Annotated in this window: 93 protein-coding genes, 2 tRNA genes, 1 rRNA gene, 1 pseudogene and 1 riboswitch (1 of these 98 only partly in view); of the genes and pseudogenes, 44 read left to right on the forward strand and 53 right to left on the reverse strand. The window is 65.3% G+C overall.

Translation table 11 applies throughout. The features are described 5' to 3' along the window. Window positions 1-225: pseudogene (locus D6B98_RS23635) on the forward strand (C4-dicarboxylate ABC transporter); the annotation flags it as partial. A 1,039-nt stretch (window positions 226-1,264) separates the two neighbouring features. On the opposite strand, the gene D6B98_RS23645 reads toward D6B98_RS23635, so the two are convergent. Further along, on the reverse strand, window positions 1,265-4,774 hold the full coding sequence (locus D6B98_RS23645) for a PAS domain-containing hybrid sensor histidine kinase/response regulator (RefSeq protein ID WP_126259548.1): 3,510 nt from the start codon (window positions 4,772-4,774) through the stop codon (window positions 1,265-1,267). 371 nt (window positions 4,775-5,145) lie between these two features. Continuing rightward, the gene (gene hemA, locus D6B98_RS23650; RefSeq protein ID WP_126259549.1) at window positions 5,146-6,375 is read right to left on the reverse strand and encodes a 5-aminolevulinate synthase; all 1,230 of its coding nucleotides are present in this window, start codon (window positions 6,373-6,375) and stop codon (window positions 5,146-5,148) included. A 341-nt stretch (window positions 6,376-6,716) separates the two neighbouring features. Here hemA and aroQ point away from each other — a divergent pair, with 341 nt between their 5' ends. Next, entirely contained in the window at window positions 6,717-7,148 is a 432-nt protein-coding gene (gene aroQ, locus D6B98_RS23655; protein WP_126259315.1) for a type II 3-dehydroquinate dehydratase, read from the forward strand. 111 nt (window positions 7,149-7,259) lie between these two features. On the opposite strand, the gene D6B98_RS23660 is transcribed toward aroQ, so the two are convergent. From D6B98_RS23660 to D6B98_RS23675, 4 genes are all read right to left on the reverse strand, one after another. Beyond that, entirely contained in the window at window positions 7,260-8,321 is a 1,062-nt protein-coding gene (locus D6B98_RS23660) for an MBL fold metallo-hydrolase (RefSeq protein WP_126259316.1), read from the reverse strand. A gap of 398 nt (window positions 8,322-8,719) precedes the next feature. Then, window positions 8,720-10,861: a methyl-accepting chemotaxis protein gene (locus tag D6B98_RS23665; RefSeq protein ID WP_126259317.1), complete on the reverse strand. Its 2,142-nt coding sequence runs from the start codon at window positions 10,859-10,861 to the stop codon at window positions 8,720-8,722. Between the two features lie 166 nt (window positions 10,862-11,027). Beyond that, window positions 11,028-11,753: an outer membrane protein gene (locus tag D6B98_RS23670; protein WP_126259318.1), complete on the reverse strand. Its 726-nt coding sequence runs from the start codon at window positions 11,751-11,753 to the stop codon at window positions 11,028-11,030. A gap of 224 nt (window positions 11,754-11,977) precedes the next feature. Continuing rightward, complete coding sequence (locus tag D6B98_RS23675; RefSeq protein WP_126259319.1) at window positions 11,978-12,298, reverse strand: hypothetical protein; 321 nt, start codon at window positions 12,296-12,298, stop codon at window positions 11,978-11,980. A 174-nt stretch (window positions 12,299-12,472) separates the two neighbouring features. Here D6B98_RS23675 and D6B98_RS23680 point away from each other — a divergent pair, with 174 nt between their 5' ends. Then, window positions 12,473-12,772: a hypothetical protein gene (locus tag D6B98_RS23680; RefSeq protein ID WP_245481450.1), complete on the forward strand. Its 300-nt coding sequence runs from the start codon at window positions 12,473-12,475 to the stop codon at window positions 12,770-12,772. Window positions 12,773-12,811: 39 nt separating this feature from the next. Here the strand turns inward: D6B98_RS23680 and D6B98_RS23685 are convergent, their stop codons facing one another. The 7 genes from D6B98_RS23685 to D6B98_RS23710 all read right to left on the reverse strand — a co-directional run bounded on the left by D6B98_RS23685 (window position 12,812) and on the right by D6B98_RS23710 (window position 19,339). Further along, window positions 12,812-13,021, reverse strand: coding sequence for a hypothetical protein (locus tag D6B98_RS23685; RefSeq protein WP_126259320.1), 210 nt, complete (start codon window positions 13,019-13,021; stop codon window positions 12,812-12,814). Continuing rightward, window positions 13,018-13,191 (reverse strand): hypothetical protein, encoded by a 174-nt coding sequence (locus tag D6B98_RS40075; RefSeq protein WP_164718815.1) that lies wholly within the window; start codon window positions 13,189-13,191, stop codon window positions 13,018-13,020. Before D6B98_RS40075 ends, D6B98_RS23685 begins: the two co-directional genes overlap by 4 nt. 369 nt (window positions 13,192-13,560) lie before the next feature. Continuing rightward, complete coding sequence (locus tag D6B98_RS23690) at window positions 13,561-15,180, reverse strand: ABC transporter ATP-binding protein (protein WP_164718842.1); 1,620 nt, start codon at window positions 15,178-15,180, stop codon at window positions 13,561-13,563. A 2-nt stretch (window positions 15,181-15,182) separates the two neighbouring features. Continuing rightward, window positions 15,183-16,022: an ABC transporter permease gene (locus tag D6B98_RS23695; protein WP_126259321.1), complete on the reverse strand. Its 840-nt coding sequence runs from the start codon at window positions 16,020-16,022 to the stop codon at window positions 15,183-15,185. Further along, window positions 16,019-16,990, reverse strand: a complete 972-nt coding sequence (locus tag D6B98_RS23700) for an ABC transporter permease (protein WP_126259322.1) — start codon at window positions 16,988-16,990, stop codon at window positions 16,019-16,021. The genes D6B98_RS23695 and D6B98_RS23700 overlap by 4 nt, the downstream gene beginning before the upstream one ends. Before the next feature lie 204 nt (window positions 16,991-17,194). Next, a complete protein-coding gene (locus D6B98_RS23705) occupies window positions 17,195-18,745 on the reverse strand; it encodes an ABC transporter substrate-binding protein (protein WP_126259323.1) in 1,551 nt (516 codons plus the stop codon). A gap of 282 nt (window positions 18,746-19,027) precedes the next feature. After that, a complete protein-coding gene (locus tag D6B98_RS23710) occupies window positions 19,028-19,339 on the reverse strand; it encodes a hypothetical protein (RefSeq protein ID WP_126259324.1) in 312 nt (103 codons plus the stop codon). 173 nt (window positions 19,340-19,512) lie between these two features. Here D6B98_RS23710 and irr point away from each other — a divergent pair, with 173 nt between their 5' ends. Further along, window positions 19,513-19,998 (forward strand): Fur family transcriptional regulator Irr, encoded by a 486-nt coding sequence (gene irr, locus D6B98_RS23715; protein WP_126259325.1) that lies wholly within the window; start codon window positions 19,513-19,515, stop codon window positions 19,996-19,998. 234 nt (window positions 19,999-20,232) lie between these two features. On the opposite strand, the gene D6B98_RS23720 is transcribed toward irr, so the two are convergent. After that, window positions 20,233-20,457 carry a hypothetical protein gene (locus tag D6B98_RS23720; protein WP_126259326.1) on the reverse strand — a complete coding sequence of 75 codons (225 nt, stop codon included), beginning with the start codon at window positions 20,455-20,457 and terminating at the stop codon, window positions 20,233-20,235. A 235-nt stretch (window positions 20,458-20,692) separates the two neighbouring features. Between D6B98_RS23720 and D6B98_RS23725 the strand changes: the two genes are divergently transcribed. Beyond that, entirely contained in the window at window positions 20,693-20,983 is a 291-nt protein-coding gene (locus tag D6B98_RS23725) for a hypothetical protein (RefSeq protein WP_126259327.1), read from the forward strand. A 132-nt stretch (window positions 20,984-21,115) separates the two neighbouring features. On the opposite strand, the gene D6B98_RS23730 is transcribed toward D6B98_RS23725, so the two are convergent. Beyond that, on the reverse strand, window positions 21,116-23,062 hold the full coding sequence (locus tag D6B98_RS23730; protein ID WP_126259328.1) for a sensor histidine kinase: 1,947 nt from the start codon (window positions 23,060-23,062) through the stop codon (window positions 21,116-21,118). After that, on the reverse strand, window positions 23,059-23,742 hold the full coding sequence (locus D6B98_RS23735) for a response regulator transcription factor (RefSeq protein WP_164718843.1): 684 nt from the start codon (window positions 23,740-23,742) through the stop codon (window positions 23,059-23,061). Before D6B98_RS23735 ends, D6B98_RS23730 begins: the two co-directional genes overlap by 4 nt. Before the next feature lie 364 nt (window positions 23,743-24,106). Between D6B98_RS23735 and D6B98_RS23740 the strand changes: the two genes are divergently transcribed. Both D6B98_RS23740 and D6B98_RS23745 read left to right on the forward strand, forming a co-directional pair. Beyond that, the gene (locus tag D6B98_RS23740) at window positions 24,107-24,847 is read left to right on the forward strand and encodes a LuxR family transcriptional regulator (RefSeq protein WP_126259330.1); all 741 of its coding nucleotides are present in this window, start codon (window positions 24,107-24,109) and stop codon (window positions 24,845-24,847) included. Between the two features lie 337 nt (window positions 24,848-25,184). Continuing rightward, window positions 25,185-27,413, forward strand: coding sequence for a fused MFS/spermidine synthase (locus D6B98_RS23745; protein WP_126259331.1), 2,229 nt, complete (start codon window positions 25,185-25,187; stop codon window positions 27,411-27,413). Between the two features lie 36 nt (window positions 27,414-27,449). Here the strand turns inward: D6B98_RS23745 and D6B98_RS23750 are convergent, their stop codons facing one another. Together D6B98_RS23750 and D6B98_RS23760 are read right to left on the reverse strand one after the other, a co-directional pair. Continuing rightward, complete coding sequence (locus D6B98_RS23750) at window positions 27,450-27,677, reverse strand: hypothetical protein (RefSeq protein ID WP_126259332.1); 228 nt, start codon at window positions 27,675-27,677, stop codon at window positions 27,450-27,452. A gap of 806 nt (window positions 27,678-28,483) precedes the next feature. Then, window positions 28,484-28,568, reverse strand: a tRNA-Leu gene (locus tag D6B98_RS23760). 155 nt (window positions 28,569-28,723) lie between these two features. Here D6B98_RS23760 and D6B98_RS23765 point away from each other — a divergent pair. Further along, window positions 28,724-29,266 (forward strand): disulfide bond formation protein B, encoded by a 543-nt coding sequence (locus tag D6B98_RS23765; RefSeq protein WP_126259334.1) that lies wholly within the window; start codon window positions 28,724-28,726, stop codon window positions 29,264-29,266. A 121-nt stretch (window positions 29,267-29,387) separates the two neighbouring features. On the opposite strand, the gene D6B98_RS23770 is transcribed toward D6B98_RS23765, so the two are convergent. After that, a complete protein-coding gene (locus tag D6B98_RS23770; RefSeq protein ID WP_126259335.1) occupies window positions 29,388-30,476 on the reverse strand; it encodes an AbrB family transcriptional regulator in 1,089 nt (362 codons plus the stop codon). 98 nt (window positions 30,477-30,574) lie between these two features. Then, complete coding sequence (locus D6B98_RS23775; protein ID WP_126259336.1) at window positions 30,575-30,886, reverse strand: PsiF family protein; 312 nt, start codon at window positions 30,884-30,886, stop codon at window positions 30,575-30,577. Between the two features lie 203 nt (window positions 30,887-31,089). Here D6B98_RS23775 and D6B98_RS23780 point away from each other — a divergent pair, with 203 nt between their 5' ends. Beyond that, the gene (locus tag D6B98_RS23780; protein WP_126259337.1) at window positions 31,090-31,581 is read left to right on the forward strand and encodes a hypothetical protein; all 492 of its coding nucleotides are present in this window, start codon (window positions 31,090-31,092) and stop codon (window positions 31,579-31,581) included. A gap of 146 nt (window positions 31,582-31,727) precedes the next feature. On the opposite strand, the gene D6B98_RS23785 is transcribed toward D6B98_RS23780, so the two are convergent. Further along, the gene (locus D6B98_RS23785) at window positions 31,728-32,276 is read right to left on the reverse strand and encodes a TetR/AcrR family transcriptional regulator (RefSeq protein ID WP_126259338.1); all 549 of its coding nucleotides are present in this window, start codon (window positions 32,274-32,276) and stop codon (window positions 31,728-31,730) included. Window positions 32,277-32,479: 203 nt separating this feature from the next. On the opposite strand from D6B98_RS23785, the gene D6B98_RS23795 reads away from it, so the two are divergent. Next, the gene (locus tag D6B98_RS23795) at window positions 32,480-32,965 is read left to right on the forward strand and encodes a PaaI family thioesterase (protein WP_126259339.1); all 486 of its coding nucleotides are present in this window, start codon (window positions 32,480-32,482) and stop codon (window positions 32,963-32,965) included. A gap of 59 nt (window positions 32,966-33,024) precedes the next feature. Next, a complete protein-coding gene (locus D6B98_RS23800; RefSeq protein WP_126259340.1) occupies window positions 33,025-33,684 on the forward strand; it encodes a DsbA family protein in 660 nt (219 codons plus the stop codon). A 75-nt stretch (window positions 33,685-33,759) separates the two neighbouring features. Here the strand turns inward: D6B98_RS23800 and D6B98_RS23805 are convergent, their stop codons facing one another. The 3 genes from D6B98_RS23805 to D6B98_RS23815 all read right to left on the reverse strand — a co-directional run bounded on the left by D6B98_RS23805 (window position 33,760) and on the right by D6B98_RS23815 (window position 36,113). Further along, window positions 33,760-33,966: a hypothetical protein gene (locus D6B98_RS23805; protein WP_126259341.1), complete on the reverse strand. Its 207-nt coding sequence runs from the start codon at window positions 33,964-33,966 to the stop codon at window positions 33,760-33,762. 82 nt (window positions 33,967-34,048) lie between these two features. After that, on the reverse strand, window positions 34,049-35,119 hold the full coding sequence (locus tag D6B98_RS23810) for a dienelactone hydrolase family protein (RefSeq protein WP_126259342.1): 1,071 nt from the start codon (window positions 35,117-35,119) through the stop codon (window positions 34,049-34,051). A gap of 22 nt (window positions 35,120-35,141) precedes the next feature. Then, on the reverse strand, window positions 35,142-36,113 hold the full coding sequence (locus D6B98_RS23815; RefSeq protein ID WP_126259343.1) for a S1C family serine protease: 972 nt from the start codon (window positions 36,111-36,113) through the stop codon (window positions 35,142-35,144). 287 nt (window positions 36,114-36,400) lie between these two features. Here D6B98_RS23815 and D6B98_RS23820 point away from each other — a divergent pair, with 287 nt between their 5' ends. From D6B98_RS23820 to D6B98_RS23845, 6 genes are all read left to right on the forward strand, one after another. Then, on the forward strand, window positions 36,401-37,819 hold the full coding sequence (locus tag D6B98_RS23820) for a M20 family metallopeptidase (RefSeq protein WP_164718816.1): 1,419 nt from the start codon (window positions 36,401-36,403) through the stop codon (window positions 37,817-37,819). A gap of 261 nt (window positions 37,820-38,080) precedes the next feature. After that, complete coding sequence (locus D6B98_RS23825) at window positions 38,081-39,871, forward strand: peptide ABC transporter substrate-binding protein (RefSeq protein ID WP_126259345.1); 1,791 nt, start codon at window positions 38,081-38,083, stop codon at window positions 39,869-39,871. A gap of 28 nt (window positions 39,872-39,899) precedes the next feature. Continuing rightward, window positions 39,900-40,859, forward strand: a complete 960-nt coding sequence (locus D6B98_RS23830) for an ABC transporter permease (RefSeq protein WP_126259346.1) — start codon at window positions 39,900-39,902, stop codon at window positions 40,857-40,859. After that, window positions 40,825-41,742: an ABC transporter permease gene (locus tag D6B98_RS23835; RefSeq protein WP_126259347.1), complete on the forward strand. Its 918-nt coding sequence runs from the start codon at window positions 40,825-40,827 to the stop codon at window positions 41,740-41,742. Before D6B98_RS23830 ends, D6B98_RS23835 begins: the two co-directional genes overlap by 35 nt. After that, complete coding sequence (locus tag D6B98_RS23840; RefSeq protein WP_126259348.1) at window positions 41,742-42,737, forward strand: ABC transporter ATP-binding protein; 996 nt, start codon at window positions 41,742-41,744, stop codon at window positions 42,735-42,737. The genes D6B98_RS23835 and D6B98_RS23840 overlap by 1 nt, the downstream gene beginning before the upstream one ends. After that, window positions 42,734-43,702 carry an ABC transporter ATP-binding protein gene (locus D6B98_RS23845; protein ID WP_126259349.1) on the forward strand — a complete coding sequence of 323 codons (969 nt, stop codon included), beginning with the start codon at window positions 42,734-42,736 and terminating at the stop codon, window positions 43,700-43,702. The genes D6B98_RS23840 and D6B98_RS23845 overlap by 4 nt, the downstream gene beginning before the upstream one ends. 33 nt (window positions 43,703-43,735) lie before the next feature. Here the strand turns inward: D6B98_RS23845 and D6B98_RS40080 are convergent, their stop codons facing one another. The 6 genes from D6B98_RS40080 to D6B98_RS23870 all read right to left on the reverse strand — a co-directional run bounded on the left by D6B98_RS40080 (window position 43,736) and on the right by D6B98_RS23870 (window position 49,872). After that, complete coding sequence (locus D6B98_RS40080) at window positions 43,736-43,909, reverse strand: hypothetical protein (protein ID WP_164718817.1); 174 nt, start codon at window positions 43,907-43,909, stop codon at window positions 43,736-43,738. Next, window positions 43,906-45,306 (reverse strand): amidase, encoded by a 1,401-nt coding sequence (locus tag D6B98_RS23850; protein ID WP_126259350.1) that lies wholly within the window; start codon window positions 45,304-45,306, stop codon window positions 43,906-43,908. Before D6B98_RS23850 ends, D6B98_RS40080 begins: the two co-directional genes overlap by 4 nt. Window positions 45,307-45,337: 31 nt before the next feature. Beyond that, window positions 45,338-46,687 (reverse strand): TRAP transporter large permease, encoded by a 1,350-nt coding sequence (locus D6B98_RS23855; protein ID WP_126259351.1) that lies wholly within the window; start codon window positions 46,685-46,687, stop codon window positions 45,338-45,340. Further along, window positions 46,684-47,286, reverse strand: a complete 603-nt coding sequence (locus D6B98_RS23860; RefSeq protein WP_126259352.1) for a TRAP transporter small permease subunit — start codon at window positions 47,284-47,286, stop codon at window positions 46,684-46,686. Before D6B98_RS23860 ends, D6B98_RS23855 begins: the two co-directional genes overlap by 4 nt. A 115-nt stretch (window positions 47,287-47,401) precedes the next feature. Continuing rightward, a complete protein-coding gene (locus D6B98_RS23865) occupies window positions 47,402-48,529 on the reverse strand; it encodes a TRAP transporter substrate-binding protein (RefSeq protein ID WP_126259353.1) in 1,128 nt (375 codons plus the stop codon). A 299-nt stretch (window positions 48,530-48,828) separates the two neighbouring features. Further along, window positions 48,829-49,872 carry a helix-turn-helix domain-containing protein gene (locus D6B98_RS23870; protein ID WP_126259354.1) on the reverse strand — a complete coding sequence of 348 codons (1,044 nt, stop codon included), beginning with the start codon at window positions 49,870-49,872 and terminating at the stop codon, window positions 48,829-48,831. 377 nt (window positions 49,873-50,249) lie between these two features. Here D6B98_RS23870 and D6B98_RS23875 point away from each other — a divergent pair, with 377 nt between their 5' ends. Further along, window positions 50,250-53,423, forward strand: a complete 3,174-nt coding sequence (locus D6B98_RS23875; RefSeq protein WP_164718818.1) for an autotransporter domain-containing protein — start codon at window positions 50,250-50,252, stop codon at window positions 53,421-53,423. 6 nt (window positions 53,424-53,429) lie between these two features. Here the strand turns inward: D6B98_RS23875 and D6B98_RS23880 are convergent, their stop codons facing one another. After that, a complete protein-coding gene (locus D6B98_RS23880) occupies window positions 53,430-53,651 on the reverse strand; it encodes a dodecin (protein WP_126259356.1) in 222 nt (73 codons plus the stop codon). A 149-nt stretch (window positions 53,652-53,800) separates the two neighbouring features. On the opposite strand from D6B98_RS23880, the gene D6B98_RS23885 reads away from it, so the two are divergent. Continuing rightward, window positions 53,801-54,682, forward strand: a complete 882-nt coding sequence (locus D6B98_RS23885; RefSeq protein ID WP_126259357.1) for a DMT family transporter — start codon at window positions 53,801-53,803, stop codon at window positions 54,680-54,682. A gap of 19 nt (window positions 54,683-54,701) precedes the next feature. Here the strand turns inward: D6B98_RS23885 and D6B98_RS23890 are convergent, their stop codons facing one another. The 6 genes from D6B98_RS23890 to D6B98_RS23915 form a co-directional block, all read right to left on the reverse strand. Beyond that, window positions 54,702-55,259, reverse strand: a complete 558-nt coding sequence (locus D6B98_RS23890; protein WP_061880676.1) for an HNH endonuclease — start codon at window positions 55,257-55,259, stop codon at window positions 54,702-54,704. Between the two features lie 213 nt (window positions 55,260-55,472). Further along, a complete protein-coding gene (locus D6B98_RS23895) occupies window positions 55,473-56,450 on the reverse strand; it encodes a peptidyl-alpha-hydroxyglycine alpha-amidating lyase family protein (RefSeq protein WP_126259358.1) in 978 nt (325 codons plus the stop codon). Window positions 56,451-56,576: 126 nt separating this feature from the next. Then, a complete protein-coding gene (locus D6B98_RS23900) occupies window positions 56,577-58,340 on the reverse strand; it encodes a flavin-containing monooxygenase (protein WP_126259359.1) in 1,764 nt (587 codons plus the stop codon). A 153-nt stretch (window positions 58,341-58,493) separates the two neighbouring features. After that, window positions 58,494-60,020 carry an acyl-CoA synthetase gene (locus tag D6B98_RS23905; protein WP_126259552.1) on the reverse strand — a complete coding sequence of 509 codons (1,527 nt, stop codon included), beginning with the start codon at window positions 60,018-60,020 and terminating at the stop codon, window positions 58,494-58,496. A 23-nt stretch (window positions 60,021-60,043) separates the two neighbouring features. Next, window positions 60,044-61,228 (reverse strand): ABC transporter substrate-binding protein, encoded by a 1,185-nt coding sequence (locus D6B98_RS23910; RefSeq protein WP_126259360.1) that lies wholly within the window; start codon window positions 61,226-61,228, stop codon window positions 60,044-60,046. Window positions 61,229-61,285: 57 nt separating this feature from the next. Continuing rightward, window positions 61,286-62,260 (reverse strand): NAD(P)H-dependent flavin oxidoreductase, encoded by a 975-nt coding sequence (locus tag D6B98_RS23915; RefSeq protein ID WP_126259361.1) that lies wholly within the window; start codon window positions 62,258-62,260, stop codon window positions 61,286-61,288. 178 nt (window positions 62,261-62,438) lie between these two features. Here D6B98_RS23915 and D6B98_RS23920 point away from each other — a divergent pair, with 178 nt between their 5' ends. Further along, a complete protein-coding gene (locus D6B98_RS23920) occupies window positions 62,439-63,326 on the forward strand; it encodes a LysR family transcriptional regulator (protein WP_126259362.1) in 888 nt (295 codons plus the stop codon). Here the strand turns inward: D6B98_RS23920 and D6B98_RS23925 are convergent. Continuing rightward, entirely contained in the window at window positions 63,323-63,976 is a 654-nt protein-coding gene (locus D6B98_RS23925) for a DNA-3-methyladenine glycosylase family protein (RefSeq protein WP_126259363.1), read from the reverse strand. The two genes, D6B98_RS23920 and D6B98_RS23925, sit on opposite strands and share 4 nt — an antisense overlap. Before the next feature lie 207 nt (window positions 63,977-64,183). Here D6B98_RS23925 and gluQRS point away from each other — a divergent pair, with 207 nt between their 5' ends. Together gluQRS and D6B98_RS23935 are read left to right on the forward strand one after the other, a co-directional pair. Continuing rightward, window positions 64,184-65,056: a tRNA glutamyl-Q(34) synthetase GluQRS gene (gene gluQRS / locus D6B98_RS23930; RefSeq protein WP_126259364.1), complete on the forward strand. Its 873-nt coding sequence runs from the start codon at window positions 64,184-64,186 to the stop codon at window positions 65,054-65,056. A 102-nt stretch (window positions 65,057-65,158) separates the two neighbouring features. Continuing rightward, entirely contained in the window at window positions 65,159-66,430 is a 1,272-nt protein-coding gene (locus D6B98_RS23935) for an ATP-binding protein (RefSeq protein ID WP_126259365.1), read from the forward strand. On the opposite strand, the gene D6B98_RS23940 is transcribed toward D6B98_RS23935, so the two are convergent. Beyond that, window positions 66,357-67,250 (reverse strand): YihY/virulence factor BrkB family protein, encoded by an 894-nt coding sequence (locus tag D6B98_RS23940; RefSeq protein WP_126259366.1) that lies wholly within the window; start codon window positions 67,248-67,250, stop codon window positions 66,357-66,359. The genes D6B98_RS23935 and D6B98_RS23940 overlap by 74 nt on opposite strands. A 220-nt stretch (window positions 67,251-67,470) precedes the next feature. Between D6B98_RS23940 and D6B98_RS23945 the strand changes: the two genes are divergently transcribed. The 6 genes from D6B98_RS23945 (at window position 67,471) to D6B98_RS23970 (ending at window position 71,559) form a co-directional block, all read left to right on the forward strand. Further along, window positions 67,471-67,665 carry a twin transmembrane helix small protein gene (locus tag D6B98_RS23945; RefSeq protein ID WP_028134126.1) on the forward strand — a complete coding sequence of 65 codons (195 nt, stop codon included), beginning with the start codon at window positions 67,471-67,473 and terminating at the stop codon, window positions 67,663-67,665. Window position 67,666: 1 nt separating this feature from the next. Next, window positions 67,667-68,239, forward strand: a complete 573-nt coding sequence (locus tag D6B98_RS23950; RefSeq protein ID WP_126259367.1) for a cob(I)yrinic acid a,c-diamide adenosyltransferase — start codon at window positions 67,667-67,669, stop codon at window positions 68,237-68,239. A gap of 126 nt (window positions 68,240-68,365) precedes the next feature. Continuing rightward, entirely contained in the window at window positions 68,366-69,115 is a 750-nt protein-coding gene (locus D6B98_RS23955; protein WP_126259368.1) for an electron transfer flavoprotein subunit beta/FixA family protein, read from the forward strand. After that, on the forward strand, window positions 69,115-70,059 hold the full coding sequence (locus tag D6B98_RS23960) for an electron transfer flavoprotein subunit alpha/FixB family protein (RefSeq protein WP_126259369.1): 945 nt from the start codon (window positions 69,115-69,117) through the stop codon (window positions 70,057-70,059). Before D6B98_RS23955 ends, D6B98_RS23960 begins: the two co-directional genes overlap by 1 nt. 195 nt (window positions 70,060-70,254) lie before the next feature. Further along, window positions 70,255-71,136, forward strand: coding sequence for a 3-hydroxybutyryl-CoA dehydrogenase (locus D6B98_RS23965; RefSeq protein ID WP_126259370.1), 882 nt, complete (start codon window positions 70,255-70,257; stop codon window positions 71,134-71,136). 228 nt (window positions 71,137-71,364) lie between these two features. Beyond that, window positions 71,365-71,559, forward strand: a complete 195-nt coding sequence (locus D6B98_RS23970) for a hypothetical protein (RefSeq protein ID WP_008543352.1) — start codon at window positions 71,365-71,367, stop codon at window positions 71,557-71,559. Between the two features lie 6 nt (window positions 71,560-71,565). Here D6B98_RS23970 and tlpA read toward each other — a convergent pair whose 3' ends face one another. Further along, on the reverse strand, window positions 71,566-72,231 hold the full coding sequence (tlpA, locus tag D6B98_RS23975; RefSeq protein ID WP_126259371.1) for a thiol:disulfide interchange protein TlpA: 666 nt from the start codon (window positions 72,229-72,231) through the stop codon (window positions 71,566-71,568). Between the two features lie 102 nt (window positions 72,232-72,333). Between tlpA and argH the strand changes: the two genes are divergently transcribed. From argH to lysA, 3 genes are all read left to right on the forward strand, one after another. Beyond that, a complete protein-coding gene (argH, locus tag D6B98_RS23980; protein WP_126259372.1) occupies window positions 72,334-73,731 on the forward strand; it encodes an argininosuccinate lyase in 1,398 nt (465 codons plus the stop codon). A 93-nt stretch (window positions 73,732-73,824) separates the two neighbouring features. After that, entirely contained in the window at window positions 73,825-74,115 is a 291-nt protein-coding gene (gene lptM, locus D6B98_RS23985; protein WP_126259373.1) for an LPS translocon maturation chaperone LptM, read from the forward strand. 23 nt (window positions 74,116-74,138) lie between these two features. Continuing rightward, window positions 74,139-75,404, forward strand: a complete 1,266-nt coding sequence (lysA, locus tag D6B98_RS23990; protein WP_126259374.1) for a diaminopimelate decarboxylase — start codon at window positions 74,139-74,141, stop codon at window positions 75,402-75,404. 216 nt (window positions 75,405-75,620) lie between these two features. On the opposite strand, the gene D6B98_RS23995 is transcribed toward lysA, so the two are convergent. After that, on the reverse strand, window positions 75,621-76,526 hold the full coding sequence (locus D6B98_RS23995) for an NAD(P)-dependent oxidoreductase (protein WP_126259375.1): 906 nt from the start codon (window positions 76,524-76,526) through the stop codon (window positions 75,621-75,623). Between the two features lie 138 nt (window positions 76,527-76,664). Further along, a complete protein-coding gene (locus D6B98_RS24000) occupies window positions 76,665-77,048 on the reverse strand; it encodes a carboxymuconolactone decarboxylase family protein (protein WP_008567285.1) in 384 nt (127 codons plus the stop codon). Window positions 77,049-77,225: 177 nt separating this feature from the next. Here D6B98_RS24000 and D6B98_RS24005 point away from each other — a divergent pair, with 177 nt between their 5' ends. Together D6B98_RS24005 and D6B98_RS24010 are read left to right on the forward strand one after the other, a co-directional pair. Next, a complete protein-coding gene (locus D6B98_RS24005) occupies window positions 77,226-79,175 on the forward strand; it encodes a TIGR02302 family protein (RefSeq protein ID WP_126259376.1) in 1,950 nt (649 codons plus the stop codon). Further along, window positions 79,163-80,308: a DUF4175 family protein gene (locus D6B98_RS24010; RefSeq protein ID WP_126259377.1), complete on the forward strand. Its 1,146-nt coding sequence runs from the start codon at window positions 79,163-79,165 to the stop codon at window positions 80,306-80,308. The genes D6B98_RS24005 and D6B98_RS24010 overlap by 13 nt, the downstream gene beginning before the upstream one ends. A 155-nt stretch (window positions 80,309-80,463) precedes the next feature. Here D6B98_RS24010 and D6B98_RS24015 read toward each other — a convergent pair whose 3' ends face one another. Next, complete coding sequence (locus tag D6B98_RS24015; RefSeq protein WP_126259378.1) at window positions 80,464-80,838, reverse strand: response regulator; 375 nt, start codon at window positions 80,836-80,838, stop codon at window positions 80,464-80,466. 45 nt (window positions 80,839-80,883) lie between these two features. Next, entirely contained in the window at window positions 80,884-81,762 is an 879-nt protein-coding gene (locus D6B98_RS24020; RefSeq protein WP_164718844.1) for an MJ0042-type zinc finger domain-containing protein, read from the reverse strand. Window positions 81,763-81,965: 203 nt separating this feature from the next. On the opposite strand from D6B98_RS24020, the gene ftsE reads away from it, so the two are divergent. From ftsE to D6B98_RS24040, 4 genes are all read left to right on the forward strand, one after another. Continuing rightward, a complete protein-coding gene (gene ftsE, locus D6B98_RS24025) occupies window positions 81,966-82,625 on the forward strand; it encodes a cell division ATP-binding protein FtsE (RefSeq protein WP_126259379.1) in 660 nt (219 codons plus the stop codon). Beyond that, on the forward strand, window positions 82,618-83,586 hold the full coding sequence (locus D6B98_RS24030; protein WP_126259380.1) for a cell division protein FtsX: 969 nt from the start codon (window positions 82,618-82,620) through the stop codon (window positions 83,584-83,586). Before ftsE ends, D6B98_RS24030 begins: the two co-directional genes overlap by 8 nt. 129 nt (window positions 83,587-83,715) lie before the next feature. After that, window positions 83,716-84,420, forward strand: a complete 705-nt coding sequence (locus D6B98_RS24035; RefSeq protein ID WP_126259381.1) for a YdcF family protein — start codon at window positions 83,716-83,718, stop codon at window positions 84,418-84,420. A gap of 34 nt (window positions 84,421-84,454) precedes the next feature. Next, complete coding sequence (locus D6B98_RS24040; protein WP_126259382.1) at window positions 84,455-85,228, forward strand: lysophospholipid acyltransferase family protein; 774 nt, start codon at window positions 84,455-84,457, stop codon at window positions 85,226-85,228. Here D6B98_RS24040 and D6B98_RS24045 read toward each other — a convergent pair. Further along, window positions 85,225-85,836 (reverse strand): gamma-glutamylcyclotransferase, encoded by a 612-nt coding sequence (locus D6B98_RS24045; protein WP_164718819.1) that lies wholly within the window; start codon window positions 85,834-85,836, stop codon window positions 85,225-85,227. The two genes, D6B98_RS24040 and D6B98_RS24045, sit on opposite strands and share 4 nt — an antisense overlap. A 110-nt stretch (window positions 85,837-85,946) precedes the next feature. Between D6B98_RS24045 and D6B98_RS24050 the strand changes: the two genes are divergently transcribed. After that, window positions 85,947-87,131: a DUF2125 domain-containing protein gene (locus D6B98_RS24050; protein ID WP_126259383.1), complete on the forward strand. Its 1,185-nt coding sequence runs from the start codon at window positions 85,947-85,949 to the stop codon at window positions 87,129-87,131. Between the two features lie 103 nt (window positions 87,132-87,234). Here the strand turns inward: D6B98_RS24050 and D6B98_RS24055 are convergent, their stop codons facing one another. From D6B98_RS24055 to D6B98_RS24065, 3 genes are read right to left on the reverse strand one after another with little or no spacing between them, the layout of a single operon-like run. Continuing rightward, window positions 87,235-88,170 (reverse strand): prephenate/arogenate dehydrogenase family protein, encoded by a 936-nt coding sequence (locus D6B98_RS24055; RefSeq protein ID WP_126259384.1) that lies wholly within the window; start codon window positions 88,168-88,170, stop codon window positions 87,235-87,237. Then, window positions 88,167-89,264, reverse strand: coding sequence for a histidinol-phosphate transaminase (gene hisC, locus D6B98_RS24060; RefSeq protein ID WP_126259385.1), 1,098 nt, complete (start codon window positions 89,262-89,264; stop codon window positions 88,167-88,169). The genes D6B98_RS24055 and hisC overlap by 4 nt, the downstream gene beginning before the upstream one ends. A gap of 36 nt (window positions 89,265-89,300) precedes the next feature. Continuing rightward, window positions 89,301-90,149 carry a chorismate mutase gene (locus D6B98_RS24065; protein WP_126259386.1) on the reverse strand — a complete coding sequence of 283 codons (849 nt, stop codon included), beginning with the start codon at window positions 90,147-90,149 and terminating at the stop codon, window positions 89,301-89,303. Between the two features lie 156 nt (window positions 90,150-90,305). Next, window positions 90,306-90,385: riboswitch (SAM riboswitch) on the forward strand. 91 nt (window positions 90,386-90,476) lie between these two features. Here D6B98_RS24065 and metX point away from each other — a divergent pair. Both metX and metW read left to right on the forward strand, forming a co-directional pair. Further along, window positions 90,477-91,682 carry a homoserine O-acetyltransferase MetX gene (gene metX / locus D6B98_RS24070; protein ID WP_126259555.1) on the forward strand — a complete coding sequence of 402 codons (1,206 nt, stop codon included), beginning with the start codon at window positions 90,477-90,479 and terminating at the stop codon, window positions 91,680-91,682. Between the two features lie 2 nt (window positions 91,683-91,684). Then, window positions 91,685-92,347 carry a methionine biosynthesis protein MetW gene (gene metW, locus D6B98_RS24075; protein ID WP_126259387.1) on the forward strand — a complete coding sequence of 221 codons (663 nt, stop codon included), beginning with the start codon at window positions 91,685-91,687 and terminating at the stop codon, window positions 92,345-92,347. A 116-nt stretch (window positions 92,348-92,463) separates the two neighbouring features. Here metW and D6B98_RS24080 read toward each other — a convergent pair whose 3' ends face one another. Further along, complete coding sequence (locus D6B98_RS24080) at window positions 92,464-93,327, reverse strand: alpha/beta fold hydrolase (protein WP_126259388.1); 864 nt, start codon at window positions 93,325-93,327, stop codon at window positions 92,464-92,466. 216 nt (window positions 93,328-93,543) lie between these two features. On the opposite strand from D6B98_RS24080, the gene D6B98_RS24085 reads away from it, so the two are divergent. Then, on the forward strand, window positions 93,544-94,203 hold the full coding sequence (locus D6B98_RS24085) for an NlpC/P60 family protein (RefSeq protein WP_126259389.1): 660 nt from the start codon (window positions 93,544-93,546) through the stop codon (window positions 94,201-94,203). A 129-nt stretch (window positions 94,204-94,332) separates the two neighbouring features. Here the strand turns inward: D6B98_RS24085 and D6B98_RS24090 are convergent, their stop codons facing one another. Then, window positions 94,333-95,121, reverse strand: coding sequence for an MOSC domain-containing protein (locus D6B98_RS24090; RefSeq protein WP_126259390.1), 789 nt, complete (start codon window positions 95,119-95,121; stop codon window positions 94,333-94,335). A 238-nt stretch (window positions 95,122-95,359) separates the two neighbouring features. Between D6B98_RS24090 and clpB the strand changes: the two genes are divergently transcribed. After that, window positions 95,360-98,011: an ATP-dependent chaperone ClpB gene (gene clpB / locus D6B98_RS24095; protein ID WP_126259391.1), complete on the forward strand. Its 2,652-nt coding sequence runs from the start codon at window positions 95,360-95,362 to the stop codon at window positions 98,009-98,011. Between the two features lie 80 nt (window positions 98,012-98,091). Here clpB and D6B98_RS24100 read toward each other — a convergent pair whose 3' ends face one another. The 3 genes from D6B98_RS24100 to D6B98_RS24110 form a co-directional block, all read right to left on the reverse strand. Further along, a complete protein-coding gene (locus D6B98_RS24100; RefSeq protein ID WP_126259392.1) occupies window positions 98,092-98,358 on the reverse strand; it encodes a hypothetical protein in 267 nt (88 codons plus the stop codon). 83 nt (window positions 98,359-98,441) lie between these two features. Further along, a complete protein-coding gene (locus tag D6B98_RS24105; protein WP_126259393.1) occupies window positions 98,442-100,061 on the reverse strand; it encodes an SMP-30/gluconolactonase/LRE family protein in 1,620 nt (539 codons plus the stop codon). Between the two features lie 152 nt (window positions 100,062-100,213). Beyond that, window positions 100,214-102,280, reverse strand: a complete 2,067-nt coding sequence (locus D6B98_RS24110) for a M23 family metallopeptidase (RefSeq protein WP_126259394.1) — start codon at window positions 102,278-102,280, stop codon at window positions 100,214-100,216. 992 nt (window positions 102,281-103,272) lie between these two features. On the opposite strand from D6B98_RS24110, the gene D6B98_RS24115 reads away from it, so the two are divergent. Together D6B98_RS24115 and D6B98_RS24120 are read left to right on the forward strand one after the other, a co-directional pair. Next, window positions 103,273-104,761: ribosomal RNA gene (locus tag D6B98_RS24115) — 16S ribosomal RNA — on the forward strand. 187 nt (window positions 104,762-104,948) lie between these two features. Beyond that, a tRNA-Ile gene (locus D6B98_RS24120) sits at window positions 104,949-105,000 on the forward strand (it continues 25 nt past the right edge of the window).

A 105,000-nucleotide genomic window follows, 5' to 3' on the forward strand; every position in this document is an offset into this window, starting at 1 on the left:
CGGGGCGTGGCGCCGAAGGAGGTCAAGAGCTCGGACATCTATTGGGGCGCGATGCCCTGGATCGGCCTGCAGGCGATCATGGTTGCGGTCGTCATTGCATTCCCGATTACGGTCACCGGATTGCTGGACGCTCCCAGGAAGGTGGATCTGGACAAGATCAAGATCGAAATTCCGGAGATCGAGCTGCCGCCGCCGGTATCCGATCTCGGGCAACCCAGGAACTAAGGGACGTCCACCGAGGCACTGCGCGGTTCGCCAACCCGGACGTCCGACACTCTCTGTCTTTCGCGCTGCCGCTGGAGATGAGCGGACATCATATGCGCGTTCTTCGAAGCATGATCTTGCGGGGACATGCCCGAGGCCCAAGGGATTGGGTCGTCGTCGCTCAAAACGGCAACGGCTGGGTCAATCGACCGACGGGCAAAGATTCTCCTTTACAGAAATTCGGATTTAGCGTAGATGTTGCCCACCTTGATCCTGCGAAGAGGGGCGGTCGTACGTCGTCACGAGCCGCGGATCGGGCTGCGGTGGACGCATTGGCGCCGTCGCGGATGCGAGATGCAGGGCGGGGTGATGGATTGAGCCGATCCCCGTGAGCTTTTCGCAAGCCGCGTTGTACGAACGGCGCGCAAGCGTACGGCAAAACCGTGTGGTCCTGGCCGTCGTTGCTACGGTCAAGCCTTGCGGAGGCGACATGGCGCCAACCGGCGCAATGCCGGCGACTTCCGTGAGGCGAGGGAGGCCAGAAGGAAAGTTCGGCTCCCGGGAGAGCACGGCATAAGCCGTCCGACCATCGCGCAGGGAAGGCCGTGTGTTCGGCTACACCTGTATGCTGCTGTGCGGTTCTTCCTGCGTGTGCATTTCGCGCAGCGGACCGCGGGTGCCGGCCGGCACCCGGCCTTCCTTGCGCCCTTTTCTCCAAGGAGGGCGTGACGAGAAGCACAAAACTCGGGCGAATCGCGCCGCGAGAACGTGCAGGCGTGTCTGCGAGAGGAAATACGAATTGGATGACGACGCTGTTGCGTCACTGACGCGTCAAATGGTGCGGAGAGAGCAATTACATCTCACTCTCGTGCCCCGGACGCAGCGCAGCGTCCCCCCGGCGATGCGAAGCATCGGCCGGTGCGGTGCGCTGCAGAGCCGGGCCCATCTCGCCGCGCAGTGCCGTGCCGCTCTGGGTCCCGGCTCGGCGCCGCAACGCTGGCGCGTTCCGGCTTGTCCGGGACACGGAGTGCTCACGTGGGGGCGCTCGCAATTGCGCGCTTCACTCCGCCGCCACCATCTGCTGCGTGCGCCACTGGCCGAGCAGGGCGCGGAGCGAGGCCGGCTTGACCGGCTTGTTGAGCACCGCGACCTTCTCGTCGCGGGCGGCGATCTGCACGGCGGGGCTGCGGTCGGCCGTGATCAGGATCGCGGGGATGCCGTCGCCGAAACGGCGGCGGATCTCGCGGATCGCGGCGATCCCGTTGCCGCGATCGAGATGATAGTCGACCAAGAGGCCGGTGACGCGGCGGCCGGCGGTTTCGATCGCGGCGATCGCGCCTTCGGGATCGGCGACCGCGATCACCTCGGCGTCCCACGCCTTCAGCAGCGTCCGCATGCCGTCGAGGATCGCCGGGTCGTTCTCGATGCAGACGATCAGTGCGCCCGAGATCGGCGTGTGCGCCAGCGGCGTCGCGCTGGTTACGGCCGCGGTGTGGGTGATCGCCTTCGCCGTCGGCACCGTCACGGAGAACACCGAGCCGCCGCTTGCGGTCCCGTCGATGGCGATGCCGTGCTTGAGCACCCGCGCCAGCCGTTCGACGATCGAGAGCCCGAGGCCGAGGCCGCGCGCGATGCGCGCGCCCTGCTCCAGGCGATGAAATTCCTTGAAGATCTCGCCGCGCTTGATCGGCGGGATGCCGACCCCGGTGTCGTAGACGCAGATCTTGAGCGAAGGGCCCTGGCGGCGACAGCCGACCAGCACGCGGCCGCGCGGGGTGTATTTGATCGCGTTCGAGATCAGGTTCTGCAGCAGGCGCCGCAGCAGGAGCCGATCCGATTCGACCGGCAGCGAGCAGGGCACGAAGACGAGCTCGAGGCCCTTGGCGCGCGCGATCGGTGCGAACTCGATCTCCAGCGAGCGCATCAGATCGGCCATCTTGAAGCTCGAGATCGAGGTCGTCATCGCGCCGGCGTCCAGCCGCGAGATGTCCAGCAGCGCGCCCAGGATCTCTTCGATCGCCTGCAGCGATTCGTCGATGTTCTCGACCAGCCGGGTCTCCTCGCCGCTGTGCTGGCGCTCGACCAGGCTCGTGACATAGAGCCGGGCCGCGTTCAGCGGCTGGAGAATGTCGTGGCTGGCGGCGGCGAGGAAGCGGGTCTTGGAGATGCTGGCGTCTTCCGCCGCGCTCTTGGCCAGGGCGAGCTCGGAATTCAGCCGCGTCAGCTCCTCGGTACGGTCGCGCACGCGCTTTTCCAGCGTCGCGTTGGCGCGCTCCAGCGCTTCGGCCGCCTCGAAGCTGGGCGTGACGTCGGTGAAGGTGATGACGAAGCCGCCGCCCGGCATGCGGTTGGTGAGCACCTCAATCACCATATGGCGTTCCGGCAGGCGTTCGAGATACGGCTCGCTGTCGGTGGTGTAGGCCGCGAGCCGCTGCTCGATCATCGCCTCGCTGTCGGCCTGACGGTCCGGACCGCCGACGTCCATGAATTCCAGGATCTCGCGCAGGGGCGTGCCGAACTGGACGATGTGCGGGGGCACATTGAGGAGATCGCCGAACTGCCGGTTGGAGCAGATCAGCTGCAGGTCGGCATCGAACACCGCGATGCCCTGGCGGACGTGGTTGAGCGCGGTCTGCAGGATCTCGCGGTTGAAATGCAGCGCCGCGTGGGAATCGTCGAGCAGCTTCAGCGCGGCCTTGGCCGAAACCGTCCGCTTGCGCAGCAGCAGCGACATCACGAGGCGGGAGGAGGCGGCGCCAATCGAGGAGGCGATCAGGTGCTCGGCGTGCTGCAACAGCTCGAAATCGGCTGGCGCTCCGGACTCCAATCGCAAATTGCGCCGCGCGGAGAACGCCTCGAAGGAATGCCGCGCACGGTCGGGTCCGAGATATTGCGCCACCGTGGTCTGGATGTCCTGCACGGTGACGGTGGTGCGCCAGCGGCGGAAACTCGGGGAGATCGGCGCAAGCGTATCGGGCACGAACAGATCGGCCTGCAACAGCTCGATGGACGAGGGCCTTCGCGCCAGCGACAGCAGCACATAGGTCAGGATGTTGAGCGATAGCGACCAGATGACGCCGTGCATCAGCGGCGGCAGGTCGGAGCCGAACAGCGCCCGCGGCCGCAGTGCCTCGATGCCGAACGGGCCGTGCTGGAGCAACAGGATGCCCGATGTCGAGGAATCCATGAAGCTCGGCATGAACAGCGTGTAGAGCCACACCGCGAAGCCGACCAGCATGCCCCCGATCGCGCCGCGCGCGGTGGCGCGCCGCCACAGCAGTCCGCCGAAGAAGCTCGGGGCAAGCTGGGCGATGGCGGCAAAAGAGAGCAGGCCGATCGCCGCGAGCTGGGTATTGCCGAGCGCGCGGTAGTAGAAATAGGCCATCACCATGATGGCGAAGATCGCGAGCCGCCGCGAGCGCAGCAGGAAGTTGCTGAAATCGGCGCCGCCGGTCCGCCCCTCAGGCCGCCGCTGCAGCACCAGGGGCACCACGAGGTCGTTCGAGACCATGATGGAGAGCGCGACGCATTCCACGATCACCATCGCGGTCGCCGCGGACAGGCCGCCGACGAACACGACGACGCTGAGCAGATCCGCACCTCCCTCCATCGGCAACGCCAGCACGTACATATCGGGTTCGGCCGCGCCGAATGGGAAGGTGACGAGGCCGGCGAGCGCGATCGGGATCACGAACAGATTGATGGCGACGAGGTAGAGCGGGAACAGCCAGCGCGCGCGGCCGACCTCGGCGTCGGAGGAGTTCTCGACCACACTGACGTGAAACTGGCGCGGCAGCAGCATGATCGCGCAGAGCGACAGCAGCGTCATGGTGAGGAAGTTGCCGATCGACGGCGAGTAGTTGATGGCGCGCACCGCCTCCGGCGTCTTCATGGCGCGCTCCATCAGCTCCTGCGGCGAGAACATCCAGAAGGTGACGAAGATGCCGGCGGCGAGGAAGGCGACCAGCTTGATGATGGATTCGGTCGCGACCGCCAGCATCAGGCCGTGCTGGTGCTCGGTGGCGTCGGTCTGCCGGGTGCCGAACAGCACGGCGAAGGCCGCCATTGCCAGCGTCACCATCAGCGCGACGTCGCCGACGATCGGAATGTGGGAGAAGGCCTGGTCCTCGCTCAGGATCGTCTCCAGCGAGGAGGCGACCGCCTTGAGCTGAAGCGCGATGTAGGGCACCGAGCCGATGATCGCGATTCCGGCGACGGTGGCCGCCACCGCCTGGCTCTTGCCGTAGCGGGCCCCGATGAAGTCGGCGATCGAGGTGATGTTGTGGGCTTTCGCCAGCTGGATCACGCGGCGCAGGACGCCGGCGCCGAGCCCGATCATCAGGATCGGGCCGACATAGATGGCGAGGAAGTCGGTCGAGGTGCGGGTGGCGAAGCCGACCGAGCCGAAGAAGGTCCAGGAGGTGCAATAGATCGCCAGCGACAGCGGATAGATCAGCCCGGGGGTGCGACCGCGCCCGGCCGGCGAGCGGCGGTCGCCATGGCTCGCCACCAGAAACAGAAAGCCGATATAGCCGAAGGCCGCGGCGATCACGCCCCAGTCGTGCAGCATGGCGAGCACGCTTCTCCTGGGCGCCGGTGGCGCCCGAGCTCATTTTCCCTGCGAACCTAGCGCGTTGGACGGGGCGAGGCGACAGCGAAATGCCGGGCTGGGGCGGGAACTGGGGTTGTCGTTAAGTGGGCGGTGTTGGCGGACCTGCCGAGGAAGTCGCCGTGTGGCACCCCCCTCCCTGACCCTCCCCCACAAGGGGGGAGGGAACGGAGAGAGCGTCGATTGTCGCGACGGAGACGAGACAGAGTGGGGTGGCAGATCAAAGTAAGGCGGGCACACCTGTCTCGCTCCCTCCCCCCTTGCGGGGGAGGGTCGGGGAGAGGGGTAGCCACGGGCTCGATAGAAGTTAGCTCCAAGGAGAGGCGAACAGCCTACTCCGCCGCCAGCGACTTGGCGCGCAGCGGCAGGCCGAGGCGGTCCCACACCTGCAGCAGGGCTTCGGCGAGCTGATCGATCAGGCCGTCGTCGTGATAGGGCGAGGGCGTGATGCGCAGCCGCTCGCTGCCCTTGGCGACCGTCGGATAATTGATCGGCTGGATGTAGATGCCGTGCTCCTCGAGCAGGAGATCGGACGCCTGCTTGCACTTCTCGGGATCGCCGACGAACAGCGGCACGATGTGGGTGTCGCTCGACATCACAGGCAGCCCGGCGGCGTTGAGGATCGCCTTGACGCGAGCGGCGCGATCCTGGTGGCGCTCGCGCTCCCAGTTCGAGGCCTTCAGATGCTTGATCGCGGCGGTCGCGGCTGAGCAGATCGCCGGCGGCAGCGCGGTGGTGAAGATGAAGCCCGGCGCATAGGAGCGCACGGCATCGATGATCTGGCCGTTGGCGGCGATGTAGCCGCCGAGGCAGCCGAACGCCTTGGCGAGGGTGCCCTCGAGAACGTCGATGCGGTGCATGACGCCGTCACGCTCGGCGATGCCGCCGCCGCGCGAGCCGTACATGCCGACGGCGTGGACCTCGTCGACATAGGTCATCGCACCGTATTTCTCGGCGAGATCGCAGATCTTGGCGAGCGGGGCGACGTCGCCGTCCATGGAATAGAGGCTTTCGCAGACGATCAGCTTCGGGCGGTTCGGGTCGGCCGCCTTCAGCAGCTCCTCGAGATGCGCAACGTCGTTGTGGCGGAACACGACCCGCTCGCAGCCCGACTGGCGAATGCCCTCGATCATCGAATTGTGGTTGAGCTCGTCCGACAGAATGAGACAGTTCGGAATGAGCTTTGCGATGGTCGGAATGCCGGTCTGGTTCGAGACATAGCCCGAAGTGAACAGCAGCGCGGCTTCCTTGCCGTGGAGATCGGCAAGCTCGGCCTCGAGCTGGACCAGCGGATGATGCGTGCCGGCGATGTTGCGGGTGCCGCCGGCCCCGGTGCCGACGCGCGTCGCGGTCTCGACCATGGCGCCGACCACCTTCGGGTGCTGGCCCATGCCGAGATAGTCGTTGGAGCACCAGATCACGACGTCGCGCTTGCCCTTGGGCGAGTGCCAGACCGCGTGCGGGAACCGGCCGGCCGTGCGCTCGAGGTCCGCGAATACGCGGTAGCGCCGCTCGGCGTGGAGACGATCGAGGGCGGAATCGAAGAACTGGTTGTAATCCATCGGCAAGACCTGCAACGGAACCCGGCCACGGCGGCCGCTCATTTTTAGAGCTTTTCCAGCTCCAATGTCTATGCGCCAGCACACATTTGGTGCGAGCTGCGCGGGTATATTGATAGCGTCGCCTCGCAGGCGATAGTTGATGTGGATCAAACGCCTAACGCGTGCCCGCCGCCGTTGACCGCGGCCCCTGCCAAAGCCGGAGACCGCTGCGGCCGGCTTGGACATTTTGTCCATGGGCCGCCCTGCGTCCATGATGGCCGAGCCGGTCGCGCCGATCTCGTCGTCTTGTTTTCGTCGGGACGCGGATCGGTGCCCGCCAAGCTCATGCGAAAGGACGCCCGATGAAACGTGTCATGATCCTCAACGGTCCCAACCTCAATATGCTCGGCATCCGCGAGCCGCATATCTATGGCACGACGACGCTCGCGGAGGTCAACGCGAGCTGCGCGGACGTGGCGGCCAAGCTCGGCCTCAAGCTCGCCTTCCACCAGTCCAACCACGAGGGCGTGCTCGTCGACCTGATCCAGTCGGCGCGGCAGGATGCCGACGCCATCGTCATCAATCCGGCCGGCTTCTCCTTCACCTCGGTCGCGATCATGGACGCGATCAAGACGTTCGAGGGCCCGGTGCTGGAAGTCCACATCTCCAACATCCACGCCCGCGACGAATATCACCGCCACTCCAAGATCTCGTTCGTGGCGACCGGGGTGATCTGCGGCCTGGGTCCGTTCGGCTATATCGCGGCGCTGCACGCCATCGCGAACATGAAGTGAGATGGTTCCACAAACTCGTCATGCCCGGGCTTGTCCCGGGCATCCACGACCTCGTTCTCTCGCGTGGAAGAACGTGGATGGCCGGGACAAGCCCGGCCATGACGACAACGTCTACGTCGTCCTGAATTGCAGCACGCCGTCCTTCGTCTCGGCCGTCAGCCGGCCCTCGACGATCATGTAGTTGACATGGGCGACCAGCTCGCCGGCGGCAAAGCCCATCTGGTGCTCGTCGAGCACATGCTTGTTGAACACCACAGGCACCAGGGCGCGCGAGGTCTGCGGCAGCTCGCGGCAGGCTTCCGCGATCAGGCGGCAGCGCTCTTCATGGTGGTCGGCGAGCTGCTTGATGCGCGTCTTCAGTCCGTAGAACGGCACGCCGTGGCCGGGCAGCACCAGCACGTCATAGGGCAGCGTCGTGGTGAGGCTGGCGAGCGAGGCCAGGTATTCGCCGAGTGAATTCTGATCGGGCTCGACCGCCCAGACGCTGACATTGGGCGAGATCTTGCTCAGCACCTGGTCGGCGGAGAGGAACAGCTTGTCGTCGGCGCAATACAGCATCACCTGGTCGAGCGCGTGGCCGCCGCCGGTGATCACCTTGAAGCGGCGCGTGCCGATGACGACGTCGTCGCCATGGGAGATGCGGCGGTAGGAGGGCGGCAGCACCGAGACGCGCTTGAGATAATCCTGGCCGCGGCCCAGCAGCTTTTCGGTGAGCGACTCGTCCATGCCGTGGCGGCGGAAGAACAGCCGCTGCGCCTCCTGCCGCTCCGCGGTGCCGCGGTTCTGGTGATAGACCGATTGCAGATACTCGACCTGCGACATCACCAGCGGGCAGTTGAACCGCTCGACCACCCAGCCCGCAAGTCCGACATGGTCGGGATGAGAGTGGGTGACGATCAGGCGCGTGATGTTGACGCCTTTCAGCGGCCCGTCGAACAGCTTGGTCCAGGCCTCGATCGTCTCCTCGTTGCCGAAGCCGGTATCCACCATCGCATAGCCGTCGCCGTCGGCGAGCAGGTAGATGTTCACGTGGTTGAGGCGGAACGGCAGCTTCAGCCGCGCCCACAACACCCCGGGCCTGACTTCGACGATCTCGTCGTGGCCGGGATGCTGGTCCCAGGGATAGCGCAGCGCCTCGGCCGAGGACGGTGCGGTGTCGGTTTTCGCGTTCATGCTACCCGCTTAAACCCAGCGCGCGCGGTGCGCCAGCCGAAAAAGGACGGGGCGGGGTCTGCGCATGGCGGTCATACCGGGGGCTTTTTCCGTGATGTGGGACTGCGAGACGCGGGCTCACCCCGACCCTCTCCCGCAGGCGCAGGGCAATCGCATATGGCGCTTTGCGGGACCTGAGCGCGCGCCTCGTCCTTCGAGACGCTTGCTACGCAAGCTCCTCAGGATGAGGCTAAGCAGCATTGGTGCCCGTTGAAACTCGTGCCAAGCACCCGCATCCTCATCCTGAGGGCCCGCCAACGGCGGGCGTCTCGAAGGATGGCCACAGGCGAGATCGGCTCCATATGCGATTGCCCTGCCCGCAGGCGGGAGAGGAAGCGCAGTGCCGATGCCGCGGCGTTCTACGCCGCCCGCATGTTGTTGAGGAACGCGTCGATCTCTCCGCGCAGCAGGTCGGCCTCGCGCCGCAGCGCGTCGGAGGCGCCCAGCACTTCGCTCGCCGCGGCGCCGGCTTCGGCGGAGGCGGTGGAGACGCCGACGATGTTGCTGGAGACTTCGCTGGTGCCGCCGGCCGCATGCTGGATGTTGCGCGCGATCTCGCGGGTGGCGGCGCCCTGCTCCTCGACCGCGGCCGCGATCGTCGTGGTCACGTCGTTGATCTCGCCGATGATCCGGCCGATGCCCTGGATGGCGCCGACCGCCGAGGTCGTGATGTCCTGCATGCTGGCGATCTGGGTGCGGATTTCCTCCGTCGCCTTGGCGGTCTGGCTCGCCAGGCTCTTCACCTCGGAGGCGACCACGGCGAAGCCGCGGCCCGCCTCGCCCGCACGCGCCGCCTCGATGGTGGCGTTGAGCGCGAGCAGATTGGTCTGCGAGGCGATGGTCTGGATCAAATCGACCACGACGCTGATGCGGCTCGCGCTGTCGGCGAGGCTCTGCACCGTGGCGTCGGTCGCGCCGGCTTCGTCGACCGCCTTCTTGGCGATCGCGGCCGAGGTCACGACCTGCTTGCTGATTTCCTCGATCGAGGACGACAGCTGCTCGGTGCCCGACGAGACGGTCTGCACGTTGACCGAGGTCTCCTCGGCGGCGGAGGCGACCGCGTTGACCAGCGCGTTGGACTGGTCGGCGGTGGTCGACATGCTCTGCGCGGTCGACTGCATCGAATTGGCCGACTGCGCCAGGTTGTCGAGCGCGGAGCGTACCGTGTTCTCGAACTCGGCGATCTTCGCTTCCATGCGCGCGGCGCGCTCGGCCTTGGCGATGCGGTCCTTGTCCTGCTCGCTGGCGAGCGCCCGGGCTTCGATCATGCTGTCGCGGAACACGGTCAGCGTGTCGTTCATCGCGCCGATCTCGTCCTTGTGCTTGGCGCGCGCGATCTCGGTGTCGAGATCGCCGGCCGAGAGCAGCTGCATGGCGCGCTGCAGGCCGGTGATCCGGCGCAGGATGTTGCGGCCGACATAGAGCCAGACGAACAGCGCCGAGCCGACCAGCATCAAGGCCCCGAGCGCCAGCATCACGGTCGTCGCGAGCGAGGTCTCCTGCTGCGCCTGGGAGGTCGAGGCGTTGGTCTCCTTCTGCACGCCGTCGACGAGCTGCTGCACGCTGATGCCGAGGCCGACATTGAGCTTGCGGGTCTCGTCCAGGATGGTCTGGCCGTAGTCGATGGAGTCTAGCTCCTTCTCACGCAGATTGAACACGCCGGTCTTGCCGGTGCCGAGCGCCAGCAGCTTCTCCGCCGTCTCGCGCAGCATCTTGTTGCCCTGGTTGTCCGGCAGCAGATCGAGGTTGGATCGCAGGCGGCCCTGTGCCGTCTTGAATTCCTTCTGGATGTCGTCGAGCTTGTCGCTGCTGTTGGCCGACAGCGCCGCGCTCATGTCGGCGGCCGCGAGATTGCCGCTGGCGACGACGTTGCCGAGCTGCCCGACGGTCTGCGCGGCGTCGGAGGCATCCGCGGCGGACAGGTCGGCCGAGCCGAGAATGGCGTTGACCCGGGTCTGCGCGTCGAGCATCGCCGGGCTGGCCGCGCCGACGAAGGCGCCCTGCGCGCTGCGCAGCGCGTCATATTGCTTGTCGTGAAGGGCAGCGATATCCAGCCGTTCGCGGGCCGCCTTGGCCAGGCTCTGGGCCGCCTCGTTGATGCTCTTCATCGTCTCGCTCAGTCCGGAGACGACGGTCTTGTCGCCGCCGAGCTGGATGATCTCGGTCAGCTTTTGCTGCGTCTGCTCCTGCAATTCCTTGAGCTTCTTGGTGCGCTCGTTGAGGGCTTCCTCGCTTTGCGCCGCGAGCAGCGCCGGTCCCTGTGCCGCAAGGCTCGCGCTCAGCGCCGACAATTGCAGGCTGGCGGTCAGGCGCGGAATGTCCCGTCCGCTCAGCTCGGTCATGCGTCCGCCGAGATTCTGCAGCGCCAGGCCGGCGCCGGCTGCGATCACGAGGCCCATGCCCGCGATCACCGCGAACGCCGCAAACAGGCTGCCGCGCACGCCCCATGTCGGCATCTTGAATCGACCAAGCAAACGGCCAACGCCCAGACGGATCGCCATCGAAAATTCCCCCAACGTTCTTGCTTCTCTTTGTGGCCGGCAGTATCGGCACCGCCGGTTAAAAAAATCGCAATATCCGCAAACGGTTGCGTCTGTTCCGCAGGGCGAAAAAAGAAGGGCCGGCGACAGCGCCGGCCCTTCCTCATGGTAAAGTTGCGGTAACCGATCAGTAGCGCGCGACCGCTGGGCTTGCCCAGTTGAAGCGGTAATTGACGCCCGCCTTGATGGTGTGGTCGTCGGTGGTGAAGTTGCCGGTGCCGACAAGCGGACCCGCGGTGAAGTGCGCGTCGCCGAAATTGTAATATTGGTACTCGGCCTTGGCCGACCAGTTCGGGGCGAACATGTATTCGAGGCCGGCGCCGACGGTGTAGCCGTTGCGGTGATCGCCCGTGATGACGAAGCCGGTCGGCACGCCGCCGACGGTCACCTTCTCGTTGTTGTCCGAATAGGCATAGCCGCCCTTCACGTAGACGAGGCCGGGGCCCCAGGTGTAGCCGACGCGGCCGGTGATCGAGCCGAGACCGCGCTGGTCGTTGGTGTAGGCGATGCCGCCCGGAAACACGGCGCCGACGCTGCCGGAGAGCCAGGAATATTGGCCCTCGACGCCGACCACGACATTGGGGTGGAACTGCCAGTCCGCACCGACCTGCACGCCGCCGAGGAAACGGCCGTTGCCGTTGTTGCCGGTGGAGAGGCCGCTGAAATTGTTGTCGCTGGAGAAGGCGCCGCCGACATGGCCGCCGATATAGAAACCGGTCCAGTTGTAGATCGGCGCGGCATAGGCCGGCGCGGGCGACTTGTAATAGTTGCGGTTGCCGAGATCGGCGCCGACGGCCGGTGCGGCCGCGCCCATCGCGAGCAGCGCCACGGTCGCAAACAGAATCTTCTTCATCGTCTTGAACTCCAGCACTCAATGTCCCGGCAGGCGCGCTTTCCGCGCCGGCGTTGGTTTTGCAGATAGCTCGCTTTTGATGAAAATGCTGTCACATGCGTGGCACAGCGAGACCCAACCTAACTTATTGGGCTGCAATTGATTTTCGTGCTTAATACCGACTTAAGAAATGCTGAAGGAAGGTTTAACGCCGCAGCGTCTCGGTAACGTCCATGCGCACTTCGTTAACCTAGCCGCCGGCGCGCCTCGTCCCGCATCTGCTGGCGGAACGCCGCGCGCTTCGCAGGTCGGTCCTCCTCGCGCACGTCATGGCGGTCGAAGATGTCGAACTTCTCCAGGATCGGATAGCGCTCGCTCGCCATGGCGAGCACGCGCAGCACCTTGGTCGCCGAGGGCGTCGGGCCGCTCACCTCCCAACGCCGGATGGTGTCGGCGCCGCCTTTCTCCGGTAATCCGCAGAGCTTCGCCATGTCGACCGCGGTGAGCTTCCGCTCGAGGGCGTCGGAGAGGTCGGCGCGGAGTTGCTTCAGTTCAGGGCCGGTCATGTCGCCTCAATCCGCGAAGTCGATGAGGCCAATGCACTAACGCTGATTCGGGTCCATCCGAAGGCGGACCGGGCACCTTCCCCCCGCGCACGGAGTTATGAACGGGGCGGCCCTGGATATCGTCCGCTGAATGGACACATAGCGACAAGGGCGCCAGCTTCGAAGGGATCAGCCATGATGGGATTCAAATTCACTGGCATCAAATTCGCCATTGCCGCCTTCATCGGGGCCGGACTTCTGCTCGCGCCGTTCGCGGCTGAGGCGAAGAAGCAGCGCTCGAGCAGACAATACGGCGCTGGCGTGGTGGCTCCGAACTATGGCGGCGCCGCGTCGCCGGCGGCGCAGCCGAGGGCGTCCTACGGCTCGTCCGGACCGTCGGTCGGCACGGTCACGGCGCCGTCGATCGGATCGTACAATTGGCCGTCGGTCGGCGTGACCAATTCCGTTCCGACCTGGAACAACACCACCCGATAGAGCGATGCCGATCAGCGGATGCCGGCAAGGCGCGAACAGCTAAATTCCGCGGCGGACCTGTTGACCGATCACGCAGCGCCATGCTGCCAGTCGCTCGGTCGGATGCTGGTTCATCCAGTCGGCGAGCTGCGGCGCGCCCATCAGGCAGGACTGCAGCGAGACCTCGGCAAAATCCGAGGTGGTGACGATCTGCTCGTGACAATTGGTCGGAGAAGCGAGACTGCAAAGTACCGCGATGATCTTGATCACGATCGGGTGCTCCCGTCGCCGACGAACGCCCGGCCAAGCGGCGCCTTATCCTGACCTGCGCCGGCCGGATCAGCCGAAGGAAAGATACTGTCGTAGATGGCGCGCGCCTCCTGGATGAGACGCATCCGCTCGCGCTCGGACTTCGAGACAAATCGAATAACTTCGCCCATGTTGGCTCCGTATCAATTGGCATCCGTTATCAGATGACGTAAATCATTCCATCGCGATCTATGGTGCCGGCTTCGCCTTTGAAACGCCCGGCCGATCACGACGGAATAAAAAACGCGTGAGCGTACCCGTGCATCTCAAAACATCCGGCGACCTGATGCGCCGGGTTGAGAAGCCGCTCACCACCTCATATTCGTTGCAAAGGCCCCTTAGCACCGTGCGAGCGAATGCTGGTGCCAGCCTTGCTCCCTGCCTTCATCAGCAAGGATCAGTCCGGAAAGCAAATGCCGTTGGTCCGAATATGTTTCACCTTCGGGGCATGCAAGTTCTTTGGAACCAGCCCGAGATTTGCGGTCTGATGCGGGCAGTGTTCACGCCGCCGGCGCGCGCTCTTTCCGTCCCGGCACCGCCGCCAGCAGCTCGCGCGTATAGGCATGCTCCGGCGCGGCGAACAGCTGTGCCGTCGGCTTCAGCTCGACGATGGCGCCGCGCTGCATCACCGCGATGCGGTCGCAGATCTGGGCGGCGACGCGCAAGTCGTGGGTGATGAACAGCATGGAGAGGCCGAGGCGTGCCTTGAGGTCTTCGAGCAGCCTCAAGACTTGCGCCTGCACGGAGACGTCGAGTGCGGAGACGGCTTCATCCGCGACGATGATCTCCGGCTCGAGCGCCAGCGCGCGCGCAATGCCGATACGCTGGCGCTGGCCGCCGGAGAATTCGTGCGGATAGCGTTCGAGTGCGCCGGCATCGAGGCCGACCATCTTGAGCAGGTCGCGGGCGCGATCGAACGCCGCCTTCGGATCGAGGCCGGCCGCGATCGGGCCGGCGGCGATGATGTGGCCGATCTTGCGGCGCGGATTGAGCGAGGCGAACGGATCCTGGAAGATCATCTGGATGCGATGGCGCTCGGCGCGCAGCGCCTTGCCGGAGAGTGAGGTGAGATCGGTCTCGCCGATCCGCACCGTGCCGCGGTCAGCCTCGATCAGCCGCACCACGAGGCGCGCCACCGATGATTTTCCGGAGCCGGATTCGCCGACGAGGCCGAGCGTCTCGCCCTTGAGGATGTCGAAATTGACCGCGCGCGCGGCATCGACCCGGCGGTCCTCGCGAAACCAGCCGCCTGATGTCACGTAGGTCTTGTCCAGACCGATCACCTCGACCGCCCTGGCCTGACCGTCGAGGGGCTTGCGTGCCGGCGGATTTATCGAGGGGACGGCGGCGAGCAGCGCCTTGGTGTAGTCGTGCTGCGGCTCGTTGAAGACGGCAGAGGCCGGGCCTTCCTCCACCACCTTGCCATGGCGGAGCACCACGACCTGGTCGGCGATGTCGGCGACCACGCCGAAATCGTGCGTGATGAACATCACCGCCATGTTGCGGTCGCGCTGGAGGTTGCGGATCAGCTTGAGAATCTGCGCCTGCGTGGTGACGTCGAGCGCGGTCGTCGGCTCGTCCGCGACCAGCACCGCGGGCTCGAGCGCGAGCGCCATCGCGATCATGGCGCGCTGCCGCTGGCCGCCGGAGAGCTGGTGCGGATAGGCGCGGACGATGCGCTCAGGGTCGGGCAGGCCGACCTCGCGCGCCAGCGCCAGCGCCTTGGCGCGCCGCTGCTTCGGCGTCAGCAGGCCGTGTGCCTCGAACATCTCCGCCATCTGGTCGCCGATCCGCATCAGCGGATTGAGCGCGGTCATGGGTTCCTGAAAGATCATCGCCAGCCGGCGGCCGCGCAGGTCGCGCCAGCCGTCCTCATCGAGCTTGAGCAGGTCGCGGCCTTCGAACTGGATCTCGCCGGCGGCGACAGACACCGTATCAGGCAACAGGCCCATCAGCGCATGTGCGCACATCGACTTGCCGGAGCCGGACTCGCCGACGACGCAGACGATCTTGCCGGGGCGCAAGTCCAGCGAGACGCCGTCGACCGCGAAGGGCCGCTCGGCGCCCTTCGGCAGCGCGATCCTGAGGTTCCTGATGGAGACGGCAGGCGGGGCGGTCAGCATCAGCGTCCCTCCCGCGACAGGCGCGGATTGAGCGCGTCGTTGAGGCCTTCGCCGATCAGGTTCAGCCCGAGCACGGAGATCAGGATGGCGATGCCGGGAAACACCGTGATCCACCACGCCTGGCGGATCACGGTGCGGCCGGCGCCGACCATGTAGCCCCAGGAGATCAGATTGGGATCGCCGAGGCCGAGGAAGGACAGCGAGGATTCCAGGAGAATCGCGGTCGCCACCATCAGCGAGGCCAGCACGATCACCGGCGACAGCGCGTTGGGCAGGATCTCGCGCAGGATGATCCAGGTGTTGCTCTGTCCGGTGACGATTGCCGCCTGGACATATTCGCGCGTGCGCAGCGACAGCACCTCGCCGCGCACGAGGCGGGCGACCGGCGGCCAGCTCACCACCGCGATCGAGGCTACGATAGAATAGATCGAAGGCTGCAGGATCGCGACCAGCACGATCGCGAGCGCGAAGCTCGGAATGGTCTGGAAGAACTCGGTGAAGCGCATCAGGGCGTCGTCGACCCTGCCGCCGAAATAGCCGGCCATCGCGCCGATGGGAATGCCGACGACCAGCGCGACCAGTGTCGAGACGAGACCGACCAATAGCGAGACACGTGCGCCGAAAATCATGCCGGCAAAGACGTCGCGGCCGAGCGCGTCGGTGCCGAGCGGCACGGCGCCGAGCGTGAAGGGCGGCAGGAACGGCCGCTGCACCATGCGCCATGGCGAGTTCGGAAACAGCATCGGTCCGAACAATGCGACGGCGATCGCGAGCAGGAGGATGACGAGCCCGATGACGCCGCTCGGGCTCTTGAACATCGATTTCCAGAACTGTCTCATGAGGCGAATTCGATGCGCGGATCGACCAGGCGATAGACGAGGTCGGTGATGAGGTTGAAGATCAGCACCATGGCGGAGCAGATCACGAACACGCCGAGCAGCAGATTGTAGTCGCGCTGGAGCAGGGCGTCGTACATCAGCCGCCCGATGCCGGGCCAGGCGAACACGGTCTCGGTGATGACGGCGCCGCCGATCAGCGTGCCGGAATGCACGCCGGCGAGCGTCACCACCGGCAGCAGCGCATTGCGCAGCACGTGGCGGCGCTGGATTACGGCGTCGCCAAGGCCTTTCGCGCGCGCGGTCTTGACGAAATCGAGCCGCTTCACCTCCAGCATCGAGGCGCGCGTCATGCGGGTGTAGGTCGCCATGAAGAACAGGCCGAGCGTCATCGCCGGCATGATCAGGTGCTTTGCGACGTCGACCGCGTGGGAAAAGCCGGTGAGGTTGGCGCCGACCGTCTCGTAGCCGAAGCTCGGCAGCCAATCCATGGTGACCGAGAACAGCAGGATACCCATCAGCGCCACCCAGAAGATCGGCATGGCGTAGAAGATCAGCGCAAAGACGGTGATGGCGGTGTCGAGGAAGGTTCCGGCGAAGCGCGCGGCGAAGGTGCCGAAGACAATGCCGAGCATCAGCGAAATCGCAAACGCGGTCAGTGTCAGCAGCAGCGTCGCCGGCAGCCGCTCGCCGATCAGCTTTGCGACCGGCGCCTGCTGGCGGAAGGAGAAGCCGAGGTCGAGGCTGACCACGCCCTTGACGTAGATGAAGAGCTGTTCGGGCAGCGGCTTGTCGAGGCCGAACTTTTCCCGGAGCTGCTTGACGAAGACCTGGTCGCTGGCGCCGGCCTCGCCCGCCATCACGATTGCGGGGTCGCCGGGCGCGAGCCGGATCAGGAAGAAATTGAGGACGACGATCGCGAGCAGGACGATCACGCCCTTCACGACGCGCTGAGAGATGAAGGAGAGCATTTCAAACGGTCATATCTTGGAGCGTGATCTGAAGCCACGTTGACGGTGAGCCCCCTCGCCCCGCTCTTGCGGGGAGAGGGGTGGGGTGAGGGGTTTCTCTCCACACGTGGGAATGCCGATGGACCGGTACCCCCTCACCCGAATATGCGCTTCGCGCACATTCGACCTCTCCCCGCAAGCGGGGAGAGGTGAAAAGAGCAGCGCTCACTTGTCGAGCCATGCGTCCTTGAAGCCGTCATTGACCCCGATCCCCGTGGTGATCAGGTTCTTGACCTTGCAGCGCGTGATGGTCGGAAACTGCAGCTCGAGCATCCAGGCCACCGGCACGTCCTCGACCAGGATCTTCTGCGCCTTCTCGTAGATCTCCTTGCGCTTGGAGTCGGGGGTCGCGACCGCGCCGTCGGCGAACAGCTTGTCGATCTCCGGGTTGGAATAGCCCTCGACGTTGTTGAAGACCTGGCCCTTGGCGATGTTGCTGGAGATATAGTTGCGGCCGACCCCGAGCGCGGGATCGCCGTACTGATAGAGATAGGTGAAGGCGATGTCGTAGTCCCAGTCGCCGATCTTCTGGTTGCCGCCGGCAACGTCGGTGGCGATGGTCTCGATGGTCATGCCGACGTCCTGGAGGTTCTGCTTCACGGCTTCACCCCAGCGTTGCCAGGTCTCGCCATAGGCGAGCGGCAGCAGGCGGATCTTCTCGCCCTTGTAGCCGGCCTCCTTCAGCAGCGCCTTGGCCTTGGCCGGATCGTACGGATATTTCTTCACGTCATCGGTGTAATATTTGATGGTCGAGGCGGACGGGCCGGTCGCGACCTTGCCGAGCCCGTTCCAGATCACGTCCTTGGCGAAATCGCGGTCGATCGCATACATGATCGCCTGCCGCACCCGCTTGTCGGCGAGCGGCCCCTGACGGTTGTTGAGCCACAGCCAGGCCAGCGGCGAGAAGAATTCCCAGCCGGCGCCGGTGACGCAGGTGTCCTTCAGCTTGGACAGCCGCGGCACGTCGAAATTCTCGACCGAGCCGCCGGGCAGCACGTCGACCTTGCCGGTCTCATATGCCACCGAGCGCGCCGCGGCGTCGGGAATGATCTGCCAGTAGATCTCGTCGAGATAGGGCTTGCCCTTCTCGTAATAATTCGGGTTCTTGACCAGGCGGATGAACGAGCCCTTCTGCCATTCCCTGAACATGAAGGGGCCGGTGCCGATGGGCGCGTTGTTGTAGGCGTTGGTCTTCCAGTCGGTGCCTTCATAGAGATGCTTGGGCACCATCGGCATCGAGCCGACCTCGAAGATGCCGAGGAACGGGCCGAACGGCTGCTTCAGCGTGAACACCACTGTGTGAGCGTCGGGTGCCTCGACCTTGTCGACCTGCGCAAGATTGGTGCGGGCGCGCGCATGCGTCTGCTTCAGCATCTCGATCGAGAACAGGACGTCCGCTGCGGTGAAGGGCTTGCCGTCGTGCCAGGTCACGCCCTTCCTGAGCTTGAAGGTGTAGGTCTTGGCGTCCTCGCTGACGCTCCAGCTCTCGGCCAGCTCCGGCTGGGGCTCGAGCTTGGAGCTGTAGCGCAGCAACCCCTCGAAGATGTTGCCCGACACCATCTGGGTCGGACCGTTCTGCACCTGTGCCAGCATCAGGCCGGGCGGCTCAGGCTGGATCACGGCATTGATCACACCGCCTGTCTTCGGCTCTTGCGCCAGAGCCGGGGCCGCAAGGCCGCAAGCCAGGAGGAGACCAAGCAATACTCGTTTTGGCATATCGTAACTTTCTCAAGCGAGGCCGGCCGAAAACGCTTCGCAACGTCCTCGCGCGCAAAGCGACGGCAAGCCCATCCCAGTCCCCATCCGATATCGAGGCTCACATAGTCTCGTTCGGCGCCGCAAGATGAAAGTCTCGACAGCATCAGCACAAAAAATGTACAGCGCGTCCTGTTTTCCCCGTCGGCCTTCGCGCACGGAGCAATCAGGAGGCTTCGGTGTGTCGAGAGTTTTGCGGAGGCGGTGCACAAGCTTGCGCCTGCGACCAAAAGCATCAGGCCGTCATGATGCGTTGAGCGCCCGTCGCAATTCGTCGAGCGCCTCTGCGAGCTGCTCGCGGTGCGCGATATCGTCCCTGGGCATGCCGGCGACGCTGCCGGCGAGTTCACGCAGGATGCCGGCGAGCAGGCCGAAATTGATGTGCAGATGCACCGATTTGCGCTCGTCGGCAGCGCCCGGATGCTGCAGCGTCAGCGCAACGCCGCTGCCGTCGAGCCGCGCCTCGAAGCGCGACGAATGCTCGAAAGTGCCGACATAGAACTTGTCGGGATATTCGAGCGCGACCTCTGCCTTGTCGGGAACCGGTCTGGACATGTGAGCCTCATCGATACCGGCCAATCCTGGCCGGGAATGGACCGGGCCGCCTTGCGATAGGTCAGCTTGCGCATTTGATCTGGCTCAAAGTCGGGCCGCCGCTTTTGCGATCCAATAGCAACTGGCGGAAGGCGGCACTGCCTGTCCTGTTTCCTTGAGCCGTGAGACGATCGATGGACATCCAGGTCAGCCATATCCCGGCGTTTGACGATAACGGACCTGATGCCGCCAGCCTCGAGCCGCCGCCGGATGAGGGCGTGCAGCACTGCCTGCAATTGCTCGGCAATGCCGGCCTGCGCCCGACGCGCCAGCGTCTCGCGCTCGGCCAGTTGCTGTTCCTGGGCGGCCACCGTCACGTCACCGCCGAGAGCCTCTATGAAGAGGCGATGGCGGCGAACGCGTATCTGTCGCTCGCGACCGTCTACAACACGCTGAACCAGTTCACCGAGGCCGGCCTGCTGCGCCGGATCGCGGCCGACGGCATCAAGTCGTTCTTCGACACCGACACGTCGGTGCATCCGCACTTCTATCTCGAAGGCGAGGATGTGCTGGTCGACGTTGCCGACGGCCTCGCCTTCACCAAGATCCCCGAGGCGCTTCCCGGCCACGAGATCGCGCGGCTCGACGTCATTGTCCATCTGCGCCGCAAGCCAACCTAGCGCCGCCGCGTCACGCCTGCCTGGCGCCGGTCACTCTAGCCTCGGTGCGGCACCGAGACGCCCGCCTTTGGCGGGCCGTCAGGATGAGGACCGAGTGTGTGGCGGCAATCTCGACGGGCAAGGACGTGCCTTAGCCTCATCTGAGGGGGCGCGTTAGCGGTGCTCGGGCATCTCCAAGAGGCCGAAGCTCCGCTTCGGCCTCTCTGTCTTCTTCCGAAGGGGAACGACGACCGACTAGCCGCCGCGCGATTCAACGACCTTGCGGCAGGACTCCGAGAGCTTCGACTTGTTCTCGCGCAGGCAGGCGTTCATCTGCGGCGGCTTGCCGACATGTTCGGCGCAGAATTTGCCGGCGTCGCCGCGGCAGGCCATCTGCTCCTGGACCGACGGACCGGATTGTGCGGCAGCGGGCAGGGCGGTGGCAGCGAGCAGCAGCGCGGCAAGAACCGAAATCTTCATAAAGCACCTCTTTGGAATTCTCGTTGGTCCCGACCGGGATCAATCGGGCCGGACCATCCCGCAAAGGCCGGGCGCCGGTCCATGCCATGTTCATGGCACCGGCACGCCCTTCCGGCCGCAGTACCCCCATCTTCATGGCATGTATTCGCGCGCCGTCTTTTGTCATTCAGGCTGCACCTCGGCTGCGAAACTGGTGATTGCATCGGGACGCCGAACGGGAAGCAGGAGAGCAAGAATGTCGAAGAGAGCTGGAGCGCTGAGCGCGGGGCTGACGGTCGTGGCGCTCGCGGGTGCGGCGATGGTGTCGCTGGGCACGAGCCCGGCGCAGGCGGTGGTCTATTGCAAGACGGTCGGCGTGCCCAAGGGCTGCGTGGTGCGGCCGACGGCGGCGGTGGTGGTGGCGCCCGGAGCGCCGGTCGCCGCGGCGGCGGTCGCAACGCCCGGCGTCGGCGCGCCCGGTGTCGGCGTGCGCGCGGGAACGCCGATGAATCGCGGCGGCCCGGTCAACCGCGTCGGCGTGCGCTGACATTTCCATTGAATTGATTGCATTGCTTCGGGCCAACGGAGCCTGCGGACGAACACCCCCCGTCCTCCGCAGGCGGATTTCCCGGCCCGTCCCCTCTCTCCGTGCGCCCCACACATTCGGGGAGGGGGCCTTTCAGCCCGCAGCCATGTCGCTGTCGGGAAAACGCTGCGGCAATTGCAGCCGCACGCGCGTGCCGGACGAATCCGAGCTCAGGTCGAGCACGGCACCGCAGCGCGCGGCGCGGCTTTTCATGTTGCGCAGGCCGCGCGCGGTCTGGCCGTTGCGACCGGCCTCGCCATTGCCGGCCGGCGCGAAGCCGTGGCCGTCGTCGGTCACGCTGATCACGCCGTACGGCCCCCGGCCTGCGTCGAACGTGTCGATGGTGACCGCGATGCGGCGCGCCTGCGCATGCTTGACCGCATTGGTCACGGCCTCGTCGAGGATGCGCACGATCTGGATGACGTGCCATGGCCGCAGTTCCGGATGCAGCGGCACGCCTTGCGGCGTCGCCACGCGCCAGTCGAGCGTGATGTCGTGCGGCCGCAATTGCGCCGTCGTGCGCTCGCGCCAGGAGCCGAGGGCGAGCATCAGGTCGCCGCCGATGTCGTCCATGGAATCGATGACGAGACGCAGATCCTTCAACGCGGCACGGGCCGCATCGGTGATCATCGCGCCCTCATGGCCACGCTCGGAGAGCGCGACGATGCTGACGAGCTGGCCGCCGAGGCCGTCATGCAGGTCGCGCATCAGGCGCGTGCGCTCGTTGGCGAGCGCGGCGGCGCGGGCGCGCTCCTCCTCGCGGGCAAAGCTCGCCTTCAGCCGTTCCTCGGCCTCGCGCACCCGCGTCACGAGCTGGCCGGCAAAGCTGTCGACCTGGTTCAAGGCGCGGGCGAAGCGCCAGGTCAGCCCGGCCCCGATCGCGACCAGCATTGCCGAATAGGACAGGCGCGAGACGAAGATGCGATCGTTGGACACGATCTCGAGCACCGTGAGCATGTCCTGGATCCAGCAGGTCAGCACGATGGTGACGGCGCATCCGATCGTGAAGCTCGCCGCGTCCTGCCGCCGCACCACCGCTGTTGCCGTGATGCAGGCCATCAGGACCAGGCAAAGCCCGACCGTCGGAATGCCGAGCACCAGGAAGAGGATGCGCGGCAGCGGCGGGCCCCCGATCAGCCCGACCACGAACACGACGATTCCGGGCACGAACAGCAGCGTGCCGTAGCGCGGCCAGCGCCAGCCGAAGAACAGCACGCCGAACACGACGATCAGCGCGCTCTCGATCGGCGCGGAGGCCAGCAGCACGGCGGCGAGCCGCGACGTGGCGGCCGGCGGCACCGGCGGCGGTGCGAACGCCTGCACCACGCCGAGCACCATCGCCGCGGCCAGCACGCCGTAGACCGGCTCATGACGCCGCATCAGCCACATGATTGCGAGGATGACGGCGAGGATCGCCTGCCAGGCCGAGAACACCACCGGCAGCGTGACGAACAGCAGCGTGCGCGTCTCATAGGCCGGACGCAAGGCGACGTCCGGGCCGACATAGACGGTATCGAGAAAGCCCTTGAGCGGCCCCCACACGAACAGCCGCACCGTGATCTCGTTGCCGCCCTCGCGCAGCAGCGAAGCGGGAATGGCCGCGATCTGCGGCGTGTTGCGATCGGGCCGGTTGGCATTGGCGTCACGCCGGGAGTCGAGCACGACGACGCCGTTGACGGCGACCTCCACCGCGTTGCTGAAGCGCGGCAGATAGACCGACCAGCCCGAGGCGGCATCGGCGCCGGGGAACGTGAAGGCGCCGGTGTAGAACGGCGGGTCGGCCAGGGAGTAGCGCGACGACGTGAAATGCGGCAGCGTCACCGGGCGGATCAGGCCGTCTTCCCGCGCCGAAAAATCGCTTACTGCGAAGTCTTCGGGATCGCTCGGCTGCAGCTGCCGAAGCCCGAGGATGGTGACGATCGCGATCAGGGCCTGGAGCAGCAGATAGGGCACGAGGCGGGAGGCCAGCAGCCGGCGCCGCGCGGGTTTGGCCGCTGCCTTCGGTGCCTTCGTAGGTGCCTTGGCTGCGATCTCGCTCACAGCTTGATCAGGCCCTGCTGCACCGCCTCGAACACCGCCTCGCTGCGCGTATGCACCTCGAGCTTGCGGTAGATGTTCTTGATGTGGCCGGGCACGGTCTGCCTGGACAGGCCGAGATGGCTCGCGATCTCGGCATAGCTGAAGCCCTTGGCGATGCCCCAGAGGATGTCGATCTCGCGCGGTGTCAGCCTGGCGGTGTTGAGCGCGGGGCCGGGCGGCGGCTCCGCCGAATTCTGCGCGGCGCCCTGGGTTCTGCGCACGATGAAGCGGGCGATCGAGGCCGAGATCGGCGAATGGCCGGCGACCAGATCGCGCACCGTGGTGGCGATGTCGGTGGGAAAGGCGTCCTTGAGCAGATAGCCGGTGGCGCCGACCGTGATCGCGGAGATCACGCTTTCCTCGTCGCCGAGGGCCGAGATCACCATGATCTCGGTGTCGGGGAAGCGCTGCCTCATCTCGCGGATCAGCTCGATGCCGTGGCCGTCGGGCAGCCGCAGGTCGGTCAGCAGCACGCGCGGCGCGCCGCCGGCGAGGGCGGCACGGGCTTCGCCGAGCGTGCCGGCGCTGCGCACCTCGTAGCCGGCCTTGACCAGCGCATCCTGAAGCCGCCAGCAGGTCGGCGCGTCGTCCTCGACGAGGAGGATGGTAATCATGTCACCCGTCTCGCCCTGTTCGGTCATGATCATGGTCCCGCACCCGCGTGTCCCCCGCGGCGCAAGGGCAAGTTTAGCCGCAGCGGGGATGCCGTGACACCCATAATCATGGGGGCGGGAGTGGCACGGTCGCGAGGGCAGCGCGGAGCGTCGGTTGCACCCGGGCGAGCGCGCGCCCTCATGGTTCGCGCTGCACTCGGGGCGTGGAAGGGGTCAGCTCTGCCCCTGATGTCGGTCCATCGCGGCGGCTCGTCGGACGTCAGGGTTGGGCCAATGGCAGACGCTGGGCGGGCGACGGAGATGTGAGCGTACTGACCTACCCGCTCGACTTGCAACGGCCTATACTTGCCGACCTTAGGTGTAGGTCGGACGCGTTCAGAAGGGAAGCCAGATGGATCGGCGTGTCGCTAATATCCGCCGTAACGCGTTCGAGTTCGTTGAGAACATCCAGCGCGTTTCCTCGACCGGCGAGATTATGGATGCGCTAGGTTCGGTGTTGAGCCAGCATGGCTGCGACTATTTCTGCTGCACCTTTGTCGTCCCGATATCGATTGAGCGCCGCCAGGAGGGCGTGCTTGCTGAGCGACTACCGGCCGGGTTTCTAGATCTCTACCACGAAAGGAAATACGTATACGACGATCCGGCTCTTCGCTACTGCAAGACGACGATGCGGCCATTTCGATGGTTCAGGGAAGCGCCCTATGATGCCGAGCGCGAGCCGCGCGCCGTCGAGGTGGTGCAGAGTGCCCGCGACTTCGGCATGCTCGATGGCTTCGTGATCCCGGTAGTCTCGCCTGCAGGCCGGATGGGTCAGGTATGGTTCGGAGGTCGGACGCTCGATCTGCCGCAGGACCAATTGCCAGCCCTGCACCTCATGGCGATCTATGCATTTGACCGAAGCCTCAAACTTCATGGCTCGCCCGCCCAGCACCAAGCAAGCCTGACATCGCGTGAACGGGAAATCCTGACATTGGCCGCCAATGGCAAGTCAAGCTGGGAGATCGGCGTGGTGCTTCACATCAGCAGCCGAACAGTCAAGGAACACATCAAGAATATTTGTCGAAAGCTTGATGCAGCGACCCGCACCCAAGCTGTGATGATCGCTGTTCGCGACAAGATCATTGAACCATGAAGCCGCCACGCGGAGCTGAGCATATGCGTCCGCTATGGGGCCAAAACCGTCGGTCTGGCGCTCGGCCGCGAACGTCCGGTCTGCCCCTCTGAACGGCCCCGTCGCGGCACCGCATTAGCAGCAGCGAAGGGCCGGGAGCTGACCTTCGGTGTCCGCGATCGACCGCTGGTACACGTACCAAAGTGGGCGTTCTGATCAGCTGTTCATCATGGCTTAACCCTGCGCACCGAGTTGCCGGATTGGGCCGTCAATCCAGCCTCGTTCAGCCGACCAACCGCAACCTTTACTTACCTTTCTCTTGCAGGTTGCGGGAGCGTGGGAGAAGGGATCCATTGAAATGACGGCTGTCGAGTTGCCCGCGGATGCGCCAGCGCAGAGATTCGCCGCGCCCCGCGTCCGCGTTCTCTGCATCCTCTTCTTCTTTTCCGGTTTCCCGGCGCTGATCTATCAACTGACCTGGCAACGAAGCCTGTTCCGGATCTTCGGCGTCAATTCGGAATCAGTCACGATCATCGTGACCGCCTTCATGCTCGGGCTCGGGCTTGGCAGCCTGTGTGGCGGCTGGATATCCCGACGCACCAACGTCAAGCCGTTGTTGCTGCTCGGAGTGATCGAGCTTGCTACCGCCGCATTTGGATTGGCCTCACTCCAGATCTTCGAGCAGGTGGGCGCTATGGTGGCAGACCTGCCGCTGCCCGCCCTTGCCGCAATCAACCTCGTCCTGGTGCTGCTGCCGACCCTTCTGATGGGCGCAACGCTGCCGATCCTGGTCTCATATCTGGCACGAATGACCGGCCAGATCGGCGACGCCGTCGGCACACTCTATTTTGTCAATACGCTCGGCGCCGGCGCCGCGTGCCTTGTATGCGCCACCCTGATCTTCCCTTTTCTCGGCATGCATGAGGCCGTCACGATTGCGGCTGGAATCAATCTCGCGGTCGGCGCCGGTGCGATCGCGGCGCACATCCTCTCTGGTCCCGGCGCGAGCCCGGACTCCCAGACGTCGACCAAGGCTCCCGACACCCAGCCAATCCTTGGCATGGGTCCTGTCGTCCTGCTCGCAATGACGGGTGGGTTCATCTCGTTGTCCTACGAGATCTACCTGTTCCGCGTGATGTCGTTTGCCTCGGGATCGAGTTCGCTGGCATTTGCGATGACGCTCTATGCTTTCTTGACAGGAATCGCGGTCGGCGCTCGAAAGGCCGGACAGTCCTGCAGGACGCTCGCGCCGCAAGATGCGTTGCGCCAAGCCGCGCGCGATCTGATCTGGGCCAATGTGTTCGGCGCGATGTTCCTTCCGTTGATGGCACAATTGGCATGGGTCGGCGCCGGCGTGATCGGCATCGCCGTCGCGATCACCTACCTGATCGCGCGGCAGTGGGGTGCGCTGCTCCCCTATCTTTCGCAATTCGGTATCGCGACCGACGAACAAGTCGGTCAGCGGACGGCGCTGCTGTATTTCGCCAACATCGCGGGCTGCGCCAGCGGGGCGATCCTCACCGGCTTCGTGCTGACGGACTATCTTGGGATCAGACAGATCGCGGCGATGCTGCTCGTCGGTGGCACGATGGCCGCGCTTGCATTGATTGCGCTTGGCCAGACCACGGCGCAGGAGCGCAATCGTCTTGGTTATCTTGCCATCGCTGTTCTCGTCTTCGGCCTCGGCGCAAGCGCCTTGTTGAGCCAACGGCTGCTGGAGAATCTGCAGGGAAAGACGCTCGCTGATCACGATTTCCCGCATATTGTCGAGAACCATAGCGGCATCATCACTGTCGATGCCGACGGCACCGTCTTCGGCAACGGCATGTATGACGGCCGCTTCAACACGGACCTGAAGTCCGATCGCAATGGCATCATCCGGCCGTATGCGCTCAGTCTCTTCCACCCCGCACCGCGACAGGTGCTGATGATCGGTCTCTCATCCGGTTCATGGGCTCAGGTCATCGCCAACAATCCCGACGTGGAATCGCTCACGATCGTCGAGATCAATCGCGGATATCTCGAGTTGATCGCAAAGCACGAGGATGTCAGGTCGATCCTGAACAATCCCAAGATCAGGATCGTCGAGGACGACGGACGCCGTTGGCTCCGGCACCATCCCGACGCACGTTTCGATGCGGTAGTCTCCAACACGACGTGGCATTTCCGCGCCAACATCACCAATCTGCTTTCGTCGGAATTCCTTGGCCTTGTGCAGCAACACCTGAAGCCCGGCGGAATTTTCTTCTACAACACCACCAATTCGCGGCGAGCGCAGCGCACAGGCTGCACCGTATTTTCCCACGGCGCCCGGTTCTTGAACCATATGGTCCTGTCGCAGACCCCGATCGCGTGGGATCATGATCGCTGGCGACGAACGCTGGAAACTTACAGCATCGACGGCAAACCCGAATTTGCTTCCGATGACGCTGATCGCGCTCGGCTCGATGCACTGATAGCCGACTTCCGTCAGGATGGCCCCACGATCGAACCATGTCCGCAGCTGCTGGAGGCTACCACCGGCCAAGCCCTCGTTACCGACGACAATATGGGCACCGAGTGGCGCTACTTTCTCGGTTTGGAGTGACTCCGCCTCCGCGGCGGAGTGCGCATCCTCGCCGCCTCACGAAAGATCAACCCGCGGCGGCGGATAGCGCCGGGCCAAAATCGACAGCGACAGGTGCCGTTCGTCTTCTGGCAACTCGAGGTACGCCAGCACGAGCGGCCGCTTCCAGTCACTGACGCCGAAATCCATCGTCATCCATTTCTGCGGCTCGGGTCCCTCGAGCCCCCGCACCCAGACGAAATAGCGGGGAAGGTCGTCGGCGTCCGTCGTGCGTCTCCTGGCCATCAAACTGTCCGCTGCATCAGGTCCGTTGCGAGAGAATATAGGGTGGCGCGGCGAAGTCGAACGCCTCCGGGGAGCGTAATCTGTCCTCCCCGTCATTGCGAGGAGTCGGAGCGAGGCCTGTCTGACCGCTCTCGTCGCATCGGCCTCGGAAATTCTGCTTGACCGAAATTCGGAAATATCGTAGCTTTGCGCCATCCCGGCCCATGGATAAGGGGCGTTTCGCGATCGTCACGATACGCGGGCCGGGTGGCGGTGGACGTGGAGCGCATCGGCGCGGCGGCAATTGCAGGGCGGGCTTGGCCCGTGAGCGGTTGACCGGCGCACACACGACCGGTGCGGTTCCAGCGTACGGCAAAAGCGTGTGGTCCTGACGCCCGGGGTCTGTGCGTCAAGGCTTGCGGTGGTGAAGCGGCCCGACCGGGCGCGCGCACCGATCATCCGCAGGACGACGGGGGCAATAGTGCATCGCTCCCCGGGGAGAGCGCGCCATAAGCCGTCAAACCACTGCGCAGGGAAAGGCCGGGATGTCCGGGCTGCCCTGTATGCCGCTGTGCATCTGTCTTCGCGCAATCTGCGCACAGCGGACCGTGGGTGCCAGCCGGCGCCCGGCCTTCCCTGCGCCCTTTCCAAGCAAGGGGCGTCGCGAGAAGTCCAAAGCTCGGGCGTCAGCGCCGCGAGAGCGTAGAAGCGTGTCTTGCTGCTTGAGTCTGGCGGAGAGAGCCCGTCTACGGGCCAGGACGCCCCGGAACACCAATCGCCTTTCAGCTTTGCGTGGCCGCGCCATGCGAAGCCCGAAGGGCGAAGCGTGGTGCCCCTGGCCGGAATCGAACCAGCACTCCTTGCGGAACTCGATTTTGAGTCGAGCGCGTCTACCAGTTCCGCCACAGGGGCCCTCGGTCGGCCCTTGAGGGGAGCGTCGCGAAGCCGGCGGACTATAGCCATGGACAAAGCGGGGTCAACCCGCGCCAAAGTGATGTCTGCCGTTCTCGACAGCTGCCTGGACCGGGGCTAGAGGCTAGGCCACGACCCATCCGAACGAGGCCGCCGTGACCACCCGGAGTGCCGCAATACCTGCATTCAGGCCGGGGGCCGCGAGCCCCGCGCTGATGGCCTCACTGCTCGTCACGCTGATCGCGGCTGCGACCATTGCGGGCGCCTGGTTCTTCCAGCTCGTGCTGGAAATCCTGCCCTGTCCGCTCTGCCTGGAGCAGCGCTACGCCTATTACCTCGCGATTCCGCTCGGTGCGCTCACGGCTTTTGCGGCGAAGAATCGCGCGCCGCGGCCGCTGCTGCTGGCGGGGCTCGCGATCCTCGCGCTGGCGACGCTCGCCAATGCCGGCCTCGGCGCCTACCATTCCGGCGTCGAGTGGGGTTTTTGGAAGGGGCCGACCGATTGCAGCGGTCCCGTCGTCAATCTCGGCAATGCCGGCGATCTCTTTTCACGGCTCGACACCGTGAAGGTGGTGCGCTGCGACGAGGTGCAGTGGCGCTTCCTCGGCCTCTCGCTCGCCGGCTACAACGTGCTGATCTCGCTGCTGATGGCCGCGATCGCCGCGTGGGGATTTGTGGCGACGGCGAAGCGTTCGTAGTTGCCGTAGGGTGGGCAAAGGCGCGCTCTTCGCGCGCTGTGCCCACCGCCATTAACGATTGAGAGAGATCGTGGGCACGGCGCAAGTGCGCCTTTGCCCACCCTACAAGAGCGGCGCTCTGCTAATCGTCCACGTCGTCCTGCGTGCGCCCGAACAGATGCACGATGCCCGGCGTTGCGATGGTCACGAACACGAAGCGCGACAAATGATGGGCGCCGACGAAGATCGGGTCGATGTGCAACGTCAGCGCCAGCGCCAGCATGGCGTCCATCGCGCCCGGCGCGAAGGCGACCACGATGTCGGAGAACTTGACCTGCGTGGTGAGCGCGACGATGCCGACGAAAATGGCGGAGACGGCGATGGCCACGGCAAACGAGCCCAGCGCCGCGTTGATGTGGCCGGCGAGCGTCTTGATCCGCATCCGCGCGAAACGGCTGCCGATCAGCGCGCCGATGCCGACCAGCGCCACGCCGCGCACCCAGTCCGGCAGGCCGCCCTCGACCCAGCCGGCGCCATGCAGCGCGCTGGAGGCGAGCATGGCGCCGAACATCCAGCTCGCGGGAAACTTGATCAGCCGCAACACCAGCGCCATGGCCAGCGAGGCCGCGGCCAGCTCCACGAGGTCGAGCGGCGAAGCGATCGTCGTCGTCGTCAGCGACGGCGCGGCGGAGGGGACCACGCCCGCGATCGCGAGCACCATCGGCAGCGCCGCGGTGAGGATGATGACGCGCATGGTCTGCACCACCGCGATGCCCGGCAGGTCGGCGCCGCGCTCGACGGCCAGAATCGTGATCTGCGACAGCGCGCCGGGGCTGCCGGCCAGCAAGGCCGAGGTGCGGTCCCAGCCGTGGATGCGCTGGAGGTAATAGCTCGAGCCGAAGGTGGAGCAGAAGGTCGCGAGCGCGAGCAGCCCGATGGTGAGAGGATAGGCGCTGACCTGCTGCAGCAGATGGCGCGAGACCACCGAGCCCAGCGAGATGCCGAGCAGCACCAGCACGATCTGGGTCAGGAGCGGCGGCAGCGACAATTGGCGGCCGGCGATGGCGGCGATCGCGACCGCGATCATCGAGCCCGAGATCAGCCCGCCGGGAAGCCCGGCGAGGAGAAACACGAGGCCTCCGGCGGTGCCGATGACGAGCGTCTCCGCCGTGCTCAGGAGCCTGGCACGGCTCGGCCACTCGAACGGCAGGGAGGCGGTGATCTGCTTCACGCCGCCTTATCGCAAATCAGCACGAGGCGCACAATTGCAGGCTCGTCATGCCGCAATGCGTGCGCCTCTCGCGGACACGAGAGGAGGACGCGAGGGGATTATTTCTTGTCGGCGGCGGCCGGGGCGGCGGCCGGGGCGGCGGCCGGGGCGGCGGGCGCGGCGGCGCCGGCCCTCGCTTCCTTCTTGCACTCGCGACGGAATTTCTTGCGCTCCTTGCCCTTCAGCCCCTTGGCGTCCGCCTGCTTGGAGCATTCGATCGACTCGGCCGTGCGCTCCTTCGTTGTCTTCGTAGCCGCGGCATCGGTCTTCGCGTCGGTCTTGGCGGCCGGCGCGGCGGTCTGCGCGAAGGCGGTGCCGGTGACGAGCAGGGAGGCGAGGGCGATTGCGGCGAGGCGAGAGGCGAGGGTCATGGTGTTGCACTCATCTTGCGAGATTGCGAGGGTTGCGAACGTCGGCTCGCCTTGCTGAACGCGACATGAATAATCCGAACAAGGCGCTCACTATATTTTGGCAGCAAACGCCGTCGCGTTCTTGTCGCAGATGGCCGGCACGCTAGGATAGCAATTGTTATTTCACTGCCCCATCGGGGGCAGTTCAACGAGGAGACCCAGGGATGACCATCCAATCGAAATTGCTGTGCGCGATTGCTCTGTCGGGATTTGCCGCGCTCACGCTGTCGGCGCCGGCGCAGGCGCTGACCGCGCAGGAGTGCAGCGCGAAATACCAGGCGGCCAAGAAGGACGGCTCGCTCGGCACCATGAAGTGGAATGATTTCCGCAAGGCCCAGTGCGGCGCGGATGCGACGCCGGCCGCTGCGCCGACCGCGGCTGCGCCCGCCGCTCCCGCGGCTCCCGCCGAGCCGAAGCAGGCGAAGAAGGAGGCGGCCCCTGCCGCCGCGCCGACCTTGCCGGCCGGTCCCGCCATCTATCCGAACGCGGTCGATCCGAAATATGCCAAGGAGACCCCCGGCAAGGCGCGCCTGCACACCTGCGTCGACCAGTACAATGCCAACAAGACCACCAACGGCAATGGCGGCTTGAAGTGGATCCAGAAGGGCGGCGGCTATTACAGCGAATGCACCAAGAAGCTGAAGGGCGCCGCCTGAGCCTGGACGTGATGCCGAGGCCGGGGCGACGCTCCGGCCTCTTCGTCTAAAGCGCGATGAGATGAGGAAGAATCGTCATCGCGCTTTAGGTTATTGTTTGAGCATGATCTTTCGGAAAACCGCTGCGCACTTTTCCGGATCATGCTTTAGTCCAGCAGCTTCTCGGCCGACTTCGCCACCAGCTGCGACCGCTTGCGCGGGCCGCGCTCGACGAACAAGAGGCTCTGGCCGAAGATGAAGCAGTAGAACAGGAAGGCCTGCGCCTCGGCCTCCTCGGCCGCGAGCCCGGTGGCGCAATAGAGCTCGGCGACGTGCTTGAGCCGCGCGGTGTCGACGCCGGCCACTGCCTCCGCGGCGTTCTCGTCCGAGCGGGCCCATTGCCGGATCGCGAGCTCGATCGCCATGGCTTCCGGATTGAGCCGCTCCGAATAGAGCTGGATCACGGCCTTCAGCCGTTCGCGGGGCGTCTGACCATCGAGGCGCGTCTGCTGCGCGATCGACGCCGCGCGCCCCTCGCGCCAGCGTTGCAGCATGGCATCGAGCAGTGCCGCGCGGTCGGCGAAGCGGCGGTAGAAGCCGCCCTTGGTGACGCCGAGATTCTTGGCGAGCACCTCGACCCTGACACCCTCGACCCCCGCGCGGGCGAGCTCGGCAAACCCCGCCTCGACCCAGACATCGCCCTTGCCGTCGCTCATGAAGGAAGTCTCCCGGATCTTTGATACGGTGCCGTATTGCTACCCCGTCGCGCGCTTGATACGCTACCGTATCAAGGCCAGAAACTCACAAAGGCAGGGGGAGCGTGCACATGGACCGAAGCCAGCGAAAATCGGCGCCTTGCGCCGATGCCGTCCGCGAGATCGCCTTGGGGCGTCTCGCCGAGCGGGCCGAGGCCTGAGCCATGGCTGCGTTCGAGCCGAAGAACCCGGGCTATCGGGCGGCGTCCATCGCCTTGTTCGATCGCCAGCCGGCGATGCACACGCTCGGCATCGTGATCGTCCGCCTCGCACCGGGCGAGGTCGAGCTGGCGATGCTGCATTCGGCGGCTTTCACCCAGCAGAACGGCTTTGTCCATGCCGGCATCATCACCGCCGGGCTGGACAACGCCTGCGGCGTTGCCGCCTTCTCCTTGATGCCGCGCGAGGCGGACATCCTCACCGTCGAGTTCAAGACCACGCTGCTTGCGCCGGCCCGGGGCGAGCGCTTCGTCTTCAAGGCTGAGGTCGTCAAGTCCGGCCGCACGCTGACCTTCTGCGAGGCCAAAGCGTTTGCCGAGCATGAGGGCACGACCACGCTGATCGCCACAATGACCGGAACATTGATGGCGATGCTTCCGCGCATTCACGCGGCTGGTGCGATGACATCGCCGCCGCGACACTCTATATGACCAGTAACAATTCCCGGTCCCGACCGTATTCGGGAAGATGGAACCGAACGGGACGAGATATGGCTGGATCTGGAAATAAGGGCCTTGTGCCGACGCGGCGCGCGGCGCTGACGCTGATCGGAGCGGGCGCCCTCGCGGCAGGCCACATCACCCCGGCACTGGCAGCCGCCGGTGACGACGAGGTGCTGACCGAGGCCAAGGTGCTGCGCGACCCCGACACGCCCGTCGCCGGCAATCCCAATGGCAACATCACCATCGTCGAATGGTCCGATTACAACTGCCCCTATTGCCGCAAGGTCGAGCCCGAGCTGCGCCAGGTGGTCCAGGACGACGGCAAGGTGCGGCTGGTGCTGAAGGACTGGCCGATCCTTGGGCCGGTCTCGGTCACGGCGGCGCGGTCCGCGCTCGCGGCGAAATTCCAGGACAAGTATCACCAGGCCCATGACGCCCTGATCGGCGTCAGCTCGCGCCTGACCGAGCCGCGCATCAACGAGTTGCTGGCGTCGGCCGGCGTCGACATGGACCGGCTGAAACGCGATCTTGCCGGCCGTGGCAGCGACATCGATGCGCTGCTCAAGCGCAACAATGATCAGGCCGAAGCCTTCGGCTTTCGCGGCACCCCGTCCTTCATCGTCGGCAAGTACCGCGTGCCGGGCGTGCTCAGCATGGCCGAGTTCGAGCAGGTCATCGCCGATGCCCGCAAGGCCAAGATGAACTGACGCGCAGCGTTGATCGCAACCAACACAAAGGCGCCGCCGTGGCGTTCACGACGGCGCCCTGTTCATGATGCTGCGTTACTTCGACGAGATCCGGACCCAGTCCTTGTGCGCACGATCGCGCAGCGCATCCCAATCCGCCTTGGCGACGTCCCAGTTCACGATGGTGCGATTAGTGACCGCGACCTGGCCATTGGCGACAGAGGACGTCTGCATGGAATCATAGACATAGACGCCGCCCGCGAGCAGCAGCGCGCCCAAAATCATTCCGAAAAAAGTCTGCATGGCGAACCTCCGGTGACGGGCGATAACGTCGGCCCGGTCAGATGGTTCCCTCAGCACTGCGGCGCGGATAAGGAGAGGTCGTTCATCCCGCATTCAGCCACTGCACCAGCTCCGCGTTGATCTCGCGCGGATAGGTGTGGCTGAGATCGTCGATCTCGCGATAGGTGACGTCAGCGCCGGCGGCTGCGAGCGCCGCTTGCGTCTGGCGCGCGGTCTGCACCGGAAACATCCAGTCGAGCTTGCCGTGAGTGATGAAGATCGGCAGCCCCTGCAGGCGCGTGGCGTTCGCCATCTCCGCCATCAGCGGGTGGAAGGTTGCGGACACCGGCGCCAGATGGGTGAAGGGCGAGGCACCGTCGAGCCCGCTCACGTAACAGAAGGTGCCGCCGTCGCTCATGCCGGTCAGCAGCATGCGCGAAGCGTCGACGGCCCAGCGGCTGCGCACGGTCTCCAGGATACGCATGAGATTGGGCGTGTCGGCATCATCCCCCATCAGCGCCCAGGTCGTGCCGGTCGCGGTCGGCGCCACCAGGATGGCACCACAGCTGCGGGCGTCGCGCAGCCAGCTCCACAGGAAGCCGCGTCCGTTGCCGCTGCCGCCATGCAGCGCCATCACCAGCGGCATGGCGCGATCTCGTGTGTAATATTCGGGCACGTAGACCGAGAAGCCGCCGCGGCTGCCGGGTTCGTTGTGATTGTGGAAGATGCCGGTATCTTCGCTTGCGCCGGCTTCGAGCCGAGACAGCACGTCCGCATTGTCGCGATTGGCGGCGTTGAGGAAGAAGTTGCTCACCGGCGGAAACTGCACCGCCAGCGGATAAAGCGCCTCCTGTGCGCGCGGCAGATGGCGCAACGCGCGGAACACCGCGACGAGATCGCCGTTGCCGCGCTCGACCTCGCGGATGCCGGCAAAGGCGGCGAGCGTCTCGTCGCAGGCCGTATCGAGCCGCACGCGCAGGCCGGCGAACTGGTCCGGCCAATCTCCGGTCGAAGCCCGTGCCGTCCGCAGCGCCTCGTCCGGTGCGCCGACCGCGTTCATCACGGACGCAAAGGCCGGCGGATGCAGATGCCGGGCGAAGAACCCGAGCGCCTCCAGCGCATTGAGCAGCGGCGGCAGCACGGCCACGATGTCGTCGATCACGGCCTCGCTCATCGCGGCTTCCTTCAAGGGAAAGTCAATGCAGCTTCGGCGCCTTCAGCAGCTTGAAGCGGTCGGTCGAGGCCACCGTGACGTCGAAGGTGACGCCTTCGTGGTGCACGGTGAGCGGCACGTCGACGCCGGCGGCGCCGAGCGCCCACATCTTCTTGTAGAACGCGGTCTGGCCGGTGACCTTGTCGCCGTCGACGGCGAGGATGACGTCGCCGGCCTTGAGCTCGGCGCGCGCGGCCGGACCGTTGGCGGAGATTCCGATCACCACCACGCGATTGTCGATCTCGGTCGAGTAGAGCCCGAGCCAGGGCCGCGCCGGCTTGTTGACGCGGCCGAACTTGCGCAAGTCCTCCAGGATCGGCTTCAACAGGTCGATCGGGACGATCATGTTGACGTGCTCGGCCTTGCCGCCGCGCTCACGCTCCAGCTGAAGCGAGCCGATGCCGATCAACTCGCCGCGCTCGTTGAGCAGTGCGGTGCCGCCCCAGTTCGGGTGCGCGGGATAGGTGAAGATGGCTTCATCCAGCAGATATTCCCAATAGCCGGCGAATTCCTGCTTGGCCACGATCTGGCTCGCGACCGAGCGCGTGCGGCCGCCGGCGCCGCCGACCACGACGCGGTCGCCGATCCGGGTGTCTGCCGAGTTGCCGAGCGGCAGGGGCTCGACGTCAAGCTCACCGAGCGCCTGCACCAGGCCGAAGCCGGTCTCGGAATCGAAGCCGAGCGCATGACCCTCGACCACGCGTCCGTCGGCGCGGTGCAGCCACACCGATTCCGCCTCGGTGATGAGATAGCCGATTGTGAGCACCAGGCCGTCGTCGATCACGACGCCGTTGCCGGCGCGTTCGGTGCCCAGCGTCTCGGCGCTGAAGGCGTCCGGCGGGATGATGGCGTGCAGGCCGACGATGGATCCAAGTGCGCGGTCGAGGTCGAAACCGTAGTCGCTCGCACGCGGCTGATTGGCCGGCGGCACTCTCCATTCGGTCAGGGTGGACATGGAGTTTCTCCTGGCTGAGAACATCGCTGCCGTGCTGGCGGAACGACGCACGATGCATGGACAATTTAGGCCGGGAGAGGGCGTCTTGAAAGCCTCGTTCCCAACTATTCGCGAGAGCGCCGCGTGAAATCTTCGAAAGGCACAAAGGCACCTCGCGCGCCGGCGGCGGGGGGCCCCCTCAATCCGGCATGCGCCGCATGGCTGGTGTCCGGCGCGGTGCTAGGCGCCGTGCAATGAAGCTGCTAACCATTGCCGCTTCGTTTGACCAAGGGATCACGGATCGAAGCATGGATAACCGCAGCGACATCTGGCGTGGCGTCGACACGATCAAGGCGCGTTTCATCGACCTCAGCGACAGGGTCTGGGGCATGCCCGAGGTGTGCTACACCGAGGCGCGGTCCGCCGCCGAGCATCTCGCCGAGCTGCGTCATCAGGGTTTCCGCGTCACCGAGAACGTCGCCGGCATTCCGACCGCGGTGATGGGCGAGTGGGGCGAGGGCGGTCCGGTCATCGCCTTCATGGGAGAATATGACGCGCTGCCCGGCCTCAGCCAGGAAGCGGGTGTCGCCGAACATCGTCCGGTCGAAGCTGGCGGGCACGGCCATGGCTGTGGTCACAACCTGCTCGGTTCCGCCGCGCTGCTCGCCGCGACCGCGGTGAAGGACTGGCTCACCGAGAACAAGGTGCCCGGTCGCGTGCGTTATTATGGCTGCCCGGCTGAAGAAGGCGGCGCGGCCAAGGCGTTCATGGTGCGCTCCGGCGCGTTCGAGGACGCCGACATCGCCATCACCTGGCATCCGCACAGCTTCTGGGAGGTCGCGGTGACGCCGTCGCTCGCCAACACGCGCGCGGACTTCATCTTCACCGGCCGGACCTCGCATGCCGCGGCCTCGCCGCATCTCGGCCGTTCCGCGCTCGACGCGGTGGAATTGATGAATGTCGGCGTGAACTACATGCGCGAGCACATGCCGAGCGACGCGCGCGTGCACTACGCGCTGCTCGATACCGGCGGCATCGCGCCGAACGTGGTGCAGGCCCACGCGCGGGTGCGCTATTCGATCCGCGCCCGTGATCTGCCCGGCATGAACGAGCTGGTCGAGCGCGTGTCCAAGATCGCGCAAGGCGCGGCGCTGATGACCGAAACCAAGGTGGAGATGAAGATCATCTCCGCAGTCTCCAACATCCTGCCGAACGCGCCGCTGGAGCAGGCGCTGCACCGGGTCATGGAAGAGCTCGGACCGCCGCATTTCGATGATGCTGACAAGAGCTTTGCCGGCCAGATCCGCGCGACGCTGAGCGACAAGGACATTGCGTCGGTCTATTACGCGATCGGCATGGAGCCGACCGATCGGCCGCTGGCCGACTTCCTGGTGCCGCTCGATGCCAAGCGTAACCCGCTGGTCGGTTCGACCGACGTCGGCGACGTCAGCTGGGTGGTGCCGACCGTGCAGGTTCACGCCCCCACGGTTGCGATCGGCACGCCTTTCCACACCTGGCAGGTGGTGGCGCAGGGCAAGAGCCCGCATGCCCACAAGGCCATGGTGCAGGCGGCCAAGGCGATGGCCGATCTCGGCATCAAGGCGCTGACGGATCCGGAACTGATCAAGGCGGCCAAGGCCGACCTGAAGAAGCGGACGGCGAGAACACCGTATGTCTGTCCGCTGCCGGATCACGTCGAGCCGCCGCTCGACATGTCCATCGCGTAGAATTTTGCCTCGATACTTCGTCTGATCGGACGAACAAATTTTCCGCAGTGCAGCGAGCAATCCAGCGTGTTTTGATGCTGGATTGCCGCACGGATGGGCTGCGGAACGCAGTTTTGCCCAACAGACAGCCAGAAGACCGTTTGCATACACACGGTCCCAGTTGACGCGCCCCCCATTCAGTGTGCCATCTACTGCCAGCTATTTGGGCGGCCGCCTCTGTCGGCCGTCTTCGTCACGATGGGAACCAGACGGGGGACAACCATGCTGGATAAAGAACTGCGTTCGATGATCGGCCAGGTGAAGGATGGGCGGATGGATCGCCGCGCCTTCATCAAGCGCATGGCCGCGGTCGGTCTCACCGCCCCTCTGGCCAATCAGATCCTCGCGCTCGGCGGCGTCGCCATGGCCGAGGGCGCCTCGACCTACAAGCCGACCAAGCGCGGCGGCGGCGGTGCCCTGAAGCTGTTGTGGTGGCAGGGACCGACCTTGCTCAATCCGCATTTCGCCACCGGCACCAAGGACCAGGACGGCTCGCGCCTGTTCTACGAACCGCTCGCCTGCTGGGATCCGGACGGCAACATGAAGCTGGTGCTGGCGGCGGAGATCCCGTCGATCCAGAACGGCCTGCTCGCCGCCGACGGCAAGTCGGTGACGTGGAAGCTGAAGCCCGGCGTGAAATGGCATGACGGCAAGCCGTTCACGGCCGATGACGTGGTGTTCAACTGGGAATACGCCAAGGACCCGGCGACCTCCGCGATCACCATCGGCGTTCACCGCGACATCGTCGTCGAAAAGATCGACGATCTCACCGTGCGCATCAACTTCCCCAAGCCGACGCCGTTCTGGGCCGAGGCTTTCGTCGGCGCTCCGAACTGCATCATCCCCAAGCATCTCTTTGCGGATTACAAGGGCAGCAAATCCCGCGAGGCACCGAACAATCTGGCGCCGGTCGGCACCGGCCCCTATAAGTTCGTCGAGTTCAAGCCGGGCGATCTCGTCCGCGGGGTGCTCAATCCCGACTACCACATGCCCAACCGCCCCTATTTCGATACCCTCGAGATGAAGGGCGGCGGCGATGCCGTCTCAGCGGCGCGCGCGGTGATCCAGACCGGCGAATATGACTTCGGATACAACATCCAGGTGGAAGACGACGTCCTTCTGCGGCTTGAGAAGGGCGGCAAGGGCAAGGCGATCTACGCCGTCGGCGGCGACACCGAATTCATCGCGCTGAACTCGACCGATCCCAACACGGAGGTCGACGGTGAACGCTCGTCGCTCAAGACCAAGCATCCGCTGTTCTCCGACCCCGCCGTGCGCAAGGCGCTGTCGCTGCTGGTCGACCGCGAGTCCGTCAAGAAGGCGATCTACGGCCGCGCCGGCCGCACGACGGCCAACTTTCTCAATGGCCCCGAAAAGTTCGTGTCCAAGAACACGAGCTGGGAGTTCAGCATCGAAAAGGCCAGCAAGATTCTGGATGACGCCGGCTGGAAGCCGGGCGCGGACGGCATCCGCGAGAAGGACGGCAAGAAGCTGAAGCTGCTCTACCAGACCTCGATCAACGGACCGCGCCAGAAGACCCAGGCCATCGTCAAGCAGGCCTGCCAGAAGGCGGGCATCGAAGTCGAGCTGAAATCGGTGGTCGCCACCGTGTTCTTCTCATCCGACGTCGGCAATCCCGATACCTATCCGAAGTTCTACGCCGATATGCAGATGTTCCAGATCCCGATGAGTCAGCCGGATCCCTCGCAGCACATGCGCCGATACGTTTCGGCGAACGTGGCGACCAAGGAGAACAAATGGCAGGGCCAGAATTTCCCGCGTTACGTCAACAAGGAGTATGACCAGACCATCGAGGCCGCGGAAGGCGAGATGGATCCGGTCAAGCGTGCCTCGCTCTACATCAAGGCCAATGATCTGCTGATCCGCGACACCGTGTTCATTCCGGTGCAGCACCGCCTCAAGGTGGAAGCTGCGGCCAATAACCTGCGTTGCATCATCAGCGGCTGGGCGAACGAAACCGACAACCTGTTCGATTGGTACCGGGAGGAATGATCGCGCAGACATAGACGGGATTTTCCCCATGAGTCAGTATGTCTTGCGTCGCCTGTTGATCGCCGTTCCGAGCCTGCTGGGCATTTCGCTGGTGCTGTTCGTGGTGCTGGCGCTTGCCCCGGGCGATCCCTTTTCGGAGCTGACGACCAATCCGAACGTGCCGCCGGAAGTGGCGGCATCGCTTCGGGCCAAGTTCGGTCTCGATGATCCGATCTATCTCCGTTACCTGCACTGGCTCAACGCCATGCTGCACGGCGACTGGGGTTTCTCCTTCGTCAGCCGGATGGACGTCGACCAGCTGATCCTCCAGCGCCTGCCGGCCACGCTCTACGTGATCGGCTCGGCGCAGCTCCTGGCGCTGCTGATCGCGATTCCCGTCGGCGTCTACGCCGCGACGAAGCCCTATTCGCTGTTCGATCAGGTCGCGAACACGCTCGCCTTCGTCGGTTTCTCGCTTCCGACCTTCTTCACCGGCATTCTGTTCATCCTGATCTTCTCGATCACGCTGGACTGGCTGCCGTTCGTCTATACCACCGACATCAAGGCGACCGGCATCCGCTGGGTGCTGGAAATGATTCGGCAGGCGATCATGCCGGTGGCGGTGCTCGGCCTGTTCCAGGCGGCGTCGATGACGCGCTTCGTGCGCTCGGCGATGCTCGACGTGATCCGTCTTGATTATGTCACCACGGCGCGCGCCAAGGGCCTCGGCCAGGCCAAGGTCATCGTCAAGCACGTCATGCGCAACGCCATGATCCCGGTCGTGACGCTGATCGCCTTGCAGATGCCGGCGGTGTTCGGCGGCGCGATCGTCACCGAGCAGATCTTCCGAATCCCCGGCATCGGCTCGCTGCTGATCTCTTCCATTCTTTCCAACGACACGCCGGTGGTGATGGCCGTCACCTTCGTCTTCGCGTGCCTCGTCGTGCTGTTCAACCTCATCGCGGACGTGCTTTATGGCTGGCTTGACCCTCGCATCTCCTTCCGCTGAGCGGCGCGTCTACTCGCCCTGGCGCGAGACGTGGCGGCGCTATAGCCGGCACAAGCTTGCGGTGGTGAGTGCGGTGCTGCTCCTCATTCTGATCCTGGCAGTGGTGCTCGGTCCCTTCGTCTGGCGCGTCAAGATCGACGACATCGATATCGTTGCGGGCATGCAGGGGCCCTCGCTGGCCCATCCCTTCGGCACCGACGATCTGGGGCAGGACATCCTGGCCCGCATGATCTATGGCGGACGCATCTCGCTCGCGGTCGGTCTCGCCGCCATGCTGGTCTCGGTCCTGGTCGGCGTGCTGATCGGCGCGCTCGCCGGCATGTCGCGTGGTGCGCTCGGTCACGGCCTGATGTGGCTGACCGACCTGTTCCTGTCGCTGCCGCAACTGCCGTTGCTGCTGCTGCTGATCTATCTGTTCCGCGACGGGCTGAAGCAGACGTTCGGACCCGAGGGCGGCATCTTCATCCTGATCGTGCTCGTGATCGGAGGCCTGCGCTGGATGCCGGTGGCGCGGCTCGTGCGCGCGCAGTTCCTGTCGATCCGCGAGAAGGAGTTCGTCGAGGCTGCACGCGCGCTCGGCGCCAGCCCGGTGCGGCAGGTGGTGCGGCACATCCTGCCCAATGCGCTCGGCCCCGTGATCATCGCCGGCACCATCGACGTCGCCGCCGCGATCATCGCGGAATCGACCCTATCTTTCCTCGGCCTCGGCTTCCCGCCGGACACCCCGACCTGGGGCCGGCTGCTGTACGACGCCAAGGACTTTCTCGACATCGGCCCGCACTGGGCGCTGTTTCCGGGCGGCGCGATCTTCATCGCGGTGGTCGCCATCAACTTCATCGGCGACGGTCTGCGTGACGCGCTCGATGCGCGACGGGTGATCTGATGGCGCCGCTGCTCGAGATCAAGGGCCTGAAAACCCACTTCTCCACCGACGACGGCATCCTCCAGGCCGTCGACGGCGTCGATATCTCCATCAACCGCGGCGAGACGCTCTGCGTCGTCGGCGAGTCCGGCTGCGGCAAGACCGTCACCGCGATGTCGATCCTGAAGCTGATCGCGATGCCGCCGGGGCGGATCGCGGCAGGCCAGATCATCTTCGAGGGCCGCGATCTGGTGCCGCTGACCAGCAATCAGCTCGACGAGATCAGGGCCAAGGAGATCGGCTTCATCTTCCAGGAGCCGATGACCTCGCTCAACCCGGTGCTCACCATCGGCGAGCAGATCGCCGAAAGCCTGCGCCGGCACGAAGCGCTGACCAGGAAGCAGGCGCTCGAGCGCACCATCGAGATGCTGAAGCTGGTGCAGATCCCGAACGCGGAGGGCCGCGTGCACAATTATCCGCATCAGTTCTCGGGCGGCATGCGCCAGCGCGTGATGATCGCAATGGCACTCGCCTGCAAGCCGAAGCTGATCATCGCCGACGAGCCCACCACGGCGCTCGACGTCACCATCCAGGCCCAGATCCTCGATTTGCTCCAGGACATGAAGGAGCGTTTCGGCATGGCGGTGATGCTGATCACCCATGCCATGGGCGTCGTCGCCGAAACCGCGCAGCGCGTCGTCGTGATGTATGCCGGCAAGGTGGTCGAGGAAGCTCCCGTAGACGATCTGTTCGGCGATCCCCGCCATCCCTATACCCAGGGCCTGATCCGTTCGATTCCGCGCATCGATCTCGACAGCGAGCACAAGACGCGGCTGGAGGCGATCGGCGGCTCGGTGCCGATCCTGATCAATCCGCCGGTCGGCTGCCGCTTCGCGCCGCGCTGCAAGTTCGCCATGAACGTCTGCACCGAGAAGGAGCCGCTGCTGCGCGAGATCGCGCCCGGTCATCGCATGGCCTGTCACTTGGGAGATATGAGCGTGGGAGCTGCGTCATGAGCGAACCCTTGCTCCGCGTCAGCGGCCTGAAGAAACACTTCCCCGTGCTCGGCGGCCTGTTGTCGCGCCAGGTCGGCACCGTCTATGCGGTCGACGGCGTGTCGTTCTCGGTCAACCGCGGCGAGACGCTCGGTCTCGTCGGCGAATCCGGTTGCGGCAAGTCGACCACGGGTCGCTGCGTGCTGCGCCTGATCGAGCCGACCGACGGCGAGGTCACCTTCGACGGCCAGGACGTGCGTCAGCTCAGCGGCAATGATCTGCGCGCGATGCGGCGCAACATGCAGCTGGTGTTCCAGGACCCGTTCGCCTCGCTCAATCCGCGCATGACGGTCGGTGCGATTCTCAGCGAGGCGCTGATCATCCACAAGCTCGGATCCTCGGCAAAGGAGCGCGAGGAGCGCGTCGCCAGCCTGCTGGTCAAGGTGGGGCTCAAGGCCGAGCACATGCGGCGCTATCCGCACGAATTCTCCGGCGGCCAGCGCCAGCGCATCGTGATCGCGCGGGCGCTCGCGGTCGAGCCGAAGCTGATCGTCTGCGACGAGCCGGTATCGGCGCTCGACGTGTCGATCCAGGCCCAGGTGATCAATCTGCTGGAAGACCTCCAGGCTGAGCTGAACCTCACCTATCTCTTCGTCGCGCACGACCTCTCGGTGGTCGAGCACATCTCCGATCGTGTCGCGGTGATGTATCTCGGACGCATCGTGGAGCTGGCGAAGGCGAGCGATCTCTACCGCAATCCGCAGCATCCCTACACCAGGGCGCTGTTGTCGGCGGTGCCGGTGCCCGATCCCAAGCTGAAGCGCGAGCGCATCCGCCTCAAGGGCGACGTGCCGAGCCCGATGAAGCCGCCGTCGGGCTGTCACTTCCACACCCGCTGCCCGATCGCCCAACCGCGTTGTGCGGAGAGCGCGCCGGTGTTGAAGGAGGGGGCGGGCGGGCACTTCGTGGCGTGCCATCTGGCCTGATGTTGCCGCGCGAGAACGATTTTGCGCCGGCGCTCAGCGAGGCGTGCCGTTCGTCGTCTGCAGTGACTGGACGAAATCGACCACCGCCAGAATCACCACGCCAACCACAATGACGATGAGCGGAATGGCCTTGATCCAAACCACCAGAAACCCAAGAAATGTCATCATAAGCGCGAGGCCGATGAGTCCGGTGATCAGATTGGTCATCGCACTTTCCTTTTCTCCGCGCGGGGAGCCGCGTTCGTGCCGGCGCTTGGGACGTTGCGCCGAGCGCTGCCGCGAGTGCGCCCGATATTCTTGACGAGCCAGCACGCCGTGCGCAAGAGGCGGGCATCGTTGCTGCGGCGGCCGACGAGCTGGACGCCCAGCGGAAGGCCGGCTTCCGAACGCATCAATGGCAGGCTGATGGCGGGTACGCCGAGATAGGTCCAGAGCGTGCAGAAAACCGGGTTGCCGGTCGTTTCAATGCCGGGAGCCGCACCCGGCGCCGCAGGCGTCAGGACGGCGTCGTATTCGTCGAAAATGTGGTCCAGAGCCTGGTTGAGCGGCGCAATCCCGGCCAGAGCGCTGCAGTAATCCACCGCGAGATGCGCGCGGCCCCGCTCGATCGCCTGGCGTAGAGGCGTGCTCAGCTTGTCGCCGCCTCGCTGGTAGTCGCGCCGCAGATTGTGCGCCATATCAACTTCCATGATGATACGGTGCATATCGACGGCTCTATCGAAGCTCGGCCCAAGCTCGACTTCGCTGCACGCCTCGCCCAAAGCCTCGATGAGCTCAGCAAAGGCCTCACGGGCCACTGGCTCGGCCTGATCCCAGACCGGAGAGCGCACGAAGGCAAATCGCGGCGGCAACGGCGGCTCGCTCGCCGCTACCGCAGAGAATGGCGGGCGCGCAACAGGCCGCGTGTCCAAATCCTCCCGGTCGAAGTCGACCATGACCTCGGACAGCAGGGCCACGTCCTCCACGCTGCGCCCGAACACGCCGACATGGTCGAGCGTGCGCGACAATTCGAGCGCGCCGCTGCGCGGAATGAGGCCATGCGAGGGCTTGAAACCGACCACGCCGCAGAAGGCGGCAGGACGGATCACCGAGCCGTTGGTCTGCGAGCCGACAGCACCTGGCACCATCAGCGCCGCGACGGCCGCGGCGGAGCCGGAGGACGATCCGCCGGGCGTGTGATCCGGGTTGTGCGGATTTCGGGTCTTGCCCGGATTGTAGTACGCGTACTCGGTGGTCACCGTCTTGCCGAGGATTACAGCGCCGGCCGCCCGCAGACGCGCCACAGCCGCCGCATCGCGCCGCGGCGTGCGTCCGGCCCAAAGCTCCGATCCGAATTCCGTCGGCATGTCGCCGGTGTCGAAGATGTCCTTGATGCCCACGGGCACGCCATGCAGCGGGCCTATAGCCTTGCCGTGCTTACGATGATCGTCAGCAGCCTCGGCCTGCCGCATCGCGTGGTCGCGATCAAGAAATGCCCACGCCTGGATATCGCGATCGACCTCGTCGATGCGCTTGAGGCAGTCGCCGACGAGCTCCGCGGAACTGAGCCGGCCGTCGCGGATGCCGGCCGCAGCTTCCATGAGGCCGAGCGCGTTGAGACTCATGCGCAGCCTTTCGGCGGTTTGCCGGGCGCGCTCATCGCGATCCATAGAGATAGTTGGGCAACCACAATGCGATCCCCGGGAAGATGTAGACCAGTGCCATGGTGAAGAAGACCAGGCCGACAAAGGGAAGCGCGCCGGAGAAGATGTCAGTCAGCTTCACCTGAGGCGGCGCCACGCCCTTCAGATAGAAGGCTGCCATCGCGACCGGCGGCGTGTTGAACGCCGTCTGCGTGTTCAGTGCCACCAGGATGCCGAAGAAGATCGGATCGATGCCGTATTGGGGCAGCAGCGGCAGGAAGATCGGCACGAAGATGATGATGATCTCGGTCCATTCCAGCGGCCAGCCGAGCAGGAAGATGATCACCTGGGTCAACAGCAGGAACCCGATCGGCGACAGGTTCATCGCGGCGAAGAACTGCTCGACCACGGTTTGTCCGCCGAGGACGGCAAACACCGCGGAGAACGTCCACGACCCGATGAACAGGTAACAGACCATCGCGGTGGCACGCACGGTCAGATAGACCGATTCGCGCATCATCGTGAAGTTGAGCGAACGATAGGCGGCGGCCAGAACGATGCTCATGAGGGCGCCCACCGCGGCCGCCTCGGATGGCGTCGCCAGGCCGAACAGGATCGCACCGAGCACCGAAACGATCAGTAACGCCAGCGGCAGGAACGACGTGGCGAGCGCCCAGATCACGGTGCCGAGCGGCACGTTGGTCTGCTCGGGCGGCAGCTTCGGCGCCAGCGCGGGATTGATGATCGCGCGCGCCATCGCATAGAGGACATAGAGTCCGGCCAACAGGAACCCGGGAAAGAAAGCGGCCGCATAAAGCTTGACCGCCGAAACGCCGGCGGTTGCCGCATAGACGATCAGCAGAATGCTCGGCGGAATCAGGATGCCGAGGCAGCCGCCGGCGCAGACGACGCCTGCCGACAGCTTGACGTCGTAACCGGCGCGCAGCATCGCCGGCAAGGCCAGCAGGCCCATCAGCGTGACGACCGCGCCGACGATGCCGGTCGCGGTCGCGAACATCGCGCAGGTGATCAGCGTTGCCACCGCCAGCGCGCCCGGCACGTTCTTCATCGACAATTGCAGCGAGTAGAACAGGCGGTCGAGAATGTTTGCGCGCTCGATCAGATAGCCCATGAACAGGAACAGCGGAACCGCAACCAGCACATCGCTGGATGTGACCTCGAACGTCTTCTGCACCAGAAGCGTGAAGATGCGGTTCTGGAAGAAGTCCTGACCGGGGGTGTAGTAGGCATAGTAGCCGAACGAGACGCCCATCGCCATCAGCGTGAACGCGATCGGGAAGCCGAGCATGATGATGAAGATGAAGAGGCCCAGCATCAGCATGCCGAGTTGAGGATCGGTCATGCGCCTGGTCCCTTCCCGCTCTGCGGCTCAGCCGCGTGCTGCTGATGTTCGCGGATGACGAGGCTCTCGGTCTCTTCCACGTCGTGCAGGCGTTGCGGCCATCGGCCGGTGCGGATGCACAGCACACAGCGAATGATCTCAGCAAACCCCTGCAGAAACAGAAGGAAGCCGGTGAGAGGGATCAGTGCCTTCAGCGGAAACACCGGCACGCCGGCCGGACTGAAGATGCTGACTTCGCGGAAGCGGACCGACATCTGGGCGTAGTTCCAGCCCGAATACATCAGCGCGGCGATCGCCGGCAGGAAGAACAGGATATACAGGACGAGGTCCATCGTCGCCTGGGTGCGCGGCGACCAGAGGCGGTAGACCACGTCGGCACGCACATGGCCGTTGCGCGAGAGCGTATACGCGCCGGCCATCAGGAACATCGCGCCATAGGTGATGTAGCTGATGTCGAAAGCCCAGGTGGTCGGCGCACGCAGCACGTAGCGCACGAAGACCTCGTAACTGACACCCAGTGTGAGGACGAGAATCAGCCAGGCGAACGCCTTGCCGACCCACGTGCTGAGCTCGTCGATGAAGAACAGGAATTTCGTCATGCGAGCTGAACTCGCTGCGAGCAGTACATCCGGACGTCCCCCTCCCAACTCGCGGGCGGCGCTTCAATGCGCCGCCCCTCACGATACGGCCTCACGCGATCCCCCGCGACAGCCGTCACACCTTGAGCACGCCCGGGAAGTGATGCTCGAAGGCGCCGCGGTAGTCGGTCGCGTTGTTCATGTTGTAGTAAACCACGCGGCGCACCCATTCCTTCTGCGAGTCCATCACCTTCTTCATGAACGGATCCGAGCCGAGCTGGGCGATCAGACCGTCCCACGCCTTGATCTGCGCGTCGAACACCGACTTCGGCGTCCGCTGGACGTTGACCTTGTCCTTGTTGATCAGCTCCTGCAGGTCCTTGGAATAATAGTCCATGCCTTTCCATTCGTTTGCGGAGGACACAGCTTCGGCGGCGTATTGCAGGATCGCCTGCTGTTCCTTCGGCAGCGCGTTGAATTTCGTCCGGTTGAACATGATCTCGAAATATTCCGTCGCCTGATGGTGGCTGCCCATCATGTAGTTCTTGGCGACATCCTGCGCGCCGAAGCGCCGGTCCGACGTCGGATTGTTGAACTCGAACCCGTCGATCACGCCGCGCTCCATCGCAGGCACGATCTCGCCGCCGGGTAGCTGCGCGACGGATGCACCCATCGCCTGGAAGAGATCGGCGGCAAGGCCCACCGTGCGATATTTCAAGCCCTTGAGGTCGGCGTCGCTGGTGATCGGCTTCTTGAACCAGCCGAGCGGCTGGGTCGGCATCGGCATGGCGAAGAAGCTCTTGATGTTGACGTTCATGATCTTGGTCTGGAGCTCCTCGAACAGCTCCTTGCCGCCGCCGTTGTGGATCCAGCCGAGGCCTTCATTGGCGTTGAAGCCGAACACGGGACCTGTCCCGAACAGCGATGCTGCCTTGTGTTTGCCGTACCAGTAGACCGTCACCGTGTGTGCCGCGTCGATCTGGCCGCCATGAACGCCGTCGAACACCTGGAACGGATGCACGACCGAGCCGCCGACCAGGTAGTCTATGCGGAGCCGGCCCCCGGCCATCTCGTTGACGCGCTTCACATAGTCTTCGGCCATCTCGTTGAAGACATCGGCCTTGCCCCACGAGCCCTGCATCTTCAGGGTCGCCGTTTGCGCCCGGCTGACTTGAGGCATGGCGATGGTGGCAGCGCCGGCCGCGCTGGCGGCCAGCAAGAATTTGCGACGAGTGGTTCTGGTCTTTTCAGACTTTGCGGTCATGGACGTCCTCCCTGGCGGCCTGGTTGTTTGAACGCGTTCGGTGCGCTTTCTTTTAACCGCTGGAGGTATGCCGCATTCCAGCGACTTTGATCACAGTTTGGACGCATTGTCGGCATCCGACAAGCTCTCCATGTCGCATTTTGTATGTCGGCGAGCTTTTGTTTGCAGGAGCCTCATAGTCGTCGCGTGTCGCAGCGCAGCAAATATGCAGACTTTCTCTCAGACTTCGGAAAGCTGCGTGCACTGCCGAAGAGAAGCTCGCAGCGCGGCAGGCGGGACGGAAGGGTTGGCTGACCAGATTAGGGCCGCGATGCGCGCCGTCGGGCCAGTTGGTGCAGCACCGTGTCGATGGCCGGCACCGCTCCGGTCTCGCGCAGCCATGTGTCGGCCAATTCCCTCAATTCGCCCGGCGTCAGGCCGAATTTGCGGCGGAATGCGCGGATGAAGGTGGAATCGCTGCTGAAGCGCATGTCGACGGCGAGCTCGATCAGACGACCGTCCTGCGCGGATGGCGATAGCAATCGCCGAAACGCTAGATTAAGCCGCTGCTCCCGCACATAATGCGCAAGCCCGCCCTCGGCCTCGAACAGCCGGTAGAGAGTCGCGCGCGAGATATGGAAGTGGCGGCAGAGCTCTTCGGCGGCGAGCGCATCGGTTTCGAGATTGTTCGCGATGTGGCGCTTGATCATCGTGATGTAAAGATGGCGCTCGGCGCGTTCGAGGCCCGCGACGATTTCGGCCGTCCCGCCGGCCGCGGCCGCCACGAGGTCGGCGATCGCCTCGACCGTGGCCTCGGCATTGCCGATCCCGGTTTCCGTTCCGGGCTCGGACGGCAGGCCAAGCGCGGCATAGTGGCTCGCGAGCAGGCGGGCATGAGGGTGGTCCGACGGCAACAGGGTTGCCGTCGCCGCATCCGGATATGCGAGCCGCGGCGCCAGCATCGCGCGCTGCAGGACGATCGTCATCAGATGGGTGCGACCGCCGCCGGCGCGCAGTGCGGTCTGATTCGGTTGCGCCATGTCGATGAGAACGATGTCGCCGGGTCGCAGCGTGACCTCGCGCCGGCCCGAGCTGAACTGCATCTCGCCTTCGACGCAGAGGGTGATCTGAAAATGATCCATGACGCCGCGGGCGACGTGCGCGGGCGTGCGGTCATAGTCCTGGTCGGAGGCACGCGTGTCGATCAGCAAGGCGTTGCGGATCATCCATGTCACCGTCGTGACATGGAAATCGTTCTCCGCGGTACGCGGAACGACCTCGCAGATGTCGGCCGTCATGGCCCGCAAGTGCGCGAGCGCCTCCGGACCGCGCCCGGGATTGTCGGCCGCCATACTCCCGGTCAACGCTGTGTCGTCCACATCCCCTCACGATGCGGAAAGACCGCACGCAACTGATTTCCCGAGATCGGCGGCAAGCCGATCTCGGGTCTGGATGTAGCCATTCGGAAATCTGTGCGCAAGCGAGAGCGAGTTGGATCGCGCTGGTGGCGGTATGCAACGCATGCGAGATCCGCATGGATTTTGTCTCGCTGAGACACCGGGCACATCGTCCGGCCTGCCGTCCTGTTAGAGACTCTCCCGTTGCTGGAATGCGAGCGCGTCATGCGGGGGCGCGCCGTTGGAATGGGGTTATCGTGGGATCAATGGGAATTGAGGGCGCTGGTCGTCGGCAACGACGTTCGCGCAGCTGCCGTCGTCGCCGGACAGCGAGAGGTTGCGGGATGCTCGTCATCCTGGTCCTGCCGTATCTCGGCTCGACCTCCGCCAGCCGGGCGCAGATCGACAATTACGGACTTTGGACCGCAATCAACAGCACGCCGGGGCAGGCGGTCGAGTTCGGCACGCTGAGCAACGCTCCGATCGGGTCCGCTTTTGCGACGAGCGCCTATCCTCACGCCGCAGTGTTTTCGGCCGATGGCCGTTTCGCGTATGTCGCTGCCATGTCCGGCGCGGTGGACGTCATCGACGTCGTCAGCCGGACGGTTGTCGCGACCATACCCGTCGCCGTCGGGCCGGCAGGATTGGCGCTCAGCCCTGATGGCTCGAGCCTCTATGTGACGTCCTCCGGGGCCAATTCCGTCACGGTGATCTCCACCGCGACCAATCTCGTGGTCGGTTCACCCATCGCAGTTGGTGCAGTCCCTTACGGCGTTGTCGTCTCGCCGGACGGGAGCCGGGTCTATGTGGCCAACGAGGGCTCCGCGAGCGTTTCGATCATCGACGCCGCGTCGAAAACCGTCATCGGCGCGGTCGCGGTCGGAGGCGGCCCCTCCGGCATCTCCGTGTCTCCGGATGGAAGCCGGATCTACGTGGCCAATCAAGGCGGTGGCGTCTCGGTCATCGATGCGGCCTCGCAATCGGTGGTCACGACGGTTTCGATCTCCGGGCTCCCGCTGCATGTTGCAGTCAGCCCTGACGGGTCGCGGATCTACGTAACGACGCAGACCAACGTGCTCGTGGTGATCGATGCACTGACGAACACCGCCACGGCAAACGTAGCCCTGTCCAGCCACGGCGTCGGAGTGTCCCTGACGCCCGACGGAAGTCGCGCCTACATCACGACCGGCGCCGGGTTTTACGTGCTGGATACCGCCACGAACACGATCGTATCCTCCCCCTCGATGCCGATCGCGGACAACGGCACTTCCGGTGCGGCCTTCATTGGACCGAACGTCATCGTTGCGGCGGGTGGGGCGGTCTCGGCTGGCAGCGACGCCGCGCTCTCGGCGCTGAGTTTCGGGCAATACGTCAATTTCAATGGTGGTGCGCTGCGCTTCACGGGGGCTTTCAGCACCGCCCGGACGATTTCACTGCTGGCGGGCGGCGGCACGATCGACACCAACGGCTTCAACGCGACGTTGTCCGGACAGATCATCAACGCGGGAGCCCTGACCAAGACGGGGCTGGGCACGCTGACGCTGACCGGAGCCAACACCTACAGCGGCGGCACCTTCGTCAGCGGCGGCACGCTGGCCTTGAGCGGCGCCGGCACGCTGGGCGACGCCGGCGGGACGACCACGGTCAACAGCGGTGCCACGCTCGATCTGGGCGGCACGGCGCAGACCCAGGGTGCGGTCGGCCTCAACGGAGGCACGATTCGCAACGGCAATCTGAACGCGCCCGTCACGTCGACCGGAGGCGTCCTCAATGGTATCGGCGGGACCGCGAGCCTGACGACGACGGCCGGCTTCACCATGTTGGTCGGCAACAATGGCTATACCGGAGCCACGACCGTGAATGGCGGAGTGCTCGACGTCGAAGGAACCATCACCGGCACCTCTTCAGTCACGGTGAATGCCGGTGGCGTGCTGATGGGAGCGGGCACGATCGATCCATTGTTGGTGACGATCGCCGGCGGCGGCATCTTGGCGCCCGGCAACGGCACGCCCGGCAGCGTCACGAGCATCGTCGGCGATCTCGCCCTGCAAGCGGGCGCGATCTATCAGGTCCAGGTCAATCCGTCGACGGCGTCCTCCGCAAGCGTATCTGGCACCGCAACCCTCGGCGGCGCCACCGTGAACGCGGTGTTTGCGGCCGGCAGCTATATCGAGAAGAAATACACTATCCTCAGCGCGGGCGGCGGCATCTCCGGCACCTTTGCCTCGACGGTTGCCAACAGCAATCTGCCGGCGAACTTCAAGACCGATCTCAGCTACGATGCGAACAACGCCTATCTCGACCTGTCGCTCGCCTTCGTCCCGCCGCCGGCGTCCGGCCTGAATGGCAATCAGCAGGCGGTGGCGAATGCGCTGGTCCATTCCTTCGACGTCAACGGCGGCATTCCGCTGATCTACGGCCGCATGACGGCGGCAGGGCTGACGCAAGCCTCGGGCGAACAAGGCACGGCCGCGCAGCAGACGACGATCAGCGCGATGAGCCAGTTCATGGGCCTGCTCACCGACCCCTTCGCGCAACGGGAGGGTCGGACGAGCACACCGAACAGTGCGGCTGCATTTGCCGAAGACAGCGAATCAAGCGCCTATGCCGCGCGCCAGCGCACCGACGCGTTTGCCATGCTCGCCAAGGCGCCGGCGCAGAAATTTGCGCAGCGCTGGAGCGTGTGGGCTGCCGGCTTCGGCGGATCGCAATCGACCCATGGCCATGCGACGGATGGTTCCAACGACACGACGAGCCGCATCGCGGGCACGGCGGTCGGCGCGGACTATTGGCTCGCGCCGAGCACGAAGCTCGGCTTCGCGCTCGCCGGCGGTGGCACCGGCTTCGACGTCAACGGTCTCGGCTCCGGCCGCTCCGACCTGTTCCAGGCCGGCGCATATCTGTATCACGCGAACGGCCCGGCCTACGTCTCCGCCGCGCTGGCCTATGGCTGGCAGAACATGACCACCGATCGCACCGTGACGATCGCCGGCACCGATCGCCTGCGCGCCGCCTTCGACGCCCATGCGTATTCCGGCCGTCTCGAAGGCGGCTATCGCGTGGTCGCGTCATGGCTCGGCGGAATCGGCCTTACACCCTACGGCGCGATGCAGTTCACGACGCTCGACCTCCCCGGCTATGCCGAGCAGGCCGTCTCCGGCTCGTCGGCATTCGCCTTGAGCTACGCCGCGAAAAGCGTGACCGACAGCCGCAGCGAGCTCGGCCTGCGTACCGACAGGTCCTTTGCGATGCAGGATGGCGTGTTGGCCCTGCGCGGCCGTGTCGCCTGGGCGCATGATTTCAACCCCGATCGCTCGGCCGCCGCAACCTTTCAGGCGTTGCCGCTCGCAAGCTTCGTCGTCAACGGCGCAGCGCAGGCGCGCGACGCCGCGCTCGCCACGGCTTCGGTCGAGATGACATGGACGAACGGCTGGTCGACGGCGGCCACGTTCGAAGGCGAGTTCTCCAGCGTCACCCGCAGCTACGCCGGCAAGGGTAGCGTTCGCTACGGATGGTGAGCGCCGTCATCCCTCCAGCGTGAAGCCGACGCGCAGCGTCACCTGGTAGTGGCGCACGGCTCCGTTCTCGATGTGGCCGCGGGTCTGCACCACCTCGAACCATTTCATCTCGCGAATGGTCTTCGACGCGCGGCCGATCGCGTTCTTGATCGCGTCCTCGATCGAGGTTTCGGATGAGCCGACGAGGTCCAGGATCTTGTAGACGTGGTCTTTCTCATCTGCAGGCATCATGGCCTCCCTCGGTTGCGCTGCGGCACGCGCGGTCGCGTTGTGCTCCCATGTGAACGAGCGCCAGGCGATCCAGTTCCGCCCTGCGCGATAGCTTGCATGCGCCGGCCGAGGTGGAGTGGCCGGCGTCCGCCTGCTAAGCGCTATCCATGAACTCGGCGCGCCGCGACAGGACGATCGGCTCTCTCTGCCTCGGCGTGACGGCGTTCGGCTGGGCTTTGAACTGGCCGCTGATGAAGCTGCTGCTGCAGCAATGGCCACCCCTGTTCGCGCGCGGGCTTGCGGGCGTCTGCGCCTCGCTGATTCTCGGTACTCTGGTGCTGAGCCGGAAGGAGTCGTTTGCCGTCCCGCGCGAGGCCATCCCACGGCTGGTCTTCGCGACCTTCACCAACGTCTTTGCCTGGATGGGGCTCGGCACGGTCGCGATGAAATATGTGACGGTGAGCGAGGGCGCTCTGCTCGCCTACACGATGCCGATCTGGGCGATGCTGTTCGCCTGGCCGGTGCTGCATACGCGACCGACCGCAAGGGATATTTTCGGGCTGGTCCTTGGCGTTGCCGGCGTCACGCTGCTTCTGAGCGGCAACGGCTTTGCGTTCGGCGCAGACAAGCTGCTGGGCATCGTGCTGGCACTGCTCTGCGCCATCCTGTTCGCGCTCGGCAACGTGCTCAACCGCAAGCCGTTGCCGCTGCCGCCCTTGGTCGTCGTTGCCTGGCAGGTCGGGCTTGGTTGCGCCACGATGCTGGTTCTCGGCGTCGCGTTCGAGCGTCCCGACGTCACCGCGATCACCCCGCTGGGGCTCGGCTGCTTCGTCTACATGACATTGGTGCCGATGGGCGTCTGCTACGTCACCTGGTTCGAGACGCTGCGCCGCCTGCCACCGACCACGGCCTCGACCGGCATGCTGATCGTTCCCGTGATCGGCGTGGTCTCCGCCGCCATCATTCTCGGCGAGCCGCTGGGCTATCGCGAATGGACAGCAATGGCGCTCACGCTCGGCGGCGTGACGCTTGCCCTGCAGCGGGGGTAACGCGATAACTCGCCCCCGCTTACGGATCCAGCTCCGTATCCCAGTAGAGATAGTCCAGCCAGCTGTCGTGCAGATAGTTCGGCGGAAACAGGCGGCCGTTGCGGTGCAGCTGGTGCACGGTGGGTGCGAATGCGTTCTGGCGCGGAAACATCCTGGCTTGCGCCGGCGTCAGGTTGCCCTTGCGTAAGTTGCAGGGCGAGCATGCCGCGACCACGTTCTCCCAGGTGGTCTGGCCGCCTTTGCTGCGCGGGATGATGTGATCGAAGGTGAGGTCCTCGGGCGAGCCGCAATATTGGCAGGCGAAACGATCGCGCAGGAAGACGTTGAAGCGGGTGAAGGCCGGATGGGTGGTCGGCTTGACGAAGGACTTGAGCGAGACGACGCTCGGCAGCTGCATTTGCAGCGTGGGACTGTGGACCGCCTGGTCGTAATGAGCGACGATGTTGACGCGGTCGAGAAACACCGCCTTGATCGCGTCCTGCCACGACCAAAGAGACAGCGGGTAGTAACTCAGCGGCCGGAAGTCCGCATTCAGCACCAACACCGGCCAACTGCCTTGCGAGACATGTGCGTTCAAGTAACGCTCCCGGCCTCCAATATACGCTGCGAAGCAGCATGTGTTGACATACTACATGCAGCGTGACGGGATTGTGAAGCCCGTTGAGCGACTTATTCAGGCGCAAGCAATGCGGCGCCGGGGTGGCAAAAGCGCTCAAAACGCCGCGATTTGGGGAGAGTAGGCGGCGGGCGGAACCGCCTTTCTCCGCGGGGTCGCGGCGTGCCGTAGCAGCTACTCCCGTACCCGCTCCAGCTTCTGCAAGCACCGCGTTGCGCGCACCACGGCCGGCATCTCCGCGTCCGGAAAGCTCGTCTTCCAGTCGGTGACGCCGACCTCCCCGACATAGATGTCGCCCTGCGAATCCAGCGCGATGCCGTGCGGCGCCAGGAATTTGCCGCTGGCGACGCCCGGGCCCGCCTCGCCGCCGAGCCGCGCGATGCGGTTGCCCCTGGCGTCCACGATCGACAGTCGCGGGCCGAGATTGGGCACCTTGCGGTTGACGGCCAGGCCGGGGCCGAGCTCGCCGATCACGAAGGTCGGGCTCTTCGCCCCGCCGCAGCAGCATAGCGCGCAGGGACGGTGGAGGTTGTTCCACTGCGTCTCGTACTTGCCCTCGCCATCGAACACCTGGACGCGGTGGTTCTCGCGGTCGGCGACGTAGACCCAGCCGTCGGCATCGGTGGCGATATTGTGCACGATGTTGAATTGGCCGGGATCGGTGCCAGGCTCGCCCCAGCTCTTGATGAGCTTGCCGTCCGGCGTGAACTTGTGCACGCGCGCATTGCCATAGCCGTCGGAGACGTAGATCTCGCCCTTCGGCGACAGCGCGGTGTGCGTGCAGCGGTGGAACGGCTCGCCGCTCATGAACGGCGACGGCTTCTCGGGAATGCCGATCGTCAGCAGCACCTTGCCGTCGGTGGTGCATTTGCGCACGGTGTGGTCGCCGTCATCGGTGCAATAGAGATTGTCGTCGGCATCGATGTGGAGGCCGTGCGCGCGCGAGAACAGGCCTTCGCCAAAGCTGCGGAGGAAATTGCCCTCGCGGTCCAACACCACCATCGGATGGGCGCCGCGATTGAAGACGTAGATCTGGTCGCGGCTGTCGACCGCGACCGAGGCGACGTCGGTCAGCTGCCAGCCGTCCGGCAGCTTTGCGAAGTTTTCGACGACGCGATAGCGGTGATCGCCGCTGCCGAGAATGGCTGGCATGGGTGGTCTCTCCTTCTGTCATTCCGGGGCACGCGTAGCGTGAGCCCGGAATCCATTGTGCGGCGCATTTCGTGGTTGGAGGGATTCCGGGCTCGCGCTACGCGCGCCCCGGAATGACCACTAGGTTTACGTCCGTCCCAAAATCCCTTCCTCGATCGCCTTGATCTGGAGCGCCAGATATTTCGAGTTGATCCGGCACTGCGCCAGGCTGCCGGCGATGAACCAGAGACCGGCCTGCCTGGTGCGCGCATACATGTTGCGCAGCTCAAGACCGTCGCCAAAGCCCCAGATCGGGCCGACGCGGTCGGCCACGGCATCGCCGAACAGCTTTCGCACCAGATAGTCCTGCGATTTGTAGCCGGTGGAGAGCACGATGAGATCGGCCGCAATGGTCGAGCCGTCCTTCATCCGTGCGCCTTCGGCGACGAAGCTCTCGATGTCGGCGAACTGCCTGAGCTTGACCTTGCCCTCGACGATCAGGTTGGAGCAGCCGACGTTGAAATAATAGCCGCCGCCGCGGGTGAGGTATTTGAATTGCCAGCCGGTGCCGGCCTCGCCGAAGTCGAGCTTGAAGCCGACGCGGGCAAGGCCGTCGAGCAGCTCCTTGTCGAGCTGCTTCGACTGCTCGGTCAGCATGACATGCGTCTTCTTCGCGAGCGGCGTCGGCATCGAGGCCGCGATCAGGTCGTTGTCCTCGAGCGTGCCTTCATTGTAGATCGCATAAGCGAGCTGTGCCGACGGCTCGATATTGGTGACCAGTGTGGGCGAGCGCTGCACCAGCGTCACGTCGGCGCCGCTGGAATACAGATCCTGCGCGATGTCGTGACCGCTGTTGCCGGTGCCGATGACGATCGCGCGCTTGCCGGTCCAGGTCTCGCCGTCCTGGTAGCGGCTGGAATGCACCAGCGTCCCCCTGAATTGGGCGAGGCTCGGAATGTCCGGAATGTTGGCGATCCCGCTGACGCCGGTTGCCATGACGACATGGCGCGGATGCATGGTCCGCTCGCTGCCGTCGGCGCGCCGCAGTGTCACCGTCCAGCATCCCTTCGCCTCGTCATAGGCGCCGCCTTCGAACGCGGTGCCGCTCCAGAAATTCAGCTCCAACGCATCGACGTAAGCCTCGAACCAGTTGGCGAGCTTGTCCTTGGGGATATAGGTGGGCCAGCTCGGCGGAAAGGGCATGTAGGGCAGGTGATTGACCTGCACCTGGTTGTGCAGCGTCAGCGCATGATAGCGCTTGCGCCAATTGTCGCCGATCCGCATTTCGCGATCGACGATCAGCGTGTCGAGCTGCAACTGCTTCAATTGCGCTGCGATCGCAAGCCCGGCCTGGCCGCCACCGACCACCAGTACGGCCGGATCGCGGTCGGCATAGTCGCGCGAGGCGTTGCGCAAATCGAGCCAGTTCGGTCCGCGGAAATCGCGCGAATAGGCCTGGCCGCGCGGGCGCGAGGTGCCGAGCTGCTCCTCGAATCCCTTGAGCTCGTCGAGCGCAGTCAGCAGCGTCCAGGCTTTCAGGCGGTCGTCGTCGGTGCCCTCGGGTGCGAGCCGGACGATACCGCTGCCGCGCCCGATTGCCGTTTCGAAATCGAAGATCGCCTCAACGCAGTTGCAGCCGGCGCGCGTGACCCAGCGCGGCGGTGCGCGGTTGGGCGCGATCTTGAAATTGGCCGGTGCCGCCTTGGGCGCGAGTGCGGCCAGCGCATCGGCAATGGTGTCGCGGCCGGCGAGCGTTTGCAGATTCCAGCTCAGCGCCAGCACGTCGCGCCAGAAGCTGTCGGCGAGGAAGAGATGGTCCAGCGCGGCGGGCTCGGGCTTGCTCAGCGTTCGCTCGAACGCGTCGAGCCAGCCTTGCGCGGATGCGGCAATATCCTTGGTCCTGTCCAGCATGCGCGACCTCGTGGCCGTCTTCGCGGCGTTTCCTCTGGTCGAAGCTATACGGTTTCGCAGGCCGCCAAAAGCCGGTGACCCGCGCAATGCCGGCATATGGCACTGCTCGGACGGCATGTGCCGAGATGCTTCAGGAGTTTCGGCGACCGGTGGCTAAGGCCCGCCCGCCCTCCGGTCCGCCCAATAGGGATCGCGCAGCTTGCGCTTGAAGATCTTTCCGGTCGCCTCGCGGGGCAGCGCATCCAGGAACTGAACCTCCTTCGGCACCTTGAAGTTGGCCAGCCGGTCGCGCAGCCAGGCTTGCACTGCACCGGCGGAGAGCTCCGCGCCTGTGTCGGGCTCAATGCAGGCGCATAGCCGCTCGCCATATTCGGCGTCGGGGATGCCGAAAACGGCGCAATCGCGCACGCCCGGCATCGCGATCAGCACGTTCTCGATTTCGGCAGGATAGATGTTGACGCCGCCCGAGATCACCATGTCGCGTTTGCGGTCGCACAAAAACAGATAGCCGTCCTCGTCGAGATAACCGACATCGCCGACACTGACGAGACCGTCGCGCCCAGCCTCCGCCCGGGCCTGCGCCTTGCCGTGATAGTCGAAGTCGGGCACCGCGGTCTGGCGCATGTAGATCTCGCCGACCTCGCCGGCGCCGCAGAGACCGCCGTCGTCGCGGAAGATCTTGACGATGCCGCCTTCGATGGCGCGGCCGACCGTGCCGGGCTTCTTCAGGGCTTCCTCGGCGGAGTGCCACACGGGGATGCCGGTCTCGGTCGAGCCGAAATATTCGTTGATGACCGGTCCCCACCAGTCGATCATGGCCCGCTTGACTTCGGGCGGGCAGGGCGCCGCGCCGTGCACGACGAAGCGCAGCGACGACAGGTCGTACCGCTGCCTGATCGCTTCGGGCAGGCGCAACAGGCGCACGAACATGGTCGGCACCATGTGGATATGCGTCACGCGGTGGCGCTCGATCAGCGCCAGTAGCTCCTCGGCGTCGAACCGCGCCTGGAGCACGATGGTGCAGCCGCAGCGGAAGGCAAGCATGCCGTAGGAGTGCGGCGCCGAGTGATACATCGGGCCGTTGATCAGCACGACCTGATTGTCGCGCGGCTTGATGCCATAGGCGATGGCGCCGACGCGCTCGGAGGCGGCCGCCTGCTCGGGCCGCATCGGCATGCGCCGCACGCCCTTCGGCAGGCCGGTGGTTCCCGACGTGTAGATCATCGCCGCGGCCCGGCGCGGCGGCTCCTGCGATTCCGGATGGCCGTCGCGCCAGCGGTCCCAATCCGTCAGTCCCGAGGGGATCTCCGTCAGCGCGGCGGGCACGGCGAACGTCGCCGCAAGCTCGGGCGGCGTCCGGACCACGAAAAGACGGACGTCCTCCGGCACGCCGGAGCGGATCTGCGGCAGCAGGTCGGCGTGGCAAACCAGGATCTTCGCGCCGCTGTCGGTCAGGATATAGCGGACCTCTTCCGCTTTGAGATGCCAGTTGATCGGCACCACCGGACTGCCCAGAGCGGCGGAGGCCGCGACCACCTCGAACAGCGCGAAATCGTTGCGCAGCATCATGGCGACCGGGGCGCCCTCGACCAGACCGAGCTCGCGAAGCCCGCTCGCCGCCCGCCTGATGCGCGCCTGGATCTCGTCATGGCCGATCCGGCGTTCGCCGCTGATGATCATGGCGTGTCCCTTTCCGCTCATGTCTAGCGATCGTCCAGCACGTCGCCGAAGCCGACCCAGCTCTTGCCGTTGAAGCGCCGCAGCTGAAGCTGCTGGAACGGCAGATAGTCGTCTGAGCCGGTGCTCACACTGATGCCTGGCAGCAGCAGCGGCAGCTTCACCTCCTTCAGCGATGCGGCCTGGCGCATGATGTTGTCGCGGCTGACATCGTCCTTGCACGCCTTGAGGATCGTCATCAGCAGCGTCGCGTAATGGTAGCCGGCCGCGTAGTTGGAATTGGAGAGGTCTGCGGTCGGCATGTATTGCTTCATGAAGGCGAAGTATTCCTTCACGCCGGGATCGCTGGCCCATTGCGGGTCCATCGTGTCCTTCTGATTGCTCGACGAGATCAGGCCGACCGCGTTGTCGAGTCCGGCGGGCTCCAGGAACGAGATCGACGAAGCCGACGTCGGCACGAAGAACAGATCGGGCTTCCAGCCGATCTCGGCCACGCCCTTGATCATCTGCGAGGTGAACTTGCCGAGCACGACGCCGAACAGCACGTCGGCGCCCGATGCCTTCAGGGTCGAGAGCTGCGAGCTGATCGTCGGCGCGCTGGTCTCGTAGGTCTGCTCCGCGACGATCATGCCCGCGGCCTTGTCGCCGAGCGCGCGCTTGAAGCCGGCGACATAGTCGCGGCCGAAATCATCGTTCTGGGACAGGATGGCGATCTTGGCGCCGGGCTTGGCCCGCAGCACGTGCTTGGCGTAGACCACGCCCTCGGATTCGTAGGCGGCCATGCCGGGCATGGTCCACGGATATTTCTGCGGATCGGCCCATTTCGTCGCGCCTGAGAGCACGAACAGCTGCGGCACCTTCTTGCCGTTTAGGTAGCGCTGCACGGCGCTGTTGGTGGCGGTGCCGAGCGAGCCGAACATCATCAGCACCTCGTCCTGCTCCACCAGCTTGCGGGTCTGCTCGACCGTCTTCGGCGGCGAGTAGGCGTCGTCGAGCGTGATGAACCTGATCTTGCGGCCGTTGATGCCGCCTTCGGCATTCACCTTCTCGAAGAACGCCTCCTGCGTCCGTCCGATCGCCCCGAAGCCGGACGCCGGACCGCTATAGGGCAGGGTCTGCCCGATCCGGATCTCATCGCTGCCTTCGGCCTGGGCGCTGCCGGTGGCGAGCGCCGACAACGATAGGCCGATCAGTGCGGCTGCCAGCTTCATGGTGTCCTCCCGTTTTCGTTGTCAGTCCAATCTCGTCGTCGGACCGCGACCGCGTCGTCAGGCGCTCGCGCGCATCAGGAAATCCTGCCGTGCCTGGTCGAATTCTCCCTTCATCCGGTCCACGAGCTCGGCGACCGGCGGCGCATCCAGGATCTGGCCGATGCCCTGGCCCGATCCCCAGATGTCGCGCCACGCCTTCGACTTCATGTTGCCGCCGGAGCCGAAATTCATCTTCGACTTGTCGGCGACCGGGAGATTGTCCGGATCGAGCCCTGCGGCGGCGATCGAGGGGCCGAGATAATTGCCGTGCACGCCGGTGAACAGGTTGGTGTAGACGATGTCGTGCGCGGCATGCTGCGTCAGCGCGGATTTGTAGGCCTCGTCGGCATTGGCTTCCTTCGTGGCGATGAAGCGCGTGCCCATATAAGCGAGGTCGGCGCCCAGCGTCAGCGCCGAGGCGATGCCGAAGCCGTCGCTGATCGCGCCCGACAGCAGGATCGCGCCGCCGAACCATTGCTTGACCTCGCGCACCAGCGCGAAGGGCGACAGCGTGCCGGCATGTCCGCCGGCGCCGGCGCAGACCAGGATCAGGCCGTCGACACCCTGCTCGGCGGCCTTGCGCGCGTGCTTGACGTTGATGACGTCGTGGAACACCAGCCCGCCATAGGAATGCGCGGCCTCGACGATCTCGGCCGGCGGCCGCAGCGAGGTGATGATGATGGGCGCCTTGTGCTTGACGCAGGTCTCCATGTCCTTCATCAGCCGGTCGTTGGAGGCATGGCAGATCTGGTTGACGGCGTAGGGCGCGACCTTCTTGCCGGGATTGCGCGATTTGTATTCGCCGAGCTCGTCCTCGATCCGGCTCAGCCATTCGTCGAGCTTCTCGACCGGACGGGCGTTGAGTGCGGGAAACGAGCCGACGACGCCCGCTTTGCACTGCGCGATCACCAGCTCCGGGCCGGAAACGATGAAGAGGGGTGAGCCGACGACGGGCAGCTCCAGGGAATTCCTGAGCAAGGCGGGCAGTGCCATCCGATCCTCCTGACAACGCGCGTCGGCGGCCTGCCGGCCGATGATCGAGCGCTTCCATGTCGATTGTCGCGCCGGCGGGGTTTCCGCCTGCGGTTTGATCTCACTATAGGGTTGGACGGCGGCCCGGGTATCGTTCAATATTGAACATGTATCTATTCAGCTTTGAACGAGGACGCTGGTGGATTGGGATCTCTGCAAGACCTTCGTCGCGGTCGCCGATAGCGGCAGCTTCACCGCGGCGGCGCGGCGGCTGCACAGCAGCCATCCGACCGTGAGCCGCAAGATCACGGCGCTGGAAGCCCAGCTCGGCACCAAACTGTTCGCGCGCGCCGCCGACGGCTTCGTGCTCACCGCCGACGGCCGCACTTTGCGCGAGCATGCCGAGGCGATGGCCGCCGCCGCGCTGCGGGCCGAGGCCGCCGTTGGCGCCGGCGGGCGCAAGGCGCGCGGCACGGTCAAGCTGTCGATCGGGGCAACGCTGGCCTCGCATTGGCTGATGCCGCGGCTGCGATCCTTCCTCGATGCGCACCATCACATCCGGCTCGAGATCATCACGCATCCGTTTCCGGCCAGCGTGTGGCGCCGCGAAGCCGACGTGGTGCTGCGTCCGGTCGACAGCGGCGAGGAGAACCTGGTCGGCCGCAAGATCGGCCGTCTCGGCACCGGCTTCTATGCCTCGCGCGCCTATGCGGCGGGCCGGTCCTTGCCGGAACGCAGCGGCGAGTGGAAGGGCCATAGCATCATCGGGTTTGCAGATCAGGACTCCAACGCGCAATTGGCGCGGTGGAGCGATGCGATCACGCGCCAGGGCACGATGGTGATGCGCTGCTCGTCGCAGGGCGACATGCTGGCGGCGGTGCGCGCGGGGATCGGAATCTCCGCGTTGTCCTGCTTCGTCGCGGAGAGCTATCCGGACCTCGTGCGCGTCGCGCCGCAAAAGCTCGTCAGCGTCGCCGATCTCTGGCTGCTCGCCCATCCTGATCTGGTCGAGCTGTCCGCGGTGCGGGCGGTGGTCGACTTCGTGGCCGAATGCGCCCGCGCCGATCGCGAGCGGCTGCGGGGCTAGTTTGAGCCCGCGAGCACGCCCTCGCGCTTCTTCACCGCGCGATAATAGCTCCACCACAAATGCGCCGCGGCGCCGCGAAAGGGACGCCAGGGTTCGGCGAGCGGCGCCATCTGTTTTTCCGTCGGCCGCGCCTTCAGGCCGAGGCCGATCCTGATGCTCTCCTGTACGGCGAGGTCGCCGGCCGGCCAGGCATCGCCATGACCGAGGCAGAACAGCAGATAGAGGTCCGCGGTCCAGGGCCCGATGCCGGGCAGCGCGATCAGCGTGTGATGCGCGGCATCGGCGTCTTCCTCGGCCAGCACGTCGAGGTTCAGCCGCTGCGCGCTGATCTCGCGCGCAAGATGCTTCAGCGTCTTGATCTTGGCGGCCGAGAGGCCGAGCCGTCCCAGCCGGTCGGCGCGGGCGCGGCGCACCGCATCATGGTCGAACGGATCGAAGGCCGCCGCCAGCCGACCCCAGATCGCCGCGGCGCTCGCGGTCGAGAGCTGCTGTCCGCAGACGATGTGGGCAAGCCCCGCAAAACCCGGCTCCCGCCGCCGCAACGCCGGCATGCCCGCGATCTCGAGCACCGGTTTCAGACGTGGATCGCGCTTGATCAGCGCATGGACGGCCTCTTCGAGATCGGACTGGGATTCGAGATGGATGGTCATGTGTTTGGCAGGCTCTCTCCGGCGTCATGACCGGGCTTGACCCGGTACTGAATATCTTACTCCGTCATTCCGGGGCGATGCGACGGATCGCGTGAAGCGCGACCCGGAGCATCGAGCCCGGAATCTCGAGATTCCGGGTTTGGTCCTTCGGACCCGCCCCGGAATGACGGCCGTGCGGTTAAGCCCGGCCATGACGAGATCTATCAGATGGCACCACCCGTTTTCCGATTTGCTCCCAGTCCCAACGGCTTCCTGCATCTCGGCCACGCTTTTTCCGCGCTGCTGAATTTCGACCGCGCGCGCAAGACCGGCGGGCGGCTGCTGTTGCGGATCGAGGACATCGACGCGACGCGCTGCCGGCCGGAATACGAGGCGGCGACCTACGAGGATCTTGCCTGGCTCGGGATTGACTGGGAGACGCCGGTGCGGCGGCAGTCGGAGCATCTCGCCGATTATCGTGCCGCGCTGGACAGGCTGTCGGCGCTTGGTCTCGTCTATCCCGCCTTCGAGAGCCGGGCAGAGATCGCAAGGTTGGTTGCCGCGCGCGAGGCGAATGGGCCATGGCCGCGCGATCCCGACGGCGCGCCGCTTTATCCCGGCGAGGCGAAGTCGCTCCCAGCGCCCGAGCGTGACCGTCTCCTCGCATCGGGCAGGCCTTACGCGCTGCGGCTCGACATGATTGCGGCCTGCCGGCACGTCACCGGCCTGACCTGGAATGAGCTGGGCGAGGGGCCCGATGGCGAGCGCTGCACCGTCCCGGCGCGACCGCAGGCCTGGGGCGACGTGATCCTGGCCCGCAAGGAGACGCCGACCAGCTATCATCTGTCCGTCGTCGTCGACGACGCGATCCAGGGCGTCAGCGAGATCGTGCGGGGCCAGGATTTGTTTCATGCGACGGCGGTCCATCGCCTGCTCCAGGTCCTGCTCGGCTTGCCCGAACCCGCCTACCGCCATCACCGGCTGATTTGCGACGATGAGGGGCGCAAGCTGTCGAAATCGAGCCACTCGACAGGTTTGCGCGCCTTGCGTGCGGCCGGCATCACGGCTGCCAGCATCCGCCAGCTGGTGGGATTAGGTTAAGTTTCTCTGGGGGTTAGCGAAACGTCGCCGTGACTCCGGGTGTTTCGCCGTGCCATGCTCGAACAGCCCGGCGGCCCGAAGGGGATACTTCGAAGGGGATTCATGGCGGCGAAGAAGCGCCCAGCGCGCACCACGAAGATGTCCAGGCGACCGCCTCGGAAGCGGTCCGGGGCGACTGGGCAGGTGCGCAAGCGCAGTCCCAAGACGGTCGCGCCTGATGTGGTCCAGGCGGCGCTCGCCGCCTTTGCCCATGAGGTTCGCACCCCCCTGACCGGCATTCTGGCGATCAGCGACCTGCTCGCGACCTCCGATCTCGGCGAACGGGAGCGGCGCTGGGCCGACACCATCAAGGCCGGTGCCGAACATCTGGCGAGCCTTGCCACGCTGTTCGTGGATGCTGCCAGAAGCGGCAAGGGGACCGGGAAGGGCGGCAGCACGCTGCGGCAGGACCTGTTCGATCTGCGCACGCTTGCCCGCAGCGCCGGCGATTCACTTGCGGGGCGCGCCGCGGCCAAGGGTCTCCAGGCCCAGGTCGAGATCTCCGACAAGCTCCCCGGCCTCGTGGTCGGCGATTCCGTCCGCCTGCGCGCGGCGCTCGAGAACCTGATCGACAATGCCGTGAAATTCACGGACCAGGGCGGCGTGGCGCTCGCGGTCGCTCCCACCAAGGGCAAAGAGAAGGCGAGAGCCAAAGGCAAAGACAGGGTCGGCGTTGCCTTCGCCGTGTCCGACAGCGGCATCGGCCTCACCATGGGCGAGATCAAGCGGCTGTTCCGCCCGTTCACCCAGGCCAACGTCACCATCGCCTCGCGCTTCGGCGGCGCTGGCCTCGGCCTATCCTCGGTCAAGCAATTGGCGCGGGCGATGGGCGGCGACATCACCGTCGCACCGCGGCGCGGTGGCGGCGCCACCTTCACCCTGACGATATCGCTGGATGCCACCGGACCGGGCAAATCCAGCAAGGCAAAGGACGAAGCCGGGACAGATGCGGTCGCGGCGCTACGCGTCCTCAGCGTCGAGGACAATCCGTTCGGCCGCGTCGTGCTCAACACGATCTTGACCGAGCTCGGCCATCATGCCGAGTTCATCGGGCGCGGCGAGGACGCGGTCGGCCGGCTGGCGCAAGGCGGGTTCGATGCGGTGCTGATGGACATGGTGCTGCCCGGCATCGACGGCGTCGAGGCCATCAGGCGGATCCGCACCATGGACGCGCCGTTGGCTCAGATCCCGATCATCGGCGTGTCCGGCCGCGGCGAAGACGAAGCGGCCTCGCGCGAGGCCGGCGCAGACGCCTTCCTGGTCAAGCCCGTGTCTCCGCGGGCTTTAGCGACTGCGCTGCTTGAAGCGACACGCCGTGAGGAAGCCGCGACTTGATGATCGCGGCGTTGAGCTCGCCGCCGTAAACGAAGATCGCGGCGATGAAGTACAGAAACACAAGCGCGATGATCACCGAGGCGAGGCCCGCATACATCGTCACGTAGTTGTTGGCGAAGCGGGCCAGATATTGGCCGAACACGATGCTCGAGATCAGCGACGCCACAATGGTGAAGACGATGCCGGGCAATATCTGCAGGAAGCTGCGCCGTCCCGCCGGCAGCCAGGCGTGCAGGATGATTAGAGCCACCACCAGCGCGCCGATGGAGATGCCGTAGCGCACCCAGGTGAGGATGCTTTCGTTGGATTCGACGAACAGCGGAATGTGGCGCCGCGCCGCCTCGATGATGAGCGGGCCGAGCACGATCAGGAACGCCATGGCGAGGGCAGTGAAGGCCGCGATGATCGTATAGGCGATCGATTCCAGCCGGAGCCAGTACCAGCTCCGCATCTCGACCACCGCATAGGCGCGGTTGAGTGCGATCCGCAGCGCCTCGACACCGTTGGAGGCGAAATAGAGCGACAGCGCCGCGCCGATGGTCAGCAGTCCGGTCCGGGTCGTGGTGAGCACGTCGTGGACCTCGCCCGAGATCGAATCGGCGACCTGCTTGGGCCAGACCTGAAGCATCAGGCTGGCGGCCTGGTCGGCAAGTTCCTTGGAGCCGAAGAAGCCCGCGAGCGAGGTCAGCACGATCAGGAACGGGAACAGCGCCATCAGCGTCGACAGCGCGATGTGGCTCGCGATCGCCCAGCCGTCATCGGCAAGGAACGTGTAGAAGGCATCCATCACCACGACGTAGATGTAGCGGATCGCTTTCACTGTATGCCCTGTACTGCTCCCGCGCCCCGCAGGCGGGGAGAGGGGAAGACGGCCGATGCCGGATGCAGATCGGAAATCATTCAGCCAGCTTCTGACATTATTGGCTTAAAAGCCAGATCGCGAAGCGCCGCGCCTCGCTTCGCTCGGCCCCGGCGCATCGCCCCGAAATGACGAAACTGAGGAGATGGCGGACCGGCGCGCACGGTGTTATCACCCCCCAATGGCATCCCTCTTGACGACTTTCATCTTGCCGGCGGCGGCCGGCGCCGTGGCCCTGGTGCTGCTGCTCGGGCTGATCAACATGATGCGCGGCGGCTCGCCCAACACCTCGCAGAAGCTGATGCGCTGGCGCGTGCTGCTTCAGTTCGTGGCGATCATCATTGCGATGCTCGCGGTCTGGGCGATGGGGCGCTGACATGGTCGTATTGAATCGCATCTACACGAAGACCGGTGACGACGGCACGACCGCGCTCGGAACCGGCGAGCGACGTCCGAAATACGATCTGCGCATCGAGGCCTATGGCACCGTCGACGAGACCAACGCCGCGATCGGCGTGGTCAGGCTCCATACCCGGGAGCTGCCCGAGCTCGACGCGATGCTCGGCCGCATCCAGAACGATCTGTTCGATCTCGGCGCCGATCTCGCGGTGCCCGAGCGTGAAGGCAAGGCGGAGCGGCTGCGGGTGGTGGCGAGCCAGGTCGAGCGGCTCGAGCGCGACATCGACGCGCTCAACGACAAGCTTGAGCCGCTTACCTCGTTCGTGCTTCCCGGCGGCACGCCGGCCGCGGCCCATCTCCACGTGGCGCGCACGATATGCCGCAGGGCGGAACGGGTCATCGTGGAACTGGCGGCCCTGCCCGGCGAGCCGGTCAGCGCAGCTGGCATCCAATATATGAACCGCCTCTCGGACTTCCTGTTCGTGGCCAGCCGCGCTGCCAACGGCAATGGCGCCGGTGACGTGCTTTGGGTTCCAGGTCAGAACCGTTGACCATCACGCCTCCCGCATTTCGGGAAGCCAAATTTAGGCTCGTTCGCGCGTTGACCGGGGCAGATCAGGCCTTTAGGTTCCGCGCCAGTTGATAACCCCCCTCCCAAATTGAGTGAAAGAGGATCGATGAAGGTCTTAGTGCCGGTAAAGCGGGTGGTCGATTACAACGTCAAGGTCCGCGTCAAGGGCGATGGATCGGGCGTTGAACTCGCCAACGTCAAGATGTCGATGAACCCGTTCGACGAAATCGCGGTCGAGGAAGCGCTGCGCCTGAAGGAAGCCGGCAAGGCGACCGAAGTCGTAGTGGTCTCCATTGGACCGGCGCAGGCGTCGGAGACGATCCGCACGGGTCTTGCCATGGGCGCCGATCGCGGCATCCTGGTGAAAGCGGAAGGCGCAGTCGAGCCGCTCGCGGTCGCCAAGATCCTGAAGAAAATCGCGGACGAAGAGCAGCCGGGCCTGATCATTCTCGGCAAGCAGGCGATCGACGACGATTCCAATCAGACCGGCCAGATGCTGGCTGCGCTGCTTGGCTGGTCGCAGGCGACGTTCGCTTCCAAGCTCGAGGTCGAAGGCTCCGACTTCAAGGTCACCCGCGAAGTCGACGGCGGATTGCAGACCGTGAAGCTGAAGGGACCGGCGATCGTCACCACGGATCTCCGTCTCAACGAGCCGCGCTACGCCTCGCTGCCCAACATCATGAAGGCGAAGAAGAAGCCGATCGCGGAGAAGACCGTCGCCGATTACGGCGTCGACGTCGCCGCGCGTCTCGAGGTTCTCAAGACGACTGAACCGGCGGGCCGCAAGGCCGGCGTCAAGGTCAAGGACGTCGCCGAGCTGGTGTCGAAACTCAAGAACGAAGCCGGGGTGCTCTGATGACGACGCTTCTGATTGCCGAACACGACAATGCGTCGCTCAAGGATGCGACCAACAAGGCCCTGACCGCGGCTGCCGCGCTCGGCGCGGATGTCGAGGTCCTGGTTGCCGGCCAGAACGCCAAGGCCGCGGCCGATGCCGCTGCCAAGCTCGCCGGCGTGAAGAAGGTGCGGCTCGCCGACGGCGACCTCTACGCGCACGATCTTGCCGAGCCGCTGGCCGCGCTGATCGTCTCGCTGGCGCCCGGCTATGACGCCATCGTCGCGCCCGCGACCTCGCGCTTCAAGAACGTGATGCCGCGGGTCGCCGCCCTGCTCGACGTCATGCAGGTCTCGGAGATCATCAAGGTCGTCGCCCCTGATACTTTCGAGCGCCCGATCTATGCCGGCAACGCGATCCAGACCGTGAAGTCCAAGGACGCCAAGAAGGTCATCACGGTGCGGACCTCGACCTTCGCCGCAGCGGGCGAGGGCGGCAGCGCGCCGGTCGAGGCCGTTCAGGCGGCGGCCGATCCGGGCCTGTCGACCTTCGTCGGCGAGGAGGTCGCCAAGAGCGACCGTCCCGAGCTGACCTCGGCCAAGATCATCGTCTCCGGCGGCCGCGCCATGCAGAGCCGCGAGAATTTTGCCAAGTACATCGAGCCGCTCGCCGACAAGCTGGGCGCCGGTGTCGGTGCCTCACGCGCGGCGGTCGACGCCGGCTATGCGCCGAACGACTGGCAGGTCGGCCAGACCGGCAAGGTGGTGGCGCCCGAGCTCTATGTCGCCATCGGCATATCCGGCGCCATCCAGCATCTGGCCGGCATGAAGGACTCCAAGGTGATCGTCGCGATCAACAAGGACGAGGACGCGCCGATCTTCCAGGTTGCCGATTACGGCCTGGTCGCCGATCTCTACCAGGCGGTTCCGGAGCTGACGGCCGAACTCGGCAAGCTCGGCAAGTAAAAGACGTCGAAAACACCGGCCGGAGGTATAAACTCCGGCCGGTGTTGCTTTTTTGAGCCGTTTTCTTGGCGTGGGGCACGCCTTCGACGCGATCAAATCTAGGTTTCGAGCCAAGGTTCTGATTAAATCGGACCTCCCGGCTCAAGGGGTAGTGGCAGGGCGCGCTCGTCGCGCGCCGTTCCGGTGGATGGCAATATGGCGGCAGTGATCAAGAAGGTCGGCGTGATCGGCGCGGGTCAGATGGGCAACGGCATCGCGCATGTCGCGGCGCTCGCCGGCTTCGATGTGGTGCTCAACGACATCTCGGCCGATCGCCTCAAGTCGGGCATGGCCACCATCAACGGCAATCTGGCGCGCCAGGTCTCCAAGAAGGCTGTTACCGAGGACGACAAGGCCAAGGCCATGGCGCGCATCACGCCGGCCGAAAAGCTCGACGACCTCGCCGATTGCGACCTCGTGATCGAGACCGCCGTCGAGAAGGAAGAGGTCAAGCGCAAGATCTTCCACGAGCTCTGCGCGGTGCTGAAGCCGGAGGCGATCGTCGCCTCCGATACGTCCTCGATCTCCATCACGCGGCTCGCCGCCGCCACCGACCGGCCCGAGCGCTTCATCGGCATTCACTTCATGAATCCGGTTCCGCTGATGGAGCTGGTGGAGCTGATCCGCGGCATCGCCACCGACGATGCGACCTTCGAGGCGTCCAAGGAATTCGTCGCCAAGCTCGGCAAGCAGGTCGCGGTCTCCGAGGATTTCCCGGCCTTCATCGTCAACCGCATCCTGTTGCCGATGATCAACGAGGCGATCTACACGCTGTATGAGGGCGTCGGCAATGTCGAGGCGATCGACGCGGCGATGAAGCTCGGGGCGCACCATCCGATGGGCCCGCTCGAGCTCGCCGATTTCATCGGCCTCGATACCTGCCTCTCCATCATGCAGGTGCTGCACGAGGGCCTCGCCGATTCCAAATACCGCCCGTGCCCGCTGCTGGTGAAATACGTCGAGGCCGGTTGGCTCGGCCGCAAGACCCAGCGCGGCTTCTACGATTACCGCGGCGCCAAGCCGGTTCCGACGCGATAGCGAGGCACTCTCGTGCCCCGGACGCTGCGCAGCGCCTCAGCGATGCGCTGCAGAGCCGGGGCCCAGCAGCCGCGTACGCACCTGAGGCATGGGGTCCCGGCTCTGCAGCGCGTCACTTCGTGCCGCACCTTGTCCGGGACACGGACAGAGGCCGTCCACGGCTTTGTGACATTTCATGTCGCGTTAACCTCTCCCGCCTAGGTTACGGCCGGTACGGGGGTTCGCGTAATGGACATGATGGCAATGGTCAGCACCATGCTGGCCGCTCAGCAAGGCGCGCTGCAATCGAATATCGCGGCGACGCTGACCAAGCAGAACGCGGATATGGAGAAATCCACTGTCCTGACGCTGCTCGGCGCCGGCCAGCCCTCGCTCGCCAATGTCGGCCCGGGCGTCGGCGGCAATCTCAACGTCACCGCCTGAAAATATCTAGAGCGTCGCGGCGGCCTTGCCCGTTGCCGCCCGGATCAGCTTGAGCGCGTCCTCGCTCGCCCATTCCGCCGGACCCGCGATCGTCGCAATCTCACAGCCGTGCGGATCGACCAGCACCGAGGTCGGCATGCCCAGGGCCCGGCCGATGGCCTTAAGATCCTGAAAAACCTTGGCTTTCTGATCGCTGAAATAGCTCAGCCTGACAAGATTGGCCTCTTTCAGGAAGTTTTTCGGCTTCTCGGGGTCGCGGGTGTCGATATTGATCGCCACCACTTCGAAATTCGGGCCCGACAGCTTGCCCTGGAGCTCGTCCAGCGCCGGCATCTCCTTCCGGCACGGCACGCACCAGGTCGCCCAGAGGTTCACCAGCAGCGTCTTGCCGCGGAAATCGGACAGCTTCTTCGGCTTGCCGTCGGCATCCTCGAACGCGAGGTCGGGCAGCTTGAGCGGGGCGCTCGCCATGGTCAGCGCCGCCACCTCGCCATGCGCGAGCGGGGCGATTTTTTGCGCCGTGGCCACCGCCGGCCGACACGTCTGATCGCCTGAGGGCGACCGGCCGAGGCCCAGCCCGTACAGCGCGGCAAAGCCGGCCAGGCCGCCGATCGCCACGATGGCGATCACGAGGGGGACCCGGCGCGTGGCGGAGGGCTTCTGGTCGAGCATATCGTTTGTCATCCGGTCGCAGATATGGCTATCAGGGGCCTCTTAATACGGCTGGCGGCGGCCAGCAAACGTGCGGCAAATCAAGGCGTGAGCAAGGGGATCATGAGCAACAAGATGTGGGGCGGCCGGTTCTCGGAACGTCCCGATGAGATCATGGAGGAGATCAACGTCTCCATCGACGTCGATCGTCACCTCTTCGCCCAGGACATTGCCGCGTCCAAGGCCCACGCTGCGATGCTCGCCAGCCAAGGCATCATCACGGGGTCTGATGCGAAAAATATCGCCAGGGGTCTAGACACGATTTTGTCAGAGATCGGCAAGGGCGGCTTCGAGTTCAAGCGCGCGCTCGAGGACATCCATATGAATGTCGAGAGCCGCCTGTCCGAGCTGATCGGCCCCGCCGCCGGCCGTCTGCACACCGCGCGCTCGCGCAACGACCAAGTCGCGACCGACTTCCGTCTCTATGTCCGTGACATCGTCGACGAGCTCGATGCGGCGCTCGCGGCGTTCCAGCAGGCGCTGGTCGAGCGTGCGCTGGAGCACGCTGCAACCGTGATGCCCGGTTTCACGCATCTGCAGACCGCACAGCCGGTGACGTTGGGCCATCATCTGCTCGCCTATGTCGAGATGGCCGCGCGCGATCGCGGCCGGTTCCAGGACGCGCGCAAGCGGCTGAACGAATCCCCGCTCGGCGCCGCCGCGCTGGCCGGCACCTCGTTCCCGATCGACCGCCACGCTACCGCGAAGGCGCTTCTGTTCGATCGTCCGATGGCGAACTCGCTCGATGCGGTCTCCGACCGCGACTTCGTGCTGGAGACGCTGTCGGCGGCCTCGATCTGCGCCGTGCACATGTCGCGCTTTGCCGAGGAGATCGTGATCTGGACTTCGCCGCTGGTCGGCATGATCCGGCTCAGCGACAAGTTCACCACCGGCTCCTCGATCATGCCGCAGAAGCGCAATCCGGATGCCGCCGAGCTCGTGCGCGCCAAGACCGGCCGCGTCATCGGCGCACTCAACGGCCTGTTGATCGTGATGAAGGGCCTGCCGCTCGCCTATCAAAAGGATATGCAGGAGGACAAGCAGGGCGCCATGGAAGGTTTTGCCGCGCTGTCGCTCGCGATCCGCGCCATGACCGGCATGGTCCGCGACCTTGTCCCCGACGAAGCCAGGATGAAGGCCGCTGCGGGCGAGGGCTATGCCACCGCGACCGATCTCGCCGACTGGCTGGTGCGGACGCTGAAGATGCCGTTCCGCGAGGCCCATCATGTCACCGGCCGCATCGTCGCCAAGGCGGCCGAGGGCGGCGTGGCGCTGCACGAGCTGCCGCTCGAGGAGATGCAGGCGATCGAGGCCAAAATCACCAAGGACGTGTTCGGCGTGCTCTCGGTCGAATCGTCGGTGAAGAGCCGCACCAGCTTCGGCGGCACCGCGCCGAAGAACGTGGCGTCCCAGGCCAAGGCGTGGGCGAAGCGGCTGGAAAAAGAGCGAAAATTGGGCTGAGGGTAAAATTTCGCTGATGTTTCATGGTCATCCGGCTCTCGCCAGAGTGCGCCAATCTCTGTATGGTGCGGCCCGCGTAGTGGGGATTTCGTCGTGACGTCAAAGTTTCGCCCGGCCGGTTCGGGGTGGGCCATCATTGTCTTGAGCCTGACGGCGCTTGCGCTTGCCGGCTGCGGCCGCAAGGGTCCGCTCGATCTGCCGCCGACCGCCAATGCGTCCACGGCCAACGGTGCCGCGCCTGTCGATACCGAGACCGAGGCCCAGAGGACGCCGAGCGTGTTCAACCCCACCTATGGTGCGGATGCCGCGCCCGCGGCGGCCAAGGGCCGGAAGAAATCGTTTATTCTCGACCCGCTCCTGGACGAACCTCCCGGCAGGAAATAAGCCGGGACAACCGAGCCTAAGCCATGAACCATTTCGACTACCGCAACGGCGTGCTGCACGCCGAGGCGGTGAACCTGTCCGAGCTGGCCGCGACCGTCGGCACGCCGTTCTATTGCTATTCGACCGCAACCCTGGAGCGGCACTATCGCGTCTTCACGGATGCCTTCGCCGGCGAGAAGGTGCTGGTCTGCTACGCCATGAAGGCGAACTCCAACCAGTCGGTGCTGCGCACGCTGGCCAAGCTGGGGGCCGGCGCCGACGTGGTCTCGGGCGGCGAGTTGAAGCGCGCGCTGGCGGCCGGCATTCCGCCGAACAAGATCCTGTTCTCCGGTGTCGGCAAGACCGAGACGGAGCTCCGCGCCGCGCTCGCCGCCGACATCCTCTGCCTCAACGTCGAATCCGAGCCCGAGCTGGAGCTGCTGTCGCGGCTTGCGACCGAGATGGGCAAGACCGCGCGCATCTCGCTCCGCGTCAACCCCGATGTCGATGCCGGCACCCACGCCAAGATCTCCACCGGCAAGTCCGAGAACAAGTTCGGCATCCCGATCGCGCATGCCCGTGAGGTCTATGCCCGCGCCGCCAAGCTGCCCGGCATCGAGGTGACCGGAACCGACGTGCATATCGGCAGCCAGATCACCGAACTCTCCGGCATGGAGACCGCGTTCCGCATCCTCTCCGAATTCGTGCAGACGCTGCGCGCCGACGGCCACAACATCTCCCATGTCGATTTCGGCGGCGGCCTCGGCATTCCCTATGACATGAACCGTGCGGCGCCGCCGGAGCCGGCGGCCTATGCCGCCATGGTCAAGCGCGTCAGCCACAATCTCGGCTGCACGCTGATGTTCGAGCCGGGCCGCATGATCGTCGGCAATGCCGGCATCCTGGTCGCCAAGGTGATCTATGTGAAGCACGGCGACGGCAAGAATTTCGTCATCATCGACGCTGCGATGAACGACCTCATTCGCCCGACGCTGTACGAGGCGCATCACGACATCCTGCCGGTGAAGCAGCCCGCCAGCGGCGCCGCCACCATCATGGCCGATGTCGTCGGCCCGGTCTGCGAGACCGGCGACTACCTCGCGCTCGACCGCACGCTGCCGACGCCCGCGCCCGGCGATCTCCTCGCCATCATGACCGCCGGTGCCTATGGCGCGGTGCAAGCGGGCACCTACAACACCCGGCCGCTGGTGCCCGAGGTGTTGGTGAAGGACGATCGGTACGCCGTGGTGCGCCCGCGCATCGAGGTCGAGCAGCTGATCGCGATGGACACGCCGGCGCCGTGGCTGTGATTGTATCGTAGTCTGACCGTGAGATGCGACGCTAGCTGAACAAATTCGGTGTCGTCCCCGCGAAAGCGGGGACCCATAACCACAGGGCGGAGTTGTTCGGCTAAGCTGTAACTCCGAATCCTCGCCAAACCTTGTCCTGTGATCAAACCTTGTCCTGTGATTATGGGTCCCGGATCTGCGCTTCGCTTGTCCGGGACGACAGCGGAGGACGAGGCGCTACTTCCCCGCCAATCCTCCCTTCCCACCAACGATAACCCCCGCCTTCTTCTCGATCGGCTTGATCGCGGCGGTGAAATCGGACTCGGCGCCTTCCGCAGCTATCACGGTCTCCCACAACCGCCCGACCGCGTCGGCGACCTCCATCGACAGGCCGAGCTGCTTCATCTCCTCCAGCGCCAGCCGCACGTCCTTCACCATCAGTCCGGTGGCGAAGCCGAAATCGAAGCTGCGCGGCAGCACCGCGCGCGGAAACTTGTCGCGGCTCGCCGTGTTCATGCCCGAGCCGGCATTGATGACGTCGATCATCACGGCGGGGTCGAGCCCGGCCTTGACGCCCATCACCACGGCCTCCGACGTCGCCACGATCGCGGTGGCCGACAGGAAATTGTTGGCGAGCTTCATGGTCTGTGCCGACCCGGGCTTCTCGCCGATGAAGAACACTTTTCCGATCACGTCGAGGACGGGCATGAGCAGATCGAACTCCGTCTTCGGGCCGGAGACCATGACCGCCAGCGTGCCCTTCTCGGCGCCGCCGACGCCGCCGGAGACGGGGCAGTCGATCTGCACGATGTTGCGTTTGGCGAGGAGGCCGTGAATTTTAACGGCCATCGCCGAGCCGACGGTGGAGAGGTCGATGAAGCGTTTTGCCCGGCTGCCCTCGATCACGCCGTTGGCCCCGGTTGCGACCTCGAGCGAAGCCTGCAACGAGGGCAGGCTTGCCATCACCGTCTCGACCTGGTCGGCGACGTCCTTCGGCGATGTCGCGGCCGTCGCGCCGAGGGCCACGAGCTTGCCCGAGACCTCGCTGCGCGTGTCGAACACGACGAGCCTGTGCCCCGCCTCGATCAGCCGCCGCGCCATCGGCAATCCCATGTTTCCGAGGCCGATGAATCCGATGTCCATGGTGTTTCTTCCTTCCCGTCGTCATTGCGAGAAGCGAAGCGACGAAGCAATCCAGGAATGTTTCCGCGGAGGGATTTCTGGATTGCTTCGCTTCGCTCGCAATGACGGAGCAATATGATCAAAGGCGATTAGCTTGCATCACGCCTTGCCGTCGATCTCCGCGAACACCTCGCGCGCGATGCGGAAGCTGTCGACCGCGGCGGGCATGCCGCCATAGATCGCGACCTGCATCAGGATCTCGCGGATTTCGTCGCGGGTGACGCCGTTGGTCAGCGCGCCCTTCAGATGCGCGCGGAACTCGTGCTGGCGGTTGAGGATCGCGATCATGGCGATGTTGAGCATGCTGCGGGTCTTGCGCGGTAGCTCCTCGCGGCCCCACACCGTGCCCCAGCAATATTCGTTCAGCATCTCCTGGAACGGACGGTTGAAGTCGTCGACGTTCTTCAGGGCGTTGTTGACATAGGCCTCGCCCAGCACCGCTTTGCGGACCTCCAGGCCCTTGTCGTGCATCTTCTTGTCCATGGCGTTTCCCTTGCTTCCCTTGCGTTTCCCTGAGGTGGCGCGCGGAAATTACGGGGTTGGGCCGGGCCAGTCACGTCCTCGTGTTATGCGGGAAAAGGGGTATCTCCCGTACCGGAACGGATGCCTCAGTGCTGCCGTTGTGATAGGCTCCTCTCTACCGGGCAACCTGGAGAGTTGATGAACGGCGTCACCCCCGACCCGTCAGACCCGATCCGCAACAGTGATGATCTGTCGCGGCTGAAGCTGGCGCAGGCTCTTGACCGGGCCCTCTATGCCATCGCGTGGGAGCGTGCCTGGCCACATCTGGCGCGGCTTCTGACTGTCGTCGGCCTGTTCCTGGTGGTGTCCTGGGCCGGCCTCTGGCTGGCGCTGCCTTTCGTGGCCCGTGCCATCGGTCTCGTCGTTTTCGCCGGCGTTGCGATTGCGCTGCTGTTGCCCCTGATTCGCTTCCGCTGGCCGAGCCGCGAGGAGGCACTGAGCCGGCTCGATCGTGGCTCCGGCATCCGTCACCGCCCGGCCACGACGCTGACGGACACGCTGTCCTCGCAGGACCCGGTCGCACAAGCGCTGTGGCAGGCGCAGCGCGAACGGACGCTGGCCTCGATCAGGCGCATCCGCGCCGGCCTGCCGCATCCGCGGCTCGCACTGCATGATCCCTGGGCGCTGCGCGCGCTGGTCATGGTGATGCTGGTCGCGACCTTCTTCGCCGCCGGCGACGAGCGCGCGATGCGGCTCGGGGCCGCCTTCGACTGGAATGGCGTGCTGGCGCCCGCCAATGTTCGCGTCGACGCCTGGGTGACCCCGCCGCTCTACACCGGCAAGCCGCCGGTTATCCTGTCGGCCGCCAACAAGGAGGCCGCGGCGCTGCCCGCCTCCGGGCCGCTTGCCGTTCCCGCCGGCTCGACCCTGATCGTGCGCTCCTCCGGCGGCAGCCTGGACGTCACCGTCTCCGGCGGCCTCAAGGAGGTCGCGCCCACGGAAGCCGCGCCCAAGGGAACCAACGAGAAGCATTTCACCATCAGCGCTGACGGCACCGCGCATGTGCGCGCGCCCTCCGGCCAGCCGCAATGGGCGTTTGCGGCCACGCCGGACCGTGCGCCGACGATCGTGCTCGCCAAGGATCCCGAGCGCCAGGCGCGCGGCGGGCTCCAGCTCTCCTACAAGATCGAGGACGATTACGGCGTGACCGGCGCGGAGGCGCAGATCGGCTTGCGCCCCGACGACGCCAAGAATGCCGTCAAAGACGGCCGCAAGGATTCGGACAGCAAGGCCGCGCCGCGGCCGCTGTTCCAGCCGCCGCAATTCCCGCTCGTGCTGCCGAACGCGCGCACCCGCAACGGCGTCGGCCAGACGGTGAAGGATCTCAGCGAGGATCCCTATGCCGGCGCCGACGTCACGCTGACGCTCACCGCCAAGGACGAGGCCGGCAACGAGGCCAGAAGCGAACCCTTCAACATGCGGCTGCCCGAGCGTCTCTTCACCAACTCGCTGGCGCGCGCGCTGATCGAGCAGCGCCGCATCCTCGCGCTCGATGCCAACAGGAATTCGGACGTCTACACCGCGCTCGACGCCCTGATGATCGCACCCGAATTGTTCACGCCGGACGCCGGCTGCTATCTCGGCCTCCGCAGCCTCGCGACCCAGCTCGAGGCCGCCCGCACCGACGATGCCCTGCGCAACGTGGTGGCGAGCATGTGGGCCTTCGCGGTCACCATCGAGGATGATGGCGTCGCCGGCAGCGTCAACGCCGCGCTGCGCTCGGCGCAGGATGCGCTCAAGGCGGCGCTGGACCGTGGTGCCAGCGAGGACGAGATCAGGGTGCTGACGCAGAAGCTTCGCGAGGCCATGGCCGGCAAGGTGCGCGATCTCGCACGGCGCGCCGAACAGAATCCGCTCGGTGCGCGGCAGCCATTCCCCGCCGAGGTCCAGCTCATTCTCGACAAGGCGATCGAGCTGCGACAAAAGACTCAGCATGCGACGCCCGAGCAGCTTGCAGAACTGGCGCAGCAGCAGGACACCTTGCGCGAGCAGCTTCAAGCCTATCGGAAATCGGCGAACAGCCGTGCCAACAAGGCGGGGGACGACAGGACCAACCAGTTTACGCGGGACCGGAAATGCGGAAGCTAGCACGCGTGCCAGTCTTGAAGGCGATGTCGATCGCCTGCCTCGCCTTCCTGTTGGGAGGCGTTAGCCCCGTCGTGGCCCAGCAGGACCAGGATCCCGATGCTCTGCTCGACAGCGCGGAAAAGGCGATGCAGGAGTCCGGCGACAGCCTCAGGCAGAAGGAATCCGGCAAGAGCCTGAGCAACCAGTCCGACGCCATTCAGAAGCTCGAGGAATACAAGCGGGCCACGGAAAGGAGCCAATCCTCCAGTCGCGATCGTTCCGTCATCACGCAACGGGATCTGGACGACCTCCTGCGGCAGATCGAGAAGGCGGCGCGCGAGGGCAATCGCGAGGCGGCCCAGCGCATGCTCGAGCAGCTCGCGCAGATCATGGAAAGTCTCCAGATGGCGCAACCCGGGCAATCCGGCGAGAGCGAGATGGAGCAGGCGCTCAACGAGCTCAGCGACATGATCCGCAAGCAGCAGCAATTGCGCGACAAGACCTTCAAGCAGGGTCAGGATTCCCGGCGTGACCGCTCGCGCGGCAAGCAGCAGGGCGATCAGTCGATGTCGGACCTCCAGCAGGATCAGCAGTCGCTGCGCGACCGCCTGAAGAAGCTGCAGGACGAGCTCGCCAAGCGCGGTCTCGCCCAGAAGGGACAAAAGGGCCAGAAGGGGCAGCAGGGTCAGAAAGGCCAGCAGGGCGACCCCGGTCAGAGCGGCGATCAGGACGGCGACCAGGGGGATGACGACGGCAGCCTCGACGCCGCCGACGGCGCCATGGGCGATGCCGGCTCGAAGCTCGGCGAGGGCAATGCCGACGGTGCCGTGGACTCGCAGGGCAAGGCTCTCGAGGCGATGCGCAAGGGCGCGCAGAAGATGGCCGAAGCGATGCAGCAGGGCGACGGCGACGGGCAGGGCGATGGTCCCGGCAATCGCGCCGGCCGTCAGCAGAGCGGCGGGAATCAGACCGATCCGCTGGGGCGCCCGCTTCACGGCCGCGATCTCAGCGACGACTACACCGTCAAGATCCCCGGCGAGATCGACGCCCAGCGCGTCCGGCGCATCCTCGAAGAGCTCCGCCGCCGCCTCGGCGACAGCTCGCGCCCGCAGATCGAGCTCGATTACATCGAGCGCCTGCTGAAGGATTTTTGAGCGTCACACTCGCTGTCATCGCCCGCGCAGGCGGGCGATCCAGTATTCCAGAGGCAGGCGTTGAAGGGCTCGCCTGTTACCACATCCGCCGCAGCGTACTGGATGCCCCGGTCAAGCCGGGGCATGACAGCGGAAATGGAGGGCGCAGCCTCGCCTCACCCCTTCTTCGCCGCCAGCGCGTCCGCCACCGCGGTGCGGATGTCGGCGACCGAGAACGGCTTTGTCACGACGTCGTGCACCAGCGCCTTGAGGTTCGAGGCGCGCTCGCGCTGGTCGGCAAAGCCGGTCATCAGCAAGATGGTCAGATCGGGAAAGTCGCGCGCGGCGGATAGCGCCAGCGCGATGCCGTCCATGACCGGCATCTGGATGTCGGTGAGCAACAGGTCGAAGGCGCCGTCCTCGCGGCTCAGGATCTCCAGCGCCTCGGCGCCGTCTTGCGCGGTGACGGTCTCGTGGCCGTCCATGGCGATGGCGCGCGCCACCAGCGTGCGCATCGAATCCTCGTCGTCGGCAATCAGGATTTTCGGCATGGGACGAACCTTGGGATCAACTCCGCGCGGGCCTTGCGAGGCCGATTATACGCTGCCGCCGGCAATGTCGCGCCGGTTGAAGAAGCGAACGTCGATATTGCGGCCCTCCGGCGGCGGCGAGGCGAGACGCGAGCGGAAGAAGGCGCGCTCGCCGGGCCGCAGCACGGTCTGCTCCAGCACCGTATTCCAGGCGTAGATCTCCGCTCCTTGCGCGTCGCGCACGGCAAAGCGCAGCCGCGGGATGTCGAGCGGCTTCTTGCCCTCGCCGACGATCACGCCCTCGATCACCAACACCTGCTTACCGTCCACGGTCTCGCTGGACAGCTTCACGTCCTTGAAGGCGAGGCCCCGCAGGTTCACCTCGAGCCCGACCAGCTTGTAGAATGCCGCCGTCTGCGGCAGCAGCCGCACCATGTCGCCGCGCCAGATCACCAGCGCCAGCACCAGCGCGCCCATGGCGGCACAAGCGGTCGGCAGGCCGAAATAGGATTTTCGCGGAGCGGCAGTGGCCACCGGGCGGCTGACCCGCGCTCCGCGGCGGCGGAACAGGCCGCGGAACCAGGATTGGTGCTGAACGCCGGCGACCTCCTCCTCGGCCTCCCGGGCCGCCGCCGACCACTCGTCCTCGGTTTCCTTGGCTTCTTCCTCGGGCCAGTCACTGGCGATCGAGGGGCTGTCGACGACAGGCGCATCGGTAGCCCTGTCGTCCGTGGCATAGGAATTCCACTGCTCGGCGAGGTCGGACTGGTCGTCAGTCTGGCTGGCTGCAGCCATGGCCGGGACGGACGCCTCCTCGATGGCATCCTCGGCATGGGCGATCCAGGTCTCCTTGCAGCGGGAACAGCGCACCGCCCGTCCGTTCGCCCCAAGGCTCGCGAGCTTGATGGCGTAGGATGTCATACAATGGGGGCAGACGATATGCATGGACGAGCCTTGATGCATGAACCAGGACTTGAACGAGGTCTTGACCATGACCCCGCCGGGAAGGACCGGGCGGCCACGATGCTACCAATATGCTACAGGCCGACCGTTAACGAACCGGAAACCATAACGGCGGCAAAACCCGTTGATCGCGCCTGGCGGAGCGCAGCCACGCGACCCGCGCCCCCTCTCGAACGGAGCTGAACTTGGTTCGGTTCGAAAATGTCGGATTGCGTTACGGTCTGGGGCCGGAGATCCTGCGCGACCTCAGCTTCCAGATCCCGGCGCATTCGTTCCAGTTCCTGACCGGACCGTCTGGTGCCGGCAAGACCTCGTTGCTGCGCCTGTTGTTCCTGTCGCATCGACCGACGCGGGGCCTCGTCAATCTGTTCGGCCACGACATCTCGCAGCTCGGCAAGGACGAGATCGCCGATTTGCGCAAGCGCATCGGCATCGTGCTCCAGGATTTCCGCCTGCTCGACCACATGACGACCTATGAGAACGTCGCGCTGCCGTTCCGCGTCATGGGCCGCAGCGAGTCGAGCTACCGCAAGGAGGTGATCGATCTGTTGCGCTGGGTCGGGCTTGGCGACCGCATGGACGCGCTGCCGCCGATCCTGTCGGGCGGCGAGAAGCAGCGCGCGGCGATCGCGCGCGCCGTGATCTCGCGGCCGCAGCTGCTGCTCGCGGACGAGCCGACCGGCAGCGTCGATCCGACGCTCGGACGCCGCCTGCTGCGGCTCTTCATCGAGCTCAACAAATCGGGCACCGCCGTCATCATCGCGACCCACGACATCGGCCTGATGGACCAGTATGAGGCGCGGCGGCTGGTGCTGCACCAGGGACGGTTGCACATCTATGAGTAGGACCGACGAGCGCGGCGTGCTGGTCGACCTCGGGCAGGAGCGTCCGCAGCTGCCGGCCAAGGCGCGCAACATGTCGCCGATCGTGCCGCGCGCCTCGATCCAGGGCCGGGCGCTGGTCGCCGTCGTCGCCATCATGACCTTCCTCGCGTCGATGGCCACGGGCACCGTGCTGCTGGTCAGCGCGTCCGCCGCCGAATGGCAGTCGGATGTCGCGAGCGAGATTACCATCCAGGTTCGTCCGCAAACGGGGCGCGATCTCGAACGCGACACCGTAGCGGTGACGGAGGCGATGCGTGCGCAAGCCGGCGTCGTCGAGGTCAAGCCGTTCAGCAAGGAGGAGAGCGGCAAGCTGCTCGAACCCTGGCTCGGCACCGGGCTGTCGATGGACGACCTGCCGGTGCCGCGCATGATCATCGCGCGCGTGCAACCCGGCACGCCGCTCGATCTCGACGCCTTGCGCGCACGGGTGAACCAGGTCGCGCCGGGCGCCAGCGTCGACGATCATCGCGCCTGGATCGAGCGGATGCGCTCGATGACCAACGCCACCGTGCTCGCCGGCCTCGGCATCCTCGCGCTCGTGATCGTCGCCACGATCATCTCCGTCTCGTTCGCGACCCGCGGCGCCATGGCGGCGAACCGCCCGATCGTCGAGGTGCTGCACTTCGTCGGCGCCGGCGACCGCTACATCGCCAATCACTTTCTGCGTCATTTCCTCAGGCTGGGCCTCGAGGGCGGCGTGATCGGCGGCGGCGCTGCCATGCTGGTGTTCGGCTTCTCCGAGTCGATCGCCGGATGGTTTTCTGGTACCCCCGTCGGCGACCAGTTCGCCGCGCTGCTCGGCACCTTCTCGCTGCGGCCGTCCGGCTACATCGTGCTTGCGGTCCAGGCCGTGCTGATCGGCGCCATCACCGCGGTGGCCTCGCGCCAGACGCTGTTCGCGACCTTGAATGATGTGGATTGAGATCGCCCCTTCTCTCCTTGCGGGAGAAGGTGGCGCGAAGCGACGGATGAGGGGAGAGGAAGGAAACCGGACTCCACTTCGCCTCAAAACGTCATAAAATCGCTTCAGGGAAGGGATTACCGGCATCACATGACCTCGCCGACCGACGATCGATCGCCGAAACTGCCGCGCGGCTGGCTGCGCGCGACAATCGTGTCGACGATCGCGCTCGCCTTCGTCGGCGCCGCGGCGGGCTTCGTCGCGTTCCTGTCGCAATTGCGCGGCGCCGAGATCGCACCGAGTCGCAAGGCTGACGGCATTGTGGTGCTGACCGGCGGCTCCTCGCGGGTGTCGGATGCGATGGAGCTGCTCGCTGCCGGCTACGGTAGGCGGCTATTGATCTCCGGCGTGCATCCGACCTCGACGGCGAACGACATCTCCAGGACGCTGCCGGAGAACCAGGCCTTCATGACCTGTTGCGTCGATCTCGACCGCACCGCGCTCTCGACCCGCGGCAACGCGGCGGAGGCGCGGCGCTGGGCCGAGGGGCGCCGCTTCAAGTCGCTGATCGTGGTCACTTCGAACTACCACATGCCGCGCGCCCTGGTGGAATTCTCGCATGCGATGCCGCAGACGGCGCTGATCCCGTTCGCGGTGGTTGGCGACAAATGGCGCGAGGAGCCGTGGTGGATCTCGGCGCCCACCTTGCGGCTGCTGCTGTTGGAATATGTCAAGTACATCGCGGCCGAGCTCAGGGTGCGGCTGGAGGATGTCGGGATTGACCTTTCGCCCGAGATGTCGGAGCAGCCTGCAGGGCAACAGCCAAAGCGGCCCGCCACCGCCCAGGCCAATTGACAAGCCAATTGATCGGCAAATTGATGGACCGTCGATGTTTCTGATTTTCCTGCGCTCGCTCGTGTTCAACGTGCTGTTCTACGCCGTGCTGGTGTGCCTCGCGATCGTGGCGCTGCCGACCTTCGCATTGCCGCCACGCGCCATGTTGACGGTCGCCGCATGGTGGGCGAAGGCGACGCTGGTCCTGATGCGCGTGGTCTGCAACATCAAGGTGGAATTCCGGGGTACGGAGAAGATTCCGCAGGGGCCGTTGGTGATCGTGGCGAAGCACCAGTCGTTCTGGGAGACCTTCGTGCTGCCGGGCTTCTTCCACCGCCCGATCTTCATCCTCAAGCGCCAGCTGATGCAGATCCCGGTGTTCGGTCAGTTCCTGGTCAAGACCGGGATGATCGCGATCGATCGCAATGCCGGCGTGAAGGCGCTCCTGGACATGACCCGGCGGGCGCGCGAGGCGGTGCGCAGCGGCCGGCAACTCGTGATCTTTCCGGAAGGCACGCGCCGCGCGCCTGGCGCGCCGCCGGATTACAAGACCGGCTTTGCGCAGATCTATTCGTCCTGTGGTGTGCCGTGCCTGCCGATCGCGCTCAATTCCGGCCTGTTCTGGCCCCGCCGCACCTTCATGCGCTATCCCGGCACGCTCGTGGTGGAGTTCCTCGATCCGTTGCCGCCCGGCTTGCCGAAGGACGAGTTTCTCTCCCGCGTGCAGACGGCGATCGAGGACGCGACCAGCCGTCTCGTCGAAGCAGGCCGCAAAGAGCAGGAGCAATTGATCGGCTCGGCGCCGAGCTACAGGCCGGCGGAGAGCTAGCGGTTCTCGCGGTCTTCCACCGCCGCAGGCGCGTGCAGGGAATGCGCGTCGCCATGCAGCATCAATGCAAGCTGATGCAGCTGCCTGTCGCGAAAGCCTTCGGCCTCGATCGCCTTCACCGTTGCGGTGACATAGTCGCGGTTGGCGCCCGACTGGCCATGGCCCTGGATGACATGGCGGTGCTGCTCGGCGAGCGACAGCCGGCCGGCATATTGCGCATGGCCGCGGTCGACGACATAGGTGAGCGCGGAGACGCGCTGGCGCGCGTCGTTCTGAAGCCATACCGAGCGCATCACCTCGCGATAGACCGAGGTGACCTGCTCGCGCGCGCGCAAGTAAGCGACGACCTCGGTGCGGTTCTTTTCAGCGACGCGGAAGGCGATGCCGCGGCAGGCGCCGCCGCGGTCGAGCCCAAGCACCAGGCCCGGCTTCTCCGACGTCCCGCGATGCACGAAGGAATAGACGCAGAGCGCGCGATGCTCGCCAACCAGCCGCGCCGGGACGCGTTCCTCGAAGTCGAAGCCCGGCCGCCACATCAGCGAACCATAGCCGAACACCCAGAGGTCGCCCTTGGCGGTGGTGACGGAGGGGAGGGTGATTTCCGACATTTCGGGCACGGCTACCAGAACCATGCCCCGAAGCGAAGCGAATTCTCCGCCTTTCGTCGCAGACGGACCACGCTTACATTTGCCTGAATCTGGGATCAAAGGGTCGCCGCATGTCCAATATGAACGTTGCCGCAGGCCGTCGCTCCCGTTGGGGCCTCTTCGTCGCACCCATTCTCGTCCTGATTCTCGCCGTCGCGTGGAGCTGCTTCTGGTTCTATGCGGCCTCGCAGGCCGAAACGGCCGCAGACGCCTGGCGGGCGCAGGAGGCCAAGTCCGGCCGCATCTATGATTGCGCCAAGCGCTCGATCGCCGGCTTCCCGTTCCGCTTCGAGATCCAGTGCTCCGGCGCCAGCGTGTCCCTGGTCTCGCAGAACGCGAGCAAGACGCCGTTCACGGCCAAGCTCGACAACATCCTGGTCGTCGCCCAGGTCTACGATCCCAAGCTCGTGATCGCCGAATTTTCCGCACCCGCGACGCTGACCGACGGCGTCACGCAAAACACCTTCGTGGTGAACTGGAGCAAGGGCCGCAGCAGCGTGGTCGGCCTGCCCTCGGTGCCGGATCGCGCCTCCATCGTGTTCGACGATCCCTCGCTCAACCGCCTCGACGGCAGCGTGCAGGTGCCGCTTGCGCGCGCCAAGCAGGTCGAGCTGCACGGCCGCCTCGCCGACGGCTCGCCGGCCGACCATCCCGTGATCGAAACCGTGCTCCATGTCGCGCAGGGCAGCATTCAGGGCGTTCATCCCCTGCTCGCCGAGCCATTCGAGGCGGACACGCGCGCCAAGGTCACCGGCCTCTCCGACCTCGCGCCAAAGCCGTGGCCGCAGCGCTTCCGCGAGATTCAGGCTGCCGGCGGTCACATCGAGATCGTGCAGTCGCGGATCCAGCAGGGTGAGATGATCGCGGTTGCGGCCGGCACGCTCGGCCTCTCCGCCAACGGCCGGCTCGACGGTGAATTGCAGATGACCGTGGCGGGCCTCGAGCGCGTGATCCCCGCGCTCGGCATCGAGAAGATGCTGGAGGAGGGCGTGCCGCAGGCAACGCTCGACCGCGTCGCGCCCGGCGTGAAGTCGCAGGACCTCACCAATTTGTTCGGCGCGCTCGATCGCGCCGTGCCCGGTCTCGGCAAGGTCATCAGGCAGAACGCCAATGCCGGTGTCGCCGCCGGCATCAACTCGATCGGTACCGAGAGCACGCTCGAAGGCAAGAAGGCGCGCAGCTTTCCGCTGAAGTTCGTCGACGGCGCGGTGCTGCTCGGCCCGGTCAAGGTCGGCCAGATTCCGCCGCTGTATTGACCTGCCGTCATTCCGGGGCACGCGTAGCGTGAACCCGGAATCTCGCGCTGCAATCTCGGGATTCCGGGTTCGACGCTGCGCGTCGCCCCGGAATGACCGATGCCTACGGCTTCTTCAGCGCCGCATGCGGCCGGCCGAAATCCGGCGCAGCCGAGTCCTGGCCGATCTCGACGATGCCGCGGCGGATGGCGCGGGTGCGGGTGAAGTGGTCGAACAGCGCCTCGCCGTCGCCGCGCCGGATCGCGCGCGTGAGCTTGGCGAGATCCTCGGTGAAGGTGCCGAGCATCTCCAGCACGGCCTCCTTGTTGGCGAGGAAGACGTCGCGCCACATCGTCGGGTCGGAGGCCGCGATGCGGGTGAAATCGCGGAAGCCGCCGGCGGAGAACTTGATGACCTCTGACTCCGTCACCTGGGCCAGCTCGTCGGCGGTGCCGACGATGGTGTAGGCGATCAGATGCGGCAGATGGCTGGTGATGGCGAGCACGAGATCGTGGTGATCCGGCGTCATCACCTCGACCTTGGCACCCATCGCCGCCCAGAACGCCCGCAGCCGATCGGTCGCCGCGGCATCGACGCCTTCGGGCGGGGTCAGGATGCACCAGCGGTTGATGAAGAGCTCGGCGAAGCCTGAATCCGGGCCCGAATGCTCGGTGCCCGCCACCGGGTGCGCCGGCACGAAATGAACGGTCTTCGGCAGATGCGGCGCCATGTCCCTGACGATCGCGCCCTTCACCGAACCGACGTCGGAGACAACGGCGCCGGGCTTCAGATGCGCGGCAATCTCCTGCGCCACCGGCCCGCAGGCGCCGACTGGAATGCAGAGGATGACGAGATCGGCATCCTTCACCGCTTCCGCATTGGTCGCCACGACCTTGTCGACGATGCCGAGCTCGGCGACGCGCGCGCGGGTCTGCTCCGAGCGCGCGGTGGTGACGATCTCGCCAGCCAAGCCCTGGAGCTTCGCAGCGCGCGCGATCGAGCCGCCGATCAGGCCGAAGCCGATCAGCGCGACGCGCTGGAAGTGCGCCTGCTCGCTCATTTGCCGGCCATGAAGTCGCGCAAGCCGTCGACCACGAGGCGGTTGGCCTCCTCGGTGCCGATGGTCATGCGCAGCGAATGCGGCAGGCCGTAATTCTTCAGGCCGCGCAGCACGAGGCCGCGCCTGGTGAGGAAGGCGTCGGCGTCGTCGGCGGTCTTGCCCTTGTCGGCCGGAAAGTGGATCAGCACGAAATTGGCGACGCTCGGCGTCACCTTCAGCCCGAGCTTGCCGATTTCCTCGGTCAGCCAGTTGCGCCAGGTCTCGGTGAATTGCTTCGACATCGCCTGATGCGCAGTGTCCTCGATCGCGGCGACCGCGGCATACATCGCCGGCGTCGACACGTTGAAGGGACCGCGGATGCGGTTGACGGCGTCGATGATGTGCTCGGGCCCGAACATCCAGCCGATGCGCAGCGCGGCGAGGCCGTGGATCTTGGAGAAGGTGTGGGTCACTACCGTGTTCTCGGTGGTGGCGACGAGCTCGATCCCCATTTCATAGTCGTTACGAGAAACGTAGTCGCAATAGGCGGCATCCAGCACCAGCAGCACGTGCGAGGGCAGGCCGGCGCGCAGCCGCTTGACCTCGTCGAACGGCACATAGGTCCCGGTCGGATTGTTGGGGTTGGCGAGCCAGACCAGCTTGGTCTTCGGCGTCACCGCCTTGAGGATGGCATCGACGTCGCAGGTCAGATCCTTCTCCTGCGCGATGACGTTCTTGGCGCCGACCGCCATGGTCGCGATCGGGTAGACCAGGAAACCATGCGTGGTGGAGATCGCCTCGTCGCCGTGACTGAGATAGGTGTGGGCGAGCAGATTGAGGATCTCGTCCGAGCCGGCGCCGCAGATGATGCGGTTGGGGTCGAGCCCGAAGGAGCGGCCGATCGCCTCGCGCAGCACGCGCGAGGTGCCTTCCGGGTAGTCTTCCAGGTGGTCCGCCACGCGCTTGAACGCCTCGATCGCCTTGGGCGAGGGCCCGAACGGCGTCTCGTTGGCCGAGAGCTTGAACACCTTGCGGCCCGGTTCGGCGACCGGGCTCTTGCCGGGCGTGTAGGGCGCAATATCGAGAATGCCGGGATTCGGCACGGGGCGGGACATCTTGAACTCCGAAAATGGCAGGGCGTGGCGCGTGGTTTACGATTTCGCCCCGGTCGGGGGCACCGTATAGCGCGTTGCGTGGCTGCCGACGAGGGCCACAGAGCGCACCGAGGCCCCCGCCTCGATCAGGGCAGCCCTGATTTTATCGATGCTGGTCGCGCTCGTGACCGAGACCAGCAGCGCCGCGCCGTCGAAGGCGGTGTCGGGCACCGCGACGATCTCGGCGAGCGGCGACAGGGCGCGCGCGACTTCCGCGTTCCACCCCGACACGCGGACGCTGAAGGTCTCGACCTCCGTGTCCAGGGCGCTGTCGGCGACGCGCGAGACCGCGAACACCGGCAGTGCGGCCGGATGGTCGGCGCGCTCGACGAAGGGCATCCGCGCGATGATCTTCGGCGCGCCGGCGGCTTCCAGCTCCAGCCACCACGGCGTGCGGCTCGACGTCGCCGAGACCAGCGCCAGATCGCCCTTGGATCTCGCTACCGCCTCGACCGCGGCCTGCGCGCTGAAATGCGCGACGTAAGGCACCGTGAAGCCGAAATGGAAGCGCACGGAATCGCGCATCGCCGGCTCGCTCGCCGAGATGTCGGCATGCACCGAGAACGGCGCCTGCACATAGGTGAAGGTCGAGATGATGACGCGCCAGATGCTCTCGACCGTGTCGAGCGGCAGGATGCCGCGATGGCGCCGCACGAGGTCGCGCATCATGGCGGCCTCGCGCGCCGGGCGGAATGCCGAGCCGACCTCCTGGGTCTGCTTCACCTGGATCAGGCGGTCGATGATGTCGCCGCGCTGCATCAACAGGCGATGCATGCTCTCGTCGATCGCGTCGATCTCCTTGCGCAGTTCCTGCAATGATGGCGGCGCGGGCGGACGTTGGGACATATCTGGCGGTCGATCGTTCCGAATGGGGATGTTCTGATTAGGCAGTCGGGGCGGCGAAAGCAAAGAGAAATGACGTCCTTTCCAGGCGACGCGGCAGAGGCGAATTGAGCCGATCCGGGCCGCGACTTGACGAAAACCGCCCAAGACGGTAGCTTTTGCCCGTTCCGTGGTCATTTGAGCCGGCCGGCTTGCAGCCACGTTAAAAAACTCGCTAAACAGGCCGGGGACGCTTCCGATCCCGGCCGAACCTATCGTTCAGGCCGGGTTTTTCATGGCCTGATGCAAGTGGCGATCAAGCGTTTGATCGCAAACGAGGTCGATGGTCAGATGGGTGGCGTCAAGTCGATACCGAGTCCTGCGATCAGCGCCGACGAGCGGTCGCACGAGGTGGATCATCCGAGCTCGCAGGTTGCGCATTTCGGTGCCGAGCAGCCGCTGCGGCTCGATTGCGGTGTCGATCTCAGCCCGTTCCAGATCGCCTACCAGACCTATGGCGAGCTCAACGCCGATCGCTCCAACGCGGTCCTGATCTGCCATGCCCTGACCGGCGATCAGCATGTCGCCAATGTCCATCCCGTCACCGGCAAGCCCGGCTGGTGGGAAACCCTGGTCGGCCCCGGCCGTCCGATCGATCCCAAGCACTACTTCATCATCTGCTCCAACGTGATCGGCGGCTGCATGGGCTCGACTGGGCCGGCGTCGATCAATCCCGCCACCGGCAAGGTCTGGGGGCTCGAATTTCCCGTCATCACGATTCCGGACATGGTGCGCGCGCAGGCCATGCTGATCGATCGGCTCGGCATCGACACGCTGTTTGCGGTGGTCGGCGGCTCGATGGGCGGCATGCAGGTGCTGCAATGGACCGCGGCCTATCCTGGGCGCGTGTTCTCCGCGCTGGCGATCGCCTGCGCGACGCGGCACTCGGCGCAGAACATCGCCTTCCACGAGCTCGGCCGTCAGGCCGTGATGGCCGATCCCGATTGGCACGGCGGCGGCTATGCCGATCGCGGCATCCATCCGCATCGCGGGCTCGCGGTGGCGCGCATGGCGGCGCACATCACCTATCTCTCCGACGCGGCGCTGCATCGCAAGTTCGGCCGACGCATGCAGGACCGCGAGTTGCCGACCTTCTCGTTCGACGCCGACTTCCAGGTCGAGTCCTATCTGCGCTACCAGGGCTCGTCCTTCGTCGAGCGTTTCGATGCCAATTCCTATCTCTATCTGACGCGCGCGATGGACTATTTCGACATCGCCGCCGACCATGGCGGCGTGCTCGCAAAGGCGTTCGCGGGAATTGCGACCCGCTTCTGCGTCGTCTCCTTCACCAGCGACTGGCTGTTTCCGACCTCGGAATCGCGCGCGCTGGTGCATGCGCTGAACGCCTCGAGCGCGCGCGTGTCGTTCGCCGAGATCGAGACCGATCGCGGTCACGACGCCTTCCTGCTCGACGTGCCCGAATTCTTCGACATCTCCCGCGCCTTCCTGCAATCGGCAGGCAAGGCGCGCGGGCTCACCGGCAAGAAGGACGGCTAGCGATGTCTGTACAGGAAGTGCTGCCGCTCGGCGGCATTGCGGCGGGTCAGTCCGGCCAGTTTCGCGCCGATCACCTCCTGGTCGCCGAGATGGTCAAGCCGGGCTCGAAAGTGCTCGACGTCGGCTGCGGCGAGGGCGACCTGCTTCAGCTCCTGGAGACCCGCGGCATCGACGGCCGCGGCATCGAGCTGTCGCGCGAGGGCGTCAACCGCTGCGTCGCCAAGGGCCTTGCGGTGGTGCAGGGCGACGCCGACACCGACCTCGTCAATTATCCCGACGATGCCTTCGACTACGTGATCCTGTCGCAGACGCTGCAGGCGACGCGGCAGCCGCGGGTGGTGCTGGAAAATCTGCTGCGCATCGGCCGAAGAGCCATCGTCTCGTTCCCGAATTTCGGCTTCTGGAAGATGCGGCTCCAGCTCCTGATCGGCGGCCACATGCCGCGCACCGAGAACCTGCCGGCGACCTGGTACGACACCGCCAACATCCATTTCTGCACCATCAAGGACTTCGTGCAGCTCTGCGACGAGATCAACGTCAAGATGGAGCGCTCGGTGGCGCTCGATCTCTACGGCCGCCCGGTGCCGCTGAACCTGCCCTGGTGGGTGTGGAACATGTTCGGCGAGCAGGCGGTGTTTCTGCTGAGCAGGGGCGGGGGGAAGTAGTCTCTCTCCGTCATTCCGGGGCGATGCGAAGCATCGAGCCCGGAATCCATCGTGCCACAGCGTTTGCGGCCCGATGGATTCCGGGCCCGCGCCTTCGGCGCATCCCGGAATGACAGCTAGTGTGGGACCAGCGAGCGCGGATCGCGCGCCGGCCAGCGCCCCGCTTCCACCAGCGTGACGAACCGCTCCACGCTCTCGTTGAACAGCGCCGGCTCTTCGAGATTGAGCACGTGGCCGGATTTCGGAAACATCGCCAGCCCCGCCGCGGGAAGGTGCTTCTTCAGGAACAGGCTTGCGCCCACGCACGGATCGTCCTCGTCGCCGCAGATTATCAGTGCCGGCGTCGTCGCCTTCCTGATCGCATCCGTCATCGTGTAGATCGACGGGCGGCCGCCCTGGAAGCCGCGCATCGTGCGCGCCGAACCCTTGGCGTCGTGACGCGCCAGCGCGGCGTAGAAATCGGCGTGGCCGCGCGGATCCTTCACCAGGAAGGGAATCCGGCTCGGCGCCTCGCGCGTGACCTTTGCGACCTCGGCGGAGCCCAGCGTCTCGAACTGCTCGGCATTGGCGCGGCACTGCTGGCGCCAGGCCTCCAGATTCTCGATCTCCGAACCCGAGCCGACGCCGGCCAGCGTCATCGACAGCGCGCGCTGCGGCGCGTTCAACCCGATCTGGAGCGACGAGTAGGCGCCCATCGACAGGCCGACGAGATGCGCGCGCTCGATTCCGAGATGATCAAGCACCGCGAGCGCGTCGCTGTAGAAATGCGTGTAGCTGTAGACTTCGCCCTCGGGCACGTCCGACGGCGTGTAGCCGCGCGCCGAATAGGTGATGCAGCGGTGGCCGCGCGAGAAGTAACGCATCTGCGGCTCCCAATTGGTGTAGTCGGCCGCGAACTCGTGCAGAAAAATGATCGGCGTTCCCCGACCCGCCTCTTCGAAATAGATGCGGACGTCGTCCCTGGTCGTGGCGTGGGGCATTAACCTTTTCCCTCTGTTCAAGCCGCTTTCACAGGATTGCAGTTAATGCTGTTGTCCGCAATGCGGCGGCATCGGACCAGTGTCGGCGCAAAATCATCGCAGCTATTCGCAGACTTTCCGCGTCTTTTTCTCGCCACATCCGGCGGCTTAACGGCCGGACGGATGTCGGCTCTTGCACGGGCCGGCGGGAAGTGGGGTGTCAACGAAGGATGAAGAATGGTTGAGTTGTTTGCGTCTCGCCTGTCGCGTTGTGTTGTTGCGCTGGCGATCTTCTCCGCGGCTTTTGCCGCGTTCGTTTCTCCGGCCTCAGCGCGGCCGCATCATCGTCATAGCGCAGAGCGGCACGCTTACGTGCACCACGCCAGACATCATCATCACCGCCACCACGCACGCAGCTCGCGCTTCGAGCGCAGCGCTGCGCAGTTGCAGGCGAGCGGATTCGCTGGCACTCAGGCGAGCTACGATCCGAACGCCAATAGCGGCGGCATGGCTACCAACACCATGGCCGCGAGCGGCGGCTTCGGTGGGGGTTCGGGCCTCGTCTCGGAGGCGCGCCGCTACATCGGCGGCAATCCGACCGGGCGCGGCAGCCTGTGGTGCGCGCGCTTCATGAACATGGTGCTGCAGCACACCGGTCATCAGGGCACCGGGTCGGATATGGCGAGCTCGTTTGCGCGTTACGGCACGCGCGTCTCCGGTCCGCAGGTCGGCGCCATCGCGGTGATGTCGCGCGGTCGCCGCGGCGGCCATGTCGGCATCGTCACCGGCATCGACGCGCAGGGCAATCCGATCATGATCTCCGGCAACAACGGCAACCGCGTCCGCGAGGCGCCGGTCTCGCGCGGGAAGATCTATGCGTATGTGATGCCGAACTGAGGTGAAGTGCGTAGGGTGGGTTAGCTAGCGGGCGCGCGAAGCGCGGTCCGCTGGCGTAACCCACCTCTTCGGCTTCTGCGGTGACAGACGATGGTGGGTTACGCCTTCGGCTAACCCACCCTACGAAGCTCACAGCAGCTTCGGCTGTTCCACCGCGATCGCATCGCCCACGCCGATCTCGCCACCTTCGATCACCTCGGCGTAGATGCCGCAGTCCATGTGGCCGAGGTGGCGCGAGAGCGTCGGCGGGATCTCGAGATCGCGCTTGGCCGTCACCGGGTCCACATTGGTGGCGGGGCAGCGGACGATGCGCTTGACCACCTTCAGCCGCGCCTGTCCGATCGCAAGCGTCTGGCCGACGAGATCGAGCTCCGACCAGGCCGGCCAGCCTTTCACGTAGAGATTGGCGCGGAAGCGCAGCGGATGCACGGCGGTGCCGCCCAGCATGGTCTCGATGGCGCGGACGCTGCCGAGATTGATGATGGAGACCACCTTGCGGGCGACGTCGGAGAAGCTGTGGTCGCGGCCGGACAGCAGCTTCGGCGGGCCCTTGAGTTCCGGCTGAAAGTTCTCCGCGAAATAGCGCTCGATGGCCGCCCGCCCGGCCGCGGTCTCGAGGTCCCCGCTGGCAACGACCTGACCGTCCCTGCGGATGGTCAGGACATTGCTGGCGTCGTCGAAATGGCTGTCGAGCTCGGCCAGGCGCTCATTGCGCGCCAGCATCAGAAACTGGATTTTCGGCTTCCATTCGGGTGCATCAGGATTGAAGCCGCTCGGGCCGTTCTCGATGGCGTAGCGGCGGTCGGCGGGCAGGGTCTGGCCCACCCGCAAGGGGGCGCGGCGCAGGGGCTCCGGCGTCAGGCCCTTGATCGGGTAGCGGTAGAGGCCGGTGATCTCGGCGGTCTGGCTGGCTGTCATGCCGCTACTTAGGGGATTCGACCGGTCCGCGCCAAGCAGCCGAGAAGCGCACGAAATTGTGAACTCGCCTCTTTCGTTCCGCCGGACCGCTTCCCACATCTGCCTCAGGCCGGCGCCAAGCCGGCAAAAGACCGCCGTTTCCGCTTGAGAATCCTCAATGCGGTCAGCCGAAACCCAATGAAGATGCCGTATTGGGGTGCCTGAGAGGGCCCCAAGGGCAGGCCGAGGGACAGAAAAGATGAATATCGAGAAATATACCGAACGCTCCAGAGGCTTCATCCAGTCCGCGCAGTCGCTCGCGATGCGCGAGGGGCACCAGCAGTTTTCGACCCTGCACATGCTGAAAGTCCTCTTGGACGACAGTGAGGGGCTCGCTGCCGGTCTGATCGACCGCGCTGGCGGCAATTCCCGTGCAATCCTGAAGGCGACCGAGGACGCCCTCGGCAAGGTGCCGAAGGTTTCCGGCGCTGGCGCCGGCCAGATTTACCTCGCACCCGAGCTCGCCCGCACCTTCGACGCCGCCGAGAAGGCCGGCGAGAAGGCCGGCGACAGCTTCGTCACCGTCGAGCGGCTGCTGCTGGGGCTCACGCTGGAGAAGACCAGCGAGGCCGGCACGATCCTGAACAAGGGCGGCGTCACCCCGCAAAACCTCAACGCGGCGATCGAGGCGCTGCGCAAGGGCCGCACCGCGGACTCCGCGACCGCCGAGAACGCTTATGATGCGCTGAAGAAATATGCCCGCGACCTGACCCAGGCGGCGCGCGACGGCAAGCTCGATCCGGTCATCGGCCGCGACGAGGAAATCCGGCGGACCATCCAGGTGCTGTCGCGCCGGACCAAGAACAATCCCGTCCTGATCGGTGAGCCCGGCGTCGGCAAGACCGCCATCGCCGAAGGCCTTGCGCTGCGCATCGTCAATGGCGACGTGCCGGAGAGCCTGAAGGACAAGAAGCTGCTGTCGCTCGATCTCGGCGCGCTGATTGCCGGGGCGAAGTATCGCGGTGAGTTCGAGGAGCGGCTGAAGGCCGTGCTCCAGGAGGTGACCGGGAGCGAGGGCACTTTCATCCTGTTCATCGACGAGATGCACACGCTGATCGGCGCCGGCAAGGGCGACGGCGCGATGGACGCCTCCAACCTGCTCAAGCCGGCGCTCGCGCGCGGCGAGCTGCACTGCATCGGCGCGACCACGCTCGACGAATACCAGAAGCACGTCGAGAAGGATGCCGCGCTGGCGCGGCGCTTCCAGCCGATCTTCATCAGCGAGCCCTCGGTCGAGGACACGATCTCGATCCTGCGCGGCTTGAAGGACAAGTACGAGCAGCACCATGGCGTGCGGATCACCGATTCCGCGCTTGTGGCGGCGACGACCCTGTCCAACCGCTACATCACCGATCGCTTCCTGCCCGACAAGGCGATCGACCTGATGGACGAGGCCGCGGCCCGGCTGAAGATGCAGGTCGATTCCAAGCCGGAGGAGCTGGATTCGCTCGACCGCGAGATCATTCGGCTCAAGATCGAGCAGGAAGCGCTGAAGAAGGAAACCGATCCCGGCTCCAAGTCCAGGCTCCAGACGCTGGAGAAGGATCTGGCCGAGCTCGAGGAGAAGTCGGCCGCGCTGACGGCGCGCTGGAGCGCGGAGAAGAACAAGCTCTCCGACGCCCAGAAGCTGAAGGCCGAGCTCGACGGCTTGCGGGTCGAACTCGCCAACGCGCAGCGGCGCGGCGAATTCCAGAAGGCCGGCGAGCTCGCCTATGGCCGGATCCCGCAGCTCGAGAAGCAGCTTGCCGAGATCGAGGCCAAGGACGACACAAGGCAGAGCTCCGGCGAGATGGTGGAGGAGGCGGTCACCGCCAACCACATCGCGCAGGTGGTCTCGCGCTGGACCGGCGTGCCCGTCGACAAGATGCTGGAAGGCGAGAAGGAGAAGCTCCTCAAGATGGAGGAGCAGCTCGGCAAGCGTGTCGTCGGCCAGGCCGAGGCCGTGCGTGCGGTCGCAACCGCCGTGCGCCGTTCGCGCGCCGGCCTGCAGGACCCGAACCGCCCCACCGGCTCGTTCATGTTCCTGGGGCCCACCGGCGTCGGCAAGACCGAGCTGACGAAAGCCTTGGCCGAGTACCTGTTCAACGACGAGACCGCGATGGTCCGCCTCGACATGTCCGAGTACATGGAGAAGCACTCGGTCTCGCGGCTGATCGGGGCGCCTCCGGGCTATGTCGGCTATGACGAGGGCGGCGCCCTCACCGAGGCGGTGCGGCGCCGGCCTTACCAGGTCGTGCTGTTCGACGAGATCGAGAAGGCGCATCCCGACGTCTTCAACGTCCTGTTGCAGGTGCTCGACGACGGCCGCCTGACCGACGGCCAGGGCCGCACCGTCGACTTCCGCAACACGCTGATCATCATGACCTCGAACCTCGGGTCGGAGTATCTGGTGAACCAGCCCGAGGGCGAGGACACCTCGGCCGTGCGCGAGCAGGTGATGGGAATGGTGCGCGGACATTTCCGCCCCGAATTCCTCAACCGCGTCGACGAGATCATCCTGTTCCACCGCTTGCAGCGCAGCGAGATGGGCCGGATCGTCGAGATCCAGTTCGCGCGGCTGCAGAAGCTGCTGACCGATCGCAAGATCGTGCTGACGCTCGATGCGGCCGGCCGCGACTGGCTCGCCGCCAAGGGCTGGGATCCCGCCTACGGCGCACGTCCGCTGAAGCGCGTGATCCAGCGCCACCTCCAGGACCCGCTCGCCGAGATGATCCTCGCGGGCGACGTCAAGGACGGCGACAGCGTTGCGATCTCGTCCGAAGGCAACGTGCTGACCTTCAACGGCAAGGCGCCGCAGACCGCCGAGATCACCCCGTTCGAGGCGCCGGTGGCGAAGCGCAAGCTGAACTGAGCGCGGTCGTTCGAAAGCAACCAAGCGCTCCGGAGAGGTCAACCTCTCCGGGGCGTTCGACTTGTCCGACGGCCCGCCGGTTAACCGAGTGCTGATGCGGAGCCGGGATCGACAGGGCCTTGCTCCTCGTCGTCTTCAGCGAGATCGGAGAGAATATCCACGAGCTCGCGCACCCGTCCCTGCGCCAGCGGCCGCAAATCGTTGATCATCGGCTCGTCATTGGCGAGCCAGGCCCTGGCTTCTGCGAGCTCCTCGGCGGTTGCGCCGGTTCCGATAATCTGGGCAATGGTGACATCGTCTGCGCCGTCTACCGCCTTGGCGACATCGTCGCGTGAGAGGCGCGTCATGGGCAGCCCTCCTGCTGTCGGCTTCGTCAGCGTCCAACCGGAAACCGGCCCACCGGTTCCCGGCCAACGCGCGCAACCCAGGCCTACTTCTTGGCGGCCTTGTAAATCGCATTCTCGAGGTCCGAGCTGAAATAGATGACGCCCGTCGCCCCGACTGCAACCCCCGTCGGAATATTACTCGGCAATCCGCCAGGCGCACCCGGCAGGCCGATCGGGAGATTGGCCGCGATCTCGGTGATCTTGCCGCTGTCCGGCGCGATCTCGATCAGCCGCTTTGCCCCGACTTCCGCCACGATCAATTGGCCATCGGGACGGCGCGCGATGCCTTCCGGCATTTTCAGCTCCTTCGCGACCACCGTCTTCCCGCCGTTGGCGTCGATCCGGGACACTGTGCCAGCAAAGGCCTCGGTGACGTAGACCTCGTCGGTCTTGCCGCGAACGAGCCCGACCGGGCCCTCGAGGTCGCCGATCAGCGTGGTGCGGTCCTTGCCGTGCTCGCCGCTCACCTTGACCAGCGACTTTGTGCCGAGCTCGGCGACCAAGATGCTGCCGTCCGCGAGCACGATCGCGTCGTGCGGCGCCTTGAAGCCGTGCAGCATGTCGCGCGTGGTGCCGGTCTTGGCGTCGATCACCTGCACGGTGCCGGTGAACCAGCTCGACAGCACCACATCATTGCCCTGCGCCGTCGCGCTCATCGGATATTCGAGCGTCGTGCCGGCGGCGTGCATGCGCGCCTTCTCGGTGACCTCGCCGGTTGCCCCATTCACCGTGCGGTAGGCGAACACGTCGGCGACGTGGATCGTGTCCTTGCCGTTCTCCGAGGTGACGCCGATGCCGCCGGGCAGCGCCAGCTTGCCGATGATGATCTGCCTGGCCTGGCCGGTCGCGGGATCGACCTCCTGTATGCCATTGTCGGCCATGTTGGAGACGTAGATGCGGTCCTTGTCGTCGATGGCGAGGTTGTCCAGCGACGTCTTCAATTGCGCGACAATGGTCTTGCTGCCGGATTTGGGATCGACCCGGACGAGCTGGCCGAGTGCGGTGTCGATCACAAAGAGATTGCCTTTGGAATCGAAGTTCACCGCGGCCGGGATCTTGAAGCCTTCGGCAACGACGGTCAGCTCGGCCTTGTCGACGTCGACCTTGGCGACCTGGCCCTTGAACCAGAGCGGGCCGTAGAGCTTGTCGTCGGGACCAAACTCGAAGCCGTTGAGGCCGCCCATCTTCTCCATGATCTGGCGCGGCGGTTTCAAGCCCTCGACGTCGATCTCGTAGAGCGTGTCGCCGAGGAAGACGGTGGTGGCGTAGAGCCGGCCGTCCTTGCGGAAGGCGAGCGAGTTGATGCCGGGAAGGCCGCTCGCCAGCTTCTTGATCGGGCCGTCGCCCTTGCGGGCATAGAGATCGCCGGTCAAGAATCCGGTCCAGGCCATGGTGCCGTCAGGCGCGAAGGCGATGTCGTCGGCCATGCCCACAGGCGAAGGGATTGCAACCTTGGCGCTACCGCCGGAGATATCGACCTCGTAGAGCGCCGCGCCGGCGACGCTGCCGGCGAACAGATGGCCGGCCTTGTCGACGCCGAGCCCGTGCACGCCATGGAATGCCGAGCCGGGAACGAGCTTCGTGACCTCCCAACTGTCCGCCGACGCGCTCGTGGTGGCGAAAAGCGCGGCGACCAGGGCTGCGCAGGCGAGCCTGTTGTTCATGGCGAGACCTCCCGTTTTTTTGGAAAGTATTCGCCGCTCACACCACTTTGGCAAACGAAACTTGACGTTGTGACGCCGCGAAGCGGCCGTGCGCGATCAACGTCGGATTCGGAGCGTGTTTGGAGACGTCAGCCGATGACGGCCGGTTGGGGCTAGCGGTTGGTGACCTGCAGCGGGCCGCCGGTGGCGTCCGACATGCGGGCGATGGCGCCGCCGCGCCCGCTCATCATGCCCTCGAGCCGGTCGCGCTCCTTCTCGAAGCTTGCGAGCATCGGGCCCTCGAGCGAACGGCCGCGCGGCAGCTTCACGCGCATCGGGTCGACGAAGCGGCCGTTGACCAGGATCTCGTAATGCACGTGCGGGCCGGTCGACTGGCCGGTCGAACCGACGAAGCCGATCACCTGGCCCTGACGCACCTTCTTGCCCGCCTCCATGCCCTTGGCGAAGGCCGACATGTGACCGTAGGCGGTCTCGTAGCCGTTGGAATGCTTGATGCGGATGTACTTGCCGTAGCCGCCCTCGGGGCCTGCCTTCTCGATCACGCCGTTGCCGGAGGCGAAGATCGGCGTGCCGTAGGCGGTGGCCCAGTCGACGCCGGTGTGCATCTTCACATAGCCGAGGATCGGATGGCGACGGCCGCCGAAGCCGGAGCGCATGATGGCGTTGTTGATCGGCTTCCTGACCAGGAACTTCTTCGCGCTCTTGCCGGTCTCGTCGTAATAGTCGACGACGCCGTCGTCGGGGCTCTGGTAGCGGTAGTATTTCTTGGTCTCGCCGCCGACGGTGAGGGAGGCGAACAGCACATCGTTCTTTTCGCTCGAGGTCACGCCCTCGTCTTCGCCGGCGTAGAACACGTCGAAGGAATCGCCCGGCTGCACCTTGCGCTGGAAATCGACGTCGTAGGAGTAGATCTTGATCATGTCCTCGATGACCGGCATCGGCACCTTGTTGCGCATCGCGGTCTCGTAGATGCTCTGGTACAGCCGCACGCCGGAACCGTCATCGTCGTCATCGTCGTCGCTGCTGTTGGCGCTGGCCGCCGCGTCGGCGGCGGTGTTCATGCTGGAGACGTCGACCGCGACGTATTTGCCGAGATCGGACAGCGCCGCGATCGCCTCGACCATGGTCTCGTTGGCGACGACGACGCGGTAGGGCTGGAGGCGGGCGCCGGGACTCGCGGGCGCCATCAGGATGCGGAGCTTCTCGCCCTCCTTGAGGCCGCCGTCGCGGCCGCGCGGCCCGAGCGTCGCGGTGATCGCCTTGATCTCCTCAGGCGTGGCGCCGAGATCGCGCAGTACGCCGGCGACGCTGTCGCCCTTCTTGACCAGATGGACGCGTTCGCCGTTGGGATTGCCGCCGGTGATCTGCTCCTTGGTCTTGGGCAGCAGCGTGACGTTTTCCGGCACCACGCGCGTCTCGAAGCCGGCATAGGGATCGGACGGCGAGGCCTCGGCGGCGTAGGCGGTCCTGATATCGGAGGGGCCGGCCGCGCCGGAGATGTCGGCGGCGGCATTGGCGAGCGAGGCGTAGCGCACCCCGCCATTGCCGCGCCAATTGGCGGCGTCGCGGACCCGCATCAGGATGTCGTCGAGCGCCACCACGGCGGAAATCTTCGCCTTCGGCAGCACCTGCGACAGGTCCTTGGTGACGAAGGAGACCTCCGCGTCGGGCTCGACGGCTTCCGGATTGTTCGGGTCTTCCGCTGCCGTCTTCGGATCGGAGCCGACATCGGTGAGCAGGCGCTGGGCGTTGAACGGCGGAATCTTCGCCGACAGATCGCTCGTCGTCATCGACAGGTTGCCGGCGATGCGGACGAAGGGGCGCACCCGCATCACGTCGCGGTTGCCGACGCGGGCGACCGTGGAGACGCGCACGATGTTGCGGGACGCCGTGGATTCGCTCGGCGGCGGCAGGCGGTCGCTCTTGTGCAGCGTGGCGGCGCGATCGGCGGCACCGAAGGCGCCGCGCAGCGCGCCCTCGACCCGCTCCGGCACCTTGGCGAAGGTCATCTCGCCGTCGAGAGATGCGAAAACGGCGCCGCCGATCAGGGCTGCGCCGCAGAGTCCGGTCAAGATCGTGCCGCTGAACCATTGCACCGAGACGCGGCGGCGGTCGATCACGGCGGCTTCAGAACCGTCGACGGACAGCGGCGGCTCGTGGCCGAGATCGATGATCCCGGTCTCACGCCCGTAAGCGCCGCGTGTCGTCCTGTGGTTCACTCAAGTCCCCCAATCAACGACCCAAGAAGCCCGCTTCGAACCTCATCCCTAGCCGCCCTCTTGAAGGGGATCGCCGGAAAAAGGCAAGCCGCACAGGCGCTCGCGCTCAGAAGGCCCCTCGGAGGGGCCGGCCGAAATTACGAACAGCTGGACGGATAAAGCTCTCTCGATGTCTCTCGAATGTCCGGGGAAGGCCGCGTCATCTGCAAGATCGCCTTCCTCTGACCCCATGAAAACCGCCGGCAGCCCCCACTGGCATCCCGCGATTCAAGCTTGTCTCTTATCAGAACGCCGCGGGAATGTGGCTCAAGTACGGCGCCTGTCATGGAAAAAGTTTCCCGAGCGGCCGGGCGCCGGAGCCCGCCCTGAGGGGGCGCGGTAAGCCGCTCCCGGAGCCCTTCCGAGGCCCGGTGGAGGCCAAACTTTTTTTCAGTTTTTTTGTCGGACCGCGCCGGCCCGGCTCTTCGTGATCCTTCTAACCGTCTGGAAACGTGCGATTATTTTCGATGATCCACTGTGCGACGATTTGTTGACGATTGGCGTTGACAGCCCGGAAGGTGGGGCCTATAACCCCAACCACTGAGCGCGGCGCCGCCGGGTCACTGACCAAGGCGAGCGAACGCGCCACTGATGCTCCTCACCTTGTTGAGTGACACAACAGCCGACACAAGTCGGTTGGAGTTCATCCATCGTCGGTAAGGGTGTCGGAACCCTTCCCACCTAGGGAAGGTTGGGGCCTTCTGGTCCCGGGCTGTTTGACAAGTGAAGATGAAGAAAGAGAAACGTGGACGGCGGAGTCCTTGCGGGTCTCGCTTCTGGAAAGCTTCGGCTTTCCTGATCGAGACCGGACGAAAGACTTCGGCGGTACACGTTTTAAAGGAAACACCATCGTTGCTAGCGATGTGAATCGCAGGCAGCTCATCGACTTCGGTCGATGGAAAAATGGTGGGACCTCGTCAAACGTTGTGATCAGCCGGTTCAAAGTTCAAGTCCAACTTGAGAGTTTGATCCTGGCTCAGAGCGAACGCTGGCGGCAGGCTTAACACATGCAAGTCGAGCGGGCGTAGCAATACGTCAGCGGCAGACGGGTGAGTAACGCGTGGGAACGTACCTTTTGGTTCGGAACAACACAGGGAAACTTGTGCTAATACCGGATAAGCCCTTACGGGGAAAGATTTATCGCCGAAAGATCGGCCCGCGTCTGATTAGCTAGTTGGTAGGGTAATGGCCTACCAAGGCGACGATCAGTAGCTGGTCTGAGAGGATGATCAGCCACATTGGGACTGAGACACGGCCCAAACTCCTACGGGAGGCAGCAGTGGGGAATATTGGACAATGGGGGCAACCCTGATCCAGCCATGCCGCGTGAGTGATGAAGGCCCTAGGGTTGTAAAGCTCTTTTGTGCGGGAAGATAATGACGGTACCGCAAGAATAAGCCCCGGCTAACTTCGTGCCAGCAGCCGCGGTAATACGAAGGGGGCTAGCGTTGCTCGGAATCACTGGGCGTAAAGGGTGCGTAGGCGGGTCTTTAAGTCAGGGGTGAAATCCTGGAGCTCAACTCCAGAACTGCCTTTGATACTGAAGATCTTGAGTTCGGGAGAGGTGAGTGGAACTGCGAGTGTAGAGGTGAAATTCGTAGATATTCGCAAGAACACCAGTGGCGAAGGCGGCTCACTGGCCCGATACTGACGCTGAGGCACGAAAGCGTGGGGAGCAAACAGGATTAGATACCCTGGTAGTCCACGCCGTAAACGATGAATGCCAGCCGTTAGTGGGTTTACTCACTAGTGGCGCAGCTAACGCTTTAAGCATTCCGCCTGGGGAGTACGGTCGCAAGATTAAAACTCAAAGGAATTGACGGGGGCCCGCACAAGCGGTGGAGCATGTGGTTTAATTCGACGCAACGCGCAGAACCTTACCAGCCCTTGACATGTCCAGGACCGGTCGCAGAGATGTGACCCTCTCTTCGGAGCCTGGAGCACAGGTGCTGCATGGCTGTCGTCAGCTCGTGTCGTGAGATGTTGGGTTAAGTCCCGCAACGAGCGCAACCCCCGTCCTTAGTTGCTACCATTTAGTTGAGCACTCTAAGGAGACTGCCGGTGATAAGCCGCGAGGAAGGTGGGGATGACGTCAAGTCCTCATGGCCCTTACGGGCTGGGCTACACACGTGCTACAATGGCGGTGACAATGGGATGCTAAGGGGCGACCCTTCGCAAATCTCAAAAAGCCGTCTCAGTTCGGATTGGGCTCTGCAACTCGAGCCCATGAAGTTGGAATCGCTAGTAATCGTGGATCAGCACGCCACGGTGAATACGTTCCCGGGCCTTGTACACACCGCCCGTCACACCATGGGAGTTGGTTTTACCTGAAGACGGTGCGCTAACCCGCAAGGGAGGCAGCCGGCCACGGTAGGGTCAGCGACTGGGGTGAAGTCGTAACAAGGTAGCCGTAGGGGAACCTGCGGCTGGATCACCTCCTTTCTAAGGATGGTTCTTCAGAAGCTTGCTTCTATCGAACCGTTTTAGAAACATCAGTGGCCAACAGATCGCCAGATCGTTGAGCTGCATTGGCGGGATTTCGCCGTCTACGTTTCTCTTTCTTCGCGGACGAACACGCGCTGGGCCTGCGTCATGCAGGATCCCTGGTCCTTGACGGGATATGCGTTAGGGGCTTGTAGCTCAGTTGGTTAGAGCGCGCGCTTGATAAGCGTGAGGTCGGA

The sequence above is a fragment of the Bradyrhizobium sp. LVM 105 genome (assembly GCF_003957705.1).
Classification (GTDB): Bacteria; Pseudomonadota; Alphaproteobacteria; order Rhizobiales; family Xanthobacteraceae; genus Bradyrhizobium; species Bradyrhizobium frederickii.

What these genes read in the sequence shown, in the direction of transcription:
- D6B98_RS23645 (WP_126259548.1), bottom strand. Translation starts at nt 4,774, where the DNA reads ATGCTGCACGACTGGGGCGTGATCGCCGCGGCCTTCGGCTATATCGGC.
- hemA (WP_126259549.1), bottom strand. Translation starts at nt 6,375, where the DNA reads ATGGATTACAACCAGTTCTTCGATTCCGCCCTCGATCGTCTCCACGCC.
- aroQ (WP_126259315.1), top strand. Translation starts at nt 6,717, where the DNA reads ATGAAACGTGTCATGATCCTCAACGGTCCCAACCTCAATATGCTCGGC.
- D6B98_RS23660 (WP_126259316.1), bottom strand. Translation starts at nt 8,321, where the DNA reads ATGAACGCGAAAACCGACACCGCACCGTCCTCGGCCGAGGCGCTGCGC.
- D6B98_RS23665 (WP_126259317.1), bottom strand. Translation starts at nt 10,861, where the DNA reads ATGGCGATCCGTCTGGGCGTTGGCCGTTTGCTTGGTCGATTCAAGATG.
- D6B98_RS23670 (WP_126259318.1), bottom strand. Translation starts at nt 11,753, where the DNA reads ATGAAGAAGATTCTGTTTGCGACCGTGGCGCTGCTCGCGATGGGCGCG.
- D6B98_RS23675 (WP_126259319.1), bottom strand. Translation starts at nt 12,298, where the DNA reads ATGACCGGCCCTGAACTGAAGCAACTCCGCGCCGACCTCTCCGACGCC.
- D6B98_RS23680 (WP_245481450.1), top strand. Translation starts at nt 12,473, where the DNA reads ATGATGGGATTCAAATTCACTGGCATCAAATTCGCCATTGCCGCCTTC.
- D6B98_RS40075 (WP_164718815.1), bottom strand. Translation starts at nt 13,191, where the DNA reads ATGGGCGAAGTTATTCGATTTGTCTCGAAGTCCGAGCGCGAGCGGATG.
- D6B98_RS23695 (WP_126259321.1), bottom strand. Translation starts at nt 16,022, where the DNA reads ATGAGACAGTTCTGGAAATCGATGTTCAAGAGCCCGAGCGGCGTCATC.
- D6B98_RS23700 (WP_126259322.1), bottom strand. Translation starts at nt 16,990, where the DNA reads ATGCTCTCCTTCATCTCTCAGCGCGTCGTGAAGGGCGTGATCGTCCTG.
- D6B98_RS23705 (WP_126259323.1), bottom strand. Translation starts at nt 18,745, where the DNA reads ATGCCAAAACGAGTATTGCTTGGTCTCCTCCTGGCTTGCGGCCTTGCG.
- D6B98_RS23710 (WP_126259324.1), bottom strand. Translation starts at nt 19,339, where the DNA reads ATGTCCAGACCGGTTCCCGACAAGGCAGAGGTCGCGCTCGAATATCCC.
- irr (WP_126259325.1), top strand. Translation starts at nt 19,513, where the DNA reads ATGGACATCCAGGTCAGCCATATCCCGGCGTTTGACGATAACGGACCT.
- D6B98_RS23720 (WP_126259326.1), bottom strand. Translation starts at nt 20,457, where the DNA reads ATGAAGATTTCGGTTCTTGCCGCGCTGCTGCTCGCTGCCACCGCCCTG.
- D6B98_RS23725 (WP_126259327.1), top strand. Translation starts at nt 20,693, where the DNA reads ATGTCGAAGAGAGCTGGAGCGCTGAGCGCGGGGCTGACGGTCGTGGCG.
- D6B98_RS23735 (WP_164718843.1), bottom strand. Translation starts at nt 23,742, where the DNA reads ATGACCGAACAGGGCGAGACGGGTGACATGATTACCATCCTCCTCGTC.
- D6B98_RS23740 (WP_126259330.1), top strand. Translation starts at nt 24,107, where the DNA reads ATGGATCGGCGTGTCGCTAATATCCGCCGTAACGCGTTCGAGTTCGTT.
- D6B98_RS23745 (WP_126259331.1), top strand. Translation starts at nt 25,185, where the DNA reads ATGACGGCTGTCGAGTTGCCCGCGGATGCGCCAGCGCAGAGATTCGCC.
- D6B98_RS23750 (WP_126259332.1), bottom strand. Translation starts at nt 27,677, where the DNA reads ATGGCCAGGAGACGCACGACGGACGCCGACGACCTTCCCCGCTATTTC.
- D6B98_RS23775 (WP_126259336.1), bottom strand. Translation starts at nt 30,886, where the DNA reads ATGACCCTCGCCTCTCGCCTCGCCGCAATCGCCCTCGCCTCCCTGCTC.
- D6B98_RS23780 (WP_126259337.1), top strand. Translation starts at nt 31,090, where the DNA reads ATGACCATCCAATCGAAATTGCTGTGCGCGATTGCTCTGTCGGGATTT.
- D6B98_RS23785 (WP_126259338.1), bottom strand. Translation starts at nt 32,276, where the DNA reads ATGAGCGACGGCAAGGGCGATGTCTGGGTCGAGGCGGGGTTTGCCGAG.
- D6B98_RS23795 (WP_126259339.1), top strand. Translation starts at nt 32,480, where the DNA reads ATGGCTGCGTTCGAGCCGAAGAACCCGGGCTATCGGGCGGCGTCCATC.
- D6B98_RS23800 (WP_126259340.1), top strand. Translation starts at nt 33,025, where the DNA reads ATGGCTGGATCTGGAAATAAGGGCCTTGTGCCGACGCGGCGCGCGGCG.
- D6B98_RS23805 (WP_126259341.1), bottom strand. Translation starts at nt 33,966, where the DNA reads ATGCAGACTTTTTTCGGAATGATTTTGGGCGCGCTGCTGCTCGCGGGC.
- D6B98_RS23810 (WP_126259342.1), bottom strand. Translation starts at nt 35,119, where the DNA reads ATGAGCGAGGCCGTGATCGACGACATCGTGGCCGTGCTGCCGCCGCTG.
- D6B98_RS23815 (WP_126259343.1), bottom strand. Translation starts at nt 36,113, where the DNA reads ATGTCCACCCTGACCGAATGGAGAGTGCCGCCGGCCAATCAGCCGCGT.
- D6B98_RS23820 (WP_164718816.1), top strand. Translation starts at nt 36,401, where the DNA reads ATGGATAACCGCAGCGACATCTGGCGTGGCGTCGACACGATCAAGGCG.
- D6B98_RS23825 (WP_126259345.1), top strand. Translation starts at nt 38,081, where the DNA reads ATGCTGGATAAAGAACTGCGTTCGATGATCGGCCAGGTGAAGGATGGG.
- D6B98_RS23830 (WP_126259346.1), top strand. Translation starts at nt 39,900, where the DNA reads ATGAGTCAGTATGTCTTGCGTCGCCTGTTGATCGCCGTTCCGAGCCTG.
- D6B98_RS23835 (WP_126259347.1), top strand. Translation starts at nt 40,825, where the DNA reads ATGGCTGGCTTGACCCTCGCATCTCCTTCCGCTGAGCGGCGCGTCTAC.
- D6B98_RS23840 (WP_126259348.1), top strand. Translation starts at nt 41,742, where the DNA reads ATGGCGCCGCTGCTCGAGATCAAGGGCCTGAAAACCCACTTCTCCACC.
- D6B98_RS23845 (WP_126259349.1), top strand. Translation starts at nt 42,734, where the DNA reads ATGAGCGAACCCTTGCTCCGCGTCAGCGGCCTGAAGAAACACTTCCCC.
- D6B98_RS40080 (WP_164718817.1), bottom strand. Translation starts at nt 43,909, where the DNA reads ATGACCAATCTGATCACCGGACTCATCGGCCTCGCGCTTATGATGACA.
- D6B98_RS23850 (WP_126259350.1), bottom strand. Translation starts at nt 45,306, where the DNA reads ATGAGTCTCAACGCGCTCGGCCTCATGGAAGCTGCGGCCGGCATCCGC.
- D6B98_RS23855 (WP_126259351.1), bottom strand. Translation starts at nt 46,687, where the DNA reads ATGACCGATCCTCAACTCGGCATGCTGATGCTGGGCCTCTTCATCTTC.
- D6B98_RS23860 (WP_126259352.1), bottom strand. Translation starts at nt 47,286, where the DNA reads ATGACGAAATTCCTGTTCTTCATCGACGAGCTCAGCACGTGGGTCGGC.
- D6B98_RS23865 (WP_126259353.1), bottom strand. Translation starts at nt 48,529, where the DNA reads ATGACCGCAAAGTCTGAAAAGACCAGAACCACTCGTCGCAAATTCTTG.
- D6B98_RS23875 (WP_164718818.1), top strand. Translation starts at nt 50,250, where the DNA reads ATGCTCGTCATCCTGGTCCTGCCGTATCTCGGCTCGACCTCCGCCAGC.
- D6B98_RS23880 (WP_126259356.1), bottom strand. Translation starts at nt 53,651, where the DNA reads ATGCCTGCAGATGAGAAAGACCACGTCTACAAGATCCTGGACCTCGTC.
- D6B98_RS23885 (WP_126259357.1), top strand. Translation starts at nt 53,801, where the DNA reads ATGAACTCGGCGCGCCGCGACAGGACGATCGGCTCTCTCTGCCTCGGC.
- D6B98_RS23895 (WP_126259358.1), bottom strand. Translation starts at nt 56,450, where the DNA reads ATGCCAGCCATTCTCGGCAGCGGCGATCACCGCTATCGCGTCGTCGAA.
- D6B98_RS23900 (WP_126259359.1), bottom strand. Translation starts at nt 58,340, where the DNA reads ATGCTGGACAGGACCAAGGATATTGCCGCATCCGCGCAAGGCTGGCTC.
- D6B98_RS23905 (WP_126259552.1), bottom strand. Translation starts at nt 60,020, where the DNA reads ATGATCATCAGCGGCGAACGCCGGATCGGCCATGACGAGATCCAGGCG.
- D6B98_RS23910 (WP_126259360.1), bottom strand. Translation starts at nt 61,228, where the DNA reads ATGAAGCTGGCAGCCGCACTGATCGGCCTATCGTTGTCGGCGCTCGCC.
- D6B98_RS23915 (WP_126259361.1), bottom strand. Translation starts at nt 62,260, where the DNA reads ATGGCACTGCCCGCCTTGCTCAGGAATTCCCTGGAGCTGCCCGTCGTC.
- D6B98_RS23925 (WP_126259363.1), bottom strand. Translation starts at nt 63,976, where the DNA reads ATGACCATCCATCTCGAATCCCAGTCCGATCTCGAAGAGGCCGTCCAT.
- gluQRS (WP_126259364.1), top strand. Translation starts at nt 64,184, where the DNA reads ATGGCACCACCCGTTTTCCGATTTGCTCCCAGTCCCAACGGCTTCCTG.
- D6B98_RS23935 (WP_126259365.1), top strand. Translation starts at nt 65,159, where the DNA reads ATGGCGGCGAAGAAGCGCCCAGCGCGCACCACGAAGATGTCCAGGCGA.
- D6B98_RS23945 (WP_028134126.1), top strand. Translation starts at nt 67,471, where the DNA reads ATGGCATCCCTCTTGACGACTTTCATCTTGCCGGCGGCGGCCGGCGCC.
- D6B98_RS23950 (WP_126259367.1), top strand. Translation starts at nt 67,667, where the DNA reads ATGGTCGTATTGAATCGCATCTACACGAAGACCGGTGACGACGGCACG.
- D6B98_RS23955 (WP_126259368.1), top strand. Translation starts at nt 68,366, where the DNA reads ATGAAGGTCTTAGTGCCGGTAAAGCGGGTGGTCGATTACAACGTCAAG.
- D6B98_RS23960 (WP_126259369.1), top strand. Translation starts at nt 69,115, where the DNA reads ATGACGACGCTTCTGATTGCCGAACACGACAATGCGTCGCTCAAGGAT.
- D6B98_RS23965 (WP_126259370.1), top strand. Translation starts at nt 70,255, where the DNA reads ATGGCGGCAGTGATCAAGAAGGTCGGCGTGATCGGCGCGGGTCAGATG.
- D6B98_RS23970 (WP_008543352.1), top strand. Translation starts at nt 71,365, where the DNA reads ATGGACATGATGGCAATGGTCAGCACCATGCTGGCCGCTCAGCAAGGC.
- tlpA (WP_126259371.1), bottom strand. Translation starts at nt 72,231, where the DNA reads ATGCTCGACCAGAAGCCCTCCGCCACGCGCCGGGTCCCCCTCGTGATC.
- argH (WP_126259372.1), top strand. Translation starts at nt 72,334, where the DNA reads ATGAGCAACAAGATGTGGGGCGGCCGGTTCTCGGAACGTCCCGATGAG.
- lysA (WP_126259374.1), top strand. Translation starts at nt 74,139, where the DNA reads ATGAACCATTTCGACTACCGCAACGGCGTGCTGCACGCCGAGGCGGTG.
- D6B98_RS23995 (WP_126259375.1), bottom strand. Translation starts at nt 76,526, where the DNA reads ATGGACATCGGATTCATCGGCCTCGGAAACATGGGATTGCCGATGGCG.
- D6B98_RS24000 (WP_008567285.1), bottom strand. Translation starts at nt 77,048, where the DNA reads ATGGACAAGAAGATGCACGACAAGGGCCTGGAGGTCCGCAAAGCGGTG.
- D6B98_RS24005 (WP_126259376.1), top strand. Translation starts at nt 77,226, where the DNA reads ATGAACGGCGTCACCCCCGACCCGTCAGACCCGATCCGCAACAGTGAT.
- D6B98_RS24010 (WP_126259377.1), top strand. Translation starts at nt 79,163, where the DNA reads ATGCGGAAGCTAGCACGCGTGCCAGTCTTGAAGGCGATGTCGATCGCC.
- D6B98_RS24015 (WP_126259378.1), bottom strand. Translation starts at nt 80,838, where the DNA reads ATGCCGAAAATCCTGATTGCCGACGACGAGGATTCGATGCGCACGCTG.
- D6B98_RS24020 (WP_164718844.1), bottom strand. Translation starts at nt 81,762, where the DNA reads ATGCATATCGTCTGCCCCCATTGTATGACATCCTACGCCATCAAGCTC.
- D6B98_RS24030 (WP_126259380.1), top strand. Translation starts at nt 82,618, where the DNA reads ATGAGTAGGACCGACGAGCGCGGCGTGCTGGTCGACCTCGGGCAGGAG.
- D6B98_RS24035 (WP_126259381.1), top strand. Translation starts at nt 83,716, where the DNA reads ATGACCTCGCCGACCGACGATCGATCGCCGAAACTGCCGCGCGGCTGG.
- D6B98_RS24040 (WP_126259382.1), top strand. Translation starts at nt 84,455, where the DNA reads ATGTTTCTGATTTTCCTGCGCTCGCTCGTGTTCAACGTGCTGTTCTAC.
- D6B98_RS24045 (WP_164718819.1), bottom strand. Translation starts at nt 85,836, where the DNA reads ATGTCGGAAATCACCCTCCCCTCCGTCACCACCGCCAAGGGCGACCTC.
- D6B98_RS24050 (WP_126259383.1), top strand. Translation starts at nt 85,947, where the DNA reads ATGTCCAATATGAACGTTGCCGCAGGCCGTCGCTCCCGTTGGGGCCTC.
- D6B98_RS24055 (WP_126259384.1), bottom strand. Translation starts at nt 88,170, where the DNA reads ATGAGCGAGCAGGCGCACTTCCAGCGCGTCGCGCTGATCGGCTTCGGC.
- hisC (WP_126259385.1), bottom strand. Translation starts at nt 89,264, where the DNA reads ATGTCCCGCCCCGTGCCGAATCCCGGCATTCTCGATATTGCGCCCTAC.
- D6B98_RS24065 (WP_126259386.1), bottom strand. Translation starts at nt 90,149, where the DNA reads ATGTCCCAACGTCCGCCCGCGCCGCCATCATTGCAGGAACTGCGCAAG.
- metX (WP_126259555.1), top strand. Translation starts at nt 90,477, where the DNA reads ATGGGTGGCGTCAAGTCGATACCGAGTCCTGCGATCAGCGCCGACGAG.
- metW (WP_126259387.1), top strand. Translation starts at nt 91,685, where the DNA reads ATGTCTGTACAGGAAGTGCTGCCGCTCGGCGGCATTGCGGCGGGTCAG.
- D6B98_RS24080 (WP_126259388.1), bottom strand. Translation starts at nt 93,327, where the DNA reads ATGCCCCACGCCACGACCAGGGACGACGTCCGCATCTATTTCGAAGAG.
- D6B98_RS24085 (WP_126259389.1), top strand. Translation starts at nt 93,544, where the DNA reads ATGGTTGAGTTGTTTGCGTCTCGCCTGTCGCGTTGTGTTGTTGCGCTG.
- D6B98_RS24090 (WP_126259390.1), bottom strand. Translation starts at nt 95,121, where the DNA reads ATGACAGCCAGCCAGACCGCCGAGATCACCGGCCTCTACCGCTACCCG.
- clpB (WP_126259391.1), top strand. Translation starts at nt 95,360, where the DNA reads ATGAATATCGAGAAATATACCGAACGCTCCAGAGGCTTCATCCAGTCC.
- D6B98_RS24100 (WP_126259392.1), bottom strand. Translation starts at nt 98,358, where the DNA reads ATGACGCGCCTCTCACGCGACGATGTCGCCAAGGCGGTAGACGGCGCA.
- D6B98_RS24105 (WP_126259393.1), bottom strand. Translation starts at nt 100,061, where the DNA reads ATGAACAACAGGCTCGCCTGCGCAGCCCTGGTCGCCGCGCTTTTCGCC.